Annotated in this window: 116 protein-coding genes and 2 pseudogenes (1 of these 118 running past the window's edge); 88 read left to right on the forward strand and 30 right to left on the reverse strand. The window is 46.9% G+C overall.

Going from position 1 to position 115,343, the window contains the following annotated elements; all coding sequences use genetic code 11:
• Positions 1-148: 148 nt before the first annotated feature.
• Positions 149-1,150: an LLM class flavin-dependent oxidoreductase gene (locus tag NQS30_RS00005; RefSeq protein WP_015240815.1), complete on the forward strand. Its 1,002-nt coding sequence runs from the start codon at positions 149-151 to the stop codon at positions 1,148-1,150.
• A gap of 41 nt (positions 1,151-1,191) precedes the next feature.
• Here NQS30_RS00005 and NQS30_RS00010 read toward each other — a convergent pair whose 3' ends face one another.
• On the reverse strand, positions 1,192-3,603 hold the full coding sequence (locus tag NQS30_RS00010) for a S8 family peptidase (RefSeq protein WP_218791414.1): 2,412 nt from the start codon (positions 3,601-3,603) through the stop codon (positions 1,192-1,194).
• A gap of 525 nt (positions 3,604-4,128) precedes the next feature.
• Between NQS30_RS00010 and NQS30_RS00015 the strand changes: the two genes are divergently transcribed.
• The 5 genes from NQS30_RS00015 (at position 4,129) to NQS30_RS00035 (ending at position 8,674) form a co-directional block, all read left to right on the forward strand.
• Positions 4,129-4,443 carry a hypothetical protein gene (locus NQS30_RS00015; RefSeq protein WP_003150952.1) on the forward strand — a complete coding sequence of 105 codons (315 nt, stop codon included), beginning with the start codon at positions 4,129-4,131 and terminating at the stop codon, positions 4,441-4,443.
• Positions 4,444-4,466: 23 nt separating this feature from the next.
• A complete protein-coding gene (locus NQS30_RS00020) occupies positions 4,467-5,297 on the forward strand; it encodes a PRD domain-containing protein (RefSeq protein ID WP_012118737.1) in 831 nt (276 codons plus the stop codon).
• 219 nt (positions 5,298-5,516) lie between these two features.
• Positions 5,517-6,899: a sucrose-specific PTS transporter subunit IIBC gene (locus NQS30_RS00025; RefSeq protein WP_007614557.1), complete on the forward strand. Its 1,383-nt coding sequence runs from the start codon at positions 5,517-5,519 to the stop codon at positions 6,897-6,899.
• A complete protein-coding gene (locus tag NQS30_RS00030; RefSeq protein ID WP_015240813.1) occupies positions 6,896-8,335 on the forward strand; it encodes a sucrose-6-phosphate hydrolase in 1,440 nt (479 codons plus the stop codon). The genes NQS30_RS00025 and NQS30_RS00030 overlap by 4 nt, the downstream gene beginning before the upstream one ends.
• 63 nt (positions 8,336-8,398) lie before the next feature.
• Positions 8,399-8,674: a hypothetical protein gene (locus NQS30_RS00035; protein ID WP_042635591.1), complete on the forward strand. Its 276-nt coding sequence runs from the start codon at positions 8,399-8,401 to the stop codon at positions 8,672-8,674.
• A 31-nt stretch (positions 8,675-8,705) separates the two neighbouring features.
• On the opposite strand, the gene NQS30_RS00040 is transcribed toward NQS30_RS00035, so the two are convergent.
• Positions 8,706-9,518, reverse strand: a complete 813-nt coding sequence (locus NQS30_RS00040) for a bifunctional hydroxymethylpyrimidine kinase/phosphomethylpyrimidine kinase (protein ID WP_003150959.1) — start codon at positions 9,516-9,518, stop codon at positions 8,706-8,708.
• Positions 9,519-9,667: 149 nt separating this feature from the next.
• Here NQS30_RS00040 and NQS30_RS00045 point away from each other — a divergent pair, with 149 nt between their 5' ends.
• The 8 genes from NQS30_RS00045 to NQS30_RS00080 all read left to right on the forward strand — a co-directional run bounded on the left by NQS30_RS00045 (position 9,668) and on the right by NQS30_RS00080 (position 15,050).
• A complete protein-coding gene (locus tag NQS30_RS00045; RefSeq protein WP_003150960.1) occupies positions 9,668-10,006 on the forward strand; it encodes a PadR family transcriptional regulator in 339 nt (112 codons plus the stop codon).
• Positions 9,999-10,634: a permease prefix domain 1-containing protein gene (locus NQS30_RS00050; RefSeq protein WP_124692673.1), complete on the forward strand. Its 636-nt coding sequence runs from the start codon at positions 9,999-10,001 to the stop codon at positions 10,632-10,634. Before NQS30_RS00045 ends, NQS30_RS00050 begins: the two co-directional genes overlap by 8 nt.
• 44 nt (positions 10,635-10,678) lie before the next feature.
• Positions 10,679-11,206, forward strand: a complete 528-nt coding sequence (locus tag NQS30_RS00055; RefSeq protein WP_124692674.1) for a hypothetical protein — start codon at positions 10,679-10,681, stop codon at positions 11,204-11,206.
• An 84-nt stretch (positions 11,207-11,290) separates the two neighbouring features.
• Positions 11,291-12,097, forward strand: coding sequence for a glycosyltransferase family 2 protein (locus NQS30_RS00060; RefSeq protein ID WP_015418477.1), 807 nt, complete (start codon positions 11,291-11,293; stop codon positions 12,095-12,097).
• 14 nt (positions 12,098-12,111) lie between these two features.
• Complete coding sequence (locus NQS30_RS00065) at positions 12,112-12,795, forward strand: uracil-DNA glycosylase (protein WP_025285453.1); 684 nt, start codon at positions 12,112-12,114, stop codon at positions 12,793-12,795.
• Between the two features lie 59 nt (positions 12,796-12,854).
• Complete coding sequence (locus tag NQS30_RS00070; protein WP_124693157.1) at positions 12,855-13,277, forward strand: YwdI family protein; 423 nt, start codon at positions 12,855-12,857, stop codon at positions 13,275-13,277.
• Between the two features lie 18 nt (positions 13,278-13,295).
• Positions 13,296-14,615, forward strand: coding sequence for a purine/pyrimidine permease (locus NQS30_RS00075; protein ID WP_012118730.1), 1,320 nt, complete (start codon positions 13,296-13,298; stop codon positions 14,613-14,615).
• A 63-nt stretch (positions 14,616-14,678) separates the two neighbouring features.
• Positions 14,679-15,050: a DUF423 domain-containing protein gene (locus NQS30_RS00080; RefSeq protein WP_003150969.1), complete on the forward strand. Its 372-nt coding sequence runs from the start codon at positions 14,679-14,681 to the stop codon at positions 15,048-15,050.
• Positions 15,051-15,096: 46 nt separating this feature from the next.
• On the opposite strand, the gene gerQ is transcribed toward NQS30_RS00080, so the two are convergent.
• Complete coding sequence (gene gerQ / locus NQS30_RS00085; protein ID WP_007407693.1) at positions 15,097-15,648, reverse strand: spore coat protein GerQ; 552 nt, start codon at positions 15,646-15,648, stop codon at positions 15,097-15,099.
• Between the two features lie 280 nt (positions 15,649-15,928).
• On the opposite strand from gerQ, the gene NQS30_RS00090 reads away from it, so the two are divergent.
• The 20 genes from NQS30_RS00090 to NQS30_RS00185 all read left to right on the forward strand — a co-directional run bounded on the left by NQS30_RS00090 (position 15,929) and on the right by NQS30_RS00185 (position 37,304).
• Positions 15,929-16,699 carry a glycosyltransferase family 2 protein gene (locus tag NQS30_RS00090; protein WP_003150972.1) on the forward strand — a complete coding sequence of 257 codons (771 nt, stop codon included), beginning with the start codon at positions 15,929-15,931 and terminating at the stop codon, positions 16,697-16,699.
• Positions 16,700-16,703: 4 nt separating this feature from the next.
• Positions 16,704-18,128 (forward strand): capsular polysaccharide export protein, LipB/KpsS family, encoded by a 1,425-nt coding sequence (locus NQS30_RS00095; RefSeq protein WP_015240805.1) that lies wholly within the window; start codon positions 16,704-16,706, stop codon positions 18,126-18,128.
• 22 nt (positions 18,129-18,150) lie between these two features.
• Positions 18,151-19,320 carry a DegT/DnrJ/EryC1/StrS family aminotransferase gene (locus tag NQS30_RS00100; RefSeq protein ID WP_012118727.1) on the forward strand — a complete coding sequence of 390 codons (1,170 nt, stop codon included), beginning with the start codon at positions 18,151-18,153 and terminating at the stop codon, positions 19,318-19,320.
• Positions 19,321-20,184 carry a GNAT family N-acetyltransferase gene (locus NQS30_RS00105; RefSeq protein WP_032868197.1) on the forward strand — a complete coding sequence of 288 codons (864 nt, stop codon included), beginning with the start codon at positions 19,321-19,323 and terminating at the stop codon, positions 20,182-20,184.
• Positions 20,184-21,305: an N-acetylneuraminate synthase family protein gene (locus NQS30_RS00110; RefSeq protein WP_015240802.1), complete on the forward strand. Its 1,122-nt coding sequence runs from the start codon at positions 20,184-20,186 to the stop codon at positions 21,303-21,305. Before NQS30_RS00105 ends, NQS30_RS00110 begins: the two co-directional genes overlap by 1 nt.
• Entirely contained in the window at positions 21,298-22,038 is a 741-nt protein-coding gene (locus tag NQS30_RS00115) for a cytidylyltransferase domain-containing protein (protein ID WP_015240801.1), read from the forward strand. Before NQS30_RS00110 ends, NQS30_RS00115 begins: the two co-directional genes overlap by 8 nt.
• A 1-nt stretch (position 22,039) precedes the next feature.
• A complete protein-coding gene (locus NQS30_RS00120) occupies positions 22,040-23,044 on the forward strand; it encodes a PseG/SpsG family protein (protein ID WP_015240800.1) in 1,005 nt (334 codons plus the stop codon).
• Between the two features lie 27 nt (positions 23,045-23,071).
• The gene (locus NQS30_RS00125; RefSeq protein WP_012118722.1) at positions 23,072-23,809 is read left to right on the forward strand and encodes a sugar phosphate nucleotidyltransferase; all 738 of its coding nucleotides are present in this window, start codon (positions 23,072-23,074) and stop codon (positions 23,807-23,809) included.
• 2 nt (positions 23,810-23,811) lie between these two features.
• A complete protein-coding gene (gene rfbB, locus NQS30_RS00130; RefSeq protein ID WP_007407684.1) occupies positions 23,812-24,759 on the forward strand; it encodes a dTDP-glucose 4,6-dehydratase in 948 nt (315 codons plus the stop codon).
• Between the two features lie 20 nt (positions 24,760-24,779).
• Entirely contained in the window at positions 24,780-25,628 is an 849-nt protein-coding gene (rfbD, locus tag NQS30_RS00135) for a dTDP-4-dehydrorhamnose reductase (protein WP_095352562.1), read from the forward strand.
• Complete coding sequence (locus NQS30_RS00140) at positions 25,625-26,080, forward strand: dTDP-4-dehydrorhamnose 3,5-epimerase family protein (protein ID WP_003150986.1); 456 nt, start codon at positions 25,625-25,627, stop codon at positions 26,078-26,080. The genes rfbD and NQS30_RS00140 overlap by 4 nt, the downstream gene beginning before the upstream one ends.
• A 348-nt stretch (positions 26,081-26,428) precedes the next feature.
• Positions 26,429-27,355 (forward strand): ABC transporter ATP-binding protein, encoded by a 927-nt coding sequence (locus NQS30_RS00145; RefSeq protein ID WP_025285446.1) that lies wholly within the window; start codon positions 26,429-26,431, stop codon positions 27,353-27,355.
• Positions 27,356-27,419: 64 nt separating this feature from the next.
• Complete coding sequence (locus NQS30_RS00150) at positions 27,420-28,118, forward strand: ABC transporter permease (RefSeq protein WP_218791413.1); 699 nt, start codon at positions 27,420-27,422, stop codon at positions 28,116-28,118.
• A gap of 20 nt (positions 28,119-28,138) precedes the next feature.
• Positions 28,139-29,005, forward strand: coding sequence for a DUF4097 family beta strand repeat-containing protein (locus NQS30_RS00155; protein ID WP_025285444.1), 867 nt, complete (start codon positions 28,139-28,141; stop codon positions 29,003-29,005).
• A 191-nt stretch (positions 29,006-29,196) separates the two neighbouring features.
• Entirely contained in the window at positions 29,197-29,895 is a 699-nt protein-coding gene (locus tag NQS30_RS00160) for a response regulator transcription factor (RefSeq protein WP_012118715.1), read from the forward strand.
• Between the two features lies 1 nt (position 29,896).
• Complete coding sequence (locus NQS30_RS00165; RefSeq protein ID WP_025285443.1) at positions 29,897-30,832, forward strand: sensor histidine kinase; 936 nt, start codon at positions 29,897-29,899, stop codon at positions 30,830-30,832.
• Positions 30,833-31,064: 232 nt separating this feature from the next.
• The gene (locus tag NQS30_RS00170) at positions 31,065-32,351 is read left to right on the forward strand and encodes a Glu/Leu/Phe/Val family dehydrogenase (protein WP_007407680.1); all 1,287 of its coding nucleotides are present in this window, start codon (positions 31,065-31,067) and stop codon (positions 32,349-32,351) included.
• A gap of 208 nt (positions 32,352-32,559) precedes the next feature.
• Positions 32,560-34,107 carry an L-glutamate gamma-semialdehyde dehydrogenase gene (pruA, locus tag NQS30_RS00175; RefSeq protein ID WP_218791412.1) on the forward strand — a complete coding sequence of 516 codons (1,548 nt, stop codon included), beginning with the start codon at positions 32,560-32,562 and terminating at the stop codon, positions 34,105-34,107.
• A 71-nt stretch (positions 34,108-34,178) separates the two neighbouring features.
• On the forward strand, positions 34,179-35,861 hold the full coding sequence (locus NQS30_RS00180) for a M20 family metallopeptidase (RefSeq protein WP_060562402.1): 1,683 nt from the start codon (positions 34,179-34,181) through the stop codon (positions 35,859-35,861).
• A gap of 24 nt (positions 35,862-35,885) precedes the next feature.
• A complete protein-coding gene (locus NQS30_RS00185; RefSeq protein ID WP_012118711.1) occupies positions 35,886-37,304 on the forward strand; it encodes an amino acid permease in 1,419 nt (472 codons plus the stop codon).
• Positions 37,305-37,336: 32 nt separating this feature from the next.
• On the opposite strand, the gene NQS30_RS00190 is transcribed toward NQS30_RS00185, so the two are convergent.
• Positions 37,337-38,539 carry a multidrug effflux MFS transporter gene (locus NQS30_RS00190; RefSeq protein ID WP_167340916.1) on the reverse strand — a complete coding sequence of 401 codons (1,203 nt, stop codon included), beginning with the start codon at positions 38,537-38,539 and terminating at the stop codon, positions 37,337-37,339.
• 222 nt (positions 38,540-38,761) lie between these two features.
• On the opposite strand from NQS30_RS00190, the gene NQS30_RS00195 reads away from it, so the two are divergent.
• The 7 genes from NQS30_RS00195 to NQS30_RS00225 all read left to right on the forward strand — a co-directional run bounded on the left by NQS30_RS00195 (position 38,762) and on the right by NQS30_RS00225 (position 46,059).
• Positions 38,762-40,000: an MFS transporter gene (locus NQS30_RS00195; protein WP_218791411.1), complete on the forward strand. Its 1,239-nt coding sequence runs from the start codon at positions 38,762-38,764 to the stop codon at positions 39,998-40,000.
• Between the two features lie 160 nt (positions 40,001-40,160).
• The gene (locus tag NQS30_RS00200; RefSeq protein ID WP_003150997.1) at positions 40,161-40,775 is read left to right on the forward strand and encodes a bacilysin biosynthesis protein BacA; all 615 of its coding nucleotides are present in this window, start codon (positions 40,161-40,163) and stop codon (positions 40,773-40,775) included.
• Positions 40,765-41,475, forward strand: coding sequence for a 3-((4R)-4-hydroxycyclohexa-1,5-dien-1-yl)-2-oxopropanoate isomerase (bacB, locus tag NQS30_RS00205; protein WP_003151000.1), 711 nt, complete (start codon positions 40,765-40,767; stop codon positions 41,473-41,475). The genes NQS30_RS00200 and bacB overlap by 11 nt, the downstream gene beginning before the upstream one ends.
• On the forward strand, positions 41,472-42,233 hold the full coding sequence (gene bacC / locus NQS30_RS00210) for a dihydroanticapsin 7-dehydrogenase (RefSeq protein ID WP_007407673.1): 762 nt from the start codon (positions 41,472-41,474) through the stop codon (positions 42,231-42,233). The genes bacB and bacC overlap by 4 nt, the downstream gene beginning before the upstream one ends.
• Before the next feature lie 17 nt (positions 42,234-42,250).
• Positions 42,251-43,669, forward strand: a complete 1,419-nt coding sequence (bacD, locus tag NQS30_RS00215; protein WP_012118706.1) for an alanine--anticapsin ligase — start codon at positions 42,251-42,253, stop codon at positions 43,667-43,669.
• Positions 43,666-44,847 (forward strand): bacilysin exporter BacE, encoded by a 1,182-nt coding sequence (locus NQS30_RS00220; protein WP_124692678.1) that lies wholly within the window; start codon positions 43,666-43,668, stop codon positions 44,845-44,847. The genes bacD and NQS30_RS00220 overlap by 4 nt, the downstream gene beginning before the upstream one ends.
• Positions 44,848-44,859: 12 nt before the next feature.
• Entirely contained in the window at positions 44,860-46,059 is a 1,200-nt protein-coding gene (locus tag NQS30_RS00225; RefSeq protein WP_025285436.1) for a transaminase BacF, read from the forward strand.
• A gap of 16 nt (positions 46,060-46,075) precedes the next feature.
• Here the strand turns inward: NQS30_RS00225 and bacG are convergent, their stop codons facing one another.
• Both bacG and hemQ read right to left on the reverse strand, forming a co-directional pair.
• Positions 46,076-46,855, reverse strand: coding sequence for an NADPH-dependent reductase BacG (gene bacG / locus NQS30_RS00230; RefSeq protein ID WP_007407669.1), 780 nt, complete (start codon positions 46,853-46,855; stop codon positions 46,076-46,078).
• 119 nt (positions 46,856-46,974) lie between these two features.
• Entirely contained in the window at positions 46,975-47,739 is a 765-nt protein-coding gene (hemQ, locus tag NQS30_RS00235; protein ID WP_003151011.1) for a hydrogen peroxide-dependent heme synthase, read from the reverse strand.
• Positions 47,740-48,000: 261 nt separating this feature from the next.
• On the opposite strand from hemQ, the gene pta reads away from it, so the two are divergent.
• Entirely contained in the window at positions 48,001-48,972 is a 972-nt protein-coding gene (gene pta / locus NQS30_RS00240) for a phosphate acetyltransferase (RefSeq protein WP_003151012.1), read from the forward strand.
• Positions 48,973-49,008: 36 nt separating this feature from the next.
• Here the strand turns inward: pta and NQS30_RS00245 are convergent, their stop codons facing one another.
• The gene (locus NQS30_RS00245) at positions 49,009-49,986 is read right to left on the reverse strand and encodes a YeiH family protein (RefSeq protein ID WP_072589681.1); all 978 of its coding nucleotides are present in this window, start codon (positions 49,984-49,986) and stop codon (positions 49,009-49,011) included.
• A 115-nt stretch (positions 49,987-50,101) separates the two neighbouring features.
• On the opposite strand from NQS30_RS00245, the gene NQS30_RS00250 reads away from it, so the two are divergent.
• From NQS30_RS00250 to NQS30_RS00275, 6 genes are all read left to right on the forward strand, one after another.
• Positions 50,102-51,001 (forward strand): cysJI operon transcriptional regulator CysL, encoded by a 900-nt coding sequence (locus NQS30_RS00250; protein WP_039253434.1) that lies wholly within the window; start codon positions 50,102-50,104, stop codon positions 50,999-51,001.
• Between the two features lie 46 nt (positions 51,002-51,047).
• The gene (lipL, locus tag NQS30_RS00255) at positions 51,048-51,911 is read left to right on the forward strand and encodes an octanoyl-[GcvH]:protein N-octanoyltransferase (RefSeq protein ID WP_007407665.1); all 864 of its coding nucleotides are present in this window, start codon (positions 51,048-51,050) and stop codon (positions 51,909-51,911) included.
• Positions 51,912-52,062: 151 nt separating this feature from the next.
• Positions 52,063-52,242: a hypothetical protein gene (locus NQS30_RS00260; protein WP_003151018.1), complete on the forward strand. Its 180-nt coding sequence runs from the start codon at positions 52,063-52,065 to the stop codon at positions 52,240-52,242.
• 48 nt (positions 52,243-52,290) lie between these two features.
• Complete coding sequence (locus NQS30_RS00265; RefSeq protein ID WP_218791410.1) at positions 52,291-53,214, forward strand: DUF6895 family protein; 924 nt, start codon at positions 52,291-52,293, stop codon at positions 53,212-53,214.
• Positions 53,183-53,980, forward strand: a complete 798-nt coding sequence (locus NQS30_RS00270; RefSeq protein ID WP_023357180.1) for a hypothetical protein — start codon at positions 53,183-53,185, stop codon at positions 53,978-53,980. Before NQS30_RS00265 ends, NQS30_RS00270 begins: the two co-directional genes overlap by 32 nt.
• Positions 53,971-54,807, forward strand: a complete 837-nt coding sequence (locus NQS30_RS00275; RefSeq protein WP_085341586.1) for a hypothetical protein — start codon at positions 53,971-53,973, stop codon at positions 54,805-54,807. The genes NQS30_RS00270 and NQS30_RS00275 overlap by 10 nt, the downstream gene beginning before the upstream one ends.
• Here NQS30_RS00275 and NQS30_RS00280 read toward each other — a convergent pair.
• The 5 genes from NQS30_RS00280 to NQS30_RS00300 all read right to left on the reverse strand — a co-directional run bounded on the left by NQS30_RS00280 (position 54,797) and on the right by NQS30_RS00300 (position 58,668).
• A complete protein-coding gene (locus NQS30_RS00280; RefSeq protein WP_012118698.1) occupies positions 54,797-55,750 on the reverse strand; it encodes an ABC transporter permease in 954 nt (317 codons plus the stop codon). The genes NQS30_RS00275 and NQS30_RS00280 overlap by 11 nt on opposite strands.
• Positions 55,747-56,667: an ATP-binding cassette domain-containing protein gene (locus tag NQS30_RS00285; protein WP_020957981.1), complete on the reverse strand. Its 921-nt coding sequence runs from the start codon at positions 56,665-56,667 to the stop codon at positions 55,747-55,749. The genes NQS30_RS00280 and NQS30_RS00285 overlap by 4 nt, the downstream gene beginning before the upstream one ends.
• Positions 56,668-56,764: 97 nt before the next feature.
• Positions 56,765-57,319: an HAAS signaling domain-containing protein gene (locus tag NQS30_RS00290; RefSeq protein ID WP_012118697.1), complete on the reverse strand. Its 555-nt coding sequence runs from the start codon at positions 57,317-57,319 to the stop codon at positions 56,765-56,767.
• Entirely contained in the window at positions 57,320-57,634 is a 315-nt protein-coding gene (locus tag NQS30_RS00295) for a PadR family transcriptional regulator (RefSeq protein ID WP_015418447.1), read from the reverse strand.
• 260 nt (positions 57,635-57,894) lie between these two features.
• Positions 57,895-58,668: an RsfA family transcriptional regulator gene (locus NQS30_RS00300; protein ID WP_012118695.1), complete on the reverse strand. Its 774-nt coding sequence runs from the start codon at positions 58,666-58,668 to the stop codon at positions 57,895-57,897.
• Positions 58,669-58,870: 202 nt separating this feature from the next.
• Here NQS30_RS00300 and NQS30_RS00305 point away from each other — a divergent pair, with 202 nt between their 5' ends.
• The 3 genes from NQS30_RS00305 (at position 58,871) to NQS30_RS00315 (ending at position 61,097) form a co-directional block, all read left to right on the forward strand.
• Complete coding sequence (locus NQS30_RS00305; protein ID WP_003151034.1) at positions 58,871-59,095, forward strand: YuzB family protein; 225 nt, start codon at positions 58,871-58,873, stop codon at positions 59,093-59,095.
• A gap of 160 nt (positions 59,096-59,255) precedes the next feature.
• Positions 59,256-60,557, forward strand: coding sequence for an HD domain-containing protein (locus NQS30_RS00310; protein ID WP_007407654.1), 1,302 nt, complete (start codon positions 59,256-59,258; stop codon positions 60,555-60,557).
• A 39-nt stretch (positions 60,558-60,596) separates the two neighbouring features.
• Positions 60,597-61,097: a YwgA family protein gene (locus NQS30_RS00315; protein WP_007407653.1), complete on the forward strand. Its 501-nt coding sequence runs from the start codon at positions 60,597-60,599 to the stop codon at positions 61,095-61,097.
• Between the two features lie 64 nt (positions 61,098-61,161).
• Here NQS30_RS00315 and NQS30_RS00320 read toward each other — a convergent pair whose 3' ends face one another.
• Positions 61,162-62,541: an amino acid permease gene (locus NQS30_RS00320; protein WP_032865071.1), complete on the reverse strand. Its 1,380-nt coding sequence runs from the start codon at positions 62,539-62,541 to the stop codon at positions 61,162-61,164.
• Positions 62,542-62,925: 384 nt separating this feature from the next.
• On the opposite strand from NQS30_RS00320, the gene NQS30_RS00325 reads away from it, so the two are divergent.
• On the forward strand, positions 62,926-63,345 hold the full coding sequence (locus tag NQS30_RS00325) for a MarR family winged helix-turn-helix transcriptional regulator (protein WP_012118692.1): 420 nt from the start codon (positions 62,926-62,928) through the stop codon (positions 63,343-63,345).
• 37 nt (positions 63,346-63,382) lie between these two features.
• On the opposite strand, the gene NQS30_RS00330 is transcribed toward NQS30_RS00325, so the two are convergent.
• A complete protein-coding gene (locus tag NQS30_RS00330) occupies positions 63,383-63,571 on the reverse strand; it encodes a 2-hydroxymuconate tautomerase (RefSeq protein WP_003151042.1) in 189 nt (62 codons plus the stop codon).
• A gap of 105 nt (positions 63,572-63,676) precedes the next feature.
• Here NQS30_RS00330 and NQS30_RS00335 point away from each other — a divergent pair, with 105 nt between their 5' ends.
• The 3 genes from NQS30_RS00335 (at position 63,677) to NQS30_RS00345 (ending at position 65,442) form a co-directional block, all read left to right on the forward strand.
• Positions 63,677-64,336, forward strand: a complete 660-nt coding sequence (locus NQS30_RS00335; RefSeq protein WP_003151043.1) for a site-2 protease family protein — start codon at positions 63,677-63,679, stop codon at positions 64,334-64,336.
• A 12-nt stretch (positions 64,337-64,348) separates the two neighbouring features.
• Positions 64,349-64,867 (forward strand): YwhD family protein, encoded by a 519-nt coding sequence (locus NQS30_RS00340; RefSeq protein WP_007407649.1) that lies wholly within the window; start codon positions 64,349-64,351, stop codon positions 64,865-64,867.
• Positions 64,868-65,010: 143 nt separating this feature from the next.
• Positions 65,011-65,442, forward strand: coding sequence for a hypothetical protein (locus tag NQS30_RS00345; RefSeq protein ID WP_085341583.1), 432 nt, complete (start codon positions 65,011-65,013; stop codon positions 65,440-65,442).
• A 24-nt stretch (positions 65,443-65,466) separates the two neighbouring features.
• Here the strand turns inward: NQS30_RS00345 and NQS30_RS00350 are convergent, their stop codons facing one another.
• On the reverse strand, positions 65,467-67,539 hold the full coding sequence (locus NQS30_RS00350) for a transglycosylase domain-containing protein (protein ID WP_015240781.1): 2,073 nt from the start codon (positions 67,537-67,539) through the stop codon (positions 65,467-65,469).
• 199 nt (positions 67,540-67,738) lie between these two features.
• On the opposite strand from NQS30_RS00350, the gene speE reads away from it, so the two are divergent.
• The 3 genes from speE to NQS30_RS00365 all read left to right on the forward strand — a co-directional run bounded on the left by speE (position 67,739) and on the right by NQS30_RS00365 (position 69,886).
• The gene (gene speE, locus NQS30_RS00355) at positions 67,739-68,569 is read left to right on the forward strand and encodes a spermidine synthase (RefSeq protein ID WP_003151052.1); all 831 of its coding nucleotides are present in this window, start codon (positions 67,739-67,741) and stop codon (positions 68,567-68,569) included.
• A gap of 58 nt (positions 68,570-68,627) precedes the next feature.
• Positions 68,628-69,500 (forward strand): agmatinase, encoded by an 873-nt coding sequence (gene speB, locus NQS30_RS00360; protein ID WP_095352572.1) that lies wholly within the window; start codon positions 68,628-68,630, stop codon positions 69,498-69,500.
• A 167-nt stretch (positions 69,501-69,667) separates the two neighbouring features.
• A complete protein-coding gene (locus NQS30_RS00365) occupies positions 69,668-69,886 on the forward strand; it encodes a helix-turn-helix transcriptional regulator (protein ID WP_003151056.1) in 219 nt (72 codons plus the stop codon).
• Positions 69,887-70,476: 590 nt separating this feature from the next.
• On the opposite strand, the gene NQS30_RS00370 is transcribed toward NQS30_RS00365, so the two are convergent.
• The 7 genes from NQS30_RS00370 to NQS30_RS00400 all read right to left on the reverse strand — a co-directional run bounded on the left by NQS30_RS00370 (position 70,477) and on the right by NQS30_RS00400 (position 73,586).
• On the reverse strand, positions 70,477-70,989 hold the full coding sequence (locus NQS30_RS00370; RefSeq protein WP_031304384.1) for a stage II sporulation protein M: 513 nt from the start codon (positions 70,987-70,989) through the stop codon (positions 70,477-70,479).
• A 43-nt stretch (positions 70,990-71,032) separates the two neighbouring features.
• Positions 71,033-71,314 (reverse strand): hypothetical protein, encoded by a 282-nt coding sequence (locus NQS30_RS00375; protein WP_007407643.1) that lies wholly within the window; start codon positions 71,312-71,314, stop codon positions 71,033-71,035.
• Between the two features lie 185 nt (positions 71,315-71,499).
• Complete coding sequence (locus NQS30_RS00380) at positions 71,500-71,685, reverse strand: DUF4177 domain-containing protein (protein WP_007407642.1); 186 nt, start codon at positions 71,683-71,685, stop codon at positions 71,500-71,502.
• A gap of 34 nt (positions 71,686-71,719) precedes the next feature.
• Positions 71,720-71,923 (reverse strand): hypothetical protein, encoded by a 204-nt coding sequence (locus tag NQS30_RS00385; RefSeq protein WP_007407641.1) that lies wholly within the window; start codon positions 71,921-71,923, stop codon positions 71,720-71,722.
• Positions 71,924-71,936: 13 nt separating this feature from the next.
• Positions 71,937-72,140, reverse strand: coding sequence for a helix-turn-helix transcriptional regulator (locus NQS30_RS00390; protein ID WP_007407640.1), 204 nt, complete (start codon positions 72,138-72,140; stop codon positions 71,937-71,939).
• Between the two features lie 197 nt (positions 72,141-72,337).
• Positions 72,338-72,457: a PhrC/PhrF family phosphatase-inhibitory pheromone gene (locus tag NQS30_RS00395; RefSeq protein ID WP_015240778.1), complete on the reverse strand. Its 120-nt coding sequence runs from the start codon at positions 72,455-72,457 to the stop codon at positions 72,338-72,340.
• A complete protein-coding gene (locus tag NQS30_RS00400) occupies positions 72,441-73,586 on the reverse strand; it encodes a response regulator aspartate phosphatase (RefSeq protein WP_015240777.1) in 1,146 nt (381 codons plus the stop codon). The genes NQS30_RS00395 and NQS30_RS00400 overlap by 17 nt, the downstream gene beginning before the upstream one ends.
• 230 nt (positions 73,587-73,816) lie before the next feature.
• Here NQS30_RS00400 and NQS30_RS00405 point away from each other — a divergent pair, with 230 nt between their 5' ends.
• Complete coding sequence (locus NQS30_RS00405) at positions 73,817-75,172, forward strand: YncE family protein (RefSeq protein ID WP_015240776.1); 1,356 nt, start codon at positions 73,817-73,819, stop codon at positions 75,170-75,172.
• A 39-nt stretch (positions 75,173-75,211) separates the two neighbouring features.
• Positions 75,212-76,588, forward strand: a complete 1,377-nt coding sequence (locus NQS30_RS00410; protein WP_046702210.1) for a YncE family protein — start codon at positions 75,212-75,214, stop codon at positions 76,586-76,588.
• 6 nt (positions 76,589-76,594) lie between these two features.
• Here the strand turns inward: NQS30_RS00410 and NQS30_RS00415 are convergent.
• Positions 76,595-77,107, reverse strand: a pseudogene (locus tag NQS30_RS00415) (bacteriocin biosynthesis protein AlbG); the annotation flags it as partial.
• A gap of 153 nt (positions 77,108-77,260) precedes the next feature.
• Between NQS30_RS00415 and NQS30_RS00420 the strand changes: the two are divergent.
• From NQS30_RS00420 to NQS30_RS00435, 4 genes are all read left to right on the forward strand, one after another.
• A complete protein-coding gene (locus tag NQS30_RS00420; protein WP_007407634.1) occupies positions 77,261-77,689 on the forward strand; it encodes a YwiB family protein in 429 nt (142 codons plus the stop codon).
• Positions 77,686-79,356, forward strand: a complete 1,671-nt coding sequence (gene argS / locus NQS30_RS00425) for an arginine--tRNA ligase (RefSeq protein ID WP_014419127.1) — start codon at positions 77,686-77,688, stop codon at positions 79,354-79,356. Before NQS30_RS00420 ends, argS begins: the two co-directional genes overlap by 4 nt.
• A gap of 133 nt (positions 79,357-79,489) precedes the next feature.
• Entirely contained in the window at positions 79,490-80,680 is a 1,191-nt protein-coding gene (gene narK, locus NQS30_RS00430) for a nitrate transporter NarK (protein WP_007407632.1), read from the forward strand.
• Between the two features lie 97 nt (positions 80,681-80,777).
• A complete protein-coding gene (locus NQS30_RS00435; RefSeq protein WP_159353552.1) occupies positions 80,778-81,494 on the forward strand; it encodes a fumarate/nitrate reduction transcriptional regulator Fnr in 717 nt (238 codons plus the stop codon).
• Between the two features lie 31 nt (positions 81,495-81,525).
• Here NQS30_RS00435 and NQS30_RS00440 read toward each other — a convergent pair whose 3' ends face one another.
• Positions 81,526-82,245 carry a YwiC-like family protein gene (locus NQS30_RS00440; protein ID WP_218791409.1) on the reverse strand — a complete coding sequence of 240 codons (720 nt, stop codon included), beginning with the start codon at positions 82,243-82,245 and terminating at the stop codon, positions 81,526-81,528.
• Between the two features lie 142 nt (positions 82,246-82,387).
• Between NQS30_RS00440 and NQS30_RS00445 the strand changes: the two genes are divergently transcribed.
• The 8 genes from NQS30_RS00445 to NQS30_RS00480 all read left to right on the forward strand — a co-directional run bounded on the left by NQS30_RS00445 (position 82,388) and on the right by NQS30_RS00480 (position 93,604).
• Positions 82,388-82,864, forward strand: a complete 477-nt coding sequence (locus tag NQS30_RS00445) for a cyclic nucleotide-binding domain-containing protein (RefSeq protein ID WP_007407629.1) — start codon at positions 82,388-82,390, stop codon at positions 82,862-82,864.
• A gap of 177 nt (positions 82,865-83,041) precedes the next feature.
• Positions 83,042-86,728, forward strand: a complete 3,687-nt coding sequence (locus NQS30_RS00450) for a nitrate reductase subunit alpha (protein ID WP_015240771.1) — start codon at positions 83,042-83,044, stop codon at positions 86,726-86,728.
• Positions 86,718-88,181 carry a nitrate reductase subunit beta gene (gene narH, locus NQS30_RS00455; RefSeq protein ID WP_015240770.1) on the forward strand — a complete coding sequence of 488 codons (1,464 nt, stop codon included), beginning with the start codon at positions 86,718-86,720 and terminating at the stop codon, positions 88,179-88,181. Before NQS30_RS00450 ends, narH begins: the two co-directional genes overlap by 11 nt.
• Positions 88,182-88,206: 25 nt before the next feature.
• Entirely contained in the window at positions 88,207-88,764 is a 558-nt protein-coding gene (narJ, locus tag NQS30_RS00460) for a nitrate reductase molybdenum cofactor assembly chaperone (protein ID WP_012118679.1), read from the forward strand.
• A complete protein-coding gene (narI, locus tag NQS30_RS00465; RefSeq protein WP_015240769.1) occupies positions 88,761-89,432 on the forward strand; it encodes a respiratory nitrate reductase subunit gamma in 672 nt (223 codons plus the stop codon). Before narJ ends, narI begins: the two co-directional genes overlap by 4 nt.
• Positions 89,433-89,571: 139 nt before the next feature.
• Entirely contained in the window at positions 89,572-90,201 is a 630-nt protein-coding gene (locus tag NQS30_RS00470) for a YitT family protein (protein WP_032869460.1), read from the forward strand.
• Between the two features lie 95 nt (positions 90,202-90,296).
• A complete protein-coding gene (gene cls / locus NQS30_RS00475; protein ID WP_218791408.1) occupies positions 90,297-91,799 on the forward strand; it encodes a cardiolipin synthase in 1,503 nt (500 codons plus the stop codon).
• 80 nt (positions 91,800-91,879) lie between these two features.
• Positions 91,880-93,604, forward strand: a complete 1,725-nt coding sequence (locus NQS30_RS00480) for an ABC transporter ATP-binding protein (protein ID WP_069006841.1) — start codon at positions 91,880-91,882, stop codon at positions 93,602-93,604.
• Positions 93,605-93,672: 68 nt separating this feature from the next.
• On the opposite strand, the gene NQS30_RS00485 is transcribed toward NQS30_RS00480, so the two are convergent.
• The 3 genes from NQS30_RS00485 to cls (NQS30_RS00495) form a co-directional block, all read right to left on the reverse strand.
• On the reverse strand, positions 93,673-93,945 hold the full coding sequence (locus NQS30_RS00485; protein WP_059367630.1) for a hypothetical protein: 273 nt from the start codon (positions 93,943-93,945) through the stop codon (positions 93,673-93,675).
• Between the two features lie 68 nt (positions 93,946-94,013).
• Positions 94,014-94,976, reverse strand: coding sequence for a UV DNA damage repair endonuclease UvsE (gene uvsE, locus NQS30_RS00490; protein ID WP_052827955.1), 963 nt, complete (start codon positions 94,974-94,976; stop codon positions 94,014-94,016).
• Positions 94,977-94,988: 12 nt separating this feature from the next.
• Positions 94,989-96,188: a cardiolipin synthase gene (gene cls / locus NQS30_RS00495; RefSeq protein WP_020954350.1), complete on the reverse strand. Its 1,200-nt coding sequence runs from the start codon at positions 96,186-96,188 to the stop codon at positions 94,989-94,991.
• A gap of 138 nt (positions 96,189-96,326) precedes the next feature.
• Between cls (NQS30_RS00495) and NQS30_RS00500 the strand changes: the two genes are divergently transcribed.
• The 3 genes from NQS30_RS00500 to pyrG all read left to right on the forward strand — a co-directional run bounded on the left by NQS30_RS00500 (position 96,327) and on the right by pyrG (position 101,038).
• A complete protein-coding gene (locus NQS30_RS00500; protein WP_015240765.1) occupies positions 96,327-98,435 on the forward strand; it encodes a (Fe-S)-binding protein in 2,109 nt (702 codons plus the stop codon).
• 227 nt (positions 98,436-98,662) lie between these two features.
• Positions 98,663-99,190 carry a DNA-directed RNA polymerase subunit delta gene (rpoE, locus tag NQS30_RS00505; RefSeq protein WP_007407616.1) on the forward strand — a complete coding sequence of 176 codons (528 nt, stop codon included), beginning with the start codon at positions 98,663-98,665 and terminating at the stop codon, positions 99,188-99,190.
• Between the two features lie 240 nt (positions 99,191-99,430).
• A complete protein-coding gene (pyrG, locus tag NQS30_RS00510; protein WP_003151098.1) occupies positions 99,431-101,038 on the forward strand; it encodes a glutamine hydrolyzing CTP synthase in 1,608 nt (535 codons plus the stop codon).
• 47 nt (positions 101,039-101,085) lie between these two features.
• Here the strand turns inward: pyrG and NQS30_RS00515 are convergent, their stop codons facing one another.
• A complete protein-coding gene (locus NQS30_RS00515) occupies positions 101,086-101,607 on the reverse strand; it encodes a DUF2529 domain-containing protein (protein WP_007407614.1) in 522 nt (173 codons plus the stop codon).
• 164 nt (positions 101,608-101,771) lie between these two features.
• On the opposite strand from NQS30_RS00515, the gene spo0F reads away from it, so the two are divergent.
• From spo0F to NQS30_RS00570, 11 genes and pseudogenes are all read left to right on the forward strand, one after another.
• Complete coding sequence (gene spo0F / locus NQS30_RS00520; protein ID WP_012118670.1) at positions 101,772-102,146, forward strand: sporulation initiation phosphotransferase Spo0F; 375 nt, start codon at positions 101,772-101,774, stop codon at positions 102,144-102,146.
• A 175-nt stretch (positions 102,147-102,321) separates the two neighbouring features.
• Positions 102,322-103,179 (forward strand): class II fructose-bisphosphate aldolase, encoded by an 858-nt coding sequence (locus tag NQS30_RS00525; RefSeq protein ID WP_003151102.1) that lies wholly within the window; start codon positions 102,322-102,324, stop codon positions 103,177-103,179.
• Between the two features lie 118 nt (positions 103,180-103,297).
• Positions 103,298-103,936, forward strand: coding sequence for a fructose-6-phosphate aldolase (fsa, locus tag NQS30_RS00530; protein ID WP_007407613.1), 639 nt, complete (start codon positions 103,298-103,300; stop codon positions 103,934-103,936).
• A gap of 309 nt (positions 103,937-104,245) precedes the next feature.
• The gene (locus tag NQS30_RS00535) at positions 104,246-105,535 is read left to right on the forward strand and encodes a UDP-N-acetylglucosamine 1-carboxyvinyltransferase (protein WP_007407612.1); all 1,290 of its coding nucleotides are present in this window, start codon (positions 104,246-104,248) and stop codon (positions 105,533-105,535) included.
• A gap of 33 nt (positions 105,536-105,568) precedes the next feature.
• Positions 105,569-106,534 carry a class II fructose-bisphosphatase gene (glpX, locus tag NQS30_RS00540; protein WP_003151105.1) on the forward strand — a complete coding sequence of 322 codons (966 nt, stop codon included), beginning with the start codon at positions 105,569-105,571 and terminating at the stop codon, positions 106,532-106,534.
• Between the two features lie 201 nt (positions 106,535-106,735).
• A pseudogene (locus NQS30_RS21365) lies at positions 106,736-106,944 on the forward strand (hypothetical protein).
• Positions 106,941-108,227: a transcription termination factor Rho gene (rho, locus tag NQS30_RS00550; RefSeq protein WP_003151107.1), complete on the forward strand. Its 1,287-nt coding sequence runs from the start codon at positions 106,941-106,943 to the stop codon at positions 108,225-108,227. The pseudogene NQS30_RS21365 and the gene rho overlap by 4 nt, the downstream one beginning before the upstream one ends.
• A gap of 121 nt (positions 108,228-108,348) precedes the next feature.
• Positions 108,349-108,549 (forward strand): 50S ribosomal protein L31, encoded by a 201-nt coding sequence (gene rpmE, locus NQS30_RS00555; RefSeq protein ID WP_003151132.1) that lies wholly within the window; start codon positions 108,349-108,351, stop codon positions 108,547-108,549.
• Between the two features lie 84 nt (positions 108,550-108,633).
• Positions 108,634-109,218 (forward strand): thymidine kinase, encoded by a 585-nt coding sequence (locus NQS30_RS00560; protein WP_063094021.1) that lies wholly within the window; start codon positions 108,634-108,636, stop codon positions 109,216-109,218.
• 283 nt (positions 109,219-109,501) lie between these two features.
• Entirely contained in the window at positions 109,502-111,199 is a 1,698-nt protein-coding gene (gene malS, locus NQS30_RS00565) for an oxaloacetate-decarboxylating malate dehydrogenase (RefSeq protein ID WP_007407609.1), read from the forward strand.
• 86 nt (positions 111,200-111,285) lie between these two features.
• Entirely contained in the window at positions 111,286-112,242 is a 957-nt protein-coding gene (locus NQS30_RS00570; RefSeq protein WP_007407608.1) for an AEC family transporter, read from the forward strand.
• Positions 112,243-112,275: 33 nt separating this feature from the next.
• Here NQS30_RS00570 and racA read toward each other — a convergent pair whose 3' ends face one another.
• Both racA and gloA2 read right to left on the reverse strand, forming a co-directional pair.
• Complete coding sequence (gene racA / locus NQS30_RS00575) at positions 112,276-112,839, reverse strand: chromosome-anchoring protein RacA (protein WP_012118668.1); 564 nt, start codon at positions 112,837-112,839, stop codon at positions 112,276-112,278.
• A gap of 110 nt (positions 112,840-112,949) precedes the next feature.
• On the reverse strand, positions 112,950-113,333 hold the full coding sequence (gene gloA2, locus NQS30_RS00580; protein ID WP_015240761.1) for an SMU1112c/YaeR family gloxylase I-like metalloprotein: 384 nt from the start codon (positions 113,331-113,333) through the stop codon (positions 112,950-112,952).
• Between the two features lie 111 nt (positions 113,334-113,444).
• On the opposite strand from gloA2, the gene prfA reads away from it, so the two are divergent.
• Entirely contained in the window at positions 113,445-114,515 is a 1,071-nt protein-coding gene (gene prfA / locus NQS30_RS00585) for a peptide chain release factor 1 (RefSeq protein WP_003151139.1), read from the forward strand.
• Between the two features lies 1 nt (position 114,516).
• A protein-coding gene (gene prmC / locus NQS30_RS00590; protein ID WP_015240760.1) for a peptide chain release factor N(5)-glutamine methyltransferase crosses the window boundary here: on the forward strand, positions 114,517-115,343 show its 5' portion. The gene runs 34 nt beyond the window's last position; the window shows 827 of its 861 coding nt (coding positions 1-827); its start codon is at positions 114,517-114,519; the stop codon falls past the right edge of the window.

Raw genomic sequence — 115,343 nt, forward strand, 5'->3', positions numbered from 1 at the left:
GACCGGGAGAGGTTTTTTTATGTTTCACGTGTAACATATTTCGACAAAATGGAACAAGGTATATAAATGTTTATCATCAGGGATGCTTATAAGCATACAGAAAGAAAAAACGGCTTAGCAGTGGTACGATGTTGATGAGGTGACAGTGATGATTTCATTAAGCATATTAGATCAATCTCCTGTATCAGAAGGGAGTTCCGCGGAAAGTGCTCTGCGGAATACAGTAAGACTGGCGCAGGAGGCGGAAAAGCTCGGATATAAGAGGTTTTGGGTGTCAGAGCATCATTTTTCAGAGCGGTTGGCGGGTTCAAGCCCTGAAGTGCTGATCAGCCATATTGCGGCGAAAACGAATGAGATTCGTGTAGGCTCGGGCGGTGTCATGCTTCCGCATTACAGCGCATATAAGGTGGCGGAGAATTTCCGCGTGCTTGAAGGGTTGACGCCGGGCAGAATCGATCTCGGATTAGGGAGAGCGCCGGGCGGAATGCCGATCGCATCATGGGCGCTGAATGACGGCGGGAAGCGTAACGCTGATCAATATCCGCAGCAGCTTCGTGAGCTGGCGATGTATTTGCATGATGCAGCCGACGACAATCACCGTTTTCCGAATCTGACCGCATCACCCCTTATTAAGACGGCGCCGGAAGTCTGGCTTCTCGGTTCTTCGGGGGAAAGCGCGCTTCTGAGCGCAGAAATGGGAGCAGGCTATATGTTTGCTCACTTTATTAATGGAGAAGGCGGGGAAAGCACGTCAGCACAATATAAGCGCAGATTTAAACGTTCTGTATTAGGAAAAGAACCAAAAACAGCCGTGGCGGTGTTTGTGCTGTGCGCGGACACGGAGGAGAAAGCGGAGGAACTCGCGGCCGTCATGGATTATACGCTGCTTGCGGGTGAACAGGGGATTCCGCTTCACGGCGTACCGTCTTACGAAACCGTCCGCGGCAATACGTACACACCGTATGAACAAAGACGAATTGCCGATAATCGGAATCGAATGATCATCGGAACGAAGCAACAAGTGAAAGAACAGATTCTGGCTCTCAGTAAAGCATACGGAACGGAAGAAGTGATGGCTGTGACCATTACTCATCACTTTGAAGATAAACTTCAGTCATACCGGCTGCTTCGTGAAGCTTTTGCCGAATGATCAGAAAGAAACCCTGCTGATGCTCCAGCAGGGTTGTTCGGTTATTCAATGATAAAAGGTTTTTCAGTCAGCACCTGGCTTGATTTCCCTTTGTTCGCGGCATAGGCCAGCATATAATATTCTCCTGCCGGCAGTGCGGTGTCACCATTGACTTTGCCGTTCCAGTCGAAATATTGATAGCCTTTATCCTGCTTTTTGTAGATGCCGGCTTGGCCGACAAAGTCAAGATTGCTGTCATATACAAGGAAGGCAAGCTCTTCGGCTCCCGCCGGAAGATAGGTTTCAATTTGGTAGGTTCCCTGCGTTGTGCCGTCCTGCACGTCGATTGACGTCACGCGCGGATAGTCCGGCTCTTTTACAATCAGCAGCGTCGGCACTTTTGCGACTGTTTTTCCGCCTTCTCGCACTGTGACGGTTCCCTCATAGGTGCCTGCCTTTACTTTTTTGGCATTGACCTTTACTTTCGCATTGACCTTTCCGGTTTGATGAGCGGGGATCACGACCCGGTCTGTGCCCGAAACGGTAATGCCCGTGCCGTTGAAAGAGTACTCGAGCTGATATGATTTTCTGATGGACGATTGGTTTTCAATCGTAAAGGTTTCTTTTTTCGTTTCATTGCCTTTGTCTTTCATAAACGTTCCGTAAGAATAACTTCCCGGGGCGACAAGGGAGTCTGCTTTGATCGCCTTCATGATTCTGATGCTTCCGGCGCCTTGCGCATTATGCGGGTATACGTCACCGTCCGCGTCCGTTAAGGTTTCCGCCGTGTTCATGAGAGCGGCTTTTATTTGTTCCGGGCTCCATTTCGGTTTGGCCTGCTTGATGACGGCAGCTGCGCCGGCTACATGCGGGGAAGCCATGCTCGTTCCCTGCTTCGATCCGTAGCCGTACGGGTCGGCCGGATCATGGGTCGGAATGGTGCTGACGATGTTTACGCCGGGAGCGGAGACGTCAGGTTTAATCATCCACGTGTCCATAACCGGACCGCGTGACGAAAAGTCTGCCATTTGTTCAGTGAGCGATTTAGCCACGGATAAATTGAATGTCGCTTTTGTGCCGCCTGCTTTTAATTGGCTGACGAGTTTTTCGCCGTCTTCTGATGAAAGCTTAATCGTCGGTACGGACATGCCCGGTACGTTGGCTTCAATTTCTCCCGGGGCATTGTTATACACAACCATACCGATCGCGCCCGCTTTTTTGGCGTTGTCTGCTTTATCCACAAAGGCGATGCTGCCCCGTTTGACGACAGCGACTTTTCCCTTCAGATCTTTGCCTTCAAAATCCTTTTGCTCGCCGATACCCGCCTCTATGAGCTCTGTTTCTTTTTTATTCAGTGCTTTTATGTCATCTTCTTTGTTGTAGCCCATTACTTTCGCTGAGGAATAGGAACCGAAGGACACGGCGTACTCGTTCAGCGGCAGCTGGGTCGCTCCGACGGAGATGGCTTCTCTGGACGTTCCCGGAGAGCCGACGGTCCAATTGTTCGGTCCGCTGTTTCCGTTTGATGTAACGGCCGTGACGCCTTCTGACATAGCCCAGTCAAGCGCCGTGCTTGTCGCCCAGTCTGGGTTATTCACAGAATTGCCGAGAGAAAGGTTCATGACATCCGCTCCGTCCTGTACGGCGCGTTCGATGCCGGCGATGACGTTCTCCGTTGTTCCGCTTCCGCCCGGACCGAGCACACGGTAGGCAAGGAGTGTAGCATCGGGCACGACGCCTTTAATCGTTCCGTTTGCCGCTACCGTGCCCGCGACATGGGTTCCGTGGTCAGTCGACGCGCCTCTCGGATCACCGGACGGCGTTTCTTCAGGATCGTAGTCGTTATCCACAAAATCGTATCCTTTATATTGTCCGAAATTTTTCTTTAAGTCAGGGTGTTTATATTCGACACCGGTGTCAATAATGGCAACCTTGACGCCTTTACCCGTATAGCCGAGCTTCCACGCGTCATTTGCCCCTATATAAGGCGCGCTGTCATCCATCTGCGGAGACACGGCATCCTTAGATAGGGTGATGTCTTTATCTTTGAGCTGATCGGTATGATAGGTGACATTCGGATAAACCGCTTTGACATCCTGATCACTCAGCAGTTTGGGGATTTCATTTGCCGGGAGTTTCATGGAGAAGCCGGAAAACACTTGCTCATATTCCCTGTTGATTTTTCCGTGTTTAATGGTTTTGAGCGCTTTCTTTTTCACTTTTGCGCGTTCGCTTTTCAGCTTGCTTTTTGTCTGTGCTTTACCGAGTTCCTTTGCTTCCGCCAGTGACTTTTCCTTCAGCTCCACGATGACTGTCGTTTGTTTGCCGGTGGTCATATCAATGTCACCGAACACCTCAGCCTTCTCAAGATCAGGAGTTTGCGGTTTTGAAGCCGGCGCAGCCTGTGAACTTGTGGATAAGGTAAAGGATAAGACAAAAGCCGGAAGCAGATAACGGATGATTCCTTTTTTCAATCGTGTTTCCCCCTTTTTCTTTATCTAAATTAGAAATCTAGTATATATTTCTTGAAAATTCAAAATAATCCTTGTGACATATGACTCATTTATGGAAATTGGTCTGTGAATAAGGAGGGAGTTATACACAGAATCCTGTGTATAACTGAATAAATTTGTGTATATATATTGTTGGGAACGAGTGTTCCTATACAAAATATAGATCGAGTTTGTGGATATGTGGATATACCCTGTGTTTAAGCTGTGCTTAACCAAGGGATAAGGTGTGTATAACTTTTTTTATCGGCTTTTCCATTTTTCAGGTCATTTCCATCAGCTTTCAACAAAACTTCTGAAAACTAGTTTGTTTTTTCACTCATATTGTGACAAACAATTCGCCCGGACGCGTCTATCATAGAGTCATAGGGTTGCTAGACCCGCTAGTTTTTAGCGGAGAAGGATCGGCCGCCTTTTCCGTTAAAGCGGAGAGAAAAACAGGCCTGCGAACAAGCTGTCTGTCAAAAAGAAGCGGAGGGATGATTTGCAATGAAACGTTTGCTAGTATCTTTACGGGTGTGGATGGTCTTTCTGATGAATTGGATGGCGCCGGGTAACGGAAGATATCCATTAGCTGCCGTGTACGGAAACCAAGCGGCTTATCATAAGAAAGCGAAGCGGACGGCTGGGGCTTTTTCGTTTGTGAGCCGTGTCCGATCGGCGGATTTGACCGATGAAACGAAATCGGCCCGCGGCAGGCTGGATAAAAACCGATGGATGCCTGTCCGCAAAGAATTGCCGAAACGGGAGCGCGCGGGTCCGGCACCTTTACATCATATGAAAAAGAGGGTACAATCCCACTAAACATATGAACGGGAGCGAACCTCTTGAGAATAGACAAAGTATTAAATAACAATGCGGCGTTAATAAAAGAAGACGGACGGGAAAAGATCGTAATGGGTCCCGGAATCGCTTTTCAAAAGAGAAAAAATGATGTGATTCAAAAACATAAAATTGAAAAAATATTTGTCGTGCACGACGAAAATGAAAAGTTCAAACAAGTGTTAGAAACGCTTCCCGAAGAGCATATAGAGGCGGCTGAAGATATCATCAGCCATGCGGAGGGAGAGCTTGCGGCACCTTTGAGCGATCACATCCACATTGCGCTGGCGGACCATTTATCCTTTGCGATCGAAAGGATTCAAAACGGCCTTCAGGTGCATAACCGATTGCTTCATGAAATTAAGGCGCTTTATAAAAAAGAATATGAGATCGGCCGCTGGGCGGTTGAACACGTGAAACAAACCCTCGGTATATCATTGCCTGATGATGAGGCGGGGTATATCGCGCTTCATATCCACACTGCCAAGGCGGATGCCAAAAGCATGTATTCGGCGATGAAGCATACAACCATGATCAAAGAAATGATCGAAAAGATCGAATCCTTTTTCGAACAGAAGGTGGATGAAGACAGTATTTCCTATCAGCGCCTCGTCACGCACTTACGGTATGCGGTCAGTCGGTTGGACTCAAATGAAGCACTCCATTCCATGGACGAGGAGATGCTTTATTTCATCCAAAAAAAGTATCCGTTTGCTTATCGGTGTGCGCTTGAACTGGCGGCGTTTTTAAAAAATGAATATGATTTGGAACTGCCGGAATCCGAGGCCGGCTATATTACGCTGCATGTCCAGCGTCTGCAAAAAAACCCGGAATAACGCGTCTGTTTCGAGAAACAGACTTTTTTTTTGAAAACATATTGACGAAAGCGCTATCATGAAATAGAATGAAAGCGCATTAAAAAAACTGAATCCGGCGGGATTGTGACTGGTAATGCAGGCAAGACCTAAAATTTGCTTACATGAAAAAGGGATTATGCTGACCTTTTTCGTTGGCGAATTTTAGGTCTTTTTTGATTTTAGAAAGGGGGATACATCATGAATTATCAAGAAACGGCAAAACAGCTTATCAAGCATATCGGAGGGGAATCAAATATTATCAGCGCGACACATTGCGCGACGCGGCTCAGGCTCGTCATTCAAGATGAACAGAAGATCAGCCAGGCCGGCATTGAAGAAATAGAAGGCGTAAAAGGGGCTTTCAGCAGCTCGGGGCAATATCAGATTATATTCGGCACCGGCCTCGTGAATAAAGTATATGACGCTTTTTCAAAAGAAGCCGATTTGGGGCGGGAGGATCGTGAGACACATCAGGACGCAGCGAAAAAAAAGCTGAATCCGGCCGCAAGATTTGCGAAGACACTGTCTAACATATTCGTTCCCATCATTCCGGCTATCGTGGCAAGCGGACTTTTAATGGGGCTGCTCGGCATGATGAAGGCTTTTCACTGGGTGTCTGAACAATCGTCGCTGTTTAAGCTTTTAGACATGTTTTCAAGCGCGGCGTTTATCTTCCTGCCCGTATTCATCGGGTTCAGCGCGGCGAAGGAATTTGGCGGTAATGCCTATCTCGGTGCCGTGCTCGGGGGAATTATGATCCATCCGGCGCTTTTGAATCCGTGGGGGCTTGCGGATGCATCGCCTGATTTTATGCAGCTTTTCGGCTTCGACATTGCGCTGCTCGGCTATCAAGGGACGGTCATCCCCGTACTGTTAGCCGTTTACATTATGAGCAAAGTGGAAAAGGGCACGAGAAAAATTGTGCCTCACGCATTCGATTTATTGGTCACGCCGTTTGTCACGGTGATTGTCACAGGATTTATCACCTTTATCGCAATCGGTCCGCTTGGCAGGGCGATCGGATCAGGCATTACCGTCTCGCTGACATATGTGTATGATCATGCGGGCATTGTTGCCGGACTGCTTTTCGGCGGTCTTTATCCGCTTATTGTGCTTACCGGTGTGCATCACAGCTTTCATGCGATTGAGGCCGGCCTCATCGCTGATTTGGGCAGAAACTATATCCTTCCTATCTGGTCGATGGCGAATGTCGCTCAGGGCGCGGCGGGACTGGCTGTATTTTTTCTGACGAAAAAAGCGAAAATGAAAGAAATCGCTCTGCCGGCCGCATTTTCCGCTTTTCTCGGTGTAACCGAACCAGTCATTTTCGGTGTGAACCTAAGATACCGCAAGCCGTTTATCGCGGGAATGATCGGCGGAGCGCTGGGCGGAGCCTATGTCGTGGTGACCGGTGTCGCCGCCAATGCCTACGGTCTGACCGGAATTCCGATGATTGCCATCACGGCTCCGCTCGGTTTAGGAAATCTTATAAACTATCTGATCGGAATGGGCATCGCCTCTGTCTCGGCGTTTATTGCCGCTTACATTATGGGAGCTAAAGAAAAGGAGGCCGTCAAATGAGAACACCGGATCAAGAGCTGCGCCTGCAGGCTGAGGAAGCGAAAAAGAAGCGGGGAGAAACAGCCGCGTCAGATCCATACCGCCAGAACTATCATATTATGCCGCCGGTCGGGCTTTTAAATGATCCGAACGGCGTGATCCAATGGAACGGCGTATATCACTTGTTTTTTCAATGGCAGCCATTTCATACGGGGCACGGCGCGAAATTTTGGGCGCATGTGACGACGAAGGATTTCGTTGAGTGGAAAGAGGAAGAAATCGCGCTTGCGCCGGGTGAGTGGTATGACAAAAACGGTTGCTATTCCGGAAGCGCCATCGAAAAAGACGGGCGGCTCTGCCTGATGTACACAGGCAATGTCCGTGACGGAGAAGGCAATCGGGAAACGTATCAATGCCTCGCCGTATCCGAAGACGGGATCGTATTTGAAAAAAAAGGAGTCGTCGCGCGTCTCCCGGTAGGCTATACCGCTCATTTCCGTGATCCGAAGGTTTGGAAGAAAGACGGAGCGTATTACATGGTGCTCGGCGCGCAGACAGAAAAGCTCACCGGAAGCGCTGTATTGTTCACATCAGAGAACTTGACGGATTGGACGTTTCTCGGTGCGATTGCGGGGGCGGACTCCGGCGGTCTCGGGTCATTCGGCTATATGTGGGAATGTCCCGACCTGTTTTCCCTTGACGGAACCGACGTGCTGCTCGTATGTCCGCAGGGGCTTGAAGCCGAAGGGATAGAATATCATAACAGCCACCAGGCGGGCTATTTCCTCGGCAGGCTGCATACAGAGCCGCCAGAATTTAAGCACGGTGAATTTACGGAGCTTGACAGAGGATTTGACTTTTACGCGGCGCAGACGCTGGAAGATGATAAGGGACGGAGGATTCTGTTCGCGTGGATGGGCGTTCCGGATCAGCATGAGGACAAACATCCGACCCATGCGTATCACTGGATTCACTGCTTAACGATGCCGAGACAGCTGTCACTGTCCAACGGCAGAATCATACAGCGCCCGCTTTCGGAAATGAAATCACGCCGCACGGATGAACAAAAGCACCGTCTTCAATTGAATTGCTCGTCTGTAAGCCTCCCGGTGAAAGATGCGTCCCGGGCTGAAGTGCTGCTGGAGGACATCACTTGCGAATCCGGTTTTGAAATCTCAATTCGGGGCGCAGCCCGGTTTATATTTCATCAGGAAGAGGGGCTGGCTGTGCTGGAGCGCACCGCTTTCAGCGGAGAAGAAAAAGAAAAGAGAAGCTGCGCCATCAGCGAGGTGCATTCCGTGCAGCTCTTTCTGGATGCATCCTCGATTGAATTGTTTTTGAATGATGGAGAAGAGGTATTCAGTGCCAGATATTTTCCTTTCCCGGGAAATGATGACGTAACCGTCACTTCGGCAGGAAAAACGGAAATAAATGGCTCAATTTGGGCACTTTTGTAGAAAATCGTTCTTTTTTCTTATGTGAAACCTATGCCATCTGTGCTATTCTTCAAACGAAAGCCTATGATTCCAGGAATAAAAGGAGTTGTTTTCTCAGTTTTGAAAAATCAGAAGATGACGCCGAAATGTTTACTTGTCAAAGCCGCAGAGCAAGTGGAAGATAAGCGGGAAGAATATAAAGAAGTATTGCTTCAGCTGAATCGCATGCTCAAGAGAGCTGAGCCGCACAATGAATGGAGTGATCGGCTGATGCATACTTATGAACAGATGAAGGAATATGCGCTGTTTGTGCAGTCTATTGAGATGTTTTTGCGGTCATCCGCGAAAAAAATGAAATAATCCCCCTCGGGTAATGAGGGGGATATTTATTTTATTTTCCGCTAAGACGCATCGCCGAATGTTTAGTCGGTCCGATGTATTGGTTCAGCGGGAAGGATTCTTTGATTGCCGCGGTGATAAATTCTTTTGCCGCATAGATGGCTTCCTTCACTTCAGCGCCTTTGGCCAGTTCTGCCGTAACGGCGGCGGAGAATGTGCATCCGGCTCCGTGCGTGTAAGGTGTATCAATCATTTCGCTTTCTAATACTTCCGCGGTTTCTCCGTCATACAGCACGTCGATCGCTTTTTCATGTTTCAATTTGCCTCCGCCTGTAATCAATACATATTTCGCGCCGAGTTCGTGAATTTTCTTGGCCGCTTCTTTCATGTCTTCCACCGTTTTTAATTCATCCATACCGCTCAGCTGGCTTGCTTCAAACAGGTTTGGCGTGATGACGGTTGCCAGAGGCGCCAATTGGGTGCGAAGCGCTTCGGCATGCTCCGGATACAGCACTTCGTTCGCTCCTTTGCAGACCATGACAGGATCGATAACGACATTCTTCAGCTGTTTTTCTTTAATCGTTTTCGCCGCAAGCTCTATGATCTCCACGGTAGGGAGCATTCCCGTTTTCATGGCGTCTACGCCGATTCCGTCAACAATCGTCGCCAGCTGTGCGCGAATCGTATCGGCATCGATCGGAAATACTTGATGATCCCAGCTGTTCTCCGGGTCCATCGCTACGATCACGGTCAAAGCCGTCATTCCGTATACGTTTTTTTCTTGAAATGTTTTTAAATCGGCCTGAATTCCTGCGCCGCCGCTGGAATCAGAACCGGCAATAGTAAGTGCTTTGTGCATTGACATATCAATGGCCTCCATCAGTGTTTTATATCTCATTATAGTTAGATTTTCTTCCGATCACAATACGGAAGGCTTGGAGGAATGATTTGACAGCCGCGGGGGATGTGCGTACAATACCTACATAAGATTACTAGGTAAGGGTGAGAAAATAAATGCTCAACAGGGAGCTTGTAAAGGGGAGCACGGTCATTCTGGTGCTGACGCTGCTGAATGAACGGCCCATGTACGGGTATGAACTTGTGAAAGAAATGGAGAAAAGAAGCGGGAATGAACTGCAAATGAAGGAAGGCACGCTGTACCCATCGCTTCATAAGCTTGAACGCCAAAGCTATATTTCTTCTTACTGGGAAAAGCAGACCAAAGGGCCGGACCGAAAATATTACCGGATCACCGATGAAGGAAAAAACATTCTAGCCGAACGGACGAAGGAATGGAATCTGTTCTCTGCTCTGATGGACCGGATGCTGAAGCGGGGCGGGCAGAATGGATAAAGACCTTTATGTGCAGGAAATCAGAAAAGGGCTGGAAGGCAAGGCCGGAAGCCGTGAATTATTAAAAGAAATCGAAAGCCATATTCATCATGCCATTTGTGATCATCTGGAAAAAGGCAAAACCGAAAGCGAAGCGATGGAGCTTATTCTGCGGGAAGTAGGGACTCCGTCTGAGATTATCTCTGCTTTTCAAAAAGCTTCGGCGGTGCCCGCGCGGACTTTTATGCTCTTTTATCTGTTCTGCAACTGCGGTCTTTTTGTGATGGGGGCGATGATTACGATGATGCACGCGTGGAGGATTCATCCCGCTGTTGACGCGCTGTGGAAAGGGATTTCCGTGTCAGTATGGCTGATTATGATCGGTTATGTGCTGTATTGGTTCCAAATCGGCTATCAAGCTGGCAAAGAGTTCGGGGCTGGCGGCAAAAAGCTTGCTGAGCGGACGGTATGGGCTTCAATGGTGCCGAATCTATGTTTTATGTTTGTCTTTTTGTTCAATCTGGTTCCGGCTGGGCTGTTTCCTTCGGCGGTCACACCGAGTTTTGCGGCAGTATGCGCCGTTGTGACGGTATGTTTTCCGTTTTGCGGAAAAATAGGTTTTTACGCAGGCAGGCAGAGGCTTGCCTGATCTTTTTCACTATATACATAGGGAATCTATATAGGGGTGTTAAAATGAGATTAGGTTCGTGGATGTACGGCGCGTGCGCCCAAATAGCCGTTACCGTATTTACCGTCTGCGGCTTGGTTCTTGCATTGCCCGTTGTAAGTCTTTTTATTATAGTTCTGAATGGGATGCAAGACGCTATTTTTGTTGTTTTCAGTATTTTGCTTCTTCTATTGTTTTATGCGCTGGGATGGATTTGGGCCGTTTCGTTTGCGCGTGAGTGGAAGGTGAAACTTTTCGAGCTGCAGATCAGTTCGCTCATTCCGCTGGCGGGTATATTATACTTGTACATTGACAGCGGGGTGAGTATACCGGAACTGATTCATGATTGGCATGAGGATGGATGTGCGCTTGTCCCGCCGGCTTTTGTCTGCTTGTGCACATGCTATGCGATGGTGTTGGTGCCTGTTTATCAATCAAAACTTTGGAACGCCATGGAGGCGGGCAGACTTAATGCCAAGGCGGTATGCACTGTTTGGGGAGACCTTCTGATCATTCTCGTTTTGCTGGCAGGCATGACCTGGATTTGTTTCTGAATGGGCCGAAATCAAAAATCCCCCCTGATCTCTCCGCCGCTTTATGTTTTAATAGAACATGAGAAAAAGCAGAAGGAGCGGGTCATGAATATATCAATTGTCATAGTCACGTATAACCGGATTCCGGCTTTGTGTGAGCTGCTGGAGTCGATTTCCATGCAGACCATAAAGCCTTATGAAGTGATCATTGTAAATGATGCCGGGGAATCGGCCGAACAAGCGAAGCAGCTGTACAGCGATCTGCCGATTCAGATTATTGATTTAGAACAGAATGCCGGACATGTGGAAGCGCGGAACGCAGGTGTGAAAAAAGCGTCGGGTGATTGTATCATGCTGTGCGATGATGATGATTTCATTACGCCGGGCCATTTGGAAAGAATGGCGGCTGCACTTGCTGATGCGGATTTTGTCCATTCTGACGCGGAAATTGTGTCATTTGAAGAACGGGGCGGCACGAGATACCCGGTGTCACGAAAGCCTTTCGCCTATACGGCGGATTATGCAGATATGCGGGTATTTTCCACGTACGTTCCGTCAGGCAGCATGTACAGGCGTTCTCTGCATGACACGTTAGGGTATTTTGATCCGGATGTCCATAATTATTGGGACTGGGACTTTTATTTGCGCGCTGCAAAACAGCACCGTGTGAAGCGTGTTCCTTGCGCGAGCGTCATATATGCGTTTTTTGAGGGAGGCGGCAATCAGTCCGCGGATCTCGGCGGCAAACGGAAGAGGTACTTAGACCGGTTAAGCGAAAAGCACGGGCTTGGGGAGCTCCCGACGAAAAACTTCGCGGTTCTTCTTGAAGAGCCGGACATGAAGAGGCGGGAGGCGCCGACTGACATTGTGTGGGACGGAAAGCCCGTCCATTCAAGACTGCACAGTTCATAAGGGGGACGGACAGTTTGAAACAGCTTTTAAAAGACAGCTGGTGGAATCAGCTGAAAGATGAATTTGACAAACCGTATTATCAAGAGTTGAGAGAAATGCTGAAACAAGAATACAGCAGCCAAACGATTTATCCTGAAAGCCATGATATTTTTAACGCCTTGCATTATACGCCCTATGAGGATGTAAAAGCGGTCATTCTCGGACAGGACCCGTATCACGGGCCAGGACAGGCGCACGGGCTTAGTTTTTCCGTTCAGCCCGGGGTCAGACAGCCGCCGTCTTTGAAAAATATTTTCATAGAGCTTCAGGACGATATCGGCTGCTCCGTACCAAACCACGGATCGCTCGTCAGCTGGGCGAAGCAGGGAGTGCTTTTGTTAAACACAGTGCTTACGGTTCGCCGCGGTCAGGCCAATTCCCACAAGGGCAAGGGATGGGAGCGGCTCACTGACCGCATCATTGATGTGGTGAATGAAAGAGAGAAGCCGATTGTCTTTATCCTATGGGGGCGTCACGCGCAGATGAAAAAAGAGCGCATTGACACATCGAAACACATTATTATTGAATCGACTCATCCGAGCCCGTTTTCGGCAAGGAACGGTTTTTTCGGGAGCAGACCGTTTTCCCGTACAAACGCCGCCCTTGAAAAAATGGGGGAGCAGCCGATCGATTGGTGCATCCCCGACCTGCCGCAATAAACGGTTTTTTTGAGGCGCTTCCGCCCGGCGGAAGCGTCTTTTTTGACGTTCAGGGCGATATGCCGTCAGAAAAAATAACAAACTCAATTCTGCGATTCGCTCAGAAATTTGATAAAATGCAGGAAGAAGACAAATTACTGCTGGAGGATTTACTCATGAACATACATATCTCTGCTTTGATTCAGAAGATGGAAGAAGAACTGAGGCAGGCGAAAACGGCGACCCGCACCGAGGAGGTCAAAATGCACGCGGCCGCTATCCGCTCTCTGTGTGATGTCGTGCTCGGCACTCAGACGCACACCGCTCCGGCGCCTGTGCAGAATCCGATTCCGAAAGCGGCGCTGAAACCTTCCGCGTCTCCTTCGACAGACCCGCTGTTGCTTGAAAAAATGATGGGCAGCGCCGGGCTGAACCAATATCAGAAAAAAGCGAAAGACGAACGTGAGGAAGACGGAAACGGGGATTCCATTTTCGATTTTTAACAGGAGAGGTTGATTGACTTGAAACTGATACTCGGGGGTTTGCAATGGACGGCATTTATGATTGCGGCTGCGATTGTAGTTCCTGTCGCCATCGCACAATCATTTCACTTGAACCATGCCGATTCTGCCGCATTGATTCAGAGCACATTTTTTGTGCTTGGCGTCGCCGCGGTCATCCAATGTCTCCAGGGACATCGTCTGCCGATTAATGAAAGCCCGGCAGGCTTATGGTGGGGCGTATACACGATTTACGGCGGACTGACTGGCACGGTGTTCGCGACATTCGGCGAGACGCTGCGGGCGCTGCAGGGGGCGCTGTTATTAAGCGCTGTCTTTTTCTTTTTGTTCAGCCTTTTTAAAGTGATTGAACGGCTGGCCGTGCTGTTTACGCCGGTTGTGACCGGTGTGTATCTGCTGCTGTTGGTCATGCAGCTGAGTCAGCCGATTGTGAAAGGCCTTTTGGGCATCGGCTATTTAAAAAACAGCGTCGACGGCCTTGTATTCGGGCTCGCCATGGTTGTGACGGCGGCGATGTTCATCATGTCCCGATCGAATGTTACGTTCTTAAGACAGTATGCGATTCTCCTTTCGCTTGCCGGCGGATGGATCTTATTCGCCGTCTTCGGCGCTGCCAAACCGATTCAAATACCGGACCGCGTGATTCAGCTGCCGGCTCTTTTTCCGTTTGGAAAACCCGTGTTTGACAGCGGCCTGATTATTACGTCACTCTTCATTACCGTGCTTTTGATTGTCAACATGCTCGCGAGCATCCGGGTTGTAGAAGCGGCGGTGAAAAAATTCGGCGGCACCGTCGGGAAGCGGCGTGAGCGTCCGGCTGGGTTTGCGGCTTCGATCAGCCACCTTTTGAGCGGACTGTCAGGGGGCATTGCGCCTGTGCCGATTTCAGGGGCGGCCGGTTTTATTGAGACGACGAAGCTTCCTTCGAAAAAGCCGTTTCTTTTGGGAAGTGTATTTGTCGTGATCATCAGTATGATCCCGCTATTTATGAATGCGTTTGCGAGTCTGCCCTCACCGGTCGGCTTTGCGGTAAACTTCGTCGTTTTCTCCACGATGGCCGGTCTCGCCTTTACGGAGTTTGACTCTTATGAGAGAGAGGAGCAAAAACGAATCCGCTCCATTATCGGTCTGGCGCTCCTGACGGGGGTCGGCGTAATGTTTGTGCCGGAGAGCGCGTTATCAGGGATGCACCCGATCCTGATTTCGCTCTTAAGCAACGGTCTTGTGCTCGGGACGCTGCTGGCGATAGCGATTGACCGAATCCAGCTTATCAAAAAGAAAAAATCCGACAATCTCGTGTCATCGGACGGCGGACGTTGAATTTTGCCGATGTTGGGTTATGATTGAATTGGAAACTTTAACGAAAAGGCGGGAGAAAAATAGATGAAAGTGTTTATTATTCTTGGTGCGATTAACGCTTTATTGGCCGTGGCGCTGGGCGCTTTCGGCGCGCATGGGCTTGAAGGGAAAATCCCCGATAAATATTTGCAGGTGTGGCACACAGGCGTGCAATATCATATGTATCACGCTCTCGGTCTTCTGGCTGTCGCGTTTTTGGCCGAAAAGCTTTCTGGCGCAGGCAGTGTTTCTGTTGCGGGCTGGCTGATGTTTGCGGGCATCGTTCTGTTTTCAGGAAGCCTGTACGTATTGAGCGTGACGCAGATTTCCATTCTCGGCGCGATTACACCGCTCGGCGGCGTGGCGTTTATCATCTCTTGGATTATGATTATCGTCGCGGCCGTCAAATATTTATAAAGAAAAAAAGCCAATCCTCTGTCAAGTGAGCGATTGGCTTTTTGATTTATCTCGGAGAATAAGAAGACATGGAGTACGGATAAGTATAAGCGATTTCCTCATCAAACGTGATGTAATCAAGGTAAATGGTCAGAAGCAGATAGCGGGTGCCCGTTTTCGGATCGCTGATGATGATATGGTCACGTCCCGCCGCCTGAATCACACCGCGGAAAATCTTTGAATTCCATTCTTTGCTGTTTTCAAATGTCATATAAATCGTCGCCGTTTTGCCCCGGTTCAACCGCAGAATATTTTCAATGTATGACTCTTCAATCGGCAGCATGCCGGGAACGTTTTGTGACGATGATGGGCCTGACGGAATCTGAAAGCTGCCGCCGCCCTGCTGCTGCGGCTGGCCGGGGAACCCCCCGCCGAAGCTCTGCTGGCCTTGCTGCATCGGCATTGTCATTTGCTGCTGCATCGGCATCATTTGTGATCCTTGGCCCTGAGGCTGCGGATAAGGATTAGGCCCGAGCTGCGGCTGGTATCCTTGCATATCCATTCCCATTCCCATCCCCATCCCCTGCATTTGCTGATATTGATTCTTTTTCGGTTTCATATTGTTCCTCCTTTGATGAAAACCTCTTGATGCTGAAACCTCCTGACAAGTATCAGACAGCCGACAGAGCGGCTGCTGTTTTTATCTATTCCACCATATGAGCCCAAAGAAAGATTTATGCGAAAAAAGAAAATACGCTCCAATGAGTCCGGGCATCAGAGCCGGCTTTTTTTGTGCGCGCAATGCTGACTTTTCACATAATAGTCTGTATTCCTAGCGCATCTTCCGCATAAGGAACATATGATAGCGGTAGTTTCAGGTGCGAAAAGGGGGTGACGAGTTGCCTAAAGTGTCAGTGATCATGACGAGCTATAACAAAAGTGACTATGTGGCCCGCTCTATTAAAAGTATTCTGTCTCAGACGTTTACGGACTTTGAGCTGTTCATTATGGATGACAACTCAAATGAAGCGACATTGGCGGAAATACGTCCTTTTCTCACGGATGACCGCGTCCGGTTTTATCAAAGCGATGTATCGGGCGTCAAAGAAAGAACGGAAAAAACACGCTACGCCGCCTTGATTAATCAGGCAATAGAAATGGCGGAGGGCGAGTACGTGACGTATGCGACCGACGACAACACGTATGTGCCGGAACGGCTTGAGAAAATGGTGAAAGAGCTTGATGAAGACCCGGAAAAAGCCGTCGTGTATTCAAGTTCCAAAACCTATCATCTGAATCAGCGGAAAGAGACGGTGAAGGAGACGGCCAGGCCCGCCGAACGGATCGTGTGGAACGCGCCGTGCGCCATTGACCATTGTTCGGTCATGCACCGGTTTTCCGTGCTGGAACAGGTCAAATCGGCATTCGGTTCCTATTGGGATGAAAGCCCGGCGTTTTACCGGATCGGTGACGCCCGTTTCTTCTGGAGAGTGAATCATTTTTATCCGTTTTACCCGATTTCTGAGGAGCTTGATATCAATTATATTACCGATCAATCCATCCATTATCAGCTTTTCGCGGCGGAGAAAAACGAGTTTGTGAACAGCCTTCCGCAGCAGACCACGTGCCGGGAGCTGAGGGAATCATTAAAAAAGCTTGGAAAGGGGTGAGGGCTTGTCGGCATACTTAGCGAATTATTGGGTGCTGTACCGGCAGTATATTGACCTTTTTCAGTCACTTCGCTACAAAGACATCCCGCTCGCATTGATCAGTAATTTTTATCAATATATCAGTCCGGCGCTTCGGGAGAGCATGGAGCAGAACCCAGAGCTTTTCGGTCCGGCTGATCAGCATATTCCTGAAGCCGGTATACAGCCATATTATGATCAAAAAAGGCAAAACATTAAGAAAACAGATGAGAAACCGGTAAACGGAAAAGTCATTCTGCATTTCGATCATCTTCGGTTCACCGAGGGAAACTACCGGCAGTTTGACCCGGCAAAAACAGCGGTACTGGCCAGATGGAGTCTGCCTGACCATTACGGGCTGCCCGTTATCTGCAAATTGGAGCTGACGGGAATGGGGCAAAAAGGGAACCCCGTCCCTTATATTGAAAAAGCCCATTCCATTTTGAAAGAGCTTCACAGCCATCCCGCTTTCGGAAACAGAGAATTTCAGGAACGTTTGTATAAAGACATTCCATTATTTATTGAAGCGATTGACGCCATTGATATTTTGTTTACGGCCGAAAAGATTTCCGCCGTTGTAGTCGGCACGACGGAGGATATTTACAGCCGTGTGCTGGCGCTGATGTCCGCGAAAAAAAACGCCGTCAGCATCTGTCTTCAGCACGGAGCGCTCATGGGAGATGAAGCGTTTCTGCCCGTATTTACGGACTATCAGGCCGTATTCGGGACTTATGAAGCGGAGTGGTATAAAGCAAAAGGCTGCAGGGATGAACAAATCATCATCACGGGGCATCCCCGTTTCGACGAGATTTTCTCAAGAGAGCCGATAGATCAGGACACGTTTTACCGCAAACTTTCTTTTCTCCCGTCACAGCGGACGGTGCTGATCGCCACGCAGCCGTTTTCTGATGAATTTTATACGGGCGTGCTTGAAGAGCTTGCCGGCCAAAAGAACATGCAGCTCATTATTAAACCGCATCCGTGGGAAATCGGCAAAAACAAGCTGGATGCTTACAATCAGGTGCTGCGGAAATATAAAGCAGGCAAAATCATCAAAAAAGAGATGGAGCTGTATGATATTCTCCCGTATGTTGACGCTGCGGTGACACAGACATCAACGGTCGGTCTTGAAGCGATGCTGTTTCAAAAGCCCGTGCTGATCGGAAAATCAGCGGGAACCCGCAGATACCCTTATTATCACTCACTTGGAGAATTTGTCTTTGAGGACCCGCAGGCACTCGCTCAGGAATTAATCCGGATATGCGAAAGCCCCGCAGAATATCAAAAAGCGGAACAGGCGCGCCGTGCTTTTGTCGCCGCGAACTACCCGGTTCAGGATTCGCTTGCCGCTTTATGCCAAGTGCTTCAGGAAAAAACCGGAGTCAGCTTCAGACGGGTTGACCCTTCATAAAAAAGATAGGAGCGCAAAGAAAATGGTGCAAAAAAGATCAGCTTTTCTTCCCTATTCATTGCCCATGATCGGGAAGGACGAAATTCAGGAGGTTATTGATACGCTTGAATCGGGCTGGCTTTCAAAGGGACCGAAAGTAGAGGCGTTTGAAAAAGCCTTTGCCGCCTGGACGGGGGCAAAGCACGCGATCGCGCTGAACTCATGTACCGCCGCTTTGTTTTTGGCCCTGAAAGCGAAAGGGATCGGTCCCGGCGACGAGGTCATCACGTCTGCCGTGACGTTCAGTTCAACAGCCAATACAATCGTGCACACAGGCGCCGTTCCGGTGTTTGTTGACATCGATCCGCTTACGCTGAATGCGGACCCTGAAAAAATTGAGGCGGCCGTCACCCCGCGGACAAAGGCGATTGTACCCGTTCATTTCGCCGGCCAGTCGTGTGATATGGATCAGATTCTGGCCATTGCCGAAAAGCATCAGTTATTTGTCTTAGAGGATGCCGCACATGCCGTGTATACCACTTACAAACAGAAAATGATCGGATCAATCGGTGATGCGACGGCATTCAGCTTCTACGCGACAAAAAACCTGGCAACCGGTGAAGGCGGCATGCTGACGACGGACGATGACGGGCTTGCCGATCAGATCAGGGTGCTCAGCCTTCACGGCATGAGCAAAGGCGCGTGGAACCGCTATTCTTCAAACGGAAGCTGGTACTACGAGGTCGAAACGCCCGGCTATAAAATGAATATGTTTGATCTTCAGGCAGCGCTTGGGCTTCATCAGCTGAAACGGATTGACAGCATGCAGCAAAGAAGAGCCGACATTGCGAGCCGCTACCAGGACGCCTTCAGACACATGAAAGGGCTGACCATCCCACATGTCAGTGATGACGGGCGGCATGCATGGCATCTGTATGTTCTTCAAATAGAGGAGCAGGAGGCCGGGGTCAGCCGGAACGATCTGATTTCCGCTTTAAAAGACCAATATAATATCGGCACAAGTGTTCATTTTATTCCGGTTCCGTTCCATCCGTATTATCAAAAAACGTACGGGTATAAGGAAACTGACTTTCCGGCCGCGGCCGCGTATTATCACCGCACCGTGTCACTCCCTCTTTATCCGTCAATGACAGATGACGACGTTGAATACGTCATTGCAGCCGTTACGGATATCGTCAAAGGGGCTGATTAGGTGTACAGACTGAGGGAAAATCTTGCGCAGGACATGATTCATACCTTCCTGCATCAGAAGGGCATCCAGCCGGAAGCCTATGAATCGTCGCTCTGTTTATTGGAAGAAAACAGCCTTCAAGGCGTGATTTTATATGAAAACTCTTCGTGGGAAAGTCAATTGTTCCGAAAAAATATCATCAATGTGAAGCTTGCAGCCGCAAACAGCGCCGGACAGCTCAAAAGGCTGTTTCAGGAATTTTACGCGGCAAGGCGGGCGGCAGGCACTGATTTTATATTTATTAAAATACCGGCTGAAGATATCGGCGCGATGCAGGTCGTTCAGCAGCTTCCGAACGCTTATTTTGTAGGGAGTCTGCTCAAGCTCGTCAGTCCGGTGCGTGTATATAACAGCACGCCGCCGTTTGAGATTACAGAAGCCGGACCCGGCGACACGGAAGCGATCAGCCGGCTGGCCCGCGACGCCTTTACAAAAAGCAGGTATTACCAAGACCCCCATCTCAGCTATGAAAGTGCAAACCGCCTGTTTGAAGAGTGGGCGCGGAATAATGCGGAAGGCAGAGCTTCGTTACAATTCGCCGCCACATATAAGGGAGAGACTGTGGGCTTTGTTCAGGGGCTGTCTAAAGGCGATGAATTCGTCCTTGATCTGATGGCGGTAAAGCCGGGATTTGAAGGAAAGGGAGCGGGATTCCATTTAGCGGCGCACGTGATTGAACAATCATTGCGCTTTCAGCATAAGACTGTATCAGCGGGAACGCAGCTCCACAATGTAAGAGCCATCCGCCTGTATGAAAGAATGGGATTTAAAGCGGATGCGTCCTATTACTACTATCATGTGTGGCCCGGGAAGGAGGCGGACTGATGGCATCATGCCAAATCGGAACGAAGTCAATCGGCGAAGGTTCGCCCGTATTCATCATCGCCGAAGCCGGAATTAATCATGACGGAAAACTGAGCCAGGCGTTTGAATTGATAGATGCGGCCAGTGAGGCCGGCGCGGACGCGGTCAAGTTCCAAATGTTTCAGGCTGACAAAATGTATCAGAAAGACCCCGGCTTGTACAAAACCGCTGCGGGAAAAAACGTCTCTATTTTTTCTTTGGTGCAATCAATGGAAATGCCCGCCGAGTGGATCGAACCGCTGCTTGAATATTGTAAGAAAAAAGGCGTGCTGTTTTTAAGCACTGTCTGTGATGAAGGCTCTGCCGACTTACTGTATGCGACTTCGCCTTCAGCCTTTAAAATCGCCTCCTACGAGCTGAACCATCTGCCGTTATTGAAATATGTCGCGGGGCTGAAGACACCGATTATTTTTTCCACCGCGGGCGCTGATATTTCAGATATTCAGGAGGCTTATCGAACCATTACCGGCGAGGGGAACACAGAAATTGCGATCATGCATTGTGTGGCGAAATATCCCGCGCCGCCTGAATACAGCAATCTGAGCGTCATTCCCATGCTTGCCGCCGCATTCCCGGATGCTGTGATCGGTTTCTCCGATCACAGCGCCCATCCGTATGATGTGCCGTGCGCGGCTGTCAGGCTCGGAGCGAAACTGATTGAAAAGCATTTTACGATCGATAAAAACCTGCCCGGTGCTGATCACTCCTTCGCCCTCAATCCGGATGAATTAAAAGAAATGGTTGCGGCGATCCGCTCAGTTGAAGCGGAGCTGCGGCAGGGGCATCACGCTCCGGTGCCGGAAGTGCTGTCGGGAAGTTCCCATAAAACGACGACACCGATTGAAGGGGATATCAGAAGGTTCGCTTACAGAGGCATTTTTTCAACAGCGCCGATTCAAAAAGGCGAATGTTTTACGGCGGAAAACCTTGCCGTCCTTCGTCCCGGCCAAAAACCGCAGGGGCTCCACCCGAGATATTTTGAGCTTTTAACTGACGGCGCGCGTGCGGTCAGGGATATCCCCGCCGACACGGGCATCACTTGGGATGACCTTTTGACGAAAGGCAGCCCATATGATGACTGACATTTTGTTTATCATTCAGGCGCGGATGGGAAGCGGGCGTCTTCCCGGTAAAGTGCTGAAACCGATCGGCGGGTATACGATCCTCGATATGATTGTCAAAAGGGTGCGGCAAAGCGCGTATTATGATCAATCGCGGGATAATCTGATCGTCGCCTCGTCTGACAGCAAGACCGACGACATTCTGTCTGCGCACTGCATCAGCAAGAACTACCGTGTGCACCGCGGCAGCGAGCAGTGTGTGCTTGACCGGTTTGCACAAGTCATCGAACAAGTAAAACCGGACATCGCAGTCAGACTGACGGGGGATAACCCGTTTGTCGACCCTTCGCTGCTTGATTTTCTGATTCAATCGCATTTAGATCAGCACGCAGACTACACGTATATCTGCGGTACACCGCTCGGCATCGGCGGCGAGGCGGTAAACGCGCGACTTTTAACGGAGATCAATGCCGACAAAACGCTGGCGGACAAATACCAGGAGCATGTCACGCTTTTAATAAGAGAATCTCCTGAGAAGTACCGGCTTCTCTTTCCTGAGCCTCCGCAGGAACTCCGGGCTCCTCACTTGCGGATGACCGTCGATACCGAAGAGGACTACAGGCTGGCCCGCGAGCTGTACGTAAAAGCGGGCTCGCGTCCTGATATTCCGGCAAAAGAATTGATCCATCTGCTGAATCGTGATCCGGAGCTCAGGGCCATTAATCAAATGATCCGGCAAAAAGAGGCTGATTAGCATGCGGGTTTTGATTTTCGCGGACGGGGGCCGTGACATCGGCATGGGGCACGCGGTGCGGATGAAGCTGCTTGCCGGTGCCATTAAGAACAATTGCTCAATAACGTTTTACGCAAATAAAGAGGCTTCTTCTTATCTGTCATCTGATCAATGGGAAGTGATCATCAAGCCTGACAAGGGACAGAAGGAATTTATTGTCCGGGAAATAAACAGGCAGGCTCCTGACCTTCTCATATTCGATCTGCTCGATATGCCGTGTGACTGGTTAGAGGAAGTCAAAAAGCATTCATCGGCACGCATCGTCTTATTTGAAGAAAAACGGGAACATGTCATTCATTTATGCGATGCCGTTATAAACGGCATTTACGGCGGGCTGAAAAGCCGGACGGTTCAAATGGGCAGCGCCGCGGTATATGAAGGCCCGGATTATATGATTCTTCATCCGGGTTTTGAAAAAGCAAAGCAGCTCTATCAGCTGAGAAAAGAATGCCGGACCATATTGGTTTCATTAGGAGGAAGCGACCCGAAGAAGCTTGTCTTTAAAGTGATGGAAGCATGCCGCCGCATCCCCGACATTCATCGAAAACGAGTGATCATCGTCATGGGCGGCGCCACGGCTCATGCTGATGACGTGCGCGCGCATCTTACACAAATGCCTTATGCCGAGATGGTAAGGCAGACAAATGACATGGCCGCGCTTCTCACGAGGGCTGATATGGCCGTCGTGTCCGGCGGGATCACTTTATATGAAACCATTTGTACAGGTGTGCCCTGCATCGTACTTTCTCAAGTGGAGCATCAAACTGAGACGGCGGAAAAATTCGCCGCACGGGGGGCCGCCGTTCATCTCGGCCTTGGTGAATGCATATCACCGGACGTTCTCGCTCGGCATATGTCTGACATGGCCGCTGATTATCCGATGCGGACCGGACTTCATCAAAACGGAAAGCCGCTGGTTGACGGCAGGGGCATCAAACGGGCGGCGGCGATTCTTTATGATTTGTGATAAAACCACACGTAAGGAAGTGTTCATGTGAAAGGTGTTATCTTAGCCGGAGGCACCGGCTCACGCCTTATGCCGCTGACAAAAGCGGTCAATAAGCATTTACTCCCTGTCGGTCCATATCCGATGATTTACTGGTCGGTCATGAAGCTGGAAGAAGCGGGGATTACAGATATCTTGCTGATTACGCAAAAAGAATATATTCCGCAATTTCATAAACTTCTCGAAACCGGAGAAGAGCTCGGCGTCTCAATCACATATCAGGTTCAGCCCGCCGCATCCGGCATATCCGACGGTTTATCATACGCAAAGCGGTTTACCGGGCGCGATCCGTTCGTTCTGCTTTTGGGAGATAATATTTTTGAAGATTCATTAAAACCTTATACGGAGCGTTTCGCAAAGCAGGGAAAAGGAGCGAAAGTGCTGTTGAAAGAAGTGGACGATCCGGAGCGCTTCGGCATCGCCGAGATTGATGAGAAAAACAAACGGATCAAGTCGATCATTGAAAAGCCGGAGCAGCCGCCGACCAGACTATGCGTCACAGGGATCTACATGTACGACGCAGAAGTGTTTTCCTATATTGAACAAATTTCCCCTTCAAAACGCGGCGAACTGGAAATTACGGATGTCAATAATTTATACATTGAACACAGTGAGCTGACGTATGATGTGTTAACGGGCTGGTGGGTGGATGCGGGTACGCATGAATCGCTCTACCTCGCCGGAAGCCTGGCGCATCAGGCATTACAGAAAGGACAGGAGCATTAATCATGCCAAAATCATATTTAATTACAGGGGGCGCCGGATTTATCGGCCTTACCTTTACAAAGATGATGCTGAAAGAAACGGACGCGCAGATTACCGTCCTGGATAATCTCACGTATGCAAGCAGGCCGCTTGAAATAGAAGCCTTGAAAAAGAACGGCCGTTTCCGTTTTATCAAAGGTGACATTTCTGAAAAAGAGGACATTGACAAAGTCTTTTCCCAAATGTATGACGCTGTCATTCATTTTGCGGCTGAATCCCATGTGGACAGAAGCATAAATCAGGCAGAGCCGTTTATCACAACAAATGTGATGGGCACATACCGACTGGCGGACGCGGTGTTACAGGGAAAAGCCGGCAGGCTGATTCACATTTCCACAGATGAGGTGTACGGAGATTTGGCGCCGGATGATCCCGCTTTTACGGAGACGACGCCGCTTTCTCCGAACAATCCGTATTCGGCCAGCAAGGCAAGCTCAGACCTGCTCGTCATGTCTTACGTGAGAACCCATAAGCTTCCTGCCATCATTACAAGATGCAGCAACAATTACGGGCCGTACCAGCATCACGAGAAAATGATTCCGACCATTATCAGGCATGCCGTAAACGGCACGCCGGTTCCGCTGTACGGCGACGGGATGCAGATCAGAGACTGGCTGTTTGCCGAAGATCATTGCCGCGCCATTAAGCTCGTGCTGGAAAAAGGAACACTCGGTGACATTTACAATATCGGCGGAGGAAATGAACGGACGAATAAAGAGCTTGCGTCATTTATCATGAAGGAGCTCGGTGTCGAGGAACGGTTTGCTCATGTCGAAGACAGAAAAGGGCATGACCGCCGTTACGCCATCAATGCCTCAAAGCTGAAAAATGAGCTGGGCTGGCGGCAGGACGTCACATTTGAAGAAGGAATGAGAAGAACCATTCGCTGGTATACAGACAGCCAAGACTAATCGGAAAGAAGGGGATCCGATTGACGAAGGTATTAGTAACCGGAGCGGCCGGCCAGCTGGGGCGGGAGTTATGCCGTCAGCTGAAGCGGGAAGGGTATGAAGTGATCGCCTTGACAAAAGCGATGATGAACATATCCGACCAGCGTTCGGTGCGGTACTCGTTCAGCCATTACAAGCCGGATATCGTCGTCAATACGGCGGCATACACCTCCGTTGACAAATGTGAAACGGAGCTCGACAAAGCGTATTTAATAAACGGAATCGGCGCTTATTATGCCGCGCTTGAGGCTGAAAACACCGGCGCGAAATTCATTCACATCAGCACCGATTACGTCTTCAGCGGCAAAGGAACACGGCCATACCAGACCGATGATCCCGCAGATCCGGGCACAATTTATGGAAAAAGCAAAAAACTCGGCGAAGAACTGATCCGGTTGACGGGAAAAAACCACACCATTATCAGAACATCGTGGGTGTACGGCAGCGGCGGGCACAACTTTGTCAATACGATGCTGAAACTTGCGGATACACATGATCAGGTGCGTGTCGTTAACGATCAAGTCGGAGCGCCGACGTACACAAAAGATTTAGCCGAAACGGTGATCGGTCTGTTTGACAGGCCGCCGGGCTTATACCATGCCGCAAACAGCGGAGTGTGCAGCTGGTATGAATTTGCCAAGGCTATTTTTGAAGAAAGCGGCAGAACCGCCTCCGTGCTGCCCGTCACGACGGAGGAATACGGAAATGAGACGCCGCGCCCCGCTTACTCGGTTTTGAGTCTTGAGTCGATTGAACGGCAGGGGCTCGGGATGAGGCATTGGCGGGAAGCGCTGCATGATTATTTACAAAGGGAGGGACAGTGCAAGTGATCGAAGGCGTAAAAATCAAAAAGCTGATCAAACACAGCGATGACCGGGGTTTTTTCTCAGAACTCGTCCGTGACGATGAACATCTCTTAGAGCGTTTCGGGCAGGCTTCCTGGTCCAAAAGCTATCCCGGCGTCATTAAAGCATTTCACTATCATGAGAAACAGGATGACCTATGGTTTTTTCCGACGGGCCACGCCCAGGTCGTGCTGCATGACCTTCGCGAAGAGTCGGCAACCAAGGGAGAAACGGATGTCTACTACATGGGAGAAGACAATCCGATGCTCCTTCTCATTCCCAAAGGCGTCGCACACGGGTACAGAGTGCTGGGTGAAACCCCGCTGACCATTATTTATTTCACGACAATGTCCTACAATCCGGATCAGCCTGACGAAAAAAGAATTCCGTGGAATGATGACACCATCGGATTTGACTGGCAGACGGCTCACCGATAGCGCACAAGACGAAGACAGCGGATGTCTTCGTTTTTGTGTTTTTATTGACTTTGATATGAGTGGAGCCAGTGAATAAGATACGACCGCCCACTATATCATGATTGCTGGCCTGAAGAGCAATTTCATCAAAAATGTCTTGGAAGATGGCGGTCAGTTAGGGACCTGAAATTTAAGAGATCCTCCCTTTCTTCTCCTACGGACATCATGCATCCTAAAAAAACAAAAAATGATTTATAGAATGGGGATAGGATTTAATTAGAAAAATCTTAAGAAAAAAGTAATATTTGCTTAAGAGAAAAGAGAACTTTCCTTTATATAGTAGGAGTATATATGGAAAGGGGAAAGCGAATGACATACATCTTAAAAACGAGTCAGCTTACAAAAACATTTAAAGGAAAAGAAGTTGTTTCCGGGGTTAATATGCACGTGAAAAAAGGGGAGATTTATGGATTCTTGGGTCCCAATGGTGCAGGTAAAACAACCATTATGAAAATGATTACAAATTTAATCAAGCCAACAAGTGGGGAAATAGAAATTTTCGGTGAGAAATTAACAGATACGTCATTTGAAGTTTTAAAAAGAATGGGCACCATTATTGAATATCCCATTTTCTATGACAACCTCACTGCTAAAGAAAATTTAGATTTCCATTGTGAATATATGGGCTATTACGATAAAAAATCCATTGACCACGCCATCGAGCTTGTAAAGTTACATAATATTGATAATAAAAAAGTGAAAGAGTTTTCTTTAGGAATGAAACAAAGGTTAGGAATAGCCAGAGCTATTTCTACAAGACCAGAACTTCTCATTTTAGACGAGCCGATTAATGGCCTGGATCCAATAGGTATAAAAGAGTTGAGGGATCTCTTTAAATTACTTTGCAGAGAATATGGAATTACATTATTAGTCTCCAGTCACATTTTAGCCGAAATGGAACAAATGTCAGATACTGTTGGTATCATACAGAATGGCAAGTTAATAAAAGAAGTTTCTATGAAGAGTATAAACGGAAAACAAACAGAGTATATAGAGGTAAAAGTCCAAAATATAAAAAAAGCGTTATATATTTTAGAGCAAAATCTGGGGATAAGAAATTTTAAAATGATTGATCAACAATTAATTCGTATCTATGAAACAGCAGTTACACAACAAGAAATCTCTAAAGCACTTATTCTGAATGACATTGGTATAGAAAGTATAAATAAAAAACACAGTTCTTTAGAAGAATACTTCTTAAATTCTATGAATGGGGAGGGAATACACATTAGATAGATTGCCCGTCTGTGTTATACACCTATTTGCATTGTCTTAAATTCTTCTGCTGGAGGCTATTAGCATGTTAAAACTTATGAAATTAGAGTACAAAAAATATCACTTATCACAGTATTTTAAATGGGTGGCACTTTGGATATTTATCATCTTTGGCTTAGCGGCTTTTATGGGATGGGAATCTAAAAATGAACTTATGTTTCGTGATTATGCAGATTTTATATCTCTAACTAATATTTTAATTAGAATTGTGTTTATTAGTTTTTCTGCTGTGATTTTATCCCGTTTAGTTATTGATGAATATAAAAATAAAACAATACAATTGCTGTTTACTTATCCTTTACAAAGAAAAAAATTAATGCAAGCTAAACTATCTATTGTCTTCCTATTCTGCTTTGTAAGTATTGTTATTGCTACGTTTGTTATTAACTTGTTAATTCTCTTCGTGAGTCCGCACTTATATTTATTCGAGAAGCCTGTTGAAATGAGTGAAGTTATTTCCGCTATGCCATCGACTCTTCTCACCGCTTTTATGATGGGAGGAGTGAGTCTGATTCCTTTATTTTTCGGCATGAGAAAAAAATCAACTTCTGCTACAATCACTTGGGCTGTCATAATCGGGGTCCTTATCAATGCAACAGTTTCCGACGGAGGAGAAACAGTCAGTTTAAGTCAATTTATTATCATTCCAATTATACTTTGTTTATTTGGTTTTTTAGTGGGTTATCTTTCTTACCGTAAGGTGGATCAGAAAGATTTATTGTAGATAAAAGGAGAAATTATACAATGAAGAAGATTATAGCATCATGTGCAGTGTTAATCGTAATCGGCGGAATTGTTTTAAGCCTTTATAAGACAGATACAAAAAACTTTAAAAAGAACGTGTCCTACAATGTTGAAAAAATTGATACTTTAAAAGTATATACTGACTCATGGGATGTGAAGTTTAAAAAGAGTAATTCAAATAAGGCAACAATATCTGCTGAGGGGAAGAAGAAAGATAAGGTTCCAGTTACATTTCAAGAAAATGGGAGGGGTTTGGTCGTTACTCAAAAAGAACAAAAGAATGGCGGCTTTTTGGATGGATTTACTTTTGGGAAGCAGGGCGGCACAATCTATATTAATGTTCCCGAGTCAGGTATGAACAATATTGAAATAACCAATAAAGATGGGACTATACATTTAAGTGAAATTTCAGCTGAAAATATTGTCGTTGAAAATCATTCCGGTGAGGAAAAAATCAATAATGTTTCGGCTGATAATGGAAAATTTGCATCCAGGGATGGATCGTTAAGTATGGAAAATAGTTCTTTTGAGGAATTAAATATAACATCAGCAAGCGGCGATACCGAGATGAAGGAAATAGATAGTTCCAATGTAAAGATTACCTCTAAAGATGGGACGGTTTCAATCAAGGACATAACAGAGGGAAAATCTTTATCAGTAAATACGAAATCAGGAGATATAGGTGTATCTTATAAAAAAGCGCCAACTTCACTTGCTGTTTTTGCTCAGAGTAATTCTGATGTAACGTTTGATCTAGATGAGCTTAATAAGAGCCATGATGGCGTAAAACTGAAAAAAGGTGAAATTGGCGCGGGAAGTAATAAAGTAAGTCTATCTAGTGAAGATGGTTCGATAAAGGTGAGATAAAAAGAGAAAAACACAAGACAACAATTCCCCCTATTGAAGAATGGTTGTCTTATTTGTTTGTATTTAAAATGTTTTGGAATATTTATCTCCTTTTGTATAAAAAATAATTATAATGAGATTAATTATCTGTATAATGATTGAAATAAACAGTGAATTAAGAATATCAGTTTTATATTTAAGGAGCGGAAAGCTTGGGTTACAAAATATTAATTGTAGAAGACGACCAATTCATAAGCGATATGGTAAGCGAAAGCTTAACGAAAGAAGGGTTTGAAGTAACAGCAGCTTTTAATGGTGAAGAAGCTTTAGACATATTGAACACCCAAAAGTTTGAGGTTATATTGTTGGATTTAATGCTTCCGAAGATAGATGGGATGGAATGTTTAAGAATGATTCGTTCCAAAAGTATGGTTCCCGTTCTTATCATGTCTGCAAAAGATGAAGATGTAGATAAGGCACTTGGTCTCGGCCTCGGGGCTGATGATTATATTTCTAAACCTTTTTCTATGCTGGAGGTAATAGCCAGAATTAAAGCAACCATTAGAAGAGAAAGACACTATAAGAGCTCCCTGTCTTCAAAGGAAGAAAAAATCATTAAAATAGGTGATTTAAGTGTTGACCTGCATGGCTTTTCTGTTAAAAAATTCAATGAAAAGATTAATCTCACGGCAAAAGAATTTAATATTTTAAAACTCTTTATTTCTAATCCTTCACAAGTATATACTAAGTCTCAACTTTATAAATCCGTATGGGAAGATGAGTATCATGGAGATGAGAATGTAATTAATGTTCATATTAGACGGCTTAGAGAGAAAATTGAGGACGATCCATCTCATCCAATGTACATAAAAACTTTGTGGGGAATCGGTTATAAGTTGGGAGATTTTTAAATTGTTTTATATGTTGGTTATTTTATTCATATGCTCTGCAGCAGTAAATATCTTTCTTTTCCGAAGCCGATTAAATCTAAGGACTGAGATTAAATATATAAGAAATAAACTTCGAAAAGTTGTTAATGAAGAGACAGGCGAAAGATTATTGCTTAACACGGAAGATAAATATATAAAATCCTTGTTAATTCAAATAAACCGTCTTTTAGACCATAATCAAAAGATCAAAGGGAACTGCAATAGTATTGAACTGTCCATGCGAAAAATGTTATCAAATATTTCACACGATTTAAAGACGCCTTTAACAGTTATACTAGGTTATATTGAAATTATAAATAACGATAAAAGTCTGACTTCGGAAAAGGTTATGAGTTTACTAAAAACAGTTAATTTAAAAACGGTCGAGGTATTAGCGTTAATAAACCGTTTTTTTGAACTTGTAAAATTAGAGTCAGGAGATAAAAAATTAAATTCTTCACGAATTGACATATGTGAAGTCAGCCGAAAAATAATTTTGGATTACTACGAAATTTTAATTAGCAAAGAATTTGAAGTAGTGATTGATATACCCGATGATTCTGTCTTTGTTAGCGGAGATGAAGATGCAATTGAGAGGGTTCTGAATAATTTAATTACGAATGCAATTCAATATGGTTCCGATGGTAAGATGGTGGGTTTAAAGATCAGAATAACTGATAATGATGTTTTTGTAGAAATATCAGATAAAGGAAAAGGAATAAATGAAATGCATAAAGACCGTGTCTTTGAACGAATGTACACATTGGAGGACTCGAGAAATACCAATTATCAGGGAAGCGGATTGGGGCTGACGATTACTAAGAGATTAGTAGAGCAAATGGGAGGAGGTATATCTCTAAATAGTGTCCCCTTCAAAGAAACAACGTTTTCTGTACGTTTAAGACGTATTAAATTTTAATAAAAGCAGTAAGGTTTCTTCTGTATACGTCTTCAAATCCCCTTTCTCTTTAATCTGAGAGGCTGACAACAGTCTCTTTTTTTTATGCGCAAAAAACCTGGCATGAATCTTGCATATAAAAGGGGCGTAACGACAATGTGAAAGGGATTGATGGGTTTTGGTGTAAAAGCGCTTACATTTTGTTCTGCCGGTAATTGAAGTTTACACGTAAAATACGATGAGGTGATAAAACATGTCAGCCAACCCGATTTCTAAAAGCAATCAGAAAGATGAAGAAAAAGAAGTTCTTAATTTGTTCTTGTCAACACAATCGATCATAAAAGAGGCCCTGCGAAAACTGGGGTACCCTGACAATATGTATGAACTGATGAAAGAGCCGATGCGGCTTTTGACCGTCCGCATCCCTGTCAAAATGGACAATGGCTCAGTACAGGTTTTCACGGGCTACCGCTCACAGCATAATGACGCAGTCGGCCCGACAAAAGGGGGCGTGCGGTTTCATCCGGAAGTCAGTGAAGAAGAGGTTAAGGCGCTTTCCATCTGGATGACTTTAAAATGCGGCATCACAAATCTTCCTTACGGGGGCGGAAAAGGCGGCATCATCTGTGATCCTCGGACGATGTCATTCGGAGAGCTGGAACGGCTGAGCCGCGGATATGTGCGTGCGATCAGCCAGATCGTCGGTCCGACAAAGGATATTCCGGCTCCCGACGTATATACCAACTCGCAAATTATGGCATGGATGATGGACGAATACAGCCGCCTGAGAGAATTTGATTCACCGGGATTCATTACGGGCAAACCGATTGTTCTCGGCGGTTCACAGGGGCGGGAAACGGCGACCGCGCAAGGCGTCACGATTTGTATTGAGGAAGCCGTTAAGAAAAAAGGGATTCCATTGGAAAATGCGCGGATCATCATTCAGGGGTTCGGAAATGCGGGGAGCTTTCTCGCTAAATTTATGCATGACGCCGGCGCCAAGGTGATCGGCATCTCAGACGCCCACGGCGCTTTGTATGACCCTGACGGCCTTGACATTGATTACTTGCTGGATAAGCGGGACAGCTTCGGCACGGTGACGAATCTCTTCTCGGATGTCATAACGAACAGGGAGCTGCTGGAAAAGGACTGTGATATTCTCGTGCCCGCCGCAATCTCCAATCAGATTACGGCTGAAAACGCCCATCACATTAAAGCCTCAATCATTGTGGAGGCGGCAAACGGCCCGACAACGATAGATGCCACGAAAATTCTGAATGAAAGAGGCGTGCTTCTCGTGCCGGATATTTTGGCAAGCGCCGGCGGCGTGACGGTGTCTTATTTTGAATGGGTGCAAAATAATCAAGGCTTTTACTGGTCTGAGGAGGAAGTCGCCGGAAAACTGCGCAGCGTCATGGTGAATTCGTTTGAATCCATTTATCAGACAGCGCATACCCACAAAGTCGATATGCGTTTGGCCGCCTATATGACGGGCATCAGAAAATCGGCTGAAGCGGCCCGGTTCCGCGGCTGGGTATAAGTGTTATCCGCAAAGAGATTTTGCATCAGTTATATAGCAGATCGCAAAATTTCTTTGCATTTTCAGATTACAGCTGACAGATTCGGACAAGCTTCGTCCGCTTTTGGCAGAAGATTTTCTTATTTTTATCACAAATTGCTATGCTGGTATGCTTCTTGCATCATCATAAAGCGTGAGCACACATTACAAAATACGGGGAGGAATTCTAATGACAGTTTCATACGCACACGAACCATTTACAAATTTTCAGGAAGAGACAAATAAACAATCGTTTCAGGAAGCGCTGGCTTATGTGAATTCACAGCTCGGCAAGCATTATCCGCTTATCATCAACGGTGAAGCGATCGAAACGGATAAAAAGATCATTTCCGTCAATCCGGCAGATAAAAAAGAAGTGATCGGTTCTGTATCGGCCGCCGGAAAAGAACTTGCGGAAAAGGCCATGCAGGCTGCGCTGCAGGCATTTCAAACATGGAAAAAAGTACGGCCGGAACACCGCGCGAATGTGCTGTTTAAAGCGGCGGCGATCATCCGCAGAAGAAAGCACGAATTCTCCGCGTATCTAGTGAAAGAAGCGGGAAAACCGTGGAAGGAAGCGGATGCGGATACGGCGGAAGCGATCGACTTTTTAGAGTATTACGCCCGTCAGATGCTGAAACTGAAAGACGGTTCCCCTGTAAAGAGCCGTGACGGAGAATATAATCAGTATCACTATGAGCCGCTTGGGGTGGGAATCGTCATTTCTCCATTCAACTTCCCGCTTGCGATCATGGCGGGAACGGCGGCGGCAGCCATCGTAACAGGCAACACGATACTGCTGAAACCGGCGGATGCGGCGCCTGTCGTGGCGGCGAAATTCGTTGAAGTGATGAAAGAAGCGGGCCTGCCGGACGGCGTGCTTCAATTCATACCGGGCGACGGAGGAGAAATCGGCGACTATCTGGTTGAGCATCCGAAGACGAGATTTGTGTCGTTTACAGGTTCCCGCGCGGTCGGATGCCGCATTTATGAACGCGCCGCAAAAGTACAGCCGGGCCAAAAGTGGCTGAAACGGGTCATTGCCGAAATGGGAGGGAAAGATACGGTGCTTGTAGACAGAGATGCTGATCTTGATCTTGCCGCTTCCTCAATCGTGTATTCCGCCTTCGGATTCTCAGGCCAAAAATGTTCAGCCGGTTCCCGTGCGGTCATCCATCAGGACGTCTATGATGAAGTTGTTGAAAAAGCCGTCGCTTTAACAAAATCACTCACCGTCGGAAGTCCGGAAGATTTTGATACATACATGGGGCCGGTCATCCACGAAGCATCTTATAATAAAGTCATGAGTTATATCGAAATCGGCAAAACAGAAGGAAAACTCCTGACGGGAGGCGAAGGTGATGATTCAAAAGGATACTTTATTCAGCCGACCATTTTTGCGGATGTTGATGAAAACGCCCGCCTGATGCAGGAGGAAATTTTCGGGCCGATCGTCGCGATCTCAAAAGCCCGTGATTTCGACCATATGCTTGAGATTGCCAATAATACCGATTACGGACTGACGGGCGCTCTGTTATCGAAAACCCGCGCGCACATTGAACGCGCCCGCGAAGATTTTCACGTCGGGAATCTATACTTCAACCGCGGATGTACGGGAGCGATTGTCGGATACCAGCCGTTCGGCGGCTTCAATATGTCAGGAACCGATTCAAAAGCCGGAGGACCTGACTATCTGATTCTTCATATGCAGGCAAAAACAACGTCTGAAGCCTATTAATCTTTCGGAAATAGCGCGATGAAAAAGAGAGTCGCGCTATTTTCTCTATATGAGGGTAAGGAGGATGGAACATGTATCAGCAGCTCAGCAAAATGCTTCCGGAGGAGAAAATAGAAGCCATTACGAAATCACTGGTGGCGTTAAACAGCATCAACGGCACATTGGGAGAAGGAAAAAAAGCCGACTATATCAAAGATATGATCAAGAGCTTTCCCTACTTTCAGGAGAATCCGTCACATGTGTGGGAGCAGGCGATTCCTGAGGACCCTTACGGCCGCAAAAATATTTTCGCATTTATTGAGGGAAACGGCGAAAGCCTGAATACGGTCATTTATCACGCTCATCTTGATACGGTCGGCATCGAGGATTTCGGCCCTTTAAAAGATATCGCTTTTGATTCCGACCGTCTCGCGGAGTATTTCTCAAACTATGAATTTGATCGGGATGTGCAGCGGGACGCCCGCTCAGGCGAGTGGATGTTCGGAAGGGGTTCGGTTGATATGCAGAGCGGTATTGCCGTTCATCTCGCCAATCTGCTTCACTTTTCTGAACGGCGCGATCAGCTGCCGGGCCATATTCTGTTCATGGCAAACCCCGATGAAGAAAGCCAGCATTCCGGCATTTTAACCGGCATTTCTGAATTAAAACGGCTGAAACAAGAAAAGCAGCTTCGTTATTTAGCAGCGATTAATAACGATTTTATCACCCCGCTGTATGAGGGTGACACGACAAGGTACATCTACACGGGCGCGGCAGGGAAGCTTTTGCCTTGCTTTGCGATTTACGGGCGGGAGGTGCATGTCGGTGATACGCTGTCCGGCATCGATCCGAATTTGATCGCGTCAGAAATCACCAGAAGAATTCACAACAATATTCATATGGCGGAAAACATTGAAGGGGAGCTTGTGCTTCCGCCGACCTGTCTCTACCAGCGAGACAACAAGGAAGCGTATAACGTGCAGACCGCCGTCAGCAGCTATGTCTATTTTAATTATTTTATATACGAGAAAACCGCCAAAGAAGTCATGGATCAGCTGACCGCCGTGGCTGACGAAGCCTGCAAAGAGACAGAACGAAAATTATCTGATTATTACGACGAATACTGTGAGAGAACGAGCTTGCCGAAAAAAGAGATGTCATGGAACGTTCAAGTGTACAGTCTGGAAGATTACCTGAAAAGGCTGAGAAGCCGCGGGATAGACCCTGCACAGTGTATCGGGCAGGCATTTAAAACATATGAACATCTTGAACTGCGGATGAGATGCTTTAAAGCCGTCGAGGAACTGCAAAAACTCGATCCTGAGCAGGGAGCCAAGGTCATTATTTTCTATGCGCCGCCTTACCTTCCGCACAATTATCTGAAAGAAGAGAGCACACGGGACCGGCTTTTGCAGCATGTCATTCAAGAAGCGGTCGATAAAACAGCGGCGTCAACCGGAGAAACATTCGCCTTTAAAAAGTTTTTCCCTTATTTAGCGGACGGAAGCTTTTTATCGCTGCATGAAACAGACGAGGAGGTCTCCGCCTTTACCGATAATTTTCCGGGCTGGGATGTCATCGGGACGATTCCTTTTAAAGAAATCAGGGAATTGAATATTCCGTCGGTCAATATAGGGGTATACGGAAAGGACGGCCATAAATGGACGGAACGCGTGTACAAGCCGTACACATTCCATGTGCTGCCGGAACTCATTCAGCAGACGACAATGCACCTTTTGCACAGCTACCGATTAGACATACGCACAAATGGCTGACATAACGGAATAAGGGGGATGTATATGCAGGGAGATACCAATCAAACTGAATTGCAGCGCACGATGAAGGGCCGGCATTTGTTTATGATCGCCCTCGGCGGCGTGATCGGGACGGGGCTTTTTCTGGGCTCCGGTTTTACGATCAGTGAAGCGGGACCGATCGGCGCGATATTGGCTTATGTGATCGGCGGATTTTTAATGTATCTGGTGATGCTTTGTTTGGGGGAGCTCGCGGTCGCCATGCCGGTCGCAGGATCATTTCAAGCGTATGCGGCAAAGTTTCTCGGGCCGTCGACGGGTTTTACGATCGGATGGATGTACGCATTCAGCTGGGCCAATACAGTGGGGCTTGAACTGACGTCGGCGGGGATTTTAATGCAGCGGTGGTTTCCGGCCGTTCCGATTTGGGTGTGGTGCCTTGTATTCGGCGTCGTCATTTTTTCCATTAACGCGCTGTCTGCGCGGAGTTTTGCGGAAATGGAATTTTGGTTTTCCAGCATTAAGGTCATGGCCATTGTATTGTTTATTATTCTCGGCTGCGCTGCGGTATTCGGCTTTGTCGGTTTTAACGGCGGGCAGACGGCTCCGTATCTGTCAAACTTTACGACGGACAAAGGGCTTTTCCCGAACGGTGCCCAAGCCGTGCTGTTTACCCTTGTCATGGTGAATTTTTCATTCCAGGGCACCGAACTGGTCGGAATCGCCTCGGGAGAAAGCGAAAATCCGGAAAAGACGCTTCCCCGCTCAATCCGAAACGTCATATGGCGGACGCTGTTTTTCTTCGTGCTGGCGATGTTTGTTCTCGTGTCCATTTTGCCGTACCAAACGGCAGGCGTCATCGAAAGCCCGTTTGTGGCTGTGCTGGATAAAATCGGCGTTCCCTATGCGGCTGATATCATGAACTTTGTCATTCTGACCGCCATGCTGTCGGTGGCGAATTCCGGGCTGTACGCTTCGTCCAGAATGATGTGGTCCCTATCAAAAACTAAGATGGGCCCCGCTTCCTTAACGAAACTGACGAAAAAAGGCGTGCCTCTGAAAGCTCTTTCCATCACCATCGCCATCTCCGGTTTATCCCTGCTGACAAGTGTATTCGCGGCTGAAACGGTGTATGTGTGGCTCATTTCCATCTCCGGTATGATTACCGTCGTCGCGTGGATGTCAATCTGCGCTTCACAATTCGTTTTCCGAAGACGCTTTCTCGCTGAAGGAGGAAATCTGAAAGACCTGGCATTTAAAACGCCTCTTTATCCGATCGTGCCGATTCTCGGATTTTCGGTTTACGGTCTTATCTTAATCAGTCTCATCTTTATCCCCGACCAGCGTATCGGTCTGTACTGCGGCGTCCCGCTGATGATCATCTGTTACGCGTATTATCACTTCGGTATCAAAAAACGCCTGAAGCGTGAGCCGGCTTCTTCGGAAAAAGGCGCTGCCGGATAAGAAAAAAAGCCCTCCGCAAAAAGCGGCGGGCTTTACTTTGTTTTTCGTTTGGCCGACAGCACATAGGATAGAACGGCAAAGAACTGAAAACCGAAAATGCTGACGGCCATCGGCCAGGCATTTTCCTCTCCGGCAATACCGACCAGGGGAGCGGCAGCCGCACCGCCGATAAAGGGCAGAAGTCCGAGAAGAGCCGCAGCGCTTCCCGCGCCTTTCTCTTGTTTCTGCATAGCCAAAGAAAATCCCGTCGTCGTGACGATCCCGACAGAAGAAACAATGATGAATAATGAAATGCAGACCGCCGTCAGGCCTAAACCAAACGCAAGTGATAAAAGCAAAGCGATGCTTCCGATGACGGCGATCAACAGCCCGGAGACAAACAGCTTCCGTTCATCATGTGTTTTGGCCATCCGTCCGGTGATTTGGGTGGCGCATATGATTCCCGCACCGTTTACGGCGAACAGCAGGCTGAACATTTGCGCCGATACGCCGTAGATGTTTTGCAGTACAAACGGCGACCCGGCAATATATGCGAACATGCCGGTCATCACAAATGCCTGGCTGAGCGCAAATCCCATAAACATCCGGTCGCCAAGCAGGCCGCGAAACGTCATCAGCGTCTCCCGGAGTCCGCCGCTTGTCCGCTTTTCCGGCGGGAGTGATTCAGGCAACGCGGTAAGCACGGCGGCAGAAATGATACAGCCGATCACCGCCAGCACGACAAATACGATTTTCCAGCCGGCGAACTGAAGGATAAATCCCCCTGTAATCGGCGCTAAAATCGGCGCCGCCCCATTGACGAGCATCAGTAATGAGAAAAAAGCCGTCAATTCTTTTCCGGAATACATATCGCGTGCGGCCGCCCGTGCGATGACGATTCCGGCCGCCCCGGTGAATCCTTGAATAAACCTCATGACAATTAAAAACGAAACAGAAGGGCTGAAGGCGCATAATAAAGAAGACAGCGTATAAAGCAGCAATGACAGAATGAGCGGCTTCCGGCGCCCGATCATATCACTGAGCGGCCCGACAACGATCTGCCCGACCGCCAGCCCCAAAAGACAAAACGTCAGGCTCAGCTGCGCAAGTGACGCTGTCGTATGAAGATCGGCCGCCACTTCAGGCAAAGCGGGAAGATACATATCGAGCGAAAGCGGCCCGAATGAAGCGAGCGTCCCGAGAATCAGTACCATGCCGAGGCCTGCGCGGGCGGCCTTTGAATCAGCGTTATTCATTCCATGACCCCCACCTTAACAAATGATTCTATCACTATAGCATAACCGGACGACGTATTTTATATCATTTGTTGAATACAAACTAAATATTTTATTTAAAATCTGAATGTAAATAAAAAAACAGAATTAGTTTTCATTTGAAATGTAAAATGGAATATAAGGATGCTAAACTATAAAACAACAAAAGGTAGAAAAGTTTTACGGAAGAGGTGTTCAAAGAGCATGAACAGCAAACAAACCGATCACATCGAAACGAAACGCCGATTTCCGATATGTCTCGCGCTTGCTTTGACATTAGGCGTATTTGCCGCCGGTTCTGAAGAGCTGGTGATTTCTCCGCTGCTTCCGGATTTAGCGCGGGCTTTCAGCTCGGATGTCAGTGTGCTGGCGCTTTCCATCAGTATTTACGGAGTGATGATTTTTATCGGGGCGCCGCTTCTCGTTCCGCTGGGAGATAAATATTCCCGGGAGCTCAGCCTGATGACGGGGCTGCTTATATTTACGGCCGGCACGGTGATCTGCGCGCTGGCGCACAATCTCTTTTTCTTCTTTCTGGGCAGGGCGCTTTCCGGGCTTGCGGCGGGTGCGTTTGTGCCGACAGCTTATGCGGTGGTCGGCGACCGTGTGCCTTATGCGTACCGCGGCAAGGTGATGGGTCTGATCGTGTCAAGCTGGTCGCTCGCTTTGATTTTCGGCGTTCCGATCGGCTCTTTTATCGGCGGCGTTTTAAATTGGCGGTGGACGTTTTGGATTTTCGCCATGATGTCTGTCCTCGTTGCTTCGCTCATTTTCATTGAGGCGCGCCGCAGCACGGCGGATGGGGATAAAACAGAAGAGGAAAACGGACGGCAGGCAGGCACTTTCCGGGATGCGCTGAAGGTGCCCCGTGTCCCTGTATACCTCACGATCACTTTTTTCAACATGATCGGTTTTTACGGCATGTATTCCTTTCTCGGCACATATCTTCACCGCGTGCTGCCGGGGGGAAATACAGCTTCAGGGCTGCTGATCATGGTGTACGGAATCGGTTTTTCCATGAGCGTGTTCACCGGAAAAATCGCAGATAAGGCGGGGAAAATGCGCTCTTTGATCGCAGCATTGGCCGTGATCAGCATATGGCTTTCCTGTCTCGCCTATGCGCCGTCATCAATGCCGTTTTTGGTCATCGGGTTATTCGTCTGGGGATTGATGCAAAGCCTGACGGTGACCTTGCTCAGCACCATTTTAAGTGATTGCTCACAGAGCCGCCGGGGCAAAATCATGGCATTTTACAGTCTGGCGTCCAATTTGGCCGTCACCTTGGGTTCTGCTGTCATGGGTCCGGTCTATGTCGGATACGGATATGCAGCTGTCGGATTTATTTGTGCGGCCGTCACCCTCATCGGCTTTGTCCTCAGCGTTTTCGCATACAGAAGGTATGGGAAATATGAGCATCAGGCCGACCAAACATTGTATCGGTAAAATAAAGTTTCTATAATTTTATAAATGTTAATTTTAACACCCTATGTCATAGGGTGTTTTCTAATATATAGGAATAATTATCAATATTTTCAAATAATATTGACAGCTTGAACATCTATGGATAATATTTACTTAAAATTTAACAGATTGGTTGGTGCTCATGATTATATTGGATAATAGCATTCAAACAAAAAGCAAGGCTTATTCAATATCTAAACTGATTACGATCAACACGCTCGGTCCTGAAGGGACAAGCAGTGAGTACGCAGCAAAAAACTTCATCACCAATTTTACCCTTCTCCAAGGGGTGAACAGCAAATTATCACTGCATGATACATTTGAATCGTGCATTGAAAAAACGCTTCAAAGTCCGCTGGAATACACAATTGTGCCTCACGCGTATGACGGCATTAAGCACTTCTACATGAGACCGGATCTGCAGCTTCTGCAAATTTTCAGGTGCGACACCCCGATGTACGGCCTGGCTGTCCGGCCCGGTTTTGAATATACGGATGACATGCTTGATAAGACTGTCATCGTATCCCACCCGTCTCCTATCAATTTGATTAAGTATTTTACCCGTAAAGATGTCACGTTTGATCTGGTGAACTCAACGAGCGCAGCCGCGAAAAGAGTGAAGGACGGTTTGTCCGACATCGCGCTGACAAATGAGCTGGCCAGACAAAAGTACGGCCTTCACTTTGTCAAAACATTTAAAAGCATTCCCATGAGCTGGTCATTATTCGGAAAAGGAGAGATTCATGATGAAAACTGAACAAGATTTGCAGGAACTTTATTTCCCGACGCCTAAATTAATAGAATGGGATAACGGAGTAAGACAATATTCGTCCGTCAGAGGAGATACGGAAGTTCTGCTTTCTTACGTTCCGCCGCATACAAACGTGGAACCGCATCAGCATAAGGAAGTCCAAATCGGCCTTGTCGTTTCCGGGGAGCTGTCCATGACTGTCGGAGATGTCACAAGAAAGATGACAGCGCTGGAATCAGCCTATATCGCGCCTCCTAATGTGCCTCACGGCGCAAGAAATGAGACGGATCAAGAAGTGATCGCCATTGATATTAAACGCCTGAAAGCCGGTGAAACCTACACAAGCCCTGAAGATTATTTTTTGAATATTTTTAAAACGAGAGACTTATTGCCCGGTATGGAAGTCACGTTCTTCGTGGAAGACTGGGTGGAAATCATGCTTGCCAACATTCCGGGCAACGGGGGAGAAATGCCGTTCCATAAACACCGCAATGAACAGATCGGCATCTGCATCGGCGGCGGCTATGATATGACCATTGAAGGCTGCAAAGTGGATATGACATTCGGCACAGCTTATTTCTGCGATCCGAGAGAAGATCACGGCGCCATCAACAGATTTGAAAAAGATTCAAAATCAGTCAATATCTTTTTCCCTCCGCGCTATAACAGAGCAAAAGCGAAAAAATTAGAGGCGAAAGAGTCATGAACCTGACGGATAAAACCGTCCTCATCACAGGGGGCGCATCAGGCATCGGTTATGCCGCGGTTCAGGCGTTTCTGAATCAGCAGGCGAATGTGGTCGTCGCGGATATTGATGAGGCGCAGGGAGAAGCGATGATCAGGAAAGAAAACAATGACAGGCTGCATTTTGTGCAGACGGATATTACAGATGAGCCGGCATGTCAAAACGCCATCCGGTCAGCGGCGGACAAGTTCGGCGGATTGGACGTGTTAATCAATAACGCCGGCATCGAAATTGTCGCCCCGATTCATGAGATGGAGCTGAGCGATTGGAACAAGGTGCTCAACGTCAATCTGACGGGCATGTTTCTTATGAGCAAGCACGCGCTCAAGTATATGCTCAAAAGCGGCAAGGGCAATATCATTAACACGTGCTCCGTCGGAGGAGTCGTTGCATGGCCCGACATTCCCGCATATAACGCCTCTAAAGGCGGCGTATTGCAGCTGACGCGTTCGATGGCCGTCGATTACGCCAAACACAACATCCGCGTCAATTGCGTGTGCCCGGGAATCATTGACACACCTTTGAATGAAAAGTCGTTCCTTGAAAACAACGAAGGCACGCTTGAAGAAATCAAAAAAGAAAAAGCGAAAGTCAATCCGCTGCTGAGACTCGGCAAGCCTGAAGAAATAGCGAACGTCATGCTGTTTCTCGCGTCGGATTTATCAAGCTATATGACCGGAAGCGCGATCACCGCAGACGGTGGATACACCGCACAATAGAGAAGGAGTGTTTACATATGGAGAGAAAAACAGTATTGGTTATCGCTGACCTTGGGGGATGCCCGCCGCATATGTTTTACAAAAGCGCAGCCGAAAAATACAACCTCGTCAGCTTTATTCCGAGACCTTTTGCAATTACAGCCTCTCATGCGGCATTAATTGAAAAATACTCGGTCGCGGTCATAAAAGATAAAGACTATTTTAAGAGTCTGGCTGATTTTGAGCATCCCGATTCGATTTACTGGGCTCATGAAGATCATGACAAACCTGAGGAAGAAGTAGTCGAAGAAATCGTCAAGGTGGCCGGCATGTTCGCGGTTGACGCCATTACGACCAACAATGAACTGTTTATCGCTCCGATGGCAAAAGCGTGTGAACGTCTCGGCCTGCGGGGAGCGGGCGTACAGGCCGCTGAAAATGCCAGAGATAAAAACAAAATGAGAGCCGCTTTCAACCGGGCCGGCGTCAAGTCTATCAAAAACAGACGGGTGACGACGCTGGAAGATTTCCGCGCCGCGCTTCAGGAAATCGGAACGCCGCTCATTCTGAAGCCTACATATCTGGCGAGCTCCATCGGCGTGACGCTCATCAAAGAGAGGGAAACGGCAGAAGCCGAATTTAACAGAGTCAATGAATACCTGAAGTCGATTAACGTACCGAAAGCGGTCACGTTTGAAGCGCCGTTTATCGCGGAAGAATTTTTGCAGGGCGAGTATGACGACTGGTACGAAACAAGCGGTTATTCCGACTATATCAGCATAGAAGGCATCATGGCCGACGGAGAATACTTCCCTGTCGCAATTCATGATAAAACACCGCAAATCGGATTCACGGAGACATCGCATATTACGCCGTCCATCCTGGATGATGACGCGAAGCGGAAAATCGTCGAAGCAGCCAAAAAGGCGAATGAAGGACTCGGCCTCGAAAACTGCGCAACACATACAGAGATTAAATTAATGAAAAACCGGGAAGCCGGACTGATTGAATCAGCGGCACGATTTGCGGGCTGGAACATGATTCCGAATATTAAAAAGGTCTTCGGCGTCGATATGGCGCAGCTGTTATTGGATGTTCTCTGTTTCGGAAAAGAAGCCGATCTGCCGAAAGGATTATTGGAGCAGGAGCCATGCTATGTCGCCGACTGCCACTTGTATCCTCAGCATTTCAAAGAGAACGGCCAGCTGCCTGAGACGGCTGTCGATTTCGTCATTGAAAGCATTGACATTCCCGACGGCGTCTTAAAGGGAGACACCGAAATCGTTTCTTTCTCGGCGGCCGAGGCGGGTACATCCGTGGATCTGCGGCTGTTCGAAGCGTTCAACAGCATTGCGGCGTTCGAGCTGAAAGGAAGCAATTCGGGTGACGTGGCCGAATCAATCAAACAAATTCAGCAGCAGGCGAAGCTGACTGCAAAGTATGCGTTACCGGTATGAAACAGCTGAAACCGAACTCTAAGTATTTGCTTTTCGGGCAGGCGCTTTCGTTTATGGGAGACTATTGCGTTCTCCCGGCTCTGCTCATTTTGTCTACATACTATCACGACTACTGGGTGACGTCCGGCGTCATCGCGGTCCGCAGTATTCCGATGGTGTTTCAGCCGTTTTTAGGCGTGCTCGTGGACCGGCTCGACAGGGTGAAAATCATGCTGTGGACGGATGTGATCAGAGGCGTCATCTTTTTGGGGCTGACATTTCTCCCGAAAGGCGAATATCCGCTGCTTTTTCTGGCGCTGCTGTTTGTTTCTTACGGAAGCGGCGTGTTTTTTAACCCGGCACGTCTCGCGGTCATGTCGTCTTTAGAAGCGGATATTAAAAATATCAACACTTTGTTTGCAAAAGCCACGACGATTTCGATTATTGTCGGCGCTGCAGCCGGCGGACTTTTTCTGTTAGGCGGTTCTGTGGAGCTTGCCGTCGCCTTTAACGGGGTGACCTATCTTGTCTCCGCGTTTTTCATCAGCCGCATTAAGCTTCAATACGTGCCGATTCAGTCAGAAAACGTGAGAGAAGCTTTTCAGTCGTTTAAAGAAGGCCTGAAGGAAATCAAAACAAATGCTTTTGTGTTAAACGCCATGTTCACGATGATTACGATGGCGCTTTTGTGGGGTGTCGTCTACAGCTATTTCCCGATTGTCAGCCGCTTTTTAGGCGACGGGGAAATTGGAAATTTCATCCTGACGTTCTGTATCGGCTTCGGCGGCTTTATCGGCGCCGGTCTTGTCAGCAAATGGGGCTTTAACAACAATAAAGGGCTGATGTATTTTACAGTGTTATCGATCGTCTCGCTTGAGCTGTTTTTGTTTACCCCGATTTTCGCCGTGTCAGTCATTGCCGCCATTCTTTTCTTTATCGCAATGGAATACGGTGAGGTGCTGGCGAAGGTCAAAGTTCAGGAGAACGCGGCAAACCAGATTCAGGGCCGGATCTTTTCGGTGGCGGAGGCGTCCATCGGATTGTGCATCGCCGTCGGTTCCATGCTGATCAACATTGTAGACGCGGCAGTCATCATGGCGTTTATCGTCCTTTTGGTCAGCGGGCTGTTTCTGCATACAAAACTGGTCAATAAATCCTTTTCAGAACGGAATAACGAATCAGAGCAAATTCATTTATAAGGAGCCTTTCAGATGGAAATCATACCGTCCGACGTCATCAAGACACTTCCGAAACAGGAATTTTCGCTCGTTTTTCAAAAGGTAAAAGAGTTGGAGAAAACGGGAGCCCAGATCATTAATCTCGGGCAGGGGAATCCCGATCTCCCCACACCGCCGCATATCGTTGAAACCTTGCGGGAGGCTGCGCTGAATCCTTCGTATCACGGATACGGCCCGTTCAGAGGCTATCCGTTTCTGAAAGAAGCCATCGCGGAATTTTATGAGAGAGAGTACGGGGTATCGGTCAATCCGGAGACAGAAGTCGCGCTGTTCGGCGGAGGGAAAGCTGGTTTGTACGTTTTGACGCAATGCCTGCTGAATCCCGGCGATATCGCCTTAGTCCCGAACCCCGGCTACCCTGAGTATTTATCGGGCATTACAATGGCCAGAGCGGAGCTGCATGAGATGCCGCTTCATCCGGAAAACGGCTATTTGCCGGATTTTGAGCGGATTGATCCCGCCGTCCTGAAAAAAGCCAAGCTGATGTTTTTGAATTACCCGAATAACCCGACGGGCGCGACTGCGGATCAGGCGTTTTATGAAAAAGCGGCAGCGTTTGCAAAAAAACATGACATCCACCTTATTCACGATTTTGCATACGGCGCGTTCGAATTTGATCAGAATCCGGCCAGCTTTCTTCAGGCGAAAGAAGCGAAAACGGTCGGCGCGGAGCTTTATTCATTTTCGAAAACCTTCAATATGGCAGGCTGGAGAATGGCATTTGCCGTGGGGAATGAGAAAATCATTCAGGCGGTCAATGAGTTTCAGGATCACGTCTTCGTCGGCATGTTCGGCGGTCTTCAGCAGGCGGCAGCGGCGGCGCTGTCAGGAAATCCTGAGCATACGGAGCGTCTGAAGCGCACATATAAAGAACGGATTGACTTTTTCACGGGGTTATGTGAAAAGGAATTAGGCTGGAGCATTGAAAAACCGAAAGGGACTTTTTATGTATGGGCTGAAATTCCGAATGAATTCGAGTCTTCACACCAGTTTTCGGACTATTTGCTGGAGCATGCCCATGTTGTCGTGACGCCCGGCGAGATTTTCGGCAGCGGCGGAAAGCGTTATGTCAGAATATCAATGGTGGCAAAACAGGGTGATTTAAGGGAATTCGTGCTGCGGATTCAAAAGCTCGGTTTGTCCTTTCCTTCATTACAAGAAACATCCCGCTGAGAGCGGGATGTTTTTATTATATGCTTTTCATGCTGCCGCCGTCGGCTGATACTTGCTGTCCGGTAATATAGGAGGCTTCTTCAGAGGCAAGAAAGGCAGCCAGCGCCGCGGTTTCTTCCGCAGTTCCGACACGCTTCATCGGGACGCCTGAGGCAATCCGTTCTTCCGCTTCCGCTTTAGAAATGCCGTTTTGCTTCATGACATTCTTCACGAATTGGTGATAACGGTCTGTGGCGATAAACCCGGGATTCAGACAGTTGACAGTAATGTGAAAAGGCGCAAGCTGAATGGCGATGTTTTTGCTGGCATTAATTAAAGCGGCGTTCATCATGCTGTTGGTAAACATATTGGCGCCGGGTTCTTTCCATAGGTTTCCGACGATATTAATGATTCTGCCGAATTCGTGCTGTTTCATGATTGCTGCGGCCGTTTTCATAGAGTCGATATAGGCGATCGTTTTATTCGTAAAGGTATTTGTCATATCCTCTATATCGCAGTTTTCAAAGGTATCCGGCGAGCCGCCCGGAATGTTGTTGATCAATACATCAAGCCGTCCGCATTGTGATCTGATCTCTTCAAAAATGCCGGCTCTTGTCTTCTGATCCGACATATCCCCGGCCAGAACGGTGACGCCCGCATCCGGATGTTTGGCGAGGATCTCTTCTTTTACCGATTCGATATTTTCGGGAACTCGTGAATTAATGACGGTATGAAAGCCATTGTCCGCCAGTTTCAGAGCGATCGCTTTGCCGATCCCCTGACTGGCTCCCATAATAAACGCGGTTCGTTTTGACAACTGTCTGCACCCCTTTACCAAAATGGAATCTCCTTTACATCGTAAAAAAAAATGATAAAAATAGCAAATTTTATTTAAATTCTGACAAAGGAAAAACCCGCCGGACAGGCGGGTGGGTGTTACACGTGCAAAAACTTCGGAAGCGTGTCGAGAGACAAGCGGTTTCCGACAAAAAATGAACCGAATTCGCCGTAGCGCGCGCTGACTTCATCAAAGCGCATTTCGTAAACAAGTTTTTTGAACTGAAGCACATCATCGCTGAAGAGCGTGACGCCCCATTCGTAATCGTCAAAACCGACAGATCCCGTGATAATCTGTTTGACTTTGCCGGCATAGCTCCGTCCGATCAAGCCGTGGCTTCTCATCAGGTTTCTGCGTTCATCCATAGAAAGCATGTACCAGTTGTCATTGCCGCTTCTTCTTTTATCCATCGGATAGAAGCAGACGTATTTCGCTTCAGGCAGCTCAGGATACAGGCGGGCGCGGACATGCGGATTTTCATACGGATCGCCTTCTCCGCTTGCGAGGTAGTTGCTCAGCTCAACCACGGACACGTAAGAATAAGCCGGGATTGTAAATTCAGCAAGCTTTGATTTGTTAAATTCAAGCTCGATTTCGTTCAGCTCTTCCATTGTCGGGCGAAGAATCATCAGCATAAAATCAGCTTTCTGTCCGACGATGCTGTAGATGGTTTGAGAGCCTTTGCCTTCTTTTTGGGCGACGCCCCATTTTTCAAGCAGTCCCGTAAATTCGTGAATAATCGACAGGCGCTCATCGCTGGATAACATCTTCCATGACGTCCAGTCCATTGTGCGGAAATCGTGAAGCGCGTACCAGCCGTCAAGCGTTTGGGCGGCTTCGTTCGTTTTTTGCTGCTCACTCATGTATCTTCACTCCTATATCTTTTCATTACATTGATGCCTTCACTATATCACAGTTTAACCGTTTCGGCTGTGGAGAAACCTTGAATAATCCGAAGCCTTGTGTCAGAAACTATGCCGTGAACAAACGGTCAATTAAATTAGTTAGAAAAATAAGATTTCTTTTTGAAAGCGCTATAATAGAAGTTGGTTATTTGAATTTAGCTGGAAGAAGAGTATGCTGTAAAAGTAAGCGTTTTTTGTCAACATAGAGGAGGGTATATCGTGGCAGATTTATTTACAAAAGTACAAGAAAAAGTCGCAGGAAAAGATGTGAAAATCGTATTTCCTGAAGGGTTGGACGAACGTATCCTGGTTGCGGTCAACAACTTGGCGGGCAACAAGGTATTAAAGCCGATCGTAGTCGGCAATAAAGAAGACATTCAAGCAAAAGCGAAAGAATTAAATCTTACGCTTGACGGCGTGGACATTTTTGACCCGCATACATATGAAGGCATGGAAGAACTCGTTCAGGCTTTCGTAGAACGCCGCAAAGGCAAAGCGACGGAAGAACAGGCCCGCAAAGCTTTGCTGGACGAAAACTATTTCGGCACGATGCTTGTGTACAAAGGTCTCGCAGACGGACTTGTCAGCGGAGCTGCACATTCTACTGCTGATACGGTGCGCCCTGCACTGCAAATCATCAAAACAAAAGAAGGCGTGAAAAAAACATCAGGCGTCTTCATCATGGCCCGCGGTGACGAGCAGTATGTGTTCGCTGATTGCGCGATCAACATTGCTCCTGACAGTCAGGACCTTGCCGAAATCGCCATTGAAAGCGCCAATACGGCTCAAATGTTTGACATTGACCCGCGCGTTGCCATGCTCAGCTTCTCTACAAAAGGATCGGCGAAATCAGACGAGACGGACAAAGTGGCTGAAGCGGTGAAAATTGCGAAGGAAAAAGCGCCTGAGCTTACGCTTGACGGCGAATTCCAATTCGACGCTGCATTTGTGCCGTCTGTCGCGGAGAAAAAAGCGCCGGACTCCGACATTAAAGGAGACGCGAATGTATTTGTATTCCCAAGCCTTGAAGCAGGAAACATCGGCTACAAAATCGCTCAGCGCTTAGGCGGCTTTGAAGCGGTCGGACCGATTCTGCAAGGATTGAATATGCCTGTAAACGATCTTTCCAGAGGATGTAATGCGGAAGACGTCTACAATCTTGCGTTAATTACGGCTGCTCAAGCGCTGTAATCCGCAAAAGCCGGCCTTTACGAGGGCCGGCTTTTTTTATAGAAAAAACGTCACTGCGGCCCAGCCGAACAGGGACAAACAGAGAGAACCGATCAAGCCTGCTGCGAGCGCCCGCCAGCCGTTATGACGAAACGCCGATATATGGACTTTCAAACCGAGACCCGCCATCGCCATGCCGATTAAAACATAAGACACTTGAACAAGAAACGCGGAAAACGAGGCTGAAATAACGCCTGATGTATGGATGGCGCTCATTCCGAGAAATCCGAAGATAAACCAAGGGATGGGGAGCGAAGCGGCAGAAGCCGTCTTTGACTTTCCGCTGCGGCGCGCCCGCATTCCGAGCATGAATGCGGCCGGGACGAGCAGCGCGACCCGGGTCAGTTTGACGATCACCGCCATCTCGACGGCTGCTTTTCCTCCGGCGCTGCCGGCCGCCGCCGCATGCGCCACCTCGTGAAGCGTTGCCCCGCAAAAGGCTCCGTAAGCCGCAGGAGAAAAGCCCAATCCATGATAAGCAAGAGAATATACAACAGTAAAAACGGTTCCTAATAACGAAACGGCGGCCGCGCTGATGGCGGCTGCATTTTCATTTGATCTGATCTGCGGCGCGATCGCGGCAATGGCAGCCGCCCCGCAGATCGCTGTGCCGCAGGCTGTCAGCGTGCTGAGTGTCTGATCTATACGGAACAGCCGGGACAGTCCGTATACAACGGCACCCGCAAACATCATACAGCAGACGGCAATTGCAAATACGTGCCAGCCCGCATGATAGATATCCGCCAGATTCAGTCTCATGCCAAGCAGGATGATGCCTGCTTTCAGCAAGTATTTGCTTGAGAACGCGATCCCCGGCTCTAATGCCGCCCGCTGTCCGAATACGGCGCGCCAGAGCATGCCGATCAGCATTGCAAGGACAAGCATTCCGAACATATGAAAAAACGGCAGGCGGCTGACATAGAAAGCCGCAAACGCAATTCCTGCGGTAACTGAAACACCTTTTACCATCTTCATCTCAGTCACTTCCCATTATCTTGATAACTCCACTTTACTGCGGTCTTAATCATTAGTAAAATATATTTATATGATCTAAACGATTAGGAAAAATAATAATTAGGGGCGATGCTTTTTGTATTATGGGGAACTGAAAACATTCATTGCCGTCGTGGAAGAAAAAAACTTTACAAAGGCGGCGCAGAAGCTGATGATTTCTCAGCCGAGCGTCAGCCTTCACATTAAAAACCTGGAGAAAGAATTTCAAACCGCCTTGCTGAACCGCTCTCCGAAGCACTTTACGACTACACCGACGGGGGACATTCTCTATCAGCGCGCCAAGCAGATGGTCTTTTTGTACGAACAGGCGAAATCCGAAATTTACGCCCATCATCATTATGTCAAAGGGAAGCTCAAAATCGCCGCGAGCTTTACCATCGGCGAATATATTCTGCCGCCGCTTCTCGCAAAGCTTCATAACGAGTATCCCGAGCTGAACCTGGACGTCATGATCGGAAACACGGAGGAGGTCAGCGAAGCGGTTCGGATGCTTCAAGCCGATATCGGATTAATTGAAGGGCATACGGGGAAAAACGAGCTCGACATTCAGCCGTTTATGGAGGATGAATTGTGCATTGCCGCACCGAACGGACACCCGCTCGCCGACAGAAAAAACATCCCGGCTGCCGAATTGCAAAATCAAGCGTGGGTGACGAGGGAGAAGGGTTCGGGAACGAGGGAATATTTAGACCACGTCCTTCAATCAAACGGACTGCGGCCGAAATCCATGATGACGATCAGCAGCAACCAGGGCGTCAAAGAAGCCGTGATCAGCGGAATGGGTCTTTCCGTTCTGTCAAAAAGCGTGCTGCAAAAGGATCTGCTTCACGGCAGCATTTCCGTGCTTGAGATAAAAGGATTCTCCTTAAAACGGAAACTGTCTATCATCCAATCTTCCATTATGGAGAACACAAAAAACAAAGAAATCTTCATTGCTCTTTTGAAAAGCCAATTTCAATCATCACAAGCGGAGTGATATAATAAATGCATGGAAAGCCTATGACGAAAGGGATTTAATATAGATGGGAAAGCAACCGATTGATTTACTGATGCAGCCGAGCTGGAGAATCATTGACCAATCCAGCCTCGGCCCTTATTTTGATGCGAAGCAGTCATTCGCAATGGATGATACGCTGTGCGCCTCCGTAGGCAAAGGGGAATCGCCTGCGACAGCACGCTCTTGGGTGCACCACCGGACGATCGTGCTCGGCATTCAGGACACGCGCCTGCCGTTTTTAGAGGACGGCGTGAAATTGCTGGAGGACGAAGGCTACCGTGTCATTGTCCGCAATTCCGGAGGCCTCGCCGTCGTACTGGACGAAGGCGTATTGAATATCTCGCTTATTTTTGAAGACGAGAAAAAAGGCATCGACATCGACAGAGGCTACGAGGCGATGACAGAGCTGGTGCGGCGGATGCTGCGTCCGCACCATGCCGAAATTGAAGCATATGAAATTAAAGGATCGTACTGTCCGGGCAGCTATGATCTCAGCATCGGCGGCCGAAAATTCGCGGGAATCTCACAAAGACGCCTGCGGGGCGGAACCGCGGTTCAGATTTACCTCTGCGCCGATAAAAGCGGAAGCGAACGCGCCGATCTGATCAGACGTTTCTATCAAGCCGCTTTAAAAGACAAAAGCAACGATACAAAAGGCGTATATCCCGATATCCGGCCCGAAACGATGGCTTCATTAAGCGAATTGCTGCAAACGGACATTACCGTGCAAGACTTAATGCTGGCGCTTTTGACTGAACTGAAGGAACTCAGCGGACGCCTGTATGCAGCCGGATTATCGCCGGAAGAGGAAATGGTATTTGAAAAAAATCTGACCCGAATGCTGGAACGGAATGAGAAGGTGTTCGGCACGCAGGAAAGCTTGGACTAAGTCCGGGCTTTTTTGTTTTTGGTAATTATATACTATTTAGTTATAGTGAAAAAGAATCGTTATATCAAAACTAGTTTACATTATATACCTTATTTGATTAATATATTTATGTAGGTTCCAAATAATTCTATAAACTGAAGGAGATGGAGATATGAACTTTAAAAAAATAAAAGAAGAAAAAAGAATCACGATCCCGACACATTTGTTAGCCGGAGATGCGGAACAATCAGGCAATTCTTTCGCTTGGAGCGGCTGGGTGCTTGTAGTGCCGAGCCAAGAAGACAATCAAAACCCGAATTTGAATTTCTCTGATTTAGCCGCTCAAAAGTAGGATAATCACTGTTTGGAGCCTACACATCTGAGACGAGGCGGTGAGAGTTTGACACAAGAGTATATAACAGAAATTAAGCGGGGAGCACTGTCATGGATTATTAAAAATATCCATTATTTCGATATGAATCATAAAGTAGCGAATGATTTCAGGTGGCGTCTTAAAACATTTATAGAACTCATTTTTCTTACCAATTACCTGATCAGAAATCAGGCAGATGATAAGGAAGTTGCTGTTTTAACGGAGTTTATTACAGAAAGGCTCCGTAATGATCAGCTTGAAGAATTTATTCATTTTGATCCGGACGGTCTCGCCGGATTGGCTATTGCGGGTGAATTTCTTACCTTGACTGATCACCCGTCACGGGCTTCGGTGATATGGGAGCTGGAAAAATTCACGGCAGCGCGTTTTGATTGCAGCCTTGCTAAAGTTCCCTTTCGGAAAATGGATCTGAAGTACAGTCTGCAAAGAGCAGGCGTAACCTCGGAAATAACGGATTTTTCTGACTTATATCACTACACAGCAGCTGGTCAGGATATCCCAAATACATATATGACGGATCATGATGCGTACAGCATCACTCATACGATTTTTTATATAACAGACATGGGATGTTCTTCGCTTACAGATAAAGAGTATCATCTGCCGTCGTTAAAAGAAAAGGTCCTGAAATTTCTCGGGATCTATATCTGTCTTGAGAATTTAGATATTACCAGTGAATTATTGATGTGCAGCTCTTTTTTACATATCAACATGGATAAGGACAACCATAAACCGCTCTATGAAGCAGCCTGGAATAAAATCTATCAGGGCCGAATGAAAGAGGGGAATGTCCCGAGCATCACCTATCAACATAAACCCGGTTTGACAGGTGAACAGCGAAGAGAAGATGTGTTCAAACATTGCTATCATACAACACTTGTCGCCGCTGGTGCCGCGCATGCCTGTCTTAGAGCAGAAAGGAACGATTAACTTGAATAGATTAGCTGAAGAGACAGACCAATTTTTATTATCTTTTGCTGAACAATCGCTTCCGGATCAAAAGAGCATTCAGCTGTTTGCCGGCTTCTGCAAGTACTACAGGAAGACGAGCCATTCTTCCGCTGTAAAAGAACATACTGAAAGGATTGCCTCCGCTTTCGTTGATAAGTCATGCTGGGAAGATCTGTTTCACTGTAACACGGCCATTGTCAATGAGTTGATTCATATCTATTTAACGGCAAAAGCTTATAAAAAGAAGCAGGGAATAGATTCGGATGATCAGGTCATACGTCACGGATTGCAAAACGGCTATCTTATAAAAAAAGAATGGCCTTATTTTAAATACGCCGAATTCGTCGGTTTGCTGAGCGAGCTGGGAATGTCAACTGACCATGAAAAAGTGCGCTTTTACAAGAATTCGATGTTTCAGCCTTTGCTCCATGACGCATGGAAAAGAACAGCTGAAAACGAGCTGGAGTTTGTCGAGTACTGTCTTCTTCATTTGAATGAGGGAGAGCATCTGCTTCATCCCGGCTTGAAAGTGTCCATTCAAAAATGGCTTGTGTTTTGTCTCGGCAGCCGAAAAATGAAACAGCTGTGCAATATGTTATTTATCCAATCGTGTATCGATCCATTTTTTTATGGCTGTCAAGCGGCTCTTCATCATATAAATAACGAGAATCCATCCATTCATTGTGCGCCGGCTCTTCTGCCGGCGATTGAGATTCTGAATCTGGAGTGTGGAACATGCAGATAGTCAAGGAACATTTTAATATAAAAAAAACAGAAGAATGGCTGCTGGGTTTTTGGAAGAACATTCAGCTGCAGCCGGAAGAAATGGAAGCAGATGATCTCATGCACCTGTTTTGCGGTTTAGCGGCATGTCATCATGTTGAAAGCAGAAAGGATACAGAAGAAGTTATTCTATTCCTAGACTGTTATTTCGGAGAAAAAACACACGAATGCCATCCGGTCCTGTTCGCGTATGCGTATCATGTGTACCGCAGGATAGATGCCGCAAAAAGCATCTTTTTTCATAACGGACTTGAACAAATGGCCCGCGGTTTACAAGAGGAACTGAAATCAGAGTCCTCCTCTATGATCCTCATGGTGTTAGGGGCTTATTTTGGGGCGGTGACTCCGGAAGAACTGATCGTGTTCTTAGAAACCGGGATGAAACGTGAGGCCGATTTGCTCATGGCGCCGGGCAGCATCCAGCAAGAACAGGCGGATGCCCTTTATGCCGTCACTTATTTGCAAATGAATGAATTGCAGCCTTTTCTCACGGAATGGTACAAAACATCAGACTTTGCTTTTTCAGGTTTAATGTTAGCCGAGTGCAGAAAGTATCACATTGACGCCGTTGCAAAATACACTGCCATTATGAAATTTCTCCAATTCGATGAGGCGCTTTTTATACGGGAAGGGCGGGAATTTCTACACTTTCAGCAGCGAAGCAGCGGGAGCTTCGGTTATTTGAATCCATTAGCGATGGACCAAGGGGCGGCCAGCGGCAAATTGCTGGACCGGCAGTATTTCCTGCCGTCCGCTCATTATGCCGCCGCCTCTCTGTCTATGCTGTAATGTCTCTCTTTTGAAAGACGGAAAAAGAAATCAATAAACAAATAAGAAAGTAGATCGCTATAACCGTCATGGAATAGGGGATGTTTAACGTTGAAATCGCATCACCCGCGCTTTTATTTACATAAGCAACGAGATTTAAATGCGGAAAGAGCGTAAATTTATACCACGTAAATTGGGCAAGCAAATCAGTTCCGCCCAATATACTGCCGGCAAACAGCAGTAAAATCGATAAGCAAAGGGAGAGCGCCTGGCTTTTGCACAATACTGACAAAGTGAACGCAATGGTGACAATGCTTATAATTGATATGAAACGCAAAAGCAGAATGATTCCGGATGCTTTGATTGAACTGATGGTATACAGACTGTCATTTAAATGAGTATAGACGAGCGGATATGAAGCATTGGAAAAACCGAATAACACGCCGCCGATCAGCAAACAGCTCACACAGTAAAATAAGTAAATCATACCGGTAAACAGAAGGGAGGCCAGAAATTTCGATGTTAAAATCCGCCATCTTCGGTTCGGGCTTGTAGCGATAAACTTAATCGTTCCAAGGGCAAACTCTTTAGAAACAACCCCGCTGACGGTTAAAATCGCGGTCAAGCTGACGAAAATCTCAAGCCCGTTTGAAGTAACCGTGCCGAAAAACCTCCAGCCGTTCCATTCATAAGGGTTGATGTTATGCTCCAAATAATAGTCTTTATTCTTAACATCAGCAGAATAATAAACGCCTGTCGTTTCAGCGGGTTTATCAATTTCTTCCTGTTTTTTTTCGGCGAGAAGCCGTTCTTTCCAATTGTTATCCGAGGAAGCATCTAACTCATGATTCATAATAAGGCCGGCCAGCAAAACGATGAGAAACAGGAAAAAAAGAGATAAAAGTGTGCCTTTTTTTCGGGTTATTTTTATGAATTCGTTCTGCGCCAGATGAAATATGCTCATACCGCGTCCTCCTGATCTGTAATCATCATGTATTTCTCTTCCAATGATAAAGTTCTTGCAGAAACGCGGGAAATCAGAATCTCTTTCTCTGCCAAAGATTTAATGACATACGGGATGGTATCTTCTTCCGCTTCCAATTCAATGATGCGGCTGTCTTTTTGCTGTACTTGAAGAATACCGTCCTGCTCTAATATTTCTTTCGCCCTTGCCGGATGATCGACCGTGACGGTAAACAGTTTTTTCTGACCAAGGTCATGTCTGTTCTTCATGTCTTCAATTCCTAAAATCCGTCCCTTTTTAATATAGGCAACCCTATCGCAAATCTCCTCCATTTCCGACAATAAATGGCTTGATAATAAAATGGAAACCCCTTGCTTCGCTAAATCGGAAAGAATGGTGCGCAATTCTTTCATTCCTTTAGGATCGAGGCCGTTCATCGGTTCATCCAGAATTAATAATCCGGGATTGTGAAGAAGAGAATAAGCGAGCCCCAAGCGCTGTTTCATACCTAATGAGAAATGTTTCACTTTTTTGCGGGCAGCCTGCTCTAGCCCGACTTTTGCAAGGGTATTCATAAGGTCATCCGTTCGCAGCGAGGTGCTGCGCAGTTTAGTAAAATATTTTAGGTTTTGCAAAGCGGTCATATTCGGATACATATCCGGGCCTTCAATGATAACCCCGATATGTCTCATAAAATATTCAAAGTCGCTGTCCGGTCTGCCTCTGAATGAAATGGCTCCTTCTGTTTTTTTAATAAGCTGTACGATCATTCTGAAAATAGTGGTTTTTCCTGAGCCGTTCGGCCCTAAAAGGCCGAAAATCTCGCCTTTTCTCACATCGAAAGAAATTGACTGTACAATAGGGGTATGATTGATTGTTTTAGAGACATCTTTTAATATCAGGGCTGGTTCAGTCATGATATTTGCACACCTTCCTTATGATTTAGGGTAAAAGCCGTCAAAACCGAAGAACATGCTTCCGATCAGGCCGGCAGCGATTAAAATGAGAGCAATGCTATACCACATTTTTCGATTCAATGGTTTCCCTCCTTACAACGCTGACATTCCATTTGAAATAGCGCAAAAAGATGCGGAATATCAGTTTCGAAAGATCAAATCCGGCCATAAACACCGCCATACCCGCTCCAAGAACCATACATCCGTTAAAAATGGCTGTTACAATCGGCACTTTTACGAGGAGAAAGAATGATCCGGTCATCAGCATCAGGCCGATCGCCATCAAACTTAACACCGCAACAGAGGCAAAAAGAAACGGTGTCAGCATAAACATGAAGTTGAACATGCCCATCCCCAGCATCAGGCCGAATGCTTTGAAAAACGAGCGCCATGTTTTCTGCTCCTCGGCATCGCTGATGAAAATATCCGCTTTTAAGGCGCGCGCAAGTGTTTTGGGGTTTCCTAAATTGCCCGCGATTTGTTCATCGCTTTTTCCTTCAGCGCCGCCCATTTGGAATATTTCGCCGATATCGGCGAGTATCTCTTTTTGCTCAAGTTCCGGCAGATCTTTTATTTCCCGCCGGAGATGTTTTAAATATTGGTCTTTACACATTCATTTTCCCTCCTTAATGATGCTGTTCACTTTTTCGGACAGGTCAAGCCATTCCGATTTTAATGTGTGATGATATAAGGCGCCTTCTTCTGTTACTTTGTAATATTTGCGTGATGGGCCTTGATCGGAAGCTGCTGTATACGTTTTTAGGTAGTTATTTTTTGTGAGTCTTCGTAATATGGGGTAGATGGTGCCCTCCGATACAGGGAACGTTTCACTTATGATCTTGATTAATTCATAACCATATAAATCTTCATAAAGAAGCAGGGACAACACACAAAGTTCCAACGCTCCTTTTCGTAATTGGCTACTCATTTACTATCATTCCCATCATATCTAATAATTGTATTCTCTATACAGTGTATTGCACAGTAGCTAATCGATCAATAATTCCTAAGAACCATTTGGGATGAGGAATTGAATCTTTATGCTTATGTGCGGGCGGGGACCGAGATGCGCAGCCCTTGCGGGAAGAAGGCCCCTGAACAATGTTTACATTAATATAGATCAGGATGCGCGTCATTGACAAATGGCAAAAACCCCTTTTTCCATGACAAGGAAAGGGGTTTTTTGAGTTATTCGGCCATTTTTTCTAAATTGCCGTTCCGGTCCATTTTGAAGGACGGAGAGGCATGTTCGTCGTCTTCAAATAAAACTAGTTTTCTGGCTCTGTTCATAATTTTTACCAAGGTTTCGTAGTCTTCCTGAATGGTTTTTTGATCTTTTTCAAGCTTTTCGACGGCCGCTTCCAGCTGCTCGGTTTTAGACTGAAGTTCTTGGTTTTCCCGTTTTAAACGGTCATTTTCCATTTGCAGGGCGGAAGTTTGCTTTCCGCTGCCTTCATAGCTCTGCAGAAATTGAATGACGTCTGCCATTGTGAGCTCCGCCTTTTGGCTCGGCTGCTGAGGCGCCAGCAAATGTGATAAACTAGCTAACTCTTCCTTGAAGCTTTCATCGACATAAGGCATATGTTCGCCGGACATGACGGCTTGCCGATCCTCTTTTGGCGCTTCCGTTTGAACCGTCTCTTCGGCTGCGGTTTCCTGCATGATGTCCGCATCCGGCGCAGGCGGCTGATATAATAGTTTCTTCTTGGCCGGCTGGCCGTTTCCGAGCGCGCGCATCCGCTGTTTCCGCTGTTTTTTGGCAAGCTGAAGCGCTTTTTCGTATTGATGGCGCACGACGGCATTCCACCTGAATCCGCACGCTGCCGACGTTCTGTTTAATTTATCGCCTACCTCTTCAAAGGCGTTCAGCTGCGTGCTTCCTTCCCGGACGTGCCGGAGCACGGTTTCCGCAAGCAGCAGGTCATTTTCCTCCGACCAGGCGTCCTGTCTTTGTTTTGTCAATGTTCTCAACCCCCAATATCTTTGATGGTATTAGAATGTCCAGATTGGAAAATATTTATACAAATTGGCTGAAAGAATGAGAGATACGCAGAGCCTTGCAGGATAAGATGAATCCTTGTACAATGAGATGTGATGTGATTTTTTTCGTTTTTAAAATTAAGATTTAACATAGAGGAACATTGAATGAAGGGAAGCGTACATCATGGCTAATGAATTCCGAGTGTGTGATGATTGCCAGGCCACCAATATTAAGACTTTGCTGCCGCGTTTGAAAGAAGCTGACCCGGATGCAAAAGTGGAGGTCGGATGTCAGTCATATTGCGGGCCCGGACGCAAAAAATCGTTTGCTTTCGTAAACAACCGCCCGCTGTCGGCGCCGACTGAGGACGAGCTGATTGAGAAAGTGAAAAAGAAGATCAAAAAGTAAATGTGTATTTTTACGACAGCCTCGCCCGATGGGTCAGGCTTTTTTGCTTCAAAAAATCAATGACGGAAAACTGGAACAAAACGCCGGACAAATTCAAGGATGTTTTCAAATTACAGAGCCGATATAATAGAATCACGGCTAAAAAAAAGAGGGAATGACGATGGCGTATCCAAACGGAAAATTATCAGAAGAAAAAGTGTTTAAAGATCCCGTTCACCGCTATGTTCATGTGCGGGACAAGCTGATCTGGGATTTGATCGGCACCCGTGAATTTCAGCGGCTGCGCCGGATCAAACAGCTCGGTACGACGTATTTGACGTTTCACGGCGCGGAACACAGCCGTTTTAACCATTCTCTCGGCGTCTATGAGATTGTCAGACGAATGGTTGATGATGTTTTTAAAGGGCGTCCTGAATGGGATGACAATGAACGCGAACTCTGTCTCAGCGCCGCGCTTTTGCACGATTTGGGACATGGGCCGTTTTCGCATTCCTTTGAAAAGGTTTTTCATCTGGATCATGAAGACTATACGAGGGAAATCATTCTCGGCGACACCGAGGTGAATCAGGTTCTCAGAAAGGCGGGACCGGGATTTCCGCAGGATGTTGCCGAAGTCATTGCCAAAACATACAAAAACAAACAGGTGGTCAGCCTGATTTCGAGCCAGATTGACGCCGACAGGATGGATTACCTTCAGCGGGACGCATACTATACGGGCGTCAGCTACGGACATTTTGATATGGAACGGATTTTAAGGGTGATGCGTCCGCGAGAGGACCAAATCGTCATTAAGCAAAGCGGCATGCACGCCGTCGAAGACTATATTATGAGCCGCTATCAAATGTACTGGCAGGTGTATTTTCATCCCGTGACGAGAAGCGCTGAAGTCATTTTGACGAAAATTCTCCACCGTGCGAAGCAGCTCCATGAAGAAGGGTATATCTTCACTCATGCTCCCGTTCATTTTTATTCCATTTTTGAAGGGAAGCTGACGCTTGCGGATTATCTGAAGCTTGATGAAGCCATCATTTTATATTATTTCCAGGCTTGGGAGGAAGAAGAGGACCCGATTCTGTCCGACTTGTGCCGCCGCTTCATTAACCGCCAGCTGTTTCAATATGCCGAATTTAACCCCAATGAGGAAATGTCGGCTTATTTTGAACTGACCGCTCTGTTTAAAGAGGCGGGAATTGATCCCAATTACTATTTAGTGGTCGATTCTTCATCGGATCTGCCGTATGATTTTTACCGGCCGGGTGAAGAGGAGGAGCGTCTGCCGATTCACCTGTTAACGCAGAAGGGCCAGATCAAAGAGCTGTCCAGGCAGTCCGCCATTGTCGAATCCATTTCGGGCAAACGCCGGACGGACCATAAGCTCTACTATCCGATGGACCTCATTTGTGACGATTCAGAAAACCCTGAAGCAAAATTAAAAATCCGGCAGCTGCTGGGACTGACATAGAAGGATTTTGGTAAAGAAGGAAAAGGAGATGTCGGGAATTTGTTGAAAGAACATGCAAAACTGATGAAGGTGTTCTCGGATTCTGGAGAAATCATCGGGCGGAAAAAGCTGCAGAAAATCATTTATATCGCGAAGAAAATGCAGTATCCTTTCTACGAAAAATATGATTTTCATTTTTACGGCCCGTATTCCGAAGAACTGACGCTTCGAATTGAAGAGCTGTGCAATCTTGGGTTTCTGGATGAGGTGAAGGAAAAAAAGGGCGGCTACTTTCAATACCGGTACTCGCTGACGGAGACGGGAGCCGAGTTTTTACATCATGCGGAGCTTACGATGCCGGATATGAAGAAGTACATCGACAGCGTCAACAGCCGCTCATCCCGGTTTTTGGAGCTGGTGTCTACGATTTTGTATTTTGACGGCCTTGAAGCTGAGGAAAAGAAAGAGAAAGTGTTTACGATAAAAAGCAAACAGAAATATACGGATGAAGAATATGATGAGGCGCTTCACTACATAGAAGAGCTGAAACACATTTGTTAAAGGCGATGGCTTTCGTCTTTTTTGATGAAAAAACCAGGCCGCGATAAAGCGGGCCTGGTTTTGTTTATTGTCTCAATTTGCTGTGCTTGTACGAATATAAAAAGTAAACGATCACGCCGATGATCAGCCAGACGGCAAAATAAAGCCACGTTTTCAGCGGCAGATTGACCATTAAAAACAAACAGCAGATAATGGCCAAAATCGGCAGTACGGGTACAAAAGGCACTTTAAATCCCCGTGGCAGATCCTTATGGGTGCGGCGCAGAATCAGCACGGACAGACTGACCATGGCGAATGTCAATAATGCGCCGATGTTTGAGAGATCTGACAGCTCTTTCAGATCAACAAAACCCGCGATGCAGGCGCTGATCAGTCCGATCAGCCACGTATTAAAGATCGGCGCTCCCGATTTCTTTCCGACAATGGTAAAGACTTTCGGCAGCATTCCGTCTCTTGCCATCGCAAAAGATATACGGGTCGCCGCATAGGTATGGGCGAGAACGACGGCCATCAGTCCGATCACCGCACCGGCAGCGATAACGCCCGCCACCGCGTTTTGTCCGACAGACTGCAGCACATAAGACATGGCTTCCGGCACATTAAGCTGTGAATACGGAACCATCCCCGTCATGACGAGACAGACGATGACGTATACCAATGTACAGATCACCAGTGAACCGATAATACCGATCGGCAGGTTGCGCTGCGGTTTTTTGACTTCTTCAGCCGAAGCGGAAATCGCGTCAAATCCGAGAAACGCAAAAAAGACGGCAGAAGCCCCCGTAATGACGCCTTTGATTCCAAAAGGCATAAAAGGATGCCAATTGCCCGGCTTTACAAAAAAGCTTCCTGTGATGATAAACAGCAAAACAATTCCGATTTTTACGAGAACCATTATATTATTAAAGGTTTTGCTCTCTTTAGAGCCGCGTGACAGAACGACGGCAATTAATAGAGTAATGATGATGGCAGGAAGGTTGACGATGCCCCCCTGGCTCGGCACGTGCAGCAGACTGTCCGGCAAAGGCATGCCGATTTCGGCTAACAGATTATTAAAATAACTTGACCAGCCGCTTGCCACCGCCGACGCCGTCACCATATAAACGGATAAGAGCGTCCAGCCCATTAAATGGCCGACAATTTCTCCCATGGTAGTGTAAGAGTAAATATAGGCACTTCCGTAAACCGGGAGAACAGAAGCGATTTCGGCGTAACATAATGCTGCAAGGCTGCAGACAACGGCTGCAATGATAAAAGAAAAGATTACGGAAGGCCCGGCGTTTTTCGCGGCCGTAATGCCTGTAAGAACCATGACGCCCGTCCCGATGACGGCGCCGATGCCCAGTAATGTTAAATCAAATCCACCCATCGTTTTGGCAGTCTGCCTGTTTCTGCTTTGTTCAAGCAGCTGGGTGATGTCTTTTTTTTGTAGGATATTCCGCAACACGCATCCCTCCATCCAAAAGTAAAAGCCAAGAGGGCCTCTTTGGCTTTTACCCGTGTCACATCTTCTGTGTAATCGACAATCCTGTGTTCTGTTTCCCCGTCTGTTCCGTTTCTTTTCCAGTCATATTGTCTGCCGCATCCGATCAGATTATCCTTTCCGTCAAACGCAGTCACCCTTAATGATTTTACCTGAATCATGTCTATAAAACCAGCATTGCATAAAAGGGATGGGTAAAAAAGCAGGAGATAATAGTCTGTATAGGGCAGGATAAAAGTTGTGGGCTTTCCGGCCGGAATTTTGACTTTCTCCGTAAGGTATCAGTAAAATGTAATAAAAAACAAACAATGATGATGGATGCATCTTGAAATGGGGAGTTTCTGCATGAAGCACGATATATTACAAGCAAATGTACTGGATTACGCGCTCACGAAATATTTAAAGAGCACGAAAAAGCTTGATGAGGCGACAATTCCGAAGAGTATAAACAATATCAGAGGATTTATTCTCAGGATTATTTACCGGCACGGCACGTGCACGATTAAAGATATATTGCAGGAAGTCACATTATCGCCTTCAGCCACGACAACCGCTCTGAATCATTTAGAAAAAGAGGGTTTCGTGGAAAGGTCGAGAAATAACGAAGACCGACGCACGGTATGGATGACGCTTTCCGAATCGGGAAAAATGGCGGCCATGCAAATGATTGAAAACCGGCAGATGCTCATTGACGAGCTGTTCGAAGCATTGACAGAAGAAGAAAAGAATACCTTTTTCAGCCTCGTTGAAAAAGTAATGAAATAAGCCGGCCTGACATAGCAGCGCCGGCCATTATCAAGGATTACTCCGTATCGCTGATCCGTTTGCCGGCGACGGCGTAATGATCCTTTCTCATTTCTTCAATCATGACAATGATCTTTTCTTCGGCTGCGCCTGTCGTTTCTTTTACGGCTTCTGTCACTTTTTCAACCAGATTCCGTTTTTGTTCATCTGTGCGGCCTTCAAGCATTTTAACGGTTACGAGCGGCATGGTGCTGATCCTCCTTTATCGTTTCCTCACTTTGGAAGAGAGGTCACTTATAGTATACTGAATGAAGGACAATCTTGCATTTTTTAAAAAAGGGGATTTTTACATTTGGACAGATTTTTATATTATCCGCTGGAGCTTATGCCCTATGTCGTGATTACGCTGATTGTGGCATTTACGATGCATGAACTGGCGCACGCGTATGTCGCGTATCGGTTCGGAGACGATACCGCGGCGAGGCAGGGCAGATTAACGCTCAATCCGATTAAACATCTTGATGTTTTCGGAACGATTCTAATTTTGGTCGCGGGTTTCGGCTGGGCCCGTCCGGTGCCGGTGAACCGCCGCGCCTTTAAAAGACCGCGGCTGGCGGGAGTGCTGGTTTCCGTCGCCGGGCCTGTAAGCAACCTGCTTCTTGCCTTTATCGGTTTCTTTTTGCTAGTGTTGATGCATGCTTACGGAATGGAGCTGCTTTCTGCATTCAGCATGGGGCTTGACCGCTTTTTCTCTATTTGGATTCAGCTGAATCTCGCGCTGTGTTTATTCAACCTGCTGCCGCTTCCTCCGCTTGACGGCTACCGGATTATTGAGGATCTCGTGCCGCCGCGGGTGCGCGCCAAAATGACTCAGTTTGAGAGCTACGGGATTATCGTGTTTCTCGTGCTGTTTGTGACACCGGTCGGCTCCTATGTCGTGTGGCCGCTGTTAAGCGAGGGGAGAGACTGGATTCTCAAGGTATTTGCCATTATATTTCAACCGCTTTTGTAGGAGGGTATTTTCATGGAAGAAAAAAAGAAGAAAACAATCGGATTTAATATTATTAAAAGTGATCCGACCGACGGACATGGCGGTTTTGGCGCCGGGGCGCTGAGCCTTGACAATATTTCTCCGGTATTTGTCGATGTGGAAGAGAAGGAAGCCTTCGTTGACATCGGCGCCATGCATGCCCGCAGTGTCGTTGAAAAAGGCATCAAATTCTTGCCGAACAAAGATGAAGTGCCGAACGGAAAACCGTACTGGCTCGTGTGGGTCACCATCGACAGAAAAGAAGAAGGCCCTTATTACGCGGGTGTGACGGCTTGTGAAATGACCGTGGACAGAAGTATCCGCAGAGGCTATAAGTCATTGCCGGAGCATGTGAATTTAATGGATAAATCAATGAAGCGCTGCATTATCGTGGACAAAATGGACGCCAGCTCAAAGCAGGTGCTTGCTGAATTTCTGCAGAAGCATGACCAAGGGCTCTGGGAACGTTCATCCGATGAATTGAAAACAGGACTGCTTCCGGAAGAAAAATAATTTGTGAACTTTTTGTGAACTTTATAAATATTTGCACTATTTTGCAATTGTACTGAGTAAACTGTTGATACAGAATCAGGACATGGAAAGCCCCGAGCCGAACCAAGACTCGGGATTTTTCATGTTTACGCGGAGGTTTCATCATGTTCACCGTCTTTGAAATCGGGCCATGGGTCATTGAAGCAGATGCGGAGGAAACGAGAAAACAATATGAAAAATCATGGCCTGATCCCTGCGATTGCGGGAGCTGCCGGAACTTTTCCGAGGCGGTGAATCTCCTTCCCGCCGAGAAAACAAGATTGTTTACGCAGTTTGGGATTCGTCCGGCTGTCTGTCACGATTTGGGGGAGCATGGAAAGGAAAACGGCCTGCATCATTATGCGGGCAGCTATCCGATTGTCGGCAGGCTTAGGGAAGGCTGGCCGAATTTTCATATCGAGAGGGCGGGAGATAACCGCTTTTCGTTTTCATTGCCGAGTACAACATTTTTTATACCGAAGGGTTTTCCTGACCCTATTATCCATCTCGACTTTTCACTCTTGCTCCCGTGGGTGCTTGAGGAAGACGCGGATTAAAGCCCGGCGCGCAATGCACCGGGCTCAGTCTTTTTTGCCGAGCCACTTATCCCACCATTTTTTGCGCGGAGCTTCTTTGCGGGCGGGGGCGTGTTCCTTTTCTTTTTTAGAAGGTTCCGGTCCGTAGCACACATCCGCGGGCTCAGTGCCTGCGATGAAATACGTATAATGCTTTGCGGCGCAGCCGGGTCCCGAAGTGTAGCCGGAAGCGGGATCGATATAGACGCCCGTGACGCCCTTCGGCGGTTTAAGCGCTATTTCCGGTTCTCCTTCGAGCGCCTTCTCCATAAAGTCCGCCCAAATCGTCTTCGCATAGCTTTTTTCCTCTACTGAATCAATCGTGCTGCTTTTGTCATAACCTGTCCATACACCGGCGGCAAGAGCAGGGTTAAAGCCGATCATCCAGCTGTCTGCGCTCGTCGTGCCTGATTTACCGCCATAGGTTCGGGTCAGCCGGTCAGAAATGGTGCGTCCAGTGACGGAAGTATAGCCGTTTAAATCCTGATCAAACATGCCCGTCATCATGCTCGCCGTCACAAAAGCGGCTTTTTTATCAAGTGTCTGCTGATGTCCGCGCGGCTGTTCATACAAGATGTTGCCGGCGGTATCCGTCACTTTTGTGATAAAGGAAGGGGTGATTTGTTTTCCCCCGTTTGCGAGCATCGCGTAGGCATTAACCATCTCAATCGGGCGCACGGGTTCAGTTCCGAGCGCCAGAGACGGAAGAGGCTTTAAATGTTCGCTGATGCCGAATTCCTTTGCCGCCGACACGAGCTTATTCATGCCGAGAAAGAGATGGGTCTTCACGGCATAAATGTTGTCTGATAACGCAAGCGCCTGAAGCAGCGTAATCGGTTTATTGGCGTAGTAGCCGTTGTAATTGCTTGGAGAATAAGTATCTCCGTTGTCGTCAATCTGGAACTCTGTGGCTTCGCTTTTCATCAGCGTGACCGGTGTAAAGCCGCTTTGAATCGCTTTGTAGTACAAAAGCGGCTTGATCGTGGAAGCGGGCTGCCGTTTCGCCTGTGTCGCCCGGTCAAACGGGCTTTTTTCGTAGTCACGTCCGCCGAGAAGCGCAAGCACGCGCCCTGTTGCCGGATCAATCGCGGAAAAGCCGACCTGAATGTCAGAGCCGGTACGGATCGTATGTGCCACAGTGTTTTCCGCAATCCGCTGCATGCGCTTATCAAGCGTCGTATAAACACGCAATCCGCTCGTTGCCAGCTGTTCGCGCGTCATGCCGAGCTTTTTCTCGAGTTCTTTCATCGCATCATCGTAAAAATAAGGCGCCGTTTTCGCCGCGGTTCTGTTTTTCAGCGGCTGATAGGCAAGCGGCGTTTTCTTAAGCCTTTCCGCCTTTTCTTTTGAGATCATTTTTTGGCCGATCATCAGTCGGAGAATGGTTTCCTGGCGCTGTTTGGCCTTCTTTTCGCTGACATATGGCGAATAGCCGGACGGGCCTTTCGGTATGCCCGCCAAAAGCACGGCTTCCGCATCGTTCAGATCTTTGGCGTGTTTGCCGAAATACAGGCGCGAGGCGGCTTCAATTCCATATGCGCCGTGGCCGTAATATATCGTATTTACATAACCTTCTAAAATCTCGTTTTTAGAATAGTTCTGTTCAAGGCGGATCGTGTAAAAGGCTTCATTCCATTTTCGTTTCCATGTCTTATCATGCTCAAGGTAGAGATTTCTCGCGTATTGCTGGGTGATGGTGCTTGCGCCCTGAACCTTGGCCATTGCCTTTATGTCAGCCAGCGCGGCGGCGGCCATCCGCCGGTAATCAAAACCGTGGTGATTGTAAAAGTTTTGATCCTCCACCGCTATGGCGGCCTGCACCGCTATCGGATTGATATCTTTTAACCGGACCCAGTAGCGCTTTTCCCCGAAATCGGTCTCACCTAGCTTTGAGCCGTCATTTGCATAAAGAATCGTAGACTGAGGAACCCGGACGGAGGGGGCCCCCTGCCATTTCGCTGCAAGAAGAACGGATGTGAAGCAGACGCCGGCCAGCATTCCGCCGATCAGTGTCAGAAAGATGCAGGCACGGATGATTTTGAATGTGATTCTGAGCTGTTTTCCAGATACTTTATCCACTTTTGGGGACCCCCTTTTTCATGATTCTATTATTATGTGAAAAAAGGGGGTTTTTTAAACATATCAAACCGGACACTTCTTTACTTTTTCCCCGCCATCCTCTATACTTTTTCCTTAGGTGAAAATGAGATTTTAACCGGAATAAAAGCGATACAGACGCTTACAATAAATGAAATAAGCCTTGAAAGGGAGATGACAATTGAGCGAGCTTTGGTATACGGAGAAGCAGACGAAGAATTTCGGCATTACATTAAAGGTGAAACAAACATTACATACGGAACAGACGGAATTTCAGCATCTGGAAATGGTGGAGACAGAAGAATTCGGCAACATGCTGTTCTTAGACGGAATGGTCATGACTTCTGAAAAAGACGAATTCGTCTATCATGAAATGGTTGCGCACGTCCCGTTATTTACGCACCCGAATCCGGAAAACGTCCTCGTTGTCGGCGGCGGAGACGGCGGTGTCATCAGAGAGATTCTGAAGCACCCAAGCGTAAAAAAAGCGACGCTTGTCGACATTGACGGCAAGGTTATTGAATACTCTAAAAAATTCCTTCCGTCCATTGCGGGCAAGCTTGATGATCCGCGCGTCGACGTGAGAGTCGATGACGGTTTCATGCACATTGCGAAATCAGAGAATGAGTATGACGTCATCATGGTTGATTCAACAGAACCGGTCGGACCGGCCGTCAATCTGTTCTCAAAAGGCTTCTATGCCGGAATTTCCAAGGCGTTAAAAGAAGACGGCATCTTCGTCGCGCAGACGGACAACCCGTGGTTTACACCGGAACTGATTACAAACGTACAGCGTGACGTGAAAGAAATCTTCCCGATCACCCGCCTGTATACGGCTAATATCCCGACGTACCCGAGCGGCTTGTGGACATTTACGATCGGTTCTAAAAAGTACGATCCGCTTGAAGTGGAGGACAGCCGTTTCTTTGACATCGACACGAAATATTACACGAAAGAGCTTCACAAAGCGGCATTTGTTCTTCCGAAATTTGTGAGCGACTTAATCAAATAAAAACGTACGGCGCAGGAGCGAATCTTGCGCTTTTTTACAGGAAAGCGAGGGTTTTATCATGAGGTTTGATGAAGCATATTCAGGAAAAGTATTTATCGCAAGCCGCCCCGACTGGAAAGAGGCGGACGCCATCCTTTACGGCATGCCGATGGATTGGACGGTCAGCTACCGTCCGGGTTCGCGTTTCGGCCCGGGGAGAATCCGCGAGGTGTCTATCGGTCTTGAAGAATACAGCCCGTATCTCGACCGTGACTTGGCTGATTTGAATTTCTTTGACGCCGGCGACATTCCGCTTCCGTTCGGCAATCCGCAAAGAAGCCTTGATATGATTGAAGAATACGTGGACAGCATTTTAGAAAAAGGAAAGTTCCCGCTCGGCATGGGAGGGGAGCACCTTGTATCATGGCCTGTCATAAAAGCCATGTATAAGAAGTTTCCGGACCTTGCCATCATTCATTTTGACGCGCACACCGACCTGCGCACGGATTATGAAGGTGAACCGCTTTCCCACTCTACTCCGATCCGCAAAGCGGCCGAGCTCATCGGACCGCAAAACGTATTTTCATTCGGCATCCGTTCCGGAATGAAGGAAGAATTTGAATGGGCGAAAGAAAACGGCATGCACATTTCTAAGTTTGAAGTGCTTGAGCCGCTGAAAAAAGTGCTGCCGCAGCTTGCGGGACGCCCTGTTTATGTCACCATCGATATCGACGTTCTTGATCCCGCTCATGCGCCGGGAACGGGCACGGTTGACGCAGGAGGCATCACGTCTAAAGAATTGCTCGCGTCCATCCATGAAATCGCGCGCTCAGAAGTCAATGTAAAAGGCGCTGACCTCGTAGAAGTTGCGCCGATCTATGACCACTCAGAACAAACCGCAAACACGGCAAGCAAGATGATTCGTGAAATGCTGCTTGGGTTTGTGAAATAAAAGAAAATCCCCCGCTTGAAACATACGGGGGATTTTTATATTGTATATAAACTACTTAGAAGTTAGTAAAAGCAACATAATATTTTACCATTAATATTTGATGTTATTGATAAAAATTATATAATAGGGTATTATTTAGTAAATACATTTTTAGAAAGGAAGTTAGAATGAAAACAGCAGTAGAAAATGAATTGGAATTAAAAAAGATTGAAATTTCAGTAATTAAACTGATAATTGCTGAAAAACCTAATAAAGAGATCGCTAAGTCATTAAACTACTCGCAGCGTAATGTCGAATATATCATAGCCGGTCTCTGTAAAAAGTGGAATGTGAGTACTAGAGTCGGTATTGTTTCGGAAGCATATAAAAGGAATTGTATACAGTGAACGAAATGAAAGAAAAACCCCTATTGAGGGGGTTTATTTATATATGCTAAAAAAACATTCTATACAGGAATGCCGTAAAAATAAAAACTGAGATTGTCAGGTAGTTCAAATTTGTTCTCCATTTTAGAAGAATAAACAAAAGAAATAAGTATGCAATATTGAACAAATCAAAGATAGAAAAAATCAAATGATTACTTGTGAAAAATAAACTAGTGTTTGGATGTTCCGCGAAAATGTTTTTGAATGATATAAGAAAAAACTTAATTGCGACCGGGATGTTAGAAAACATAAATAGGGAATAAAAGGTTTTAATCTTAATTTGAGCGCCAAGAAAATTTATAATGAGAAATAATACAAATCCTTCAAAAATCACCCCGAACATTAAAAGAAACAGTGCGGCTATCGCAATGATATAATCTAAATGTTTTACTTGCTCAACAACTTGTATAGGGATGTTTTTGGGAATTAAACTTTTCATAAAAGGCAATAGGGAACTTAAATAAAAAGCTAACCCGATAATATAAAACAAAAATGAGGACAAAAAATTAATGTTTCGGTCCTTAAATGAAGATAATTCAATTTGCATAATCCTAAGAGACTCCTTTTATAAAGATAGGTGTAATAAATGTTTCTAACATAGCTGCTATCATTAAACCGAGAAATATAATACCAATATATTTAAAAGTGAATTTTAAATTTATTTTGAGGAGTAATAAATCCAAAGTTAATTTCATTCCTACAGAAGCTGCAAGAAGCAATACCGGGACTTCAATTATTCCATGGGGTATAACAAGCAGTAAAAGGTTTAAATTGTCTTTGATGTTTCCTATGGCATTTCCTAAAATTAATCCATTAATAATTAAAACTGCAATCGTGCCAAGTGACAGCGTCAACGGGCCTAAAAAAACAAGCAGACTCGCTACTTTAATATTATTAAAGAAAATCTGAAAAAAATCCGGACGGATATTTCGATTTAGATTATTTACATTTGAAGCGGGATCTGTATAAAAATATGCTGTAAATAAAGCAATTAAAAATAAGATCAGACAGAGTATGTACAATTTGACTAAAACGTTCTTTTTAAACAAAGTATTTTCATCCATTCGTTTAAGGGACTGCCAGGGATATTGAATTTAATGTTTTATATTAAGCTGCTGCTGTACTTGCTGCAGCCAATTGTTCTAAAACGGCTAATGGCAAGCCTGCACCAAGAGATCCTAAAACAGTAATGATAGCCAGGACTGAACCCGTTGCAGTGATAGCACTGACAATCCAACTAGGAGCTATTATTCCAGCTCTGTTTAAAATATCGATGACATCCATGCTTAAATGATTATGTTTTATACTGAAAAGAGCGAGAACAATGATTCCTGATGCTACTAATGTAAAAATCGCTTTACTATTTTGTGTTTTTAAAAGTAGACTCATTTTTTCCTCCAATTTTTTCAATATCCCCAGCAAGTTAAATAATAAAATATATTGGAAGCTATTTGAATTGCGGATTTCCGAAAAAATATTTAAGAGGTGAAATCCGTTAAGTTATCTGCTGGCTTATTTCAGTACAAAGAAAGCCGGACCATATGTATGATCCGGCTTTCTTTGTACTGAAACATTTATACTTTTTTTTCAAGAATAATATCAAAATAATCGGCTGCCCCATAACCTGAAATAGGAGGAGCAAATATTTGAACCAGCTTCCATCCTTGCTGCGAATACTTTTCAATAATTTCTTTATAGTCTTCTTTAGGCTTTCCTTTCCATCGGTTTACTTCTACTTTTATAAACTTATATTCGTACATTGCTGTATAATCCTCCGGAAGTGTATTGGAATTGTTACCTTGTTTTTCGATTATGATAAACTTGAATCCATAAATAGAGCGCGCAGCCTATTAAAAGTATTGGAAATTGCCATCCTGTATTTCCGTTTTTAAAATAATCTATTAATGACCATATCAGTAAAGCGACAGTATAAAAACTAAATGCTATTCTGGCGGCTATACCCGATTGGTGTTTTTGCATCTCATCCATTTTCTTCATAAGAACCGCTCCCTTACTTTTTTTTGGCGTTATAGTTGAATACTTTATCTATTCCCGTATTTAATGCGTGAGCTATCGAAAAAGCCAGACTTAAAGTCGGGTCATATTTATTATTTTCAATTGCATTGATGGTTTGCCTGGTCACATTGCAGAGCTTAGCCAGATCATTTTGTGAAATATCAGCTGCTGTTCTAAGTTTTTTAATATTGTTATCCACTAAAACCCTCCTTAAATATTTTTGTTTTTATTTTAAATTTTCAAATTTATATATATTTATTTTAAATAATATATGTATATGTGTCAAATACTTTTTACACATTTGAATTTTAAAGTATACTTTTTGTTTTTGCAAATTAGTTGTTTATATAAAAAACGGCTTGCAGTTTAACCTGCAAGCCTAAAAGTAATCATCATTTAAATCATTCCGCGCTGAGCAACTTCAAATTGATGTTTCGGTGCACTTGCGATGTCGGCTGAAACAAAAACAGTGCTTATTGCCAAGCAAGTAAGTGCTAATTTATACTTCAATTTCATACAACTTCACACCTCCTTGAATCTGCTGTCTTGTTTCTTCCACCTTTAAAAAATATGCGGAAGCCTTCTCGAAATTTTCTCTTTCATGATAATATTTTGCCACATCTAAGGCAAAATCTTCAAGATCAGCATACATCGATTTATCTCTGAGAAAGTCAAAACATTCCATGATTGCTTCTTCATCAGGCTCACCGACATACAAAGATTCCAAAAATTCATACTCGACTATATATAGGGAATCTTCTGCCTCCTCTGCATAAGATACCCCTTTGTCATGATATTGTCTGGCTATGGCCATATTTCCGATTTTATAATGTATTTGTGTGATTAAGAAATAGGCTTGCGGGAGAGAAGTGATGATGTTCCCATCTTCAAAAACAGCTATTGCCCGTTTTATGTAATCAATGGCTGGTTTGTAATTTTCTTGGCTGTTAAAACAAAGTCCGATATTATATAGAGTCCGGCCCATTAATTGTGGCTGCTGTTCTGCCTCTGCCATGGCATAAGCCTTTTTAAAATGCTGAATTGCTTCATCATATTGCTTTAAGTCAAGAAAGTTGGTAGCGAACAATGAATGGCACTGAAGCACCCTTATATTATATGCCTCCTGCTTATGATAAATTTCATAAGCCTGCCGGGCATAATCCATAGAAAAATATGTCTGTTTCATATAATAGTAGGACTCTGACATCTTAAAATAAAATTCAGCTTTCTCGATACAATCTTTGACAAAATCAAGCTTATATTCAGCTTTCTTAAAAAACTGAATCGCTGAAAGATATTCACGGCATTCCAGCTCATACATCCCCCGGAAAAAATTAAAATAATAATCAAGACGTCCGGTCAGCCGGGCCTGCTTTTTATCAATATCCGCGAGCAGATCCGATAGTCTCGGCTGTTCTTCTATCCGCTGCGATTCAAGCGGTTCGAGGTATTCGAGCATCAGATTGTGGCGGAATTCCATGAGAGAATAGTATAGATGAAGATCCTGATCATCTTCCAGACCTGCAAGTTCTTCTTTGATTTCTCTCCGCAAGTACTCGGCGTCCGGGATGCTGAACCTTCGAATGTACATATACCATTCGTTGATTTTTTCTCCAACCGCTGAAGATGATAAAACACTCGCCACTATTCCGAATCCCTCCCTTCCACGTTATGTATATGACATATTTTATCATTTTCATTCGGAAGGATAGCGCAAAAATACCGCAATGTTTTCTTTCGTTAAAACCGCATGTCTGCGGATATCATTTCAAAAATCCACTATTATCCCCACAATTTGTACAAGCAAACAAATCCACCTTCCCATATTCTGTTGTATCTGCGTGAGCAGTGTATGTCTGAAAAGGAAGTGAAGATATGAGAAATAACAAGCTTTCCTTTAAAGAAAAAGCAGGAGCCGCACAAGAAGAATGTTTATGTTTTTGCGAGGAAGAAGCAAGCCGTGAAGCGATGTTTCAAGCGCCGATTGAATTGCCTGAGGGGTTTGTCGTTGATCCGGCTGAAGCTGTTGCAAACGTGACGTGGAATGCAGACAGCCTTTCTTGTGTCATTGAACGCTGTTTCATTGAGACGGGGCCTGAGCCTGATGAAATCGGTGTTCAATTCGCAGTGCGCCTGCAGGGAACTGTTACGCTTCTCGTCAGTGTCTCACCAGTGCGAAATCAATATGGACAAGGGAACGGGTCTGTTTCTGTCATCCGCAATGCAGAGATTGACCAAGTCGTCTATTATTCTGATGAACCCGATGATTGCCCGGATGTCAGTGACATTACGATCGAGAACCTTATTGTCGTTCCGCCATTCTATGGCAGTCCTTTATCGGTGACGGGCACGATTGTGTTTGTTCCTGAGCCGGAACCCGTTTATGCGTTTACAGCGAATCCAAATGATCAATCAGTTTCTGTGATTGATACAAACACTCATACTGTTGTGACAACGATTGCTCTACCGTACCGGCCGACAGGTATTGAAATAACTCCGGATAAAAGCGCTGTGTTTGTTTTGCACTTCAACAATAATGTGATTTCTGTCATCGATTATGACACTTTAACAGTGACAGCATCCATACTGCTGGATCAGCCGCCTGGATCGATAAAATGTATCCCAAATCATGAGTTTGCTTATGTTCTCGGCGATACTGCGATTTATGTGATTGGAATTGATACGTTAACTGTGGATAGGTCGATTCCTGTGGAAGGATTTGATTTTGCAATTGATCCCAATGGGTTATTCGCCTATGTTCTTGATTTTGGTTTAGTGCAAAAAGTGGACCTATTCACCGGTGAAGTCACAGGAACGATTGAACGAGAGCTTATCGTATCATCCATAGAAACAAATTGGCCGGAGCGGTATGCGTATGTCTTAGAACAAGAATTCTTATTCAATTATTTGACGGTTATTGACTTAAATACGTTTACGATCAGCATTACCCAAGAGCTGGAGCCTGATGGCCAATATGTAATGTTTACGAGTGGATCAGAGGTGTATTTACATGACAGCTTCACTGGCAATTTATATGCTGTCAGTCCGAATGGTGCAGGCGTTATAGGAAATGTTCCGCAATCGGCAAGAGACTTTGCGTTTACTCCGAATGGCGAATTTCTGTATGCTGCTCATTTTTTAGAGCAGAACATCACTGTTTACAACACGGATGATTATTCTGTGGAAACTGTGATATCTCTTGGGGTTTCACCGGGAGATATTGTGATTTAACCAACTGCATGCTGTACATTTCTAAAAGGACGTGAATTCATGAAAAAGAATGATCTGTCTGCTTTACAGGAAAATTGTTTCTGTTTTTGTGATGAGGAAATTAGCAGAGAAGCGCCGTTTCAAGTGCCGATTGACATTCCCGAGGGGTTCACCATTGATTCTGCCGAAGCAGCTGCGACGGTTACATGGAGTACTGATCATTTATTATGTATCAGTGAGCCTTGCTTAATCCAGACTGGGCCGGAACCAGAAGATATCGGTGTTCGATATGCCGTGAGAGTAAAAGGGACCGTTACGCTTCTTGTCAGTGTGTCGCCTGTACGAAATCAATATGGACAAGGGGACGGGTCTGTTTCTGTGATTCATACTGAAGAGATTGATCAAGTTGTTTATTATGCAGCGCAGTCTGGCCGCTGTCCTGATTTCAGTCAAATAACAGTGGAAGATCTTCTCATTGTACCGCCTTTCTACGGCAGTCCGCTTACGGTGACCGGGACACTTGTTTTACCGCCACCGCCAGACCCTCAATCGTATGTGTTTACAGCCAATTCAGGAGACAGCACGGTTTCGGTTATTGATTCAGATTTAAACACTGTTGTAAAAACAATCCCTTTTTCTGACGTGCCAACTAATCTAGGCGTTACTTTCGATAAAGCTTTCACGTATGTCCTCCATGGGAATACCAACCTTGTCTCAGTGCTAGATAATAAAACATTAACCATCATAAATACCATCACTGTTGGAGGAGGGCCGAGAAAGGTTGAATTTGATTCAACAGATGAGTTCGCGTACGTGATGGCCGCCGGCTCTATATATATGATCAACATGGCCTCTCAATCGGTCATTGATGTCATTCCGATACCCGGCGCTTTAGACTTTGCTCTTGATCCGAATGGACAGTATGTCTATACCGCTAATGGAAGCAGTTGGTCGGTTGATAAATATGATGTAAATACTGGGCAGTTGGTAGAAAGTATCATAGATACATTTGAATTTCCCAGTTTAATTGCCACTCCTTACGCTGGAAATTTTGCGTATGTGTTGAATGGTGAGCTGCTGCCGAAAGGTGTAACGGAGATCAGTTTGTCACCATTAAGCAGGGGAGGCGACTTCAACCGTTTATTTGAAACGCTGAGGACGATTGTATTTTCTCGCGATAGCACTAGGGCTTATTTTCTAGAGCCATATAGTGAACCGTTTCTCATTAATAACTTATACGTAGTTAATACGGCTGGACAGAGGATCATTGCAAACGTGTCTCTGCCCGGCGCCTTTGACCTCGCCGTAACACCTGATAATCAGTACATTTATGCAGCACAGCCCGGCGACAATACCGTAACCGTGTACCGCACGAGTGATTATACAGCCATGACGGTGATTCCGGTTGGGACTGGTCCGTCAGCGATTGCGATGTAGCTTATTTCACAGGTTGAGAGAAGCAGAGCTGCGATAAAAAAATCGTTTATAAATAAATGAGCCGATCTGCTGGATGGCAGCCAGGATGATTAAAAACAGCAGTTCACTTATGGCGAAACTGAGCATCCGCCAAACCCCGGCTCCTGTCAGCGCTCCTTCATGCCCTTTTTTGAACAGGCTGACATGCTGGAAAAGCTGCAGCAAGTACGTCCGCATAAAATACAATAAATACAAAATCAGTAACACCGCGAGTCCCATTGATACGGCAAGGGGCGTGTGAAAGCGGAAAGGGACGGCTTTGACGATTTCGAACACGCAGCCGAATATGATGACTTGGCATAATACAGCAGCAATCACGTGTGTTTGGCGGATGTTTTTATAGCTGTCACGCAGCGCTTTGACATCGTTGGCATTTCTGCTGCACAATCTATGTTGCCGGAAGTCGCAGCAGCTTCGATGAGACTGTGTGAGTTTCTGAAAAGCTGCTGTCATGTTTTTTACGGATTGGGTGACATAGTGATATGATTTTCTCTTCTCATAAGGAACTGCTTTTTATGAGGTTTATCTTCAAATCTAATGAGCAATGATGGTAAGATAGAAGCAGTTGAAGTTTACAAGCTGAATGATTATACTATTCAAGTCAAAGTGGAATGATGAAAAGGACGTGTCAAAATGAAGCAAGAGACACCGATAACACTCCATGTGAAGTCTGTGATCGAGGATGACGGAAATGATGAAGTCATCGAATTCCGTACTACCGGATTTTACTATGTAAAACAACAAAAAGTGTATCTATCTTATTATGAAGAACACGACCTAGGCAAAGTAAAAACGATTGTGAAGGTGAGCGAAGGCGAAGTCCTGATCATGAGGTCAGGCGCTGTTAAAATGAATCAGCGTTTCATAACGGGAGCTTCCACAATTGCGAAATATAAAATGTCATTTGGTGAGCTTGAGCTGGAAACAAGCACAAAATCGATTCAATCTGATCTCGGTGAAGAAAAAGGCCGAATCAGCATCGCATATGACATGCATGTCGGAGACGGGCAGCAGCATTTACATAATATGACGATCACGTATGAGGGAGGAACTCACGCATGAACATTGCGGAACAAATGAAGGACGTGCTGAAGGAAGAAATCAAAGCGGCCGTTCTGAAAGCGGGCCTGGCGGAAGAAAGCCAGATTCCAAGCGTACTGTTAGAAACGCCGAAAGAAAAAACACACGGTGATTATTCCACAAACATGGCGATGCAGCTGGCGAGAATCGCAAAAAAAGCGCCGCGCCAAATCGCTGAGGAGATCGTGGCGTCATTTGATAAAGGCAAAGCTTCCATTGAAAAGATGGATATTGCGGGACCTGGCTTTATCAACTTTTACATGAACAACAGCTACTTAACAAAACTGATTCCGTCCGTGCTTGAAGCGGGTGAACATTACGGAGAGACAAACATCGGACAAGGCGAAAAGATTCAGGTCGAATTCGTATCAGCCAACCCGACGGGAGATCTTCACTTAGGCCATGCGCGCGGCGCGGCGGTAGGTGACGCGCTGTGCAGCGTTCTTTCTAAAGCGGGCTATGATGTGAGCCGCGAGTACTATATTAATGATGCGGGCAACCAGATTAACAACCTGGCGCTTTCCGTTGAAGTCCGTTATTTTGAAGCGCTCGGTCTCGAGAAACCGATGCCGGAAGACGGCTACCGCGGCGAGGATATTATCGCCATCGGGAAAAAGCTTGCCGAAGATTTCGGCGACCGTTTCGTACATGAAGAGGAGAGCGAACGTCAGGCGTTTTTCCGTGAATACGGCTTAAAGTACGAGCTTGATAAACTTCGCTCTGACCTGGAAAATTTCCGCGTACCGTTTGACGTATGGTATTCTGAAACGTCACTGTACGAAAACGGAAAAATTGATCAGGCGCTTGAGGCGCTTCGCGAAAAGGGCCATGTATACGAAGAGGACGGCGCGACATGGTTCCGCTCCACAACGTTCGGCGACGATAAAGACCGTGTGCTGATCAAAAAAGACGGCTCATACACTTATTTGCTGCCGGATATCGCATACCATAAAGACAAACTTGACCGCGGATTCGACAAGCTCATCAATGTATGGGGCGCGGATCACCACGGGTATATTCCGCGTATGAAAGCGGCAATTGAAGCGCTCGGTTACAAGAAAGGCACATTGGAAGTTGAGATCATTCAGCTCGTTCATTTATACAAAAACGGCGAAAAAATGAAGATGAGCAAACGTACGGGGAAAGCCGTAACGATGCGCGACCTGATTGAAGAAGTCGGCTTGGATGCCGTGCGTTATTTCTTCGCGATGCGCAGCGCTGATACGCACATGGATTTTGACTTGGATCTTGCCGTATCCACATCTAACGAAAACCCTGTGTATTATGCACAATACGCACATGCACGTATTTGCAGCATGCTTCGCCAAGGGGAGGAGCAGGGACTTAAACCGGCGGCAGATCTTGATTTCAGCCATATTCAATCAGAAAAAGAATATGACCTGCTGAAAACGATCGGCGGCTTCCCTGAGGCAGTGGCAGAAGCGGCGGAAAAACGCATTCCTCACCGTGTCACAAACTATATTTATGATCTGGCTTCCGCTCTGCACAGCTTCTACAATGCGGAGAAAGTCATCGATCCGGAAAATAAAGAGAAGAGCCGCGCGCGTCTCGCTTTAATGAAGGCGACGCAAATTACGCTGAACAATGCGCTTCAGCTGATCGGCGTATCCGCTCCGGAAAAAATGTAATGATGATCAAAGGACAAAGTCTTCGGGCTTTGTTCTTTTTTTGTATATAAAGCGTGTGATGTAATTCACAATCCCGCACACTGAGTTTTTGTATGATAAGACTGATATTGAATCAGTGAAAGGGGCAAGCCGAATGATCAATCGTCAACATATTCAATTATCGTTGCAGTCATTAAGCTTAGTGGCAGGGTTTATGGTGTGGGTGCTGATTTCATCGCTCATTTCTCAAATGACATCAGATATTCATTTAAGCAAAGGCGAAATTTCATTGGTGACGGCGATTCCCGTTATTCTCGGATCGCTTCTCCGTATTCCTTTAGGATATTTAACGAACAGGTACGGGGCGCGGCTGATGTTTATGATCAGCTTCATCCTGCTTTTGTTTCCTGTATTTTGGATCAGTATCGCGGATTCTTTATTTGATTTAATCGCGGGCGGCTTTTTCTTAGGGATCGGGGGAGCGGTATTCTCCATCGGAGTGACGTCCCTCCCGAAATATTATCCGAAAGAAAAGCACGGTGTCGTCAATGGGATTTACGGTGCCGGAAACATCGGGACCGCCGTTACTACCTTTGCGGCGCCGGTTATCGCTCAAGCCGCGGGATGGAAAGCAACCGTGCAGATGTATCTTGTTTTGCTGGCTGTTTTCGCATTACTGCACGTTTTGTTCGGCGACCGGCATGAGAAGAAAGTCAAAGTTTCCATAAAGACACAAATGAAAGCCGTTTACCGAAATCATGTGCTGTGGATGTTGAGCCTGTTTTATTTTATTACGTTCGGCGCCTTTGTCGCCTTTACCATCTATCTTCCGAATTTTTTGGTTGAGCATTTTGGGCTGAGCCCTGCGGACGCCGGTCTGCGGACGGCCGGCTTTATTGCGGTCTCTACGCTGCTCAGGCCTGTGGGAGGGTTTCTTGCAGATAAACTGAGCCCGCTCCGCATTCTGATGTTCGTTTTCGCAGGGCTTACGCTGTCAGGGGTCATGCTGTCATTCTCCCCGACGATCGGCCTTTATGCGTTTGGATCGCTGACGGTGGCAGTCTGCTCAGGGATTGGAAACGGGACGGTATTTAAACTGGTGCCTTTCTATTTTTCGAAGCAAGCGGGGATTGCCAACGGTATTGTGTCTGCTATGGGCGGACTGGGCGGTTTTTTCCCTCCGCTGATTCTGGCAAGTGTATTTCAGGCAACAGGCCAATACGCGATCGGGTTTATGGCGCTTTCAGAGGTCGCGTTAGCCAGCTTTGTTCTTGTGATCTGGATGTATTGGCAGGAAAGAATGAAAACACATACGGAGAGAAACAGTCAGAGCCTCAATTCATAATGATCCATTCACAAGATTGTTAGTTTTTTCTGGGTGAGTGCAAATCAAGTCACGTTACAATATACATACGCAACGTGACTTTCTTCGAGGTGAGCTCATGAATATTCTCTCTGTCCGAAAATCTGATAAAGAACTTCTTTCCCGCGAACTGCATGAATTGCTGGAATCGATCAGTACGAAAAGGAAAATGAAAAAACACACTTATTTGTTTCAAGAAGGAATGGATGCAAAAGAGCTTTATCTGATTCAGTCAGGACTCATTGAAATCGGCAAGCTGACATCTGACGGAAAAGACCTGACGCTTAGAATCTGCCAAAAAAACGATATTGTCGGGGAATTGACGCTATTCACAGATGAGCCGAGATATATGCTCAGTGCGAAAGTGTTAGAGGATGGCGAGGTGCTCGTCATTAATAAAAACAAGCTGGAGAAGGAATTGATCCAAAACGGTGTTTTGACGTTTGAATTTATAAAATGGATGAGCACCCATCTTCGAAAAATCCAGTCCAAGATCAGGGACCTGCTTCTTCACGGCAAAAAGGGGGCGCTCTATTCCACCCTTATCCGCTTATCAAACAGCTACGGGGTGGAACGAAGTGACGGGATTCTGATTAACATTGTGCTGACAAATCAGGATTTGGCCAAGTTTTGCGCGGCGGCAAGGGAGAGCGTCAACCGCATGCTGGGAGACCTCCGCAAACAAGGGGTTATTTCGATAGACGAAACCGGAAAAATTATTTTGCACAAGCGGGACTATTTACGATGCGAGATCGAGTGTGAAAATTGTCCGCTGGAGATCTGCAATATTGACTGAAAAAAACAAGGGCAGCCGGTGTCCTTGTTTTTCAGCTTGTGATACATATACACATGACGGCGAAAAAGAAGCCGGCATTTACGATTTCCAGAATGCCGAGCGTTTTCACCGGCCAGTCTCTTCCGTGAAAAAACCAGGCCCGCAGACTGCTTGGGATAAAAGCGAGAAACGCCCAGCCTGCCCCAAGAAGAGCCGATAAAATGGGGAGCAAGAGGTGATATCCCCACGACCAGTATGCAAAGGTTCTGTTTTTTCTCTCCCGTATGACCGATTTCACATAAAAAGAACTCCCGACAAAAAATAAAGCGGATTGCAAGAATAGAAACCAAGCCCAGCCGTCAAGGATTCCCGTTCCCAGCCAGCAGCTCGCAAGCCCGCCTGAACAAAAGAACAGAACACCCGCAATATCATTCGTGAGCGCCCGTTCGTTTTTTCGGCGGGCATAATGCGTATGTATGAGAAACAGCGGCAATAAAAAAACGCCGATCCAGACGAGCTGCGGCTTATGATAGACAGAAATGATCAAAAAGCAGCAGGCCGGAAAACCGTAATACCATATCCACTTTTGATAGGGCTGAAGCTGTTTCTTTTTCAAAGCGAGCGAAACGGGATAAACCGTCAAGTAAAGGAACAGCCAGCCCAGAAAGAGCGGAACATGCCAGAAAACCGGGCCTCCCTTGATCATGCCGAGTAAAAATGGAATCAGCAGCATCGCCCATGCGCCGTGCTGCTTCGGAATCATCGCCTTCATCGAAACCCTCCTTTTTATTTCATTATAAGTACAAACACTCTCCTGATAAGTGACTTTTATCATACAAGCTGTGAAATACATCACTGCCGCGCGGGCTCAATCGGGCTACACTAAAGCTATCCTTAGCACAGGAGGCTTTCCTATGAATCAGTGTGACTATTTATTATTTCTGAAACAACTTCCTATGTTTAATGAAGTGCCTCTGTCCATTGTCGAAACCTTGCTGAAAAACGGGACGTTTATCCGCGGCTCATCTGACCAATCTCCATCCTTTCTTCATTCACAATCCGTTTATATTGTATTAAAAGGCAATATCCGTTTTACGGACAGCAGGCTCCCTGAAGGGTCGCAAACCGTTGCGCTGTGGGAAAAAGGCGATGTGTTTCCGATTGATGAAAAAGGCGGGCTCTCTTTATCGCCTTTTATCTCAGTCAATGCCTCACCGGATATCCTGGTACTCCATATTCCATATTCCGTATTTAAGCAAATGATGTCTTACCATCCGCGGCTGCAAATGAACTTTTTGGCGATGCTTCAGCAAAATGTCTTCTGTTCCTATCAGTTGTTTTTGCGGTATCTGCATACATCACGGGATGAAAACGCCGAACCCGGTTCTTAAACAGAACCGGTTTTTTTGATGACGCCGGGCGTCCCCATATCGTTTGAAAATCCTTCCTGCTGCTCTGTGTGAACGTTTTGTGAAAAAAGCAGAGTGTGTGACATAGTTCACAAGGAAACGCGCCGTCTCTGTTTATAGTGTACATAGCATCACCTGACTCGGAAGGAGTGAACGATCATGAAGAAAAAGAAAATGAGTCCGTTGCTCAGGAGATTAAACTATTTTTCTCCTATCGAACATCATTCAAATAACCATAGCCAAACGACAAGCGAAGATCGTGATTGGGAGAATGTATACAGAAACAGATGGCAGTACGACAAAGTCGTTCGCTCCACCCACGGCGTCAACTGCACGGGTTCTTGCAGCTGGAATATTTATGTGAAAAACGGAATTGTCACGTGGGAAGGACAAAACTTGAATTATCCATCAACAGGCCCGGATATGCCTGATTTCGAACCGAGAGGCTGCCCGCGGGGGGCCAGTTTTTCTTGGTACATCTACAGCCCGCTCCGTGTGAAATATCCATATGTGCGCGGTGTGCTGATCAATTTGTGGCGGGAAGCATTGCAGGCACATCAAAATCCGCTGGATGCCTGGAAATCGATCGTTGAAAACCCTGAAAAAGCGAAGTCCTATAAACAGGCCAGAGGGAAAGGCGGCTTTGTCCGCGCGGAATGGCCGGAGGTGCTGAAGCTGATTTCAGCCTCTCTGCTGTATACAGTGATGAAATACGGGCCTGACCGGAATGTCGGTTTTTCTCCGATCCCGGCGATGTCCATGATCAGCCACGCATCAGGTTCGCGATTCATGTCGTTAATCGGCGGCCCAATGCTCAGTTTTTATGACTGGTATGCGGATCTTCCGCCGGCGTCCCCGCAAATTTGGGGCGACCAGACGGACGTTCCGGAGAGCAGTGATTGGTACAATTCAGGCTATATCATCACATGGGGCTCCAACGTTCCGTTAACGAGAACGCCTGATGCGCATTTTCTGGCGGAAGCCCGCTATAAAGGCGCTAAAGTCATTTCGATCAGTCCCGATTTTGCGGAATCCTCAAAGTTCGCAGATGACTGGCTGAGTATCCGCCAGGGGACTGACGGGGCGCTTGCGATGGCGATGGGTCACGTCATTTTGCAGGAATTTTACGTGAACCAAGAAACTGAACGTTTTATTGAGTACGCGAAGCAATACACCGATTTTCCATTCTTCGTCACTCTTTCAAAAGAGAACGGCGTGTATACAGCGGGACGGTTTCTGCATGCAAAAGACATCGGGCGGCAGACAAAAAATGATCAGTGGAAGCCGGCGGTCTGGAATGAACAGACAGGTGCGTTTGCCATACCGCAAGGCACAATGGGCTCCCGCTGGGACGGGCAGCAGAAATGGAATCTGCACATGATCGACGAAGACACCGGGGAACAGATTGAGCCCCGTCTCTCCGTGCTCGGAATAGAGGACGAAATCGGCTCAGTGCGCATTCCGTATTTTTCAGATGACGGAAACAAAGTGCTTGAGCGGGATCTTCCTATTAAAAAACTGGACCTGAACGGTGAAGAGACGTACGTCACGACCGTGTTTGACTTGATATTGGCCAACTACGGCGTGAACCGGGGCATCGGCGGACAATCAGCCGCATCCTATGATGATCCCCGTCCGTTCACACCTGCCTGGCAGGAAAAGATTACGGGAATTAAAAGAGAAGCCGTTATACAGATTGCCAGGGAGTTTGCCCAAAATGCAATTGATACAGACGGCAGATCCATGATTATCGTAGGGGCGGGCATTAACCACTGGTTCAACTCCGACACGATTTACCGTGCGGTGTTAAATCTTGTTTTACTCGTAGGCGCCCAAGGCGTAAACGGCGGAGGCTGGGCCCATTACGTGGGGCAGGAAAAGCTCCGTCCGGCTGAAGGGTGGCAGACGATTGCCACCGCAAAGGACTGGGAAGGCGTGCCTAAACTGCAAAACGGCACCTCATTTTTTTACTTTGCGACAGACCAGTGGCGTTATGAAGACCAGCCGATCAGTGACTTGGCTTCACCGATCGCCGCGTCATCCCGCTACAAGCATCACGCCGATTACAATGTGCTGGCGGCGCGATTAGGGTGGCTTCCGTCTTACCCGACATTCAATCAAAACGGCATTGATCTGTACAAAGAAGCTGAGAAAGCGGGGGCGGCGACACCTGAAGACGTAGGTGCGTACGTGGCCTCACGGCTTCAAGAAAAAAAACTGAAATTCGCGATTGAAGACCCTGACAATGAAGTGAATTTCCCAAGGAATCTCTTCGTATGGCGGGCAAATCTGATCTCAAGCTCAGGGAAAGGGCATGAATATTTTCTCAAGCATCTGCTGGGGACGACGAACGGTCTGATGAATGACGACAGCGACAGCATCCGCCCTGAAGAAATCAAATGGCGGGAGCAGGCGCCGGAAGGCAAGCTCGACTTGTTAATCAACCTTGATTTTCGAATGGCGGGTACGGCGCTGTATTCCGATATCGTGCTGCCGGCGGCGACATGGTATGAAAAACACGATCTCAGCAGTACGGATATGCATCCGTTTATTCATCCATTTGCTCCGGCCATCTCGGCGCCGTGGGAATCGAAGTCAGACTGGGATATTTTTAAGGCGCTGTCAAAAGCCGTTTCCGATCTGGCGGAAGAAGTCGATATGGAGCCGGTGAAAGAGGTAGTCGCCACGCCGCTCCTCCACGACACGATGCAGGAATTGGCCCAGCCGTTCGGCAAAATCAATGACTGGAGCAAGGGCGAATGTGAAGCCATTCCGGGAAAAACGATGCCGAACATCCATGTCGTTGAACGGGATTACAAACACATTTTTCATAAAATGACCGCGCTTGGCCCTAATACGGCTTTAAAACCGAGCGGAACAAAAGGGATGAGCTGGTCGATTGCGGATGAATATGAATCACTCAAACAGAGACTGGGAGAAACCGATTCAAACAGCGTTGCCAAAGGATGCCCGAATATAAGTGAAGCGAAGCAGGCGGCGGAAGCGATTTTAACCCTGTCGTCCACCTCAAATGGAAAAGTCGCCGTGAAAGCATGGGAATCACTTGAAAACATTACCAATCTGGAGCTGAAAGACCTGGCGGAAGAGCGCGAGGAAGAATGCTTTACGTTCGAGCAAATTACAGCCCAGCCGAAAACGGTCATCACCTCTCCGGCCTTTACCGGTTCAGAAAAAGGAGGGCGCAGGTACTCGCCGTTTACGACGAATGTGGAAAAATTAATTCCGTGGCGGACGCTGACAGGCAGACAATCCTATTATGTCGATCATGAACTGATGATGGAATTCGGTGAAACGATGGCGACATTTAAACCGATCCTCCAGCACCGTCCGTTCCTAAGCAAGCGGCCTGATCAAGAGGGCAAAGAAATCGTTCTTAATTATTTGACGCCGCATAATAAATGGTCCGTCCACAGCATGTATTTTGATTCTCTGCCGATGCTGACGCTGTTCCGCGGCGGGCCGACTGTGTGGATGAATAAAGATGATGCTGCGGATACGGATATCAAAGACAACGATTGGATTGAATGCTTCAACCGAAACGGCGTTGTCGTCGCGAGAGCGGTTTTGTCTCACCGGATTCCTAAAGGAATGGCGTTTATGCACCATGCCCAGGACCGCCACATCAATGTGCCCGGCACAAAACTGACGAATAACCGCGGAGGCACCCATAACAGCCCGACAAGGATTCACGTCAAGCCGACCCAGATGATCGGGGGCTATGCACAGCTGAGTTACGGCTTTAACTATTACGGTCCGACGGGAAATCAGCGCGATCTGAATGTCGTCATCCGCAAGCTGAAGGAGGTTGATTGGCTTGAAGATTAAAGCGCAAATCGGGATGGTCATGAACTTGGATAAATGCATCGGCTGCCACACGTGCAGCGTCACCTGCAAAAACACGTGGACAAACCGTTCCGGTGCGGAATATATGTACTTCAATAATGTAGAAACAAAGCCGGGCATCGGCTACCCGAAGCAATGGGAGGACCAGGACAAATATAAAGGCGGCTGGACGTTGAAAAAAGGAAAGCTTGAACTGAAATCAGGCCCGAAAACGAATCGGCTCGCAGGCCTTTTCTATAACCCGAACCAGCCGACGATTGATGACTACTATGAACCTTGGAACTATGATTATGAAACATTAACAAACAGCCCGCAGAAAAAACACCAGCCGGTAGCGCGCCCGAAATCGTCCTTGACGGGGGATTTTATGAATATCGAATGGGGCCCGAACTGGGAGGATGATCTCGCGGGCGGCCATATTACAGGGCTTGAAGATCCAAACGTGCAAAAAATGGAGGAATCGATCAAAACAGAATTCGATGAAGTCTTTATGATGTATCTGCCGCGTATTTGCGAACACTGCATCAATCCGGCGTGCGTGTCCTCCTGCCCGTCCGGCGCCATGTACAAACGCGAGGAAGACGGCATCGTACTCGTTGATCAAAACGCATGCCGTTCATGGAGATATTGCGTCTCATCCTGTCCTTATAAAAAAGTCTATTTTAACTGGCAGACGAACAAAGCGGAAAAATGCACACTCTGCTTTCCGCGCTTGGAGGCGGGGCTGCCGACCATCTGCTCCGAAACGTGTGTCGGCAGAATCCGCTATCTCGGCGTCATGCTGTATGACGCGGACAAAGTGGAGGAAGCGGCATCGGTTGAAAATGAAAAGGATCTCTACCATTCCCAACTGGACGTTTTTCTTGATCCGAATGATCCTGAGGTTGCCAAACTGGCAAAAGAACAAGGCATTCCGGCTGAATGGATAGAGGCTGCGCAGCAATCACCGATCTATAAAATGATCATTGACTGGAAGATTGCGCTTCCGCTTCACCCTGAGTACCGTACGCTGCCGATGGTGTGGTACATTCCGCCGCTCAGTCCGATTATGAATCTCTTTGAAGGAAAAGGCAGCCGGCAAACGGCGGAAGCGATTTTTCCGGCTATCGACCAAATGAGAATTCCGATTGACTATTTGGCGCAGCTGTTAACGGCTGGGGATACGGATCATATTCGTTCAACGTTAAAGAAAATGTCTGTCATGCGCCAGTATATGAGAGCGGTGCAGACGAATAAATCCATCGACCCGGCATTGGTCTCCAGTGTCGGCTTAACAGAACAGCAAATTGAAGACATGTATCGGCTGCTGGCAATCGCCAAATATGATGACCGTTTTGTGATCCCGAGCAGCCATCGAGAAGAAGTGTCAGATTTATATGCTGAACAAGGGAGCTGCGGCTTATCATTTTCAGGCGGCCCGGGCTCTTGTTTCTAACTTTTCATAAATGAGGTGTAATAACATGAACACCACAGACCGGCAAATGACGTTCTCCGCTCTTTCCGTTCTTCTCTCATATCCGGAGGAAGAGTGGAGAGCCGAGATTCCCGATTGGAAGGCTCTTATCCATGACATCACCAATCAGCAAATCCGGGAGAAATTGCTGCACTTTTTAGAGGCGGCAGCCGGCTTTTCTCCGCAAGCGCTGATTGAACACTATGTGTATACGTTCGATTTCGGAAAAAAAACGAATATGTACGTCACCTACTTTAACTCAGGCGAACAAAGGGAACGCGGCATTGAATTGCTGCATTTAAAAAACACCTACCAGCAATCCGGTTTCCTGCCGACAGAGAAAGAACTGCCTGATTACCTGCCGCTGATGCTGGAATTCGCCGCAGTTGCGGAGATTGAAGCGGCGAGAAGCGTGTTTGAAAAATACCTGTCCAATGTGAGGGAGCTGGCTTCCCGCCTCGAAAAAAATAACAGCATCTATGCTGAGCTGCTGCACGTGCTGCAGGCCGCACTGGAAAACATCGATGTGCGTGAAAGCATTGAAGAAGGGGCTGTTCAGGCATGAGCGGGCAGATCCTGTGGGGCGTTATGCCATACATTGTATTGACGATCTTTATCGGCGGGCATATTTACCGCTATCAGCATGACCAATTCGGCTGGACGGCGAAATCAAGCGAGCTGTTAGAAAAGAAAAAACTCGCCGCTGGCAGCACACTTTTTCATTGGGGACTGCTGTGCGTTGTCGGCGGACATGTCATGGGAATTCTGATCCCGGAAGGCGTGTATGCTTCCCTTGGCATTTCAGAGCATATGTATCACAAAATGGCGATCGGCGCAGGCCTGCCGGCGGGGATTGCTGCATGTGCCGGACTTGTCATCCTGATGTACAGAAGGCTGTTTGACAAAAGAATCCGCAAAACCAGCTCGCCATCGGATATCTTGACGCTTATTCTGCTGCTGTTCATGATGCTGTCGGGCGTTGCGGCCACATTTCTTAACATTGATTCGAAAGGCTTTGATTACAGGGCAACAGTCGGGCCGTGGTTCAGGGAAATTGTTTTGTTCCGGCCTGACGCTTCTTTGATGGAGAGTGTCCCGCTATGGTTTAAGTTTCATATCATCATAGGGTACGTCGTTTTTATCCTTTGGCCGTTTACAAGATTGGTTCACGTGTTCAGCCTGCCCCTCAAGTATTTGACCCGCAGCTATGTTGTCTATCGGAAACGCACGTAAAAATCCCCCCTGCAAGAGGGGGATTTTTTATGGTGAAAAAATAAAAACATAAGATATTTTCTGCCAAGGTAATGGCTGGGCGGCCGGGATTCCTGTTATGTTTTATTTGGAAATAACAGCAACAAAAGGAGAGTGAAGAATGAAGCGGATTTTCCTCATTTTAGCCGCCTGTCTGATGACAAGCGCCGGCGTCCTGACACTCAGACATTCTCATGTATTAACCGGCGGAACAGCGGGACTGTCACTAAGCCTGTCATACTTGTTTCATTCCTCGTTTGCGATTATCTTCTTTCTGATTAATATCCCGTTTTATATATTTTCTCTCATCAGAATGGGAATCAAATTCACTCTATCCACCGTTTTTGCAGTCACAGTACTGACTCTGTTTACCGGCACGGATCACTGGCTGCCGCCGGTCTCTGTTTCACCGCTTGCCGGGGCGATTTGCGGCGGGGCGCTGATCGGGTTCGGCCTGTCGCTCATGTTTTATCATCAGGCATCGCTCGGCGGCGCCAATATCCTCGCTTTATTTCTGCAAAAGCGCTGCGGATGGAATCCGGGTGCCGTTAATTTCCTCTTCGATTTTGGCGTCGTGCTGGCCGGCATTTTTTCCGTCGGGTTGCTGAAAGGGCTCTTCTCCTTAGTGTCGATAGCGGTCACCGGTCTGATCATCGGCATCTTCAAAAATAAAATCAAAGGCAGCTGCTCGCTCAATCCGGCATTGCTTCAGAACATCACACCCGGCCAATCACAGGAAGCTTCATCATAAGCCTTTCCGCTCATGCGGAGAGGCTTTTTCATATGTTTACAGGCCTGAAAACAGAGGGTATACAGAGATATCGGATCAGATGGGAGAGAGTCGGGATGCTGAATAGGAGACTGGAATTTTGCTTTTTATATATGATGCTTATCGGAGCATATGTCATATGGTTTTTTCCGGTTTCCAGGCTTGAGTTTTACGGAGGGGTGCTTTGTTATGCAAGCATTATTTTGTTCAGCATTTATTCGTTAATTCTTGAAAACCGCACCTCGCAGCACACGCTGTTATGGATTCATATTCTTGTGTTTTTTCCGATCGCCGGGTACTTATTTTACCTTTTTTCCGGCCAGCTTTATGAAAAAGGCAAGCTGTTCAGGTCGAAACGGACATACAACCGGGAAAAGCTGAGAACGATATTTGATATGGAACAAACTCCCGACCTGACCGGGCTGAAAGGAAATCAGAAGCGTTTCTTTCAATATTCAATCAAGGCGTCCCATATGAATATCAATACAAAAAGCAGGCTGAAGGTGCTCAAAAACGGGGACGAAACATTTCCGGAGCTGTTTGAGGCGCTCCGGGAGGCCGCGTCATTTATACATATTGAGTATTACATGTTCAAATCAGACATGCTCGGGCACAAGATGATGGACATTATGATGGAAAAGGCGCGTCAAGGCGTGGAAGTGCGGTTTTTGTTCGACGCGGCCGGCAGCCTGAAGCTGGCCGGAAAAGATATTAAAAAACTGAAACGCGCGGGCGTGAACATCGTCCCGTTTCTGCCGCTGAAATACGGTTTTTTCAACCAAAAATTCAATTTCAGAAATCACCGCAAGATCGTCATCGTTGACGGGAAAGTCGGTTTTGTCGGCGGGCTGAATGTCGGCAAGGAGTATATCGGCAAAGACCAAGATGTCGGCTTTTGGCGGGACACTCATATGAAAGTCGAAGGAGAAATCGTTCAGACGCTCCACAGCATTTTTATGCTTGATTGGGAATACGTTTCGGATGAGGTGCTGATTGATCGGAAAGCATATACCCGCCCGGTTGCGGCAGAAAGCGGCGGCGTCTATCAAGTCGTGCCGACAGGCCCCGATATGAAGGAGCGGATGAGCGATCTGTATTATGCCATGATAGCGGCGGCCGAATCGTCTGTATGGATCGCGACGCCTTATTTCGTGCCGAATGAGCCGATCCGCACAGCGCTAAAGGAGGCTGCTGCCAGAGGCGTCCGGGTGCGTGTCATGGTGCCGGAAACCAATGACGGATTTTTAACCCAGTACGCGACGAGATCGTATTTCCCCGAGCTTCTTCGCGAAGGAATCGAAGTCTATTCCTATCAAAAAGGCTTTATGCATCAAAAGGTGCTCATCACTGACGGAAACCTCGCCTCTGTCGGGACGGCGAACATGGACATGAGAAGCTTTCAGCTGAACTTTGAAGTCAATGTCTTTTTTACAGATCAAGAGGCGATCAAAGATCTTGAAGCGCATTATCTGGAGGATATGAAGGAGTCTGAAAAAATCAGCCCCGTCCGTTTCTATAAGCGCACATTATGGGAAAGAACGAAGGAATCCTTCGCACGGTTATTTTCCGGCGTTTTATAAAAAACGCTTCTAAAACTCCTTGTGTATAGTATAATTGAGAAATATTATCATTAAGAACGAGGCACAAGGAGGACGGAATCGTGCTGCGACAATTTTTTTCTTATTATAAACCGTACAAAAAGCTGTTTTTTCTCGACTTCTTTTCTGCCATCGCCGGCGGATTGATGGAGCTGAGTTTTCCTCTGATTGTCAATTACTTTATCGATACATTGCTTCCGGGGCGGGATTGGAGTCTGATTATTTTGACTTCCGCTGCTTTATTCGGGGTCTACGCCCTCAGCTCGGCACTTCAGTATGTTGTGACGTATTGGGGCCATATGCTCGGCATTAACATTGAAACCGATATGCGGAAAAAGCTTTTCGACCATCTGCAAAAGCTTTCGTTCAAATTTTACGATAACAACAAAACGGGCAGTTTAATGTCCAAGCTCACCAATGATTTGATGTATATCGGAGAAACCGCCCACCACGGGCCTGAAGACCTGTTTATCGCGATCATGACGATTTTGGGCGCGTTCGGTGTGATGCTGTTTATTAACTGGCAGCTCGCGCTGTTGACTTTTATCATTATGCCGGTCGTCATATGGCTTGCTTTGTATTTCAATAAAAAAATGACCTCTGCGTTTACAAAACTGAACAAAGACGTCGGGGACTTCAGCGCGAGGGTTGAAAACAATATCGGCGGCATCCGTCTTGTTCAGGCTTTCAGCAATGAAGCGTTTGAAACGCAGCGGTTTGACGTGAACAATCAGCGTTTCCGCAAAACAAAGCTGACGTCATATAAAATCATGGCGAAAAACGGCTCGATCAGTTACATGCTGACAAGATTCGTCACGCTGTTCGTCTTATTGTGCGGCACATGGTTCGTGATCCGCGGATCGTTATCTTACGGGGAATTCGTCGCTTTTGTTCTGCTGACGAACGTTCTGTTCCGTCCGATTGATAAAATCAACGCGATTATTGAGATGTATCCGAGAGGCATTGCCGGTTTTAAAAGCTTTATAGAAATACTGGAAACGGAGCCTGATATCAAGGACGCCCCGAACGCGAGACATGTGTCCGGTTTAAAAGGGAATATCCGTTATGATGGTGTGTCATTCGGTTACGAAGAAAACAGTCCGGTTCTGTCGGGAATCAATTTGTCCATTCATGCCGGGGAGACAGTCGCATTCGTCGGGCCTTCGGGAGCGGGAAAATCAACGCTGACAAGTCTGCTGCCGCGCTTTTATGAGCCGTCTGAAGGCGTGATTTCCATCGACGGAATCGATATTAAGGACATGACGCTGTCATCATTGCGCGGACAAATCGGCGTCGTCCAGCAGGATGTCTTTCTGTTTTCCGGCACATTGCGGGAAAACATTGCTTACGGGCGGCTCGACGCGTCTGAGGAAGAAATCTGGCAGGCCGTCCGCCAGGCGCATTTAGAGGACTTGGTAAACGGGTATCCCGACGGTTTAAACACGGTGATCGGCGAGCGCGGCGTGAAGCTGTCAGGCGGGCAGAAGCAGCGGCTTTCCATCGCCAGAATGTTTTTGAAAAACCCGTCGATCTTAATTTTAGACGAGGCTACATCAGCCCTCGATACAGAAACGGAAGCCGCCATTCAAAAATCGCTGCAAGAGCTGTCTGAAGGACGCACAACGCTTGTGATCGCCCATCGGCTGGCTACGATTAAGGATGCGGACCGGATCGTCGTCGTCACGAAAGATGGCATCGCTGAACAAGGTCATCATAGGGAACTGCTGGCATCCGGCGGCATGTACCAGCGACTTCATCAGGCCCAATTCGGCGAGCTGATTCATTAATAAAAGAAAAAGGATAGACAAAAGGGGCCGGGAGCCTCCTGTCTATCCTTTTTTTATGTAGTCCGTATTTAATGGGCTTCTTTTTGCGCAGGTTCGATGATATGTTTGAAACGGTCAACAAGCTGCACCGCTTTCTTTCCTTCCACTACAATTAAATATTCTTGTTCTTTATGGGCCATTCTGAACGTTTCCAGCTCAATGATATCTTTGATTTTGCACATCGTTTTTTTAGAGTAGATATACAGCTCGTGACCTCCCGTGTGGCAAAGCTGATAAAGCTGAAGCATGTTACGTAAAGTGAACTTCTTAGCAACTATTTTCAAAGATGTAATGTTTTTCATATGTTTTCTCCTCCGTCTGATGGTCTGTTATTTCGGAAATTCCCCATATAAACGGGTGATAAACCTGGTTATGCCTTCCACTTCAGCACTCCGCCCGCCAGGCGTTTGACTCCGCGGATGGCGCTTAATTCTTCGACGAGCCGGAGCAGCGCCCGGTCTTTCTCTTTCGCCTCAATCATAAAATCGATGTCCGTATCCCATTGTCTGAACCGCTCCAGCACCGGCAGAATAAAATTCGCATCCACATAGTCCGCATGACTGCGTATGGCTGATTCTGATTTTGGCGAGGAGAGATGGACCTTTGGCTTTAAGCCGATCCGCTGCCATGTTTTGATCATCCGCGGAAGAATGTCATCTAAATCAGCGTCATCAGTCGGATTGGCGTAAAAATGGTGATAATCAAACACAAACGGAATGCCTTCTTGTTCACATACACTGAGTGTTTCCTCGGACGTATATGTTTTATCATCGTTTTCTAAAGTCATCCGCTGTTTGATGACATCGGGAAGTTCTTTCAGATTCACGCGGAAACGGCCAAGCGCGCTTTGTTTGTCACCGTAAGCGCCTCCGACATGGATGTTGATGACGGAACGGTCCGCGATGTCCATTGCGTCCAGCATGTCATAATGATAGGCCATATCCTTGACCGCATTTGCGGTAATCTCCTGTTTCGGGCTTGTAAAAAGCGTGAATTGGTTCGGATGAAAGCTCGTTCTGAGGTCATATTTTCTGACCAGCCCGCCGATCTCACGAAACTCCTGGCGAAACGGCGTGACAAAATCCCACAGCACATCCGGATGGGTGGCGAGCGGCACAATCGAGCTTGAGAACCTGTACAGCGGGATGCCGTGGCCGACCACATAGTGGATGGTGCGCAGCGTATTGGTAAGATTTGCTTTCGTCACAGAAAGCAGGGCGTCTTTCCGCTCACTGCGGGAAAGCTTGGTATAGCGCGCATATGTTAAGGTTTTGGCGGGGGACGCGTCCCAAAGGCACATGGCGTTTGCGACGAATCCGAATCTGAACAGCATATGGTTTCTCCTTTATAAAAAGTAAGATATGGCCTTTCCCAGCCATTCTGCAGGAAGCTGTCTGACGGAGCGCTGTTTCACTTTTTCTAATGTGAGAAGCTCGGATTTTTCGATGTCCTGCTTTATGGTTGAAAGCACTTCCTTTGTAAAGGCTTCATCATGAATGATGACATTCACCTCTTCATTCCAGAACAGGCTCCGTTTATCAAAATTCGGCGTGCCGATAATGCTGATGCGGTCATCAATAATGAAAGCTTTGACATGATAAAAGCCTTGATAATACCGATAGATGAGGCAGCCGGCCTTCAGAAGCTCGGGATAATAGGTAAAAGCTGTTTCCCGAACGAGCGGGTGGTCTGATTTCATCGGCACGATCAAGATGACTTTGACGCCTTTTCGGCAGGCTGAAATAAGCGCTTCCTGAAGCTTTTTGCTCGGTACATAATAAGGCGTGCCGATAATGATTTTTTTCTCCGCCTTACGGATGCAGTTTTCATAATGCGATTCAAGCGAAAAACCGTCAGATGCATATGTCCTATGAGAGATATTCCCTTCGGATAATGCGGGATAAACCCCGGGTGATCCGGGTGCTTTTCCGGTGTTTCGTTTCAGATCGCTTACAAAAAGAGTCTGAAGATCCGCCGTGCCTTCTCCGGTCATCCGCAGGTGATAATCCTCCCAGTTTCCGAACTTCGCTTTTTTGCCGAGGTACTCTTCAGCGATATTAAAACCGCCGACATAGCCGATTTTGCCGTCAATGACGGTCACTTTCCGGTGATTCCGTTTTTGCAGCCTGAAAAATAGAAACGGAAATGCCGGTTTATTTAGAAAATGAACGTGAACGCCGGCTTTTTTCATCGTTTGAATGGAAGGCTTTTTCACTTGGCGGCTGCCCGCCCAATCGAGCAATAGATATACGGAGACGCCGGCCTGGGCCTTTTCCTTCAATAAATGAAACATCTCATGGCTGACTTGGTCGTTCTTCATAATAAAAAACATCATATGAATAGAAGAGACGGCTTGGCGGATATCGGCCGTCATCTGCCGCACAAGCTCGCTGCCGCAGTGAATGAGTGTGATATCACTCTTTTTCGGGTCAAAAACGGGCTCATACGCCTGTTTTTTGTACGCCGCCCGGCCAAGCAGCATATCAAGCAGCATAAGTGCGATCAATATGATAAAAATGACAAGCAACACAAAAATGACCTTCATACCGACGCTCCTTTCCGAAGTATTCGTAGTGTGCCCTGAGAATGTGAATTTAATTATTGACTGAACACTCATTCATTATTTATGATAAAGTAAAGATATGACAATGAAGAGGGGTATCAGAACAAAGGGGGAGACAAGATGAACGCATTTCTCATGGTAAACGCGCTGCTGTTTTCAGCTGTAACCGCTTACGCCGTTTATTTATTCGTTTACCTGATCAGAACGAGGATCGCTTATATTAAGCTCGGCCAAAGGGAAGAATTTGATAAACGCCTGAAAGAACGTCTTCAGAAGATATGGGTGAATGTATTCGGACAGAAAAAATTGCTGAAAGATAAAAAGAGCGGCATCATCCACGTTCTGTTTTTTTACGGTTTTATACTCGTTCAGTTCGGCGCAATTGATTTTATTCTGAAAGGGCTGCTTCCTGACCGTCATCTGCCGTTCGGTCCGCTTTATCCGGCGTTTACCTTTTTTCAGGAAATCGTCACGTTTCTGATTTTAGTCGCCGTAGTCTGGGCGTTTTACCGGCGCTACATTGAAAAACTCGTCAGACTGAAACGCGGGTTTAAAGCGGGGCTTGTCCTGCTGTTTATCGGCGGACTGATGGTGACGGTGCTTCTCGGGAACGCCATGAACCTTTTATGGCACGATCATTCTCTGTCTTGGACGGAGCCGATCGCCTCCTCCATTGCGATTGTGCTCGGCGGTCTTTCAGCGCCGGCGGCCGCCGCCGTGTTTTATGTTTCATGGTGGCTTCATCTTTTGTTTTTGCTCAGCTTTTTAGTGTACGTGCCGCAATCAAAGCATGCGCACTTAATTGCGGGTCCGGCGAATGTGTTCCTCAGCAGGCTGGATTCAAAAGGAAAGCTGGAAAAAATCGATTTCACCGATGAGACGAAAGAAAGCTACGGCGTCGGAAAGATTGAAGACTTCCGCCGCTCTCAGCTTGTCGACCTTTACGCCTGCGTCGAATGCGGCCGCTGTACAAATATGTGTCCGGCCTCCGGTACGGGCAAGATGCTCTCGCCGATGGACCTCATTTTAAAGCTCAGAGACCATTTGACGGAAAAAGGCGCTGCCGTGACGTCAAAATCTCCGTGGGTGCCCGCGCCCGTTTTTCAGCACACGAAAGCGAATCAGCTCGCCGCGGCTTCCTCAGGGGGAGGATCGCGTGAAGCGGCCGCAGCCATTGATTACAACCCGAGCTTAATCGGCGAGGTCATCACGGAAGAGGAGATTTGGGCGTGCACCACTTGCCGCAACTGTGAAGATCAATGTCCGGTCATGAATGAACACGTTGATAAAATTATCGATCTGCGCCGCTATCTTGTGCTTACGGAAGGGAAGATGGACAGCGACGCGCAGCGGGCCATGACAAGCATTGAAAGACAGGGAAACCCGTGGGGCTTAAACCGGAAAGAGCGCGAGAACTGGAGGGAGCAGGCTGATACAGAGATTCCGACAGTGAAAGAAATGAAAAAACAAGACAAAGCGTTCGACTACTTGTTTTGGGTAGGCTCAATGGGTTCCTACGATAACAGGAGCCAAAAGATTGCCGTCTCATTTGCAAAGCTGCTTAATGAAGCGGGCGTATCCTTTGCGATTCTCGGCAATAAGGAAAAAAACTCAGGCGATACGCCGCGCCGTTTGGGCAACGAGTTTCTGTTCCAAGAGCTGGCGGAACACAACATCGGCGAATTTGAAAAACACGGGATCAAAAAAATCGTCACGATTGATCCGCACGCCTATAATATGTTCAAAAATGAATATCCTGATTTCGGATTCCGGGCCGAAGTCTATCATCATACTGAATTATTAGCCGAGCTTGTGTCACAGGGGAAACTAAAACCGCTTCACCCGGTGAATGAAACGATTACCTTCCATGACTCGTGCTATTTAGGAAGATACAATGAAGTGTATGAGCCGCCGAGAGCGATCTTAAAAGCCATTCCGGGCGTTCAATTGAAGGAAATGGAGCGCAGCCGCGAAAACGGGATGTGCTGCGGCGCCGGGGGAGGGCTCATGTGGATGGAAGAAGAAACGGGAGCGAGAATCAACACGGCCCGGACTGAGCAGGCGCTTTCTGTCAGTCCGACGGTCATCAGCTCCGGCTGTCCTTACTGTCTGACCATGCTCGGTGACGGTACGAAAGCGAAAGAAGCCGAAGACGCGATCGGCACTTATGATGTCAGTGAATTGCTCGCCATGTCTGTATTCGGCGCCGAAAAACAAGAGTCTTTATAGAAAGAAGCGGGCCGCCGGCGCATATGCCGGCGGCTTTGTTTTCGCACATCAGCCGATTTATGAAGGGACGGCTCTAAAATTTCTTAAATTACGCTGTTAAGGGTAGCATATTCTGTTTTAATTTGTTTATAATGAGAGGTATGGTTTATGAACAAAACAATACAAATTCGTTCTTATTATAGGATAGAAACAGATACATATAAGTAATAGAAAGGGAGTGTCCGACCTTGAGTATCAAACAATATTCTCAGGAACAGCTGAAGCAGATGGCTTTAGTTGAAATCGCTCACGAAATTTTCTCAGAACATAAAAAACCGGTTCCGTTCCAGGAGCTGCTGAATGAAATGATCTCCTTGCTCGGTGTTACGAAAGAGGAACTGGGTGACCGTATCGCCCAATTTTATACAGACCTGAACATTGACGGCCGCTTTATTGCTCTGTCAGACCAGACGTGGGGGCTTCGCAGCTGGTATCCGTACGATCAGCTGGACGAAGAAACACAGCCGACTGTAAAAGCGAAAAAGAAAAAAGCGAAAAAAGTCGTTGAGGAAGATCTCGACCTTGATGAATTCGAGGAAGTTGACGAAGATGACATCGATCTCGATGAAATAGAAGAAGATATTGACCTTGAAGCAGACAGCTTTGACGACGAAGATATCGATGAAGAAGATGACGACGAGCTTGAGATCGAAGACGAGATGATTGAAGAAGATGAGGAAGATTATGATGATGAGGAAGAGGATCGCAAAGACTGATTTTATATCAGCAAAACGATCTTGACTTTCATTGTCGAACTATGTAGTATGTATTTTGGGCTCTTCAAAAAGAAGAGAATTCATAAGAGTGCTACGCTCCCTTTCAAGAAATTGAAAGGGAGCTTTCTTATTTTCATCTCCCAAATTCTTTTACACATCATTTGTTTTTAGTGAAATGATTTTCTATAAAACGGCACATTTTAAGGAATGTAGCGCAGACCGAAGAGAGGAGCAAACGAAATGACGAAATATATTTTTGTAACCGGGGGAGTTGTATCATCACTCGGAAAAGGAATTGTGGCTGCGTCACTTGGCCGCCTTTTGAAAAACAGAGGCATGAGCGTCACCATCCAAAAATTTGACCCTTATATCAACGTTGACCCGGGAACGATGAGCCCGTACCAGCACGGTGAGGTATTCGTTACCGATGACGGCGCTGAGACTGACCTTGACTTAGGGCATTATGAGCGGTTCATTGACATTAATCTGAACAGATTCAGCAACGTGACGACTGGTAAAATCTATTCTGCCGTATTGAAAAAAGAGCGCCGCGGGGACTACCTCGGCGGAACGGTTCAGGTCATTCCGCACATCACAAATGAACTGAAAGACCGCGTGTACCGTGCAGGCAAAGAAACAAACGCAGATGTAGTCATTACTGAGATCGGCGGAACAGTGGGAGACATCGAATCCCTTCCGTTCCTTGAAGCCATCCGTCAAATGAAAAGCGACATCGGCCATGAAAACGTGATGTACATTCACTGTACGCTTGTTCCGTACATCAAAGCGGCGGGCGAGCTGAAAACAAAACCGACGCAGCACAGCGTAAAAGAGCTGAGAAGCCTCGGTATTCAGCCTAATATCATCGTCGTGCGCACGGAAATGCCGATTTCTCAAGATATGAAAGATAAAATCGCGCTCTTCTGCGATATTGACACGAAAGCGGTCATCGAGTGCGAAGATGCGGACAACCTTTACTCCATCCCGCTTAACCTTCAGGAGCAGGGACTCGATAAGCTTGTCTGCGATCATATGAAATTAGAATGCAAAGACCCGGATATGACGGAATGGAAAGACCTTGTCACGAAAGTGAAAAACTTGTCTAAAACCATTACAATCAGCCTCGTCGGTAAATACGTCGAGCTTCAGGACGCTTACATTTCAGTCGTTGAATCACTGCGCCACGCCGGCTATGCGTTTGACGCTGATGTGAAGATCAAATGGATTAACGCCGAAGAAGTGACAGAAAGCAATATTCAAGAGCTGACTGGCGGCACAGACGGAATCATCGTGCCCGGCGGTTTCGGAGACCGCGGTGTAGAAGGGAAAATCATCGCCGCCAAGTATGCGCGTGAGAATAAAATTCCGTTCTTCGGCATCTGCCTCGGTATGCAGATTGCATCCATTGAATATGCGCGAAACGTATTAGGTCTGGAAGGGGCTCACTCTGCGGAGATCGATCCGTCCACTCCTTATCCGATCATCGACCTTCTGCCAGAACAAAAAGATGTCGAGGATCTTGGAGGAACGCTTCGTCTCGGACTGTACCCTTGTAAGCTTCAGGAAGACACGAAAGCCTTCGAAGCGTATGCGGATGAAGTGGTATACGAACGCCACCGCCACCGTTATGAATTCAACAACGAATACAGACAGCAAATGGAAGAGAACGGTTTTGTGTTCTCAGGAACAAGCCCTGACGGCCGTCTTGTGGAAATCATCGAGCTGAAAGACCATCCTTGGTATGTCGCTTGCCAGTTCCACCCTGAGTTCAAATCAAGACCGACAAGACCTCAGCCTTTATTCAAAGACTTTATCGGCGCTTCCGTACAAGCTGCAGAACAGAAGTAATAAAAAAAGACTTGCCTCCTTTAAAAGCGGCAAGTCTTTTTTCTGCATCAGGCATATTCCTGCATCATTTCCTTTAACGTAAAGGACAGTGCGTGATAGACATACAGGCCTGTCATTAATGAAGGAAAGCCGTATCTTGTCCCGTCTTCATCAGGCAGAAGCGGCATTTTTAATTTGCTGTCAATATGAACATCACAAAATTCCTCAATCCCGGTTTGATCTTTGATGACAGGAGATACGCCAACGAGGCCGATCCCTTTTTCATAAAGCTTTTGAGCCAGCGCCTGTTCTTCAGCCGTGCCCGGACCTGAACAAAACATCAGCACCCTGTCGCTTTCTGTAATCGAATCAGCTGTATCCGGAAACGCTTTGACGGAAGGCATCGGTTCTGAGCCGAGTTCCGCCTCGCACAAAATGCCCTGCATCTCATTTGCGCCGTATAAATAAATGGTATGACCGCTGACGGCTGCCTGCGCCAGCAGGCGCGCGCCGTCTTCTATTGCTTCGGATTCCTTATCCTGAATGCGGGAAAAAATGCCTGCAAGCTGCGTCGTAAATATCTTTAACATGAGTGAAACCTCCTTTACACATACAAGAACAGTATACAACAAAAGAGAAAATGCTCAGAAAATGTCGGAAAGTAGACTATTATAATTAAAGGAAATGTGAAAATCAAACAGAATACATAAACAACTGCTTCCTTTTGACGAAAATGATAATATTGGGGTGTAAAATGATGAATGAAAAGATTTTAATCGTAGATGACCAATACGGTATACGCATATTGCTCAATGAAGTGTTTCATAAAGAAGGGTACCAGACGTTTCAGGCCGCCAACGGCATACAAGCGCTGGACATCGTAACGAAAGAACGGCCCGATCTCGTGCTTTTAGATATGAAAATCCCCGGCATGGACGGAATCGAAATTCTCAAGCGCATGAAGATGATCGACGAATCTATCCGCGTCATTATCATGACCGCTTACGGAGAACTCGATATGATTAAGGAATCAAAAGAGCTCGGAGCGCTGACTCATTTTGCGAAACCTTTTGACATTGATGAGATCAGAGACGCGGTGAAAAAATATTTACCTCTAAAATCGAATTAATAAAATTAGAAACAATTATGTCATTGTGTTGCCGATTTGTCGAAAAGTTGGTATCCTAGAGATGGAGAAAAAGCGATCTGTTGTTTTACATATGACAGGTTTTTATGGTCATGCTATAGGTGGAAAGCTTTTTTCGAGAAGAAGCAAATCAGGCTACATAAGGAGGACTTTCGACATGCCTTTAGTTTCAATGACGGAAATGTTGAATACAGCTAAAGAAAAAGGATATGCTGTTGGACAATTTAACTTAAATAACCTTGAGTTCACTCAAGCTATTTTACAAGCAGCAGAAGAGGAAAAATCCCCGGTTATTCTTGGTGTTTCAGAAGGCGCGGGACGCTACATGGGCGGCTTCAAAACAGTGGTTGCCATGGTTAAAGCTCTTATGGAAGAATACAAAGTGACAGTTCCTGTCGCCATTCACTTAGACCACGGTTCAAGCTTTGAATCTTGTGCGAAAGCGATTCATGCAGGCTTCACTTCTGTAATGATCGACGCATCTCACCACCCGTTTGAGGAAAACGTAGCAACTACAGCTAAAGTGGTTGAGCTTGCTCATTTCCACGGCGTTTCAGTTGAAGCTGAGCTTGGAACTGTAGGCGGACAGGAAGATGACGTGATCGCTGAAGGCGTAATCTATGCTGACCCTAAAGAGTGTCAAGAACTTGTAGAGCGCACTGGCATCGACTGCCTTGCACCTGCACTGGGTTCTGTTCACGGCCCTTACAAAGGCGAACCGAACCTCGGTTTCAAAGAAATGGAAGATATCGGCAAATCAACCGGCCTTCCATTAGTACTTCACGGCGGTACAGGAATTCCGACTGCCGACATTAAAAAATCAATCTCACTTGGTACGGCTAAAATCAACGTAAACACTGAAAACCAAATTTCTTCTGCAAAAGCTGTCCGCGAAACATTGGCAGCTAAGCCGAACGAATACGATCCTCGTAAATATCTTGGACCTGCTCGTGAAGCGATCAAAGAAACGGTTATCGGCAAAATGCGTGAGTTCGGTTCTTCAAACCAAGCTTAATCCAATGTAACATCCATAAACCGCCTGACAGGATTGACAGGCGGTTTTATGTCTTACCTTTAGAAAGCGCAATCATGTTTTACAGTTCTGAAAATTTATTACTGGGGAGGCTTTCCTTATGTTATTTTTCATTGATACAGCAAACATTGACGAGATTAAAGAAGCTTATGAACTTGGCGTTCTTGCCGGAGTTACGACAAACCCTAGTTTAGTGGCGAAAGAAGCTGACGTGTCTTTCCATGACAGACTTCGTGAGATTACGGAAGTCGTGAGCGGATCAGTAAGCGCGGAAGTCATTTCCCTGAATGCTGAAGAAATGATTGAAGAAGGTAAAGAACTTGCGAAAATCGCACCGAATATCACGGTGAAAATACCGATGACGTCTGAAGGGTTAAAAGCCGTAAAAGCGCTGAGCGACCTGAACATTAAAACAAACGTAACGCTCATCTTCAGTGCCAACCAGGCGCTTTTGGCGGCAAGAGCCGGGGCGACTTATGTATCTCCGTTCTTAGGCCGTCTGGATGACATCGGCCATAACGGTCTTGAACTGATTTCAGAAATAAGACAGATTTTTGACATTCATGACATTGATACACAAATCATCGCAGCTTCCATCCGTCATGCGCAGCACGTGACTGAAGCCGCTTTACGCGGTGCACATATCGGTACGATGCCGCTGAAAGTCATTCACCAGCTGGCGAAACATCCGTTAACGGATAAAGGCATCGAGCAATTCTTGGCAGACTGGAATAAATAAGGGTGAAAAGGGCGGCAAACCGGTTGCATCCGTTTGCCGCACCCTTATGTTTTCCTGTTTGGCAGCGGGCCTTAAGTATCAAAGTGAAGAGTGTGTTTCCCCGGAATGTGAACCCGGCGGGCCTCTGTGCATCCTGTGTTAAAAATGCCCCGCAAAGCTTCGCTATTTTCTTCCTGTTATTTTATAATGTCCTTGTATTCTTTCTCTTCGAATTGGCTACATTTTGGACAAGAGCTTTATTTGCAGAGACAGAATAAAATGCCATTTTATTTACGCTCCGCAGCTATCTTCTTATGGAAGGAGACTATCATGGAAAAGTTGAATATTGCCGGCGGCGATCCGTTAAACGGAACCGTACATATCAGCGGCGCGAAAAACAGCGCCGTCGCATTGATACCCGCAACCATTCTGGCAAATTCCGAAGTAACGATCGAAGGGCTTCCGGAGATCTCAGATATTGAAACGCTGCGTGACCTGCTGAAAGAAATCGGCGGAAACGTCCATTTTGAAAAAGGAGAAATGGTCGTCGACCCTTCCCCGATGATCAGCATGCCGCTTCCCAACGGCAAAGTGAAAAAACTCCGCGCTTCCTATTACTTAATGGGCGCGATGCTGGGCCGCTTCAAACAGGCGGTCATCGGACTGCCGGGCGGATGCCATCTCGGGCCGCGGCCGATTGACCAGCACATCAAAGGGTTTGAAGCGCTTGGGGCGGAAGTCACCAATGAACAAGGCGCGATTTATCTGCGCGCCGAAAGGCTGAGAGGCGCACGGATTTATTTAGATGTCGTCAGCGTCGGAGCGACGATCAATATCATGCTTGCCGCTGTACTGGCTGAAGGTAAAACCGTGATAGAAAACGCCGCCAAGGAACCTGAGATTATTGATGTTGCCACATTGCTCACCAGCATGGGCGCAAAGATCAAAGGCGCGGGAACCAATGTAATCAGAATCGACGGCGTAAAAGAGCTGCACGGATGCAGGCATACGATCATTCCGGACAGAATTGAGGCGGGCACCTTTATGATCGCCGGCGCCGCGATGGGGAAAGAAGTCATTATTGATAATGTCATACCGACTCACCTGGAGTCATTAACGGCGAAGCTCAGGGAAATGGGTTTTCACATTGAGACGAGTGACGATCAGCTTCTTATGCTCGGCGGGCAGAAGCAGATAAAACCGGTCGACGTAAAAACGCTTGTTTACCCGGGATTCCCGACTGATCTTCAGCAGCCGATGACATCTCTGTTAACGAGAGCCAGCGGTACGAGCGTCGTAACCGACACCATCTACTCGGCCCGATTTAAACATATAGATGAGCTGAGACGGATGGGGGCCAACATGAAAGTGGAAGGCAGGTCGGCCATTATCACAGGTCCGGCCGAGCTTCAGGGCGCAAAAGTAAAGGCGAGCGATCTGCGTGCAGGTGCTTGTCTGGTCGTCGCCGGGCTCATGGCTGACGGCGTAACCGAAATTACCGGTCTTGAGCATTTAGACCGCGGCTACAGCAATCTTGAGAAAAAACTCGAAGGTCTGGGCGCCACAATCTGGCGGCAAAGGCTGACGGACGAAGAGATAGAACAGCTCCAAAATTCATAGAAATGCGGACTTTTGAGAGGAGATCGTGTTGAAATGGAAAGAAGCTTATCGATGGAATTGGTTCGAGTCACTGAAGCGGCGGCTTTAGCATCTGCCAGATGGATGGGCCGCGGGAAAAAAGATGAAGCTGATGATGCGGCGACAAGCGCAATGCGTGACGTGTTTGACACGGTGCCGATGAAAGGCACGGTCGTGATCGGGGAAGGCGAGATGGATGAAGCGCCGATGCTTTACATCGGCGAAAAGCTGGGAAACGGATACGGCCCGCGCGTCGATGTCGCAGTCGATCCTCTTGAAGGCACAAACATCGTAGCGAGCGGCGGCTGGAATGCGCTGACGGTGATCGCGGTCGCCGACCATGGAACACTGCTGAACGCCCCGGATATGTATATGGAAAAAATCGCGGTCGGTCCTGAAGCGGTAGGCTGCATCGATATTGAAGCGCCTGTCATTGATAACTTAAAAGCCGTTGCGAAAGCGAAAAACAAAGACATTGAAGATGTCGTGGCAACCATTTTAAATCGTGACAGACACGAAAAGATCATCTCTGAATTGCGTGAGGCGGGCGCCAGAATCAAACTGATCAACGACGGTGATGTCGCGGGCGCCATCAATACGGCCTTTGACCATACGGGAGTAGACATTCTCTTCGGTTCAGGCGGGGCTCCTGAAGGCGTGCTGTCTGCCGTTGCGTTAAAAGCGCTCGGCGGCGAAATCATCGGCAGGCTTCTGCCGCAAAGTGCGGAAGAGCAAGCCCGCTGTGAGCGAATGGGCCTTGATGTATCCAAAGTGCTCCGGATGGAGGACCTTGTGAGAGGGGATGACGCCATTTTTGCCGCAACGGGCGTCACGGACGGAGAGCTGCTGAAAGGCGTTCAGTTCAAAGGCTCCGTCGGCACGACTGAAAGTCTGGTCATCCGGGCGAAATCAGGAACGGTCCGATTCGTTGACGGAAGACACAGCCTGAAGAAAAAACCAAATCTTGTGATCCGGCCATAAATAGATAAAAGCGGGACGGAAAGTCCCGCTTTTCTTTTGCAATAAAGAGTCAACCCTATCATTTATATGTCAAAGCATTATTTAAGTTGAATAATTTTTTGAAATGAGGTAAAAATAAAGAGTGCTGCGATTTTTCTGTGTCATTCCTTCTTTTGAGTACTGGGAAATTTTCAAATTCTACCGCATACAGACGATATAAATATTGATCTTCTCAAGTTTTTGTCCTCGCTTCCTTCAAAACTCATTAAGACATTCCTTTTTTAAAAAAGCGCCGATCATGGGTGGAAGTGTTACCGATAGAAGTTCCTGAACGTTTTATAAAAGAATGTGCTTTGGCGGAATCATGCGAAGCAGCCGATTTGAATGAAAACAGCAATACATTGACTATGAAAAGCGTGGTGTTTTTATGAAAGACGTATCTATTTCCTCTTTGGAAAATATGAAATTAAAAGAACTATATGAACTGGCCAGACATTATAAAATCTCCTACTACAGCAAACTGACTAAAAAAGAATTAATCTTTGCCATTCTGAAAGCCAACGCCGAGCAGGAGGACCTTCTGTTTATGGAAGGCGTGCTCGAAATCATCCAATCGGAAGGATTCGGCTTCCTCAGACCGATTAATTACTCGCCAAGCTCAGAAGACATCTACATTTCTGCTTCCCAGATCCGCCGCTTTGATTTAAGAAACGGTGACAAAGTATCCGGCAAGGTGCGTCCGCCGAAAGAAAACGAACGCTATTACGGACTTTTGCACGTTGAAGCGGTAAATGGAGATGATCCGGAATCTGCGAAAGAGCGCGTCCATTTTCCTGCGCTGACTCCGCTTTATCCGGACCGCCAAATGGTGCTTGAGACGAAACCGAATTATCTCTCAACAAGAATTCTCGATATGATGGCTCCCGTCGGTTTCGGCCAGCGCGGTCTGATCGTAGCGCCGCCGAAAGCCGGTAAAACCATGCTGTTGAAAGAAATCGCTAACAGCATTACGACAAATCAGCCTGACGCTGAATTGATTGTTCTCTTAATTGATGAAAGACCGGAAGAAGTAACTGATATTGAACGTTCCGTAGCGGGCGATGTCGTCAGCTCGACGTTCGATGAAGTGCCGGAAAATCACATTAAGGTAGCGGAGCTTGTGCTTGAACGGGCGATGCGTCTCGTTGAACATAAAAAAGACGTTATCATTCTGATGGACAGCATTACCCGCCTGGCACGGGCCTACAACCTCGTTATCCCGCCAAGCGGACGTACGCTTTCCGGCGGGATTGACCCGGCTGCGTTCCATCGTCCGAAGCGCTTTTTCGGTGCCGCGAGAAACATTGAAGAGGGCGGCAGTCTGACCATTTTGGCGACGGCGCTCGTAGACACGGGCTCCCGGATGGATGACGTCATCTATGAAGAGTTTAAAGGAACGGGCAACATGGAGCTTCACCTTGACCGTTCTCTTGCGGAAAGACGGATTTTCCCGGCGATCGATATCCGCCGCTCCGGCACACGGAAGGAAGAGCTGCTCGTGCCGAAAGAGCATCTTGACCGTCTATGGGCGATCCGCAAATCGATGTCTGATTCTCCGGACTTCGCAGAGAAGTTTATGAGAAAAATGAAAAAAACAAAAACGAATCAGGAATTCTTCGATCTGATCAACCAAGAATGGAAGCAGGCAAACCTTTCATCATCAGCCCGCCGCTGATAAAAAATGTATTTGCAAATGCAGTAAATGACTGATATAATTCTCTCATATGCGTTCCGGATTACTCCGGAATAATAACTCTGTTTCCACACGGGATTCAGGGCGGAAGGAGATGGATACAATGAAAGCAGGAATTCATCCTAATTTCAAAAAAGCAACAGTTAAATGCGCTTGCGGAAATGAATTTGAAACAGGCTCAGTAAAAGAAGAGGTACGCGTTGAGATTTGCTCTGAATGCCACCCATTCTACACTGGACGTCAAAAATTCGCTTCTGCTGATGGTCGTGTTGATCGCTTTAACAAAAAATACGGTCTTAAGTAATAATAGATTTTACAGGCAGGCAAGAATTGCTTCTTGCCTGTTTTTTATGTCCATAAACAGGAAAAAAAGGGGAGCGGATAGCCTATGTACATAATGAAGCAAAGCGGATGGCTTGAGCTGATATGCGGCAGCATGTTCTCTGGGAAATCAGAAGAGCTGATCCGCAGAGTGAAAAGAGCGACATATGCGAAGCAGGAGGTCAAGGTGTTCAAACCTGCCATTGATAATCGCTACAGTGAGGAGGCCGTCGTTTCTCACAACGGCACATCCATGACAAGCCACGTCATCTCGTCTTCGGCTGAAATATGGGATCATATCAGTGAAAGCACGGACGTCATCGCGGTAGATGAGGTGCAGTTTTTCGGCGAATCGATCATCGGCGACTTATCCTCGCTTGCGGATAAAGGCTATCGTGTCATCGCGGCCGGACTTGATATGGATTTCCGGGGAGAGCCGTTCGGCGTGGTGCCGAATCTGATGGCGGTTGCCGAATCGGTGACGAAGCTGCAGGCGGTCTGCTCCGTTTGCGGGTCGCCGGCAAGCCGTACGCAGCGTTTGATTGACGGGAAGCCCGCTTCCTATGATGATCCGGTCATTTTAGTCGGCGCGTCGGAGTCATACGAAGCGAGATGCAGACATCATCACAAAGTGCCGAAAAAAACAGACTGATAAATAACCCTTTTCATGAAAACATCGGTAAAAAATCCGGTGTTTTTTTGACGTTTTTTCAAAAATTGTAGTTAAATAACTTAAAAAAGAGTATGAAAAAATTAAGTAATTTTCATCTCTTGAATTTTCATTTTTACAGGCATAAAATGACTAAGTAATGTAAATAGTTATGAGACATTGTTCGAATAATTGTCAAAAAAAGATATAGCAGATCGCGATCACACTAGCCAAAATGGGTAATTACTTAACTTTGTTAACTATTTGAAGAAAGAAGGAGATTTTCTTGAATAATATTAAAGTAACGAAGGAAGGCAACTTAGAAACTACTTTAAGAGGAAAAGAAGTTCTATCTATCCCTACTTTAAATAAAGGTGTTGCGTTTTCGGCAGAAGAAAGAAAAAGCCTTGGATTAGACGGGCTGCTTCCTCCGACAATTCTGTCTCTTGATGAGCAGGCAAAACGCGCATACGAGCAGTTTCAAGCTCAGCCGGACCGCCTTCGCCAAAACGTATATTTGAATGATTTGCAAAACCGTAACGAAGTTCTTTTCTTTAAATTGCTTCAAAACCATCTTCGTGAAATGCTGCCGGTTGTTTACACACCGACTGTCGGTGAAGCGATTCAAGAATACAGCCATGAGTACAGAAGACCTCAAGGGATTTACCTTTCTATCGATAACGTGGAAGGGATTGAAGAGGCATTTGAAAACCTTCATGCCACTGCCGGAGATATTGATCTGATCGTTGCGACAGACTCAGAAAGCATCCTCGGAATCGGTGACTGGGGTGTAGGCGGTATCAACATCGCCATCGGTAAATTAGCGGTATACACAGCTGCCGCCGGTATTGACCCAAGCCGTGTTATTCCTGTCGTTCTTGACGTCGGTACGAACAATGAAAAACTTCTGAACGATCCTTTATACATCGGTAACCGCCATGAACGTATCCAAGGCGAACGTTACGAAGCTTTCGTTGACGCTTATGTAAAAGCTGCGCTTAAATATTTCCCTAAAGCTCTTCTTCACTGGGAAGACCTTGGAAACAAAAACGCGCGCAATATCATGAAGAAATACAACCATGAAATTCTTACATTCAACGATGACATTCAAGGAACAGGCGCGATTACGCTTGCAGGTGTGCTTGCGGCTATGAAGAAAACAGGCGCGTCTATTAAAGACCAGCGTGTGGTTGTCTTCGGTGCGGGATCTGCCGGAATCGGAATCGCTGACCAAATCCGCGACACTATGGTGCTTGCCGGTCTTTCTGAAGAAGAAGCCAACAAAGCGTTCTACACAATGGACTACAGAGGCTTGTTAATTGAAGGTATGGAAAACATTCTTGATTTCCAAGAGCCGTACCTGCGCACAGCTGAAGAAATTAAAGATTGGAAACGCGATGAAAATGGACAAATTCCTTTCATTGAAGTGATCCGTCAAGCGAAACCGACAATCTTAATCGGTACATCAGGCCAAAGCGGCGCGTTCAGTGAAGAAATCGTCAAAGAAATGGCAAAACACGTTGAGCGTCCGGTCATCATGCCGATGTCTAACCCGACACCGCTTGCTGAAGCCGTTCCTAGCGATCTTTTCAAATGGACTGACGGCAAAGTGCTTGTGGCGACAGGAAGCCCGTTTGACAATGTAGAGTACAATGGCGTTTCTCATGAAATCGGACAATCTAACAACGCATTCGCGTTCCCTGGACTTGGTCTCGGTTCAATCGTTGTAGAAGCGAAAGTGATTACTCCTGCAATGTTTGCAGCAACTGCTGACGCAATCGCAGAAAGCGTTGATTTTGAAACACCGGGTGCAGGCCTTCTGCCGAGCATGAGCGACTTACAAGAAGTTTCAATTAAAGTTGCGATCGCCGTAGCGGAAACTGCCATTAAAGAAGGCGTGGCAAACCGCATTCCTGAAAATGTAGAACAAGCCGTTCTTGATGCAATGTGGAAACCGCAATATAAGCAAGTTGTCGCTAAATAATTTTTACGATTAATTTTACAGTCCGAGGGAAAGCTTTTATGTAAAGGCTAAAGTATACGGACATTAAGGATTTGGAGGAGAACATTTTGAGCTTCTTAGATATTTTAATCCTCCTGGCGCCGATCTTTTTCGTGATCGTGCTGGGATGGTTCGCAGGTCGCTTCGGAAGTTATGACGCGAAGTCAGCAAAAGGGGTAAGCACCTTAGTTACGAAGTACGCGCTTCCGGCGCATTTTATCGCTAGTATTTTAACCACTTCAAGAAGTGCGTTTTTATCACAGGTTCCTTTGATGGTCGCTTTGATCATTGGGATTGTCGGATTCTTTATCGTCATTCTGTTGGTTTGCAAATTTATCTTCAAGTATGATTTAACGAATTCATCTGTATTTTCTTTAAACTCTGCACAGCCGACATTCGCTTTTATGGGTATTCCCGTACTAGGAAGCTTATTCGGAGCAAGCGAAGTAGCGATTCCTATCGCCGTTACGGGTATCGTGGTTAACGCCATCCTTGACCCGCTTGCGATCATTATCGCTACTGTCGGTGAGTCATCTAAGAAAAAAGACACTGAAAACGAGAACTTCTGGAAAATGACTGGTAAGTCTATTCTTCACGGTCTTTCCGAACCGCTTGCGGCTGCACCGCTTATCAGTATCATTCTGGTACTCTGCGGTGTAACACTCCCTGGCTTGGGAGAAAAAATGCTTGATCAGCTCGGAAGCACAACGTCAGGTGTTGCGCTCTTCGCCGTCGGTGTAACTGTCGGTATCCGCAACATTAAGCTCAGTCTGCCGGCTTTCGGTATCGCTTTGTTAAAAGTTGCCGTTCAGCCTGCGCTGATGTACTTGATCGCTCTTGCAGTCGGACTTCCGGCTGACCAGATCACTAAAGCGGTATTGCTCGTTGCATTCCCTGGATCTGCGGTAGCGGCGATGATTGCCACACGTTTCGAAAAACAAGAGGAAGAAACTGCGTCCGCGTTCGTGATCAGTGCGATTTTATCTCTCATCTCACTGCCGATCATCATTGCGCTGACTGCATAATGAAAAGCTCCCTGTTTCAGGGAGCTTTTTTGATTAGAATTGAAATTTAAAAGGCGAAAATCTCGTTTTTTTTCTGGGTTTCTTATGTTCTGAAGAAGCGGCTGTTTCTGAGAGGGGAGCTGTCTGGGCAAGTTCCTGGATGCGGGAGGCCAATGTCTGCAATTCGGTATTGAGGTCGTCAATTTCCCGCCTGTGCTGAAGAAGCTGATAAGACACCCCTTCATCCGCCTTTTGTTTCAGCTGGCGTTCAAGCTCCTCTATCCTTGAAAGCAGATGGCTCTCACCTTGTTTCTCTTTCGTGAGAATGTCCAGTTTGCGCTCCAGCTCTGCCAATCTTTGTTCAGCGCCGCCATTGATTTTCGGACGCTGCAAAATGAAGCCCGTCCGTTTTTTCGGCTGCCGGGGCACTTGAACGTCCAGAAGGGCAGTGCCTTCAGAAATTTGCCGTTTGACCGATTTCAGCACATCAAGATCCTCAGGTGTAAAGGAATAATGTCCGAGCTCATTCCGTTCAGCCGGAAGATTCAGCTGCTTGACCCACCTTTGCACCGTTTTTGCGGAGACGCCGAGCTCTTTCGCGGCCATGTTTGTATTCATGATCACATACCTCCTTTTTGCTAGGTATTCGACCATGAGGCGGCGTTCCCTTCATGTTAGACAAAACAAGAAGGAATTCGCCAAAGAAAGCGGCATTTCTTCAAAAAACGTTACGCTTCATACAATTCAAGCGGAAGCTTGTCGGGATCAAAGAAAAAGGTATACCGTTTCCCCGTCAGCGGATCGGTTCTGATCGGTTCTGTGCCGACGCCCTTTTCCTTTAACTCCCTGACGGCTGCTTCAAGATCGTTTACGGTGAAGGCGAGATGCCGGAGACCCGCGGCTTCCGGTCTGGTCGGCCGTTCGGGCGGGTCGGGAAAGGAAAACAATTCAATTGCATACGCGCCGTCCAGCGCAAGATCAAGTTTATAAGATCCGCGTTCCTTTCGGTATGTTTCTTTTATAATGCCGAAACCGAGAATCTCGGTGTAAAAAGCTTTCGACTTTTCATAATCAGAGCATATGATTGCTATATGGTGGATGGATTTCAGCATATCCGCCCCTCCTTTTTTGCTTCAGTATAACAGAGGCGAATTGCTTTTGACTGGCGATAAGCCCTATACTATAATGAGAATGTTACGCACAGGAAAACAGAGGTGAAGACCGTGTTAGACCGTTTACAGTCAATTGAACAACGATACGAAAAATTAAATGAGCTTTTAAGTGATCCGGAAGTGGTCAACGATCCGAAAAAGCTTAGAGAATATTCGAAAGAGCAATCTGATATACAAGAAACCGTTGAAGTCTATAGACAATACAGAGACGCATCAGAACAGCTTGCCGATGCGAAAGCGATGCTTGAGGAAAAGCTTGATGCCGATATGAGAGAAATGGTGAAGGAAGAAATCTCCGAACTGCAGGGAGAGACGGAAACCTTATCAGAGCGTTTGAAAGTACTCCTCATCCCGAAAGACCCGAACGATGACAAAAACGTAATCATGGAGATCCGCGGAGCAGCGGGAGGAGAAGAAGCCGCGCTGTTTGCGGGAAATCTCTACAGAATGTACTCCCGTTATGCCGAAATCCAAGGCTGGAAGACTGAAGTCATGGAAGCAAACGTGACCGGAACGGGCGGTTACAAAGAAATCATCTTTATGATTACGGGAAAAGGCGCATACTCCAAGCTGAAGTATGAAAATGGCGCGCACCGCGTACAGCGTGTTCCGGAAACGGAATCAGGCGGCCGTATTCATACATCCACGGCGACGGTGGCGTGTCTTCCTGAAGCGGAAGAAGTAGAAGTGGACATCCACGAAAAAGACATCCGCGTCGATACATTCGCATCAAGCGGACCGGGCGGACAAAGCGTAAACACGACGATGTCGGCCGTACGCCTGACGCATTTACCGACCGGTGTCGTCGTTTCCTGTCAGGATGAAAAATCTCAGATTAAAAACAAAGAAAAAGCGATGAAGGTGCTCCGCGCCAGAATCTATGACAAATTCCAGCAGGAAGCTCAGGCTGAATATGATCAGACCCGTAAATCAGCCGTCGGTTCAGGCGACCGTTCCGAGCGTATCCGCACATACAATTTCCCGCAAAACCGTGTGACGGATCACCGCATCGGCCTGACGATTCAAAAGCTGGATCAAATCCTGGAAGGCAAGCTTGATGAAGTGGTTGAAGCGTTAATCGTAGAAGACCAGTCAAGCAAGCTCCAGCAGGCGGAAAATTAAGATGAAGACCGTTTTTGAAGCCCTAAGCTGGGCTTCTTCTTATTTAACCGAAGCGGGAAGAGAAAAAAACGCGGCCGAGCTGCTGCTGTTAAATGATACCGGAATGGATCGGAGCAAACTTCTCGCAAGTCTGCAGGAGCCCGTAGGCGAGGACGAGCTTTATCGATTCAGACGGCACGTGGAGATGCATAAAGAAGGTATTCCGATTCAATATATTATCGGGAAAGAACAGTTTTACGGCAGGGAATTTTTTGTGAATGACGATGTTCTCATTCCGCGTCCGGAAACGGAAGAAGTCGTCTTTCATCTGCTGGACAGACAGAAGCGGGCATTTTCCGAGGCAGAACGACTGAACGTCATTGATATCGGTACGGGGAGCGGAGCCATTGCGGTGACGCTCGCGCTTGAATGCGGACATTTTTCAGTATCGGCTTCGGATATTTCAAAAGAAGCGCTGCAGGTGGCGGAAAGAAATGCGCAAAACCTCGGAGCGGACGTCTGTTTTTTGCAGGGAGATCTGTTAACTCCTTTTATTTCATCAGGGAAAAAAGCGGATATTATTGTTTCCAATCCGCCGTATATTTCTGAAGAAGAAATGGCGGATTTGTCGGATATCGTCCGTTTCCATGAGCCGCTTCATGCTCTTACGGACGGCGGTGACGGTTTGAAATTCTACAAGCGGTTTATGGAGGAGCTGCCTCTTGTCATGAAAGATAAAGCACTTGTCGTCTTTGAAATCGGATATAATCAGGGGAAAGCCGTGAAAGACCTGTTCCGTCATTCCTTTCCGAATGCGGAAGTGGAAGTCGTACAGGACATCAACGGAAA

Source organism: Bacillus sp. B1(2022) (genome assembly GCF_040259625.1).
Lineage (GTDB): Bacteria > Bacillota > Bacilli > Bacillales > Bacillaceae > Bacillus > Bacillus velezensis.

Excerpts from the sequence above, each read along its gene's own strand:
- NQS30_RS00435 (WP_159353552.1), top strand. The coding sequence starts at position 80,778 with ATGAATATTCTCTCTGTCCGAAAATCTGATAAAGAACTTCTTTCCCGC.
- NQS30_RS00060 (WP_015418477.1), top strand. The coding sequence starts at position 11,291 with ATGAATATATCAATTGTCATAGTCACGTATAACCGGATTCCGGCTTTG.
- NQS30_RS00045 (WP_003150960.1), top strand. The coding sequence starts at position 9,668 with ATGCTCAACAGGGAGCTTGTAAAGGGGAGCACGGTCATTCTGGTGCTG.
- NQS30_RS00445 (WP_007407629.1), top strand. The coding sequence starts at position 82,388 with ATGAATCAGTGTGACTATTTATTATTTCTGAAACAACTTCCTATGTTT.
- cls (WP_020954350.1), bottom strand. The coding sequence starts at position 96,188 with ATGAAGGTCATTTTTGTGTTGCTTGTCATTTTTATCATATTGATCGCA.
- NQS30_RS00200 (WP_003150997.1), top strand. The coding sequence starts at position 40,161 with ATGATTATATTGGATAATAGCATTCAAACAAAAAGCAAGGCTTATTCA.
- NQS30_RS00285 (WP_020957981.1), bottom strand. The coding sequence starts at position 56,667 with ATGACTGAACCAGCCCTGATATTAAAAGATGTCTCTAAAACAATCAAT.
- cls (WP_218791408.1), top strand. The coding sequence starts at position 90,297 with ATGCTGAATAGGAGACTGGAATTTTGCTTTTTATATATGATGCTTATC.
- NQS30_RS00015 (WP_003150952.1), top strand. The coding sequence starts at position 4,129 with ATGAAACGTTTGCTAGTATCTTTACGGGTGTGGATGGTCTTTCTGATG.
- pruA (WP_218791412.1), top strand. The coding sequence starts at position 32,560 with ATGACAGTTTCATACGCACACGAACCATTTACAAATTTTCAGGAAGAG.
- lipL (WP_007407665.1), top strand. The coding sequence starts at position 51,048 with ATGGGAAAGCAACCGATTGATTTACTGATGCAGCCGAGCTGGAGAATC.
- NQS30_RS00500 (WP_015240765.1), top strand. The coding sequence starts at position 96,327 with ATGAACGCATTTCTCATGGTAAACGCGCTGCTGTTTTCAGCTGTAACC.
- narK (WP_007407632.1), top strand. The coding sequence starts at position 79,490 with ATGATCAATCGTCAACATATTCAATTATCGTTGCAGTCATTAAGCTTA.
- NQS30_RS00225 (WP_025285436.1), top strand. The coding sequence starts at position 44,860 with ATGGAAATCATACCGTCCGACGTCATCAAGACACTTCCGAAACAGGAA.
- NQS30_RS00365 (WP_003151056.1), top strand. The coding sequence starts at position 69,668 with ATGAAAACAGCAGTAGAAAATGAATTGGAATTAAAAAAGATTGAAATT.
- NQS30_RS00070 (WP_124693157.1), top strand. The coding sequence starts at position 12,855 with ATGCCGTCAGAAAAAATAACAAACTCAATTCTGCGATTCGCTCAGAAA.
- NQS30_RS00170 (WP_007407680.1), top strand. The coding sequence starts at position 31,065 with ATGTCAGCCAACCCGATTTCTAAAAGCAATCAGAAAGATGAAGAAAAA.
- narI (WP_015240769.1), top strand. The coding sequence starts at position 88,761 with ATGAGCGGGCAGATCCTGTGGGGCGTTATGCCATACATTGTATTGACG.
- fsa (WP_007407613.1), top strand. The coding sequence starts at position 103,298 with ATGTTATTTTTCATTGATACAGCAAACATTGACGAGATTAAAGAAGCT.
- racA (WP_012118668.1), bottom strand. The coding sequence starts at position 112,839 with ATGAATACAAACATGGCCGCGAAAGAGCTCGGCGTCTCCGCAAAAACG.
- NQS30_RS00340 (WP_007407649.1), top strand. The coding sequence starts at position 64,349 with ATGGAAGAAAAAAAGAAGAAAACAATCGGATTTAATATTATTAAAAGT.
- NQS30_RS00410 (WP_046702210.1), top strand. The coding sequence starts at position 75,212 with ATGAAAAAGAATGATCTGTCTGCTTTACAGGAAAATTGTTTCTGTTTT.
- NQS30_RS00325 (WP_012118692.1), top strand. The coding sequence starts at position 62,926 with ATGAAGCACGATATATTACAAGCAAATGTACTGGATTACGCGCTCACG.
- NQS30_RS00035 (WP_042635591.1), top strand. The coding sequence starts at position 8,399 with ATGATTCCAGGAATAAAAGGAGTTGTTTTCTCAGTTTTGAAAAATCAG.
- NQS30_RS00145 (WP_025285446.1), top strand. The coding sequence starts at position 26,429 with ATGACATACATCTTAAAAACGAGTCAGCTTACAAAAACATTTAAAGGA.
- rho (WP_003151107.1), top strand. The coding sequence starts at position 106,941 with ATGAAAGACGTATCTATTTCCTCTTTGGAAAATATGAAATTAAAAGAA.
- NQS30_RS00525 (WP_003151102.1), top strand. The coding sequence starts at position 102,322 with ATGCCTTTAGTTTCAATGACGGAAATGTTGAATACAGCTAAAGAAAAA.
- NQS30_RS00395 (WP_015240778.1), bottom strand. The coding sequence starts at position 72,457 with ATGAAATTGAAGTATAAATTAGCACTTACTTGCTTGGCAATAAGCACT.
- NQS30_RS00405 (WP_015240776.1), top strand. The coding sequence starts at position 73,817 with ATGAGAAATAACAAGCTTTCCTTTAAAGAAAAAGCAGGAGCCGCACAA.
- NQS30_RS00220 (WP_124692678.1), top strand. The coding sequence starts at position 43,666 with ATGAAACAGCTGAAACCGAACTCTAAGTATTTGCTTTTCGGGCAGGCG.
- NQS30_RS00005 (WP_015240815.1), top strand. The coding sequence starts at position 149 with ATGATTTCATTAAGCATATTAGATCAATCTCCTGTATCAGAAGGGAGT.
- NQS30_RS00190 (WP_167340916.1), bottom strand. The coding sequence starts at position 38,539 with ATGAATAACGCTGATTCAAAGGCCGCCCGCGCAGGCCTCGGCATGGTA.
- NQS30_RS00330 (WP_003151042.1), bottom strand. The coding sequence starts at position 63,571 with ATGCCGCTCGTAACCGTTAAAATGCTTGAAGGCCGCACAGATGAACAA.
- NQS30_RS00295 (WP_015418447.1), bottom strand. The coding sequence starts at position 57,634 with ATGAGTAGCCAATTACGAAAAGGAGCGTTGGAACTTTGTGTGTTGTCC.
- NQS30_RS00030 (WP_015240813.1), top strand. The coding sequence starts at position 6,896 with ATGAGAACACCGGATCAAGAGCTGCGCCTGCAGGCTGAGGAAGCGAAA.
- NQS30_RS00345 (WP_085341583.1), top strand. The coding sequence starts at position 65,011 with ATGTTCACCGTCTTTGAAATCGGGCCATGGGTCATTGAAGCAGATGCG.
- NQS30_RS00560 (WP_063094021.1), top strand. The coding sequence starts at position 108,634 with ATGTACATAATGAAGCAAAGCGGATGGCTTGAGCTGATATGCGGCAGC.
- spo0F (WP_012118670.1), top strand. The coding sequence starts at position 101,772 with ATGATGAATGAAAAGATTTTAATCGTAGATGACCAATACGGTATACGC.
- hemQ (WP_003151011.1), bottom strand. The coding sequence starts at position 47,739 with ATGAGTGAGCAGCAAAAAACGAACGAAGCCGCCCAAACGCTTGACGGC.
- rfbB (WP_007407684.1), top strand. The coding sequence starts at position 23,812 with ATGCCAAAATCATATTTAATTACAGGGGGCGCCGGATTTATCGGCCTT.
- narJ (WP_012118679.1), top strand. The coding sequence starts at position 88,207 with ATGAACACCACAGACCGGCAAATGACGTTCTCCGCTCTTTCCGTTCTT.
- NQS30_RS00380 (WP_007407642.1), bottom strand. The coding sequence starts at position 71,685 with ATGTACGAATATAAGTTTATAAAAGTAGAAGTAAACCGATGGAAAGGA.
- NQS30_RS00535 (WP_007407612.1), top strand. The coding sequence starts at position 104,246 with ATGGAAAAGTTGAATATTGCCGGCGGCGATCCGTTAAACGGAACCGTA.
- argS (WP_014419127.1), top strand. The coding sequence starts at position 77,686 with ATGAACATTGCGGAACAAATGAAGGACGTGCTGAAGGAAGAAATCAAA.
- gloA2 (WP_015240761.1), bottom strand. The coding sequence starts at position 113,333 with ATGCTGAAATCCATCCACCATATAGCAATCATATGCTCTGATTATGAA.
- NQS30_RS00440 (WP_218791409.1), bottom strand. The coding sequence starts at position 82,245 with ATGAAGGCGATGATTCCGAAGCAGCACGGCGCATGGGCGATGCTGCTG.
- NQS30_RS00310 (WP_007407654.1), top strand. The coding sequence starts at position 59,256 with ATGGCGTATCCAAACGGAAAATTATCAGAAGAAAAAGTGTTTAAAGAT.
- NQS30_RS00290 (WP_012118697.1), bottom strand. The coding sequence starts at position 57,319 with ATGTGTAAAGACCAATATTTAAAACATCTCCGGCGGGAAATAAAAGAT.
- NQS30_RS00280 (WP_012118698.1), bottom strand. The coding sequence starts at position 55,750 with ATGAGCATATTTCATCTGGCGCAGAACGAATTCATAAAAATAACCCGA.
- glpX (WP_003151105.1), top strand. The coding sequence starts at position 105,569 with ATGGAAAGAAGCTTATCGATGGAATTGGTTCGAGTCACTGAAGCGGCG.
- NQS30_RS00110 (WP_015240802.1), top strand. The coding sequence starts at position 20,184 with ATGGCATCATGCCAAATCGGAACGAAGTCAATCGGCGAAGGTTCGCCC.
- pyrG (WP_003151098.1), top strand. The coding sequence starts at position 99,431 with ATGACGAAATATATTTTTGTAACCGGGGGAGTTGTATCATCACTCGGA.
- NQS30_RS00055 (WP_124692674.1), top strand. The coding sequence starts at position 10,679 with ATGAGATTAGGTTCGTGGATGTACGGCGCGTGCGCCCAAATAGCCGTT.
- NQS30_RS00120 (WP_015240800.1), top strand. The coding sequence starts at position 22,040 with ATGCGGGTTTTGATTTTCGCGGACGGGGGCCGTGACATCGGCATGGGG.
- gerQ (WP_007407693.1), bottom strand. The coding sequence starts at position 15,648 with ATGAAACCGAAAAAGAATCAATATCAGCAAATGCAGGGGATGGGGATG.
- speB (WP_095352572.1), top strand. The coding sequence starts at position 68,628 with ATGAGGTTTGATGAAGCATATTCAGGAAAAGTATTTATCGCAAGCCGC.
- NQS30_RS00025 (WP_007614557.1), top strand. The coding sequence starts at position 5,517 with ATGAATTATCAAGAAACGGCAAAACAGCTTATCAAGCATATCGGAGGG.
- bacD (WP_012118706.1), top strand. The coding sequence starts at position 42,251 with ATGGAGAGAAAAACAGTATTGGTTATCGCTGACCTTGGGGGATGCCCG.
- NQS30_RS00150 (WP_218791413.1), top strand. The coding sequence starts at position 27,420 with ATGTTAAAACTTATGAAATTAGAGTACAAAAAATATCACTTATCACAG.
- NQS30_RS00470 (WP_032869460.1), top strand. The coding sequence starts at position 89,572 with ATGAAGCGGATTTTCCTCATTTTAGCCGCCTGTCTGATGACAAGCGCC.
- NQS30_RS00180 (WP_060562402.1), top strand. The coding sequence starts at position 34,179 with ATGTATCAGCAGCTCAGCAAAATGCTTCCGGAGGAGAAAATAGAAGCC.
- rpmE (WP_003151132.1), top strand. The coding sequence starts at position 108,349 with ATGAAAGCAGGAATTCATCCTAATTTCAAAAAAGCAACAGTTAAATGC.
- NQS30_RS00195 (WP_218791411.1), top strand. The coding sequence starts at position 38,762 with ATGAACAGCAAACAAACCGATCACATCGAAACGAAACGCCGATTTCCG.
- NQS30_RS00270 (WP_023357180.1), top strand. The coding sequence starts at position 53,183 with ATGCCTGTCTTAGAGCAGAAAGGAACGATTAACTTGAATAGATTAGCT.
- NQS30_RS00185 (WP_012118711.1), top strand. The coding sequence starts at position 35,886 with ATGCAGGGAGATACCAATCAAACTGAATTGCAGCGCACGATGAAGGGC.
- NQS30_RS00485 (WP_059367630.1), bottom strand. The coding sequence starts at position 93,945 with ATGAAAAACATTACATCTTTGAAAATAGTTGCTAAGAAGTTCACTTTA.
- NQS30_RS00305 (WP_003151034.1), top strand. The coding sequence starts at position 58,871 with ATGGCTAATGAATTCCGAGTGTGTGATGATTGCCAGGCCACCAATATT.
- uvsE (WP_052827955.1), bottom strand. The coding sequence starts at position 94,976 with ATGCTGTTCAGATTCGGATTCGTCGCAAACGCCATGTGCCTTTGGGAC.
- NQS30_RS00450 (WP_015240771.1), top strand. The coding sequence starts at position 83,042 with ATGAAGAAAAAGAAAATGAGTCCGTTGCTCAGGAGATTAAACTATTTT.
- NQS30_RS00370 (WP_031304384.1), bottom strand. The coding sequence starts at position 70,989 with ATGGATGAAAATACTTTGTTTAAAAAGAACGTTTTAGTCAAATTGTAC.
- NQS30_RS00275 (WP_085341586.1), top strand. The coding sequence starts at position 53,971 with ATGCAGATAGTCAAGGAACATTTTAATATAAAAAAAACAGAAGAATGG.
- bacC (WP_007407673.1), top strand. The coding sequence starts at position 41,472 with ATGAACCTGACGGATAAAACCGTCCTCATCACAGGGGGCGCATCAGGC.
- NQS30_RS00115 (WP_015240801.1), top strand. The coding sequence starts at position 21,298 with ATGACTGACATTTTGTTTATCATTCAGGCGCGGATGGGAAGCGGGCGT.
- bacB (WP_003151000.1), top strand. The coding sequence starts at position 40,765 with ATGAAAACTGAACAAGATTTGCAGGAACTTTATTTCCCGACGCCTAAA.
- NQS30_RS00260 (WP_003151018.1), top strand. The coding sequence starts at position 52,063 with ATGAACTTTAAAAAAATAAAAGAAGAAAAAAGAATCACGATCCCGACA.
- NQS30_RS00050 (WP_124692673.1), top strand. The coding sequence starts at position 9,999 with ATGGATAAAGACCTTTATGTGCAGGAAATCAGAAAAGGGCTGGAAGGC.
- NQS30_RS00080 (WP_003150969.1), top strand. The coding sequence starts at position 14,679 with ATGAAAGTGTTTATTATTCTTGGTGCGATTAACGCTTTATTGGCCGTG.
- NQS30_RS00420 (WP_007407634.1), top strand. The coding sequence starts at position 77,261 with ATGAAGCAAGAGACACCGATAACACTCCATGTGAAGTCTGTGATCGAG.
- NQS30_RS00100 (WP_012118727.1), top strand. The coding sequence starts at position 18,151 with ATGGTGCAAAAAAGATCAGCTTTTCTTCCCTATTCATTGCCCATGATC.
- NQS30_RS00385 (WP_007407641.1), bottom strand. The coding sequence starts at position 71,923 with ATGAAGAAAATGGATGAGATGCAAAAACACCAATCGGGTATAGCCGCC.
- NQS30_RS00515 (WP_007407614.1), bottom strand. The coding sequence starts at position 101,607 with ATGTTAAAGATATTTACGACGCAGCTTGCAGGCATTTTTTCCCGCATT.
- NQS30_RS00375 (WP_007407643.1), bottom strand. The coding sequence starts at position 71,314 with ATGAGTCTACTTTTAAAAACACAAAATAGTAAAGCGATTTTTACATTA.
- NQS30_RS00245 (WP_072589681.1), bottom strand. The coding sequence starts at position 49,986 with ATGAAGATGGTAAAAGGTGTTTCAGTTACCGCAGGAATTGCGTTTGCG.
- NQS30_RS00155 (WP_025285444.1), top strand. The coding sequence starts at position 28,139 with ATGAAGAAGATTATAGCATCATGTGCAGTGTTAATCGTAATCGGCGGA.
- NQS30_RS00040 (WP_003150959.1), bottom strand. The coding sequence starts at position 9,518 with ATGTCAATGCACAAAGCACTTACTATTGCCGGTTCTGATTCCAGCGGC.